Here is a 112737-nt window from a genome sequence, read left to right on the forward strand (position 1 = left end):
GTGGCTGGTGAGGGTGCGGCGACTGGCGCGGAACTTTATGTTGGGCATGGCACTGTCTGGGTGAATGGCGATAATGGCTATATTGCCATGCAGGTCAGTGGGTTAGAAGTGCTTCCGGGGGCCGGTCTCACGGATTCAGGATTCAGTGCAAAGGTGGTGAGTCCTTTAGGGCTGAAGAAAATCTTTTGAATCAGGGGTTTGATATCTTTCACCCCACACTCTTATGCCGTAAAAAGCGCAGAGGTAAAGTTGAGTGGGTGAGCGAGCCGCTGTTTCCTTACTACTTATTTATCTATCTTGACCAGCTGCAAAGCAATTGGCGGCCCATCCGTTCTACCCGGGGGGTTAGTCGTATTGTGACGTTTGGTGATCGTCCTGCTGTCATATCTCATGAATTAATCGCCTTGCTAAAGGCACGTGAAGACCAAGACGCTTTGCCGTCTAGCTTTGAAGCTGGGCAGGAGGTCACGGTGGAGAATGGCCCCTTTGCAGGACATTCGGCCACCTTTCAGCAGCAGCTAAGCCGAGCCCGCAATGGTGAAGAGCGGGCGATTATCTTGCTGCAATGGCTAAATCGCACGCAGGAGGTAGAAGTGCCTATCTCGCACCTTTTGCGTTAGCGTATCTGGCTGGGTGCTGTTGGAGTGGCTGTATGGCAGCTAGATGAGGTCGCTTAACTCCACATCTAAAGCAGCCGCAATACGGGTTAGCACGCTCAGCGAGCCGCTCTTTTTGCCTGCCTCTATTTCGGAAAGATATCCCTGGCTAATCCCTGCTTTTTCCGCTAGTTCTCCCGCACGCAGGCCACGGTATTCACGGTACACTTTCACGGGTACCACACCGTCCAGCAGCGTATTCACAACCGCTTCTGGAAACGACTCTTCACCGCGAGCCACTACCGCGTTTGCAGCGTTGATATCGTCCTGGTCTTCCAGTCGAGCAAGCAAGGCGTAGTACTCCTGCTCAGGCAGTACCACCAACCGCTCGCCGGTGGGCGTTTGAATAATTTGAGGGACGCTCATGCCGCCTCCTGTTCATTGACTGTGATGGGCGGTTATGAGTGCGCTATTGAGAAACACCGCCGCGCTCGTCGATGATCACCCGCCAGTCGCCTACCCGCAGACGAATATACTTGCTCCCTTTCAACGCCTTCATATTATTGCGCTGGCTTTCTGGGTCTTCCGCGTAGGCCTTGATCTTGCCTTGTATGCTTCGACTCTGGCCGTGGCATTCGCTGCAATACCTTCAACGCGCTTTTCCGGTAAGTGATCGTTTTCATTATTTCTGCTATAGCTTTCAGCGAATAAATATCGACAGATTTTAGCTTCCAGCTAAAAAATACCTATTCCCACTCATCCCCGTCTCCGCTAAACGACGTCGTAGGTTAGCGGCTATGAACATTCCCGTACTCCTCCGCCTACTGCATAAGCTGATCCGCCTTGGCATCATCGCCAAGGTGAACTTCCTTGCCTTACGCGTTTAACCGCGCTTAGACGCTGCCAGCACATATAAAAACTCCAACCCCAGCGTAGCTGCAGCAAGTGATGTAATGTCGCCGTGGTCGTAGGCGGGGTTCACTTCCACTAGGTCCATACCCACCAGCTCCATACCCACCATGCCGCGCATTACTTTCAGCATCAGATCGGTGGACATACCGCCGCATACCGGCGTGCCGGTGCCCGGCGCAAAGGCGGGGTCCAGGCCGTCGATATCCAGCGTCACGTAGGCTGGGTGATGGCCCACCCGAGCACGAATCCTCTCCAGTACCGCCGCAGGGCCATGGTCGTTCACCCAGTCGGCATCGAGCACTTCGTAAGGGTGGTTGTTGCGGTCATAGCTGGTACGAATGCCGATTTGCAGCGAATGCTCCGGCACGACCAAGCCTTCCTGCAAGGCGTGGTGGAAAATCGTGCCGTGGTCAAAGCGTGTGCCTTGCTCATAGGTATCGGTATGGGCATCAAAGTGAATCAGTGCCAGCGGGCCATGTTCACGGGCGTGAGCGCGTAGCAGCGGCAGGCTGATGTAGTGGTCGCCGCCCAGCGTCAGCATCTTTTTGCCTGCATTCAACCAGCGCATAGCGTGGGTTTCCAGGTTGTCTACCAGGCTTTCCGGCTCGCCGTAGGCGTAATCCAGGTTGCCGGCATCGCACACCCGCAGGCGATCTTCCAGAGCAAAATCCCACGGCCAGCGCTTGCCTTCCCAAATCAGGTTAGCGGTGCTTTGGCGAATCGTGTTCGGCCCCATACGCGTGCCAGAACGGCCAGAGCACGCTAGATCAAATGGTACGCCGCTAACCACGACTTCAGCATCGGTGGCGTTGGGATCAGTCGCTTTGGGCACGCCCATAAACGTGGAGATAACGTCACCAAACAGGCTGGGCATGATCTGAGATGGGGTCACCTAACGTGTACTCCTATGGTGTGCAACAGTAAGAAAAGGGTGGCAAGCGCGGGCGGGGATGCTCAAGGAAGCGCGACGATAAGAAATTTTTCGCGATGAATGAAATGAATGTTTAGAATGAAATCATTCATGATATAAATAGTGAGGCGCTATGCGTTCGCTACGCCACTTTGACCTAAATTTGTTGCTGGTATTTGAAGTGCTGATGCGCGAGCGCCATGTCACCCGCGCTGCCGAAAAACTGCATTTAAGCCAGCCAGCGCTAAGCCATGCCCTCAAGCGCCTGCGTGAAGCGTTGGGTGACCCGCTATTGGTACGCACCGAGCAGGGCCTGCAGCCAACGCCCAGAGCGCTCGCACTGCTGCCAGTGGTGCAGCAAGCCTTAGCCGCGCTTCAGGAAGGCCTCGCGCCGCCTGCCATCTTTGCCCCAGCCACCAGTACCCGCCGTTTTACCCTGGCCACCACGGATTACTTTGAAGAGGTCATGTACCCAGCGTTTCTTAGCCAACTGCTGGGCTATGCGCCGGGCATTAGTTTCTCCATTGAGTTGATTACCCCAGAAGTGCTAAGCGAAGCCCTAGAGCAACGCCAAGTGGATATGGTGGTGGGGTTGGATAGCCAATCATCGCTACCCAGCGGCGTGTTGCAAACGCCCTGGATGCATGAAGAGCTGGTGTGCCTAGCCGCCCAGCAGAACCCTCATGTAGGCGATGCCTTGGCGCTAGAGGAGTTTGCCCACCAGCCCCATGTGGAGCTTGCCGATATCAGCGGCCTGCTGCCCAGCCGCATTGAGAGCTGCCTAGCCCAGCATGGACTGAGCCGCCGGGTGATCTCGAAAAACCTCAACTACATCGCCGCCGCGCGGGTGGTGGCGCTCACCGACGCCATTATTACCTTACCTCGGCAAATGGCCGAGCGCTTTGTCGCGATGCTGCCTGTTCGCATGGTTGCCCCACCTGAAGAACTACCCGCCTTAACCATGACACTGATCCAGCATAGTCTCTACGCCAATGCCCCTGAAAACGTGTGGCTCTATGACGAGCTGACCGCGTTTGCACAGAGTGCTAGCCGGTAGAAAAATGACGTGTATGTCATTGTGTTGTAGATAAACAACATAGTTGAATCAAAGGTTGAATGGTCACTGGCGGGCTCGGCATTAGATCCTAAACTGCTATCTGGCGCATTTTTTCGCGCAATAGTGAATAGGCAATAGTGAGTAGATCATAGTGAGTAGACAGCGCCCAAAGACGTTGGGGCAACCACCCGGCTGCAAGGGATTGGGCGCTGAACGCGGATAAAACAAGGGAGAAGGCGTGTGAAAATAGGCGCACCGAAAGAGATTGCTCGGGGAGAAGCGCGAGTCGCGTTGACCCCCGAGAGCGCAAAGCACCTGCAGAAGCTGGGCCATGAATGCCTCATCGAAACAGGTGCCGGCCTGGCCGCGGGTTTTAATGACGACACTTATCGCGACGCTGGCGTGACCGTGGCGGAGAGTGCCGACGCGCTTTGGCGCGACGCTGAGGTGGTCATTAAAGTCCGCGAGCCGACTGAGGCCGAAGCTAAACAGCTGCGGAAAGGCCAAACGCTGATCGCCTTTTTCTGGCCAGCTCAAAACGAAGCGCTGCTGGAAACCTGCAAAGCCCAGGGTGCCACCGTCATCGCGATGGACATGGTGCCGCGTATTTCCCGGGCGCAGAAGATGGATGCGCTCTCCTCCATGGCGAACATTGCGGGCTACCGCGCAGTCATTGAAGCGGGCAATAACTTCGGCCGTTTCTTTACCGGCCAGGTGACCGCCGCAGGCAAAGTACCGCCTGCCAAGGTATTGGTCATCGGGGCTGGGGTGGCAGGTTTAGCGGCGATAGGCACCGCGACCAGCTTAGGGGCGGTAGTGCGCGCCTTTGACGTGCGCCCTGAAGTTTCTGAGCAGATCGAATCCATGGGCGCTGAATTCCTGTTTCTCGATTTTGAGGATAGCCAGGACGGCTCCGAGAGCGGTGGCTACGCGGCCCCCTCAAGCCCTGAGTTCCGCGAAAAGCAGCTGGCGTGCTTCCGCGAACAGGCGCCGGACGTGGATATCGTGATTACCACGGCACTGATTCCCGGCAAGCCCGCGCCCAAGCTCTGGCTGGAAGACATGGTCGCCGCCATGAAACCCGGTTCGGTGATCGTCGATTTGGCCGCCGAGAAGGGTGGTAACTGCGACCTGACCCAGCCCGGTGAGCGTGTAGTAAGTGATAACGGCGTGGTGGTGGTCGGCTATACCGACTTCCCCTCGCGCATGGCGACACAAGCGTCACTGCTTTACGCCACCAATATTCGTCACATGCTCACCGACCTTACTCCTGAGAAAGATGGCGTGATCCATCACAACATGGATGACGATGTGATTCGCGGCGCGACGGTGACTCACCAAGGGGAAGTCACCTTCCCACCGCCGCCGCCGAAGGTAAAAGCCATCGGCGCGGCCAAGCCGAAGAAAAAAGAGAAAGAGCCGACTCCAGAAGAGAAGAAAGCCGCTGAGCTTGCCACCTTCAAAGCGCAAACGAAGAGCCAAGTGACCATGTTGGCAGTGGGCGGCGCGCTGATGCTGCTACTGGGGTTAGTCGCTCCTGCCTCGTTTATGCAGCACTTTATTGTGTTTGTGCTGGCCTGCTTTATCGGCTTCCAGGTGATTTGGAAAGTGAGCCACTCGCTGCATACACCGCTCATGGCGGTCACTAACGCCATTTCCGGTATCATTATTTTGGGAGCGATCCTGCAGATTGGCTCGGGCAGCGCGGTGGTTAGCGTGCTGGCGGCTATTTCGGTGTTAATCGCATCAATCAATATCGTGGGTGGCTTCCTGGTAACACGCCGGATGCTGGCCATGTTCCAAAAATCCTAAGCGGCGGAGAGACGATATGTTAGAGCAAGGATTCGTATCTGCCGCAGCTATTGCGGCAAGCGTGCTGTTTATTTTGTCGCTGGGCGGCTTGAGTAATCAGGAAAAGGCCAAGCGCGCCGTGTGGTACGGCATCGTGGGTATGGCGGTCGCGGTGTTTTTCACTGCGTTTGGCCCCGGTATCGGCGGCTACTGGTGGCTGATTCCGATGATGCTGATTGGCGCAGCCATTGGCGCTTACGTAGCGGGCAAGGTTGAGATGACCGAAATGCCCCAGCTCGTGGCCGCGCTGCACAGTTTCGTAGGCTTGGCGGCGGTGTTCGTGGCCTGGAGCGCAGACCTGGAGCGTCGCCGGGTGATGGCGGCCCGTGCCGCTGAGGCGTCGCTGGACCAGTTCTCTGCCTTTGCGGCGCTGGTGGCCACCAAGGCCCCCGACGAGCTGATGTTCCTGCAAATAGAGGTGGTGCTGGGTATCTTTATCGGCGCGGTAACATTCACCGGCTCGGTGATTGCCTTCGGTAAGCTGGCGGGCAAGGTGGACGGTAAGCCCAAGCAGCTGCCCGGCGGCCATCTACTGAATGCGGGTGCCGCGGTAGTGTCGCTACTGCTGGCGATTCTCTACCTCAACGGCGCAGGCTTCTGGACGCTGCTAGTGATTGCAGCGCTGGCGTTCTTTATCGGCTACCACCTGATCATGGGCATTGGCGGGGCGGATATGCCGGTGGTGGTCTCGATGCTGAACAGCTACTCCGGCTGGGCGGCGGCGGCGATTGGTTTCACGCTCTCCAACGACCTGCTGATCGTGACCGGTGCGCTGGTGGGCTCTTCCGGTGCGATTCTCTCTTACATTATGTGTAAGGCGATGAACCGTAACTTTGTCAGCGTGATTCTAGGTGGTTTTGGGGGGGCTCAAGGGCCTGCCGCGGAAATCGAAGGCGAGCAGGTCTCCATCGACGCCAATGGCGTCGCTACCGCACTGAACGACGCCGACAGCATCATCATCGTGCCGGGTTACGGCATGGCGGTGGCGCAGGCGCAAACGGCGGTCAGCGATTTAGTCCGCAAGCTGCGCGCCGCTGGCAAAACCGTCCGCTTCGGCATTCACCCCGTGGCTGGGCGCTTGCCAGGCCATATGAACGTCCTGCTGGCGGAAGCCAAGGTGCCTTACGATATCGTGCTGGAGATGGATGAGATTAACGACGATTTTGCCAGTACCGACGTGGTTATCGTTATCGGCTCCAACGATATCGTGAACCCCGCGGCCGAAGAGGACCCCAACAGCCCCATTGCGGGGATGCCGGTTCTCAAAGTATGGGAAGCGAAGCAGGTGTTCGTCAGCAAGCGTGGCCAGGGCACTGGCTACTCGGGTATTGAGAACCCGCTATTCTTCAAGGAGAACACGCGAATGTTCTACGGCGATGCTCGCGATAGCTTAAACGCCCTGCTACCGCTGGTGGAGTAATCAAGTAAAGCAGTAGACTGACAAGGAACGGGGCGCTCAGCGCCCCGCTTCACGTTTGATTGTTAATGACTATCAGCTTGTTGGTTAAATGCAAATTGTGACTATTGAGTAGGTGCTTTAAAACTGTAAAACATGAATAACGCATCCGCTGACGATCTACACAGTAGCTTGCAGCAAAGATGCAGAGCATTTGTTCCCTTGGTATCGCCAAGGCATAGAGCAATAAGGGAGAGAGCTATGAGCGGTAAATGTCCTGTCATGCACGGTGGTAACACCTCGACCGGTACTTCCAACAAAGATTGGTGGCCGGAAGGGTTGAATCTGGATATTTTGCATCAGCAAGATCGCAAATCAGACCCGATGGATCCGGATTTCAACTACCGTGAAGAAGTACGCAAGCTCGATTTCGACGCGCTGAAGAAAGATGTCCACGCGTTGATGACCGATAGCCAAGAGTGGTGGCCCGCTGACTGGGGGCACTACGGCGGTTTGATGATCCGTATGGCTTGGCACTCCGCTGGCACCTACCGTATTGCTGATGGCCGTGGGGGCGGTGGTACCGGAAGCCAGCGCTTTGCACCGCTCAACTCCTGGCCGGACAACGTCAGCCTGGATAAAGCGCGCCGTCTGCTGTGGCCGATCAAGAAGAAGTACGGCAACAAAATCAGCTGGGCAGACCTGATGATTCTGGCTGGCACCGTGGCTTATGAGTCCATGGGCTTACCTGCTTACGGCTTCTCTTTCGGCCGCGTCGATATTTGGGAACCCGAAAAAGATATCTACTGGGGTGACGAAAAAGAGTGGCTGGCACCTTCTGACGAACGCTACGGCGACGTGAACAAGCCAGAGACCATGGAAAACCCGCTGGCGGCTGTCCAGATGGGTCTGATCTATGTGAACCCGGAAGGTGTTAACGGCCAGCCTGATCCGCTGAGAACCGCGCAGCAGGTACGTGAAACCTTCGCCCGTATGGCGATGAACGACGAAGAGACCGCAGCCCTCACAGCTGGCGGCCACACCGTCGGTAAATGCCATGGTAATGGCGATGCCTCTGCGTTGGGCGCTGAGCCAGAAGCCTCTGACGTTGAAAACCAGGGCTTAGGCTGGGGCAACCCCAACATGCAGGGCAAGGCGAGCAACGCCGTGACCTCGGGTATCGAAGGTGCGTGGACCACCAACCCCACGAAATTCGATATGGGCTATTTCGACCTGCTGTTCGGCTACGAGTGGGAACTGAGAAAGAGTCCTGCCGGTGCCCACCAGTGGGAACCGATTGACATCAAAGAGGAAGACAAGCCGGTTGACGCCAGCGACCCCTCTATTCGCCACAACCCGATCATGACCGATGCGGATATGGCGATGAAGGTAGATCCGACCTATCGCGCTATCTGCGAAAAATTCATGGCCGATCCGGAGTACTTCAAGAAGACTTTCGCGAAAGCTTGGTTCAAGCTGACGCACCGTGACCTGGGCCCGAAATCACGTTACATCGGCCCGGAAGTGCCGGCAGAAGACCTGATTTGGCAAGACCCGATTCCGGCAGGTAACACCGACTACTGCGAAGAAGTGGTCAAGCAGAAAATTGCACAAAGTGGCCTGAGCATTAGTGAGATGGTCTCCACCGCTTGGGACAGTGCCCGTACTTATCGCGGTTCCGATATGCGCGGCGGTGCTAACGGTGCCCGCATTCGCTTGGCCCCACAGAACGAGTGGCAGGGCAACGAGCCTGAGCGCCTGGCGAAAGTGCTGAGCGTTTACGAGCAGATTTCTGCTGACACCGGCGCTAGCGTCGCGGACGTGATCGTTCTGGCCGGTAGCGTAGGCATCGAGAAAGCCGCGAAAGCAGCAGGTTACGAGGTACGCGTACCCTTCCTGAAAGGCCGTGGCGATGCGACCGCCGAGATGACCGACGCAGACTCCTTCGCACCGCTGGAGCCGCTGGCCGATGGCTTCCGCAACTGGCAGAAGAAAGAGTATGTGGTGAAGCCGGAAGAGATGCTGCTGGATCGTGCGCAGCTGATGGGCTTAACCGGCCCGGAAATGACCGTGCTGCTGGGCGGTATGCGCGTACTGGGCACCAACTATGGTGGCACCAAACACGGCGTATTCACCGATCGTGAAGGCCAGTTGACCAACGACTTCTTTGTGAACCTGACCGATATGGGGAACAGCTGGAAGCCGGTAGGTAGCAACGCCTACGAAATCCGCGACCGTAAGACCGGTGCCGTGAAGTGGACCGCCTCGCGGGTGGATCTGGTATTTGGTTCCAACTCGCTGCTGCGCTCTTACGCAGAAGTGTACGCCCAGGACGATAACGGCGAGAAGTTCGTCAGAGACTTCGTCGCCGCCTGGACCAAAGTGATGAACGCCGACCGTTTCGACGTCGCGTCGTAAATCAGCAACCGCAAGTCGCACTATCTAAGGCACCCTATTTTGGGTGCCTTTTTTGTATTTCTGCATCGGCAAGCAGCATAGTTAAGCCGTATGCTGGCGAAAGCGTGCCTAGGCACTGCTGGTTCGTCAGCTTTGCTACAGTAGCGCATGCTTTCCCTTTGATATAACAACACGAGATCGACGATGAAACGCAGTAAATGGATATGGCTAGTATGGGCCGTTGTCTTGTTAAGTTATTTAGTGCCTTACACGCTGTTAAGCGACGTGTCGCGATGGTACGGCAGCTTTTTGTTTTGGGCCGTGGCCGGGGTGGCCATCATTGCTCTGAACGTGTTTATTACGACAGACTTTAAGGAGCATAGCGATGACTGAGTCGCTCATTTGGTGGTCCATTGCTATCTACTTATTAGTGGCCATAGGCATTGCTATTCTGTCGCGCCAACGCCCGGCGAAAGGCGGTTCAGAAAGCATGTCCGGCTACTTTTTGGGTAACCGCCAAATGAACGGGTTTGTCTCGGCGCTGAGCTACAGTGCCACGACGTATAGCGCCTTTATGATGGTGGGCCTGGCTGGCCTGACTTATGCGGGCGGCGTGGGTGCCTTCGGTTTTGAAATCATCTATTTTGCCGGTGTCTCGCTGGTGGCGGTGTTCGGCCCTAAATTCTGGGCAGTTGGCAAAAAGTTTGGCTACGTGACGCCCAGCGAGATGCTGAGCCACCGCTACCATAGCAAGCAGGTGGCCATGGCCGTGTCGATTGCCAGCTGTATCTTCCTGATCCCTTATTCCGCCGTTCAGCTCGCTGGTGTCGGCTACCTGTTGCAGGGTATTACTGATGGCGCCATTACCTTTACCACCGGGGTCGTGCTAGCCACGGGGATCGCCATTTTCTTCTCCTATATCGCGGGGATTCGTTCGGTCATGTGGACCGACTCGCTCCAGGCCATCATGATGATTGTGGCCTCTACCCTGGTAGCCTTTCTGGTGATTCAAAATCTGGGCGGTTTTGGTGCGCTCTTCGATACGCTGGCAACGGAGCACCCGCAGTCCCTGACGGTACCTGGCCCAGGACTATTCAGCTTTGTCACCTTCTTGGGGCTCACCATTCCCTGGTTCTTCTTTAGCCTTTCAAATCCGCAGGTCAGCCAGCGTCTTTTCATGCCCTCGTCGCTGCGCTCGATGCGCCACATGCTGATTGGCTTTTTGGTGTTCGGGTTTATTTACACTCTGGTCTCCGTGCTGTGGGGCTTCTCGGCGCTGGCCGCTTTCCCTAGCCTAGAGCGCGCCGATTTAGCCACGCCCACGCTACTGGCCTCAGAGTTTGTGCCGCCCGTATTAGGCGTGATTGTGATGATCGGCATTATGGCCGCCGCTGTTTCCACGATCGACTCGATCATGCTGACTCTGGCGTCCATGGTCTCCCGCGACGTCTATGCCAACCTCAAGCTGAACGTCAGTGAAAAGCGACAACTGCTGGTGGGTAAGTGTGTAGTGCCGGTGATTGCACTGATGGCGCTGGCCTTCGCAGAGCTGCAGCTTGACCTGATTGCGGTGCTGTCGGTGGCCGCCTCATCGGGCTTGGTGGCTATGGTGCCTGCGCTGATCGGTGCTTTCTATTGGAAGCGCGGCACGGCTGCCGGTGCACTGACCAGCGTGGTGGGTACCAGCGCCTTTGTGCTGCTGATGTATGCCACCGGCAATTCACTGTTGGGCCTGCCTGCCGGTGTATGGGGCATTGTGGTCGCGAGTGTGCTGTTTGTTGGCGTTAGTCTTGTGACCAAGCCTCATCAAGACTCTACCGATGCTTTCTTTGCCGCCATCGCGGAAGAGTTGGGTACACAGCAGCGTCGCACTGCCAATGACCCGGCGACCAAGCAAGCGGCTCATTAGGCACCCTAGCGATAAAAGCCCCTGATGAGGGGCTTTTTAGCCTTACTGCCACTTCAATAACTGCGCTCTGTAGGCCGCCTGCGCCTGCGTCGCACTGATGGGCTGCAAACGCACCTTGGTGCCCGGCAGGCACTGGGCGAGGCGGGCGCAGGCCATGGGGGTTAAAGCACCCAAACGCGGGTAGCCACCGATGGTTTGGCGGTCGTTCATCAGGATGATCGGTTGGCCATCGGGAGGAATCTGCACAGCCCCTAACGGAATGCCCTCGGAGACGATACCGCCCAGGCGGCTGTTCAGCGCTTTGCCGGTCAGTCGAATGCCCATGCGGTCGGCGCGTTGGTCCACGGTCCATGGCTGGTTGAAGGCGTCAAACAGGCTGCGCCCGGCAAAGTGCGCGGCCTGGGAGCCCAGCACCATGTCCAGCACGGTGTCTACTGCATCAGGCAGAGGAAGCTGAGTGCCTTGGGGCAACTGACGCGGCGTGGCGCTGCTGCCTTTCCAGGTGAGTTGGTCGCCGGTTTTAAGCGGTTTGCCATCTTCGTGCAGGCCGCCGATGTGCTCTCTTGCCGTGCAGGCTTGGCTGCCTAGCACCTCGGGCGCATCCAGCCCGCCAGGAAAGGCGAGGTACGCGCGCAGGCCCTTTTTCGGCTGGCGAAAGACCAGCGTTTGGCCCGCTTGCATCATAAAGCTGTCGTTGGGCGCAAGCGGCTGGCCATCCAGCGTGGCGGCAAGGTCGGCTCCGGTGAGGGCAAGGCGCACGTCGCTATTGGCCACCAGCGTCAGGTTGCCGCCCATGACGATTTCCAGCGCGGCGCTCCCCAGCGGGTTGCCCAGCAGCCAGTTGGCCCAGCGGAAGGCGATCCAGTCGGCGGCGCCGCCCTGAGTCACGCCTAAGTGGCCGACGCCGAAGCGGCCCGCATCTTGAATCATCGCCAGCGGTCCGGCTTGCTTAACGGTCAACATGGGTTGGCTCATGACCGCTCCTCCAGCGGGGTCGTATCGCCCCCAGCCGCTTCAAATTCTGATTGGGATATCGCCTTAAAGCGCACTTTATCGCCCGGGCGCAGCAGCGGCTCGCCCCGTTTGGCGTGCTCGAAAAGCGGCACGGCTGTTCTGCCAAGAATGTTCCAGCCGCCCGGCGAAAGCAGGGGGTAAATGGCGGTTTGCCGGTCGGCAATGCCGACGCTTCCTGCCGCCACGCGGCGGCGGGGCGTTTTTAAACGCGGCGTGGCAATGGCCTCATCCACCAGGCCCATAAAGCCGTAGCCAGGCGCAAACCCCAGTGCAAACACGCAGTAGTCGTGACTGCAGTGGCGCTCAATCAACGCCTCGACGCTGAGCCCGGCGCGCTTGGCAACGGTGGGCAGCTCCGGTCCAACGCTCTCGTCGTACCATACGGGGATTTCGTGGAGCTGGCCCTTTTGGGCATCGGCGGGCGTGAGATTGCGCAGTGCGCTACGCACCAGCGTCGTGGCCTGGGCAAAAGTGAGCTTCTGGCAGTCGTAATGCACCAGCAGGGTGGTGTATGACGGGATGAGATCAATCAGCGCGTGATCAAAGGCGCGCCGCAGCACCTCGTCAGCGGCCATGATCCACGCCATATTGCTTTCATCAATGGCATCGAACAGGCGCACCGTCAGGGCGTCCATCGCCGCCGTTTCTAAGCGCAGTTTCACGCGGACTCCAGCGCCGTAAAGGCCTCACGAATGGCGCGCACGGCAGCCACGGATTCGGGGTTATCGCCATGCACACAGAGCGTGTCGCAGGGGAGCTGTAAGGCGCTGCCATCCCGGGCGGTGAGAGTTTCACCTTTTGCCAGGGCGACGGCTTGGGCGACGATAGTGGCTTGGTCGTGATGCACAGCCCCCGGCAGGCGGCGAGAGGCGAGATGCCCAGTGGTCTCATAAGCGCGGTCAGCGAAGGTTTCAAACCACAGCGTCACGCCCATTTTTTCCGCTAATTGACGATGCGGCTCTGGGTTGGCGGTGGCCATCACCATGAGCGGCAGGCGGGCATCGAATGCCTTCACGGCCCGCATGGCACCTTCCAGCAATTCCAGATTGGCAGCCATGTCGTTGTACATCGCCCCGTGGGGTTTGACGTAGCTCAGCGCGGTGCCTTCCGCTTGGCAAATGCCTGCCAGCGCGCCGATTTGGTAGAGCATCATGTCTTCTACTTCGGCCGGAGAGCAGGCCATGGAGCGGCGGCCAAAGCCCATTAAATCCGGGTAGCCGGGGTGCGCGCCGATCTTGACGCCGTGCTGGACGGCAAGCGCCACCGTTTTACGCATCACATGGGGGTCTGAGGCGTGGTAGCCGCAGGCAATGTTGGCACAGTCAACGTGGGGCATGACCTCAGCGTCTAAACCAATCGACCAGTTGCCGAAACTTTCGCCCATATCGCAGTTAAGCAGCGGAATCGCCATAACGTCTCCTGCCGGGTTGTGTGTTGTTAGTAATTGATATCGCTATTCATTAGCCAAATGAGACAGTCTATTTGCTCATAGTGATGACGTATTAATGAGCCTATTTATGGTGTTGTTAGCGCAAAAATAATATATGGAGCCTGCGTCACAAGTGCCAATCGTTTTTAGCGATATTAAGTATCGGTGCTTCCTATCATGCTGTTATTTAGTGGAAAAATAGTTGACGCTAGGGCGCTATACGATTATCAACTAAATAAAGCGACTCAAAAAAGATTACAAAAGAGATGCCCTTATCCGCCTGATGTAGCGCCGTTGCGCCACCAATAAAAATGGCAATGAAAGGGTGATTTCGAGGAGTACCACATGCGGTTGCCAGCCCCGCGACAGCATGTCCGTGCCCAACACGACATGTTTCACTTACATTTGCATATCAATGCCTCACGATGGGAGACCATGGTGTGTGGCGTGGTGGAGGCGCTTGACGCTGTGCTTCCCGTGAATGCTTCATTACAGGCTGGTTAAGCACGATGCTGGATTTTAAGGAACTCGACGCCTTTGTTTGGGCGGTGAAACTTGGCTCTTTTCGTAAAGCGGCGGTGCGTTTACACATTACGCAACCGTCGATATCTGAGCGTATCTCGCGTTTAGAGAGCACGGTGGGCGAGCTACTGCTTGAGCGCTCGGCGCGGCCTATTCAGCCTACTATGCGTGGTAGGGAGTTCTTCCTGCATGCCGAACGTATGCTGGCCCAGCGCGATGAAGCCCTTAAACTTTTCGATAGTGAAGAAGACTTTTCCGCCCCGCTGCGCCTGGGCACGATTGAAACCATTGCTCACAGTTGGTTCCCCACGTTTATGCAGCGGCTCACCGAGCGCTACCCGCGGTTGATTATTGAGCTCACCGTGGATTACTCCCCGGCGCTGAACGAGCGGCTGAACAGCAATGAGCTGGATATTCTGCTAGCCATGAACGGCTACCTGCCTTCAGAGCAAATTGACCATGAGACGCTCAGCCCCTATGAAATGGGGATGTTTGTTTCACCTCGACACGCCCAGATGTTAAGCAAACGCCCCGATGCTTGGCATTCAACGCTGCCGTTTATCTCCTTTGGCAAGCTAGCGCGTCCGTATGAAGAGTTAGTGCGTTATTTAGCCGACCAAGGTGTTCAACAGCCGCGTATTCATAGTGTGAGCACGCTGATGACGATTGTGCGTTTAACCACGGAAGGGCTGGGTATCGGCGCGCTACCAGTAGCCACCGTGCTGGATGAGTGGCGGCGTGGGGAGTTGTATCGTTTAGCGCTCCCCACGCCGTTACCGGCCATGCACTATGATGTTATTTGGCGCAGTGCAAATCATCCACGCTTCTGCCGTGGCGTTGGCCGCCTGGCGCAGGAGTGCGCGCTAGAGTATGCCGCTGAAAAGCATACCGAGATTACTAACACGTGTTTTACCGGGCGTTGGGTGACCCCTAGCGCCGCCTCCTCCACCCCTGTGCAGCACCTCCATCCCTATGAATAAGAGGACTTTACCTATGCGTACTCGCATTGCGACCCCCCTGCTTCTTGCCACGGCGTGCAGCCTTGCCGCCGCCACGGCTCAGGCCGCCGAGTGGACCATGGCCACGCCCTACGGGGATGCCAGCTTCCACACCCAAAACACCAAGCAGTTCGCGGAAGATGTGGCAGAAGCCACTGACGGCGAACTCACCATTACTGTCCATAGCGGTGGTTCGCTGGTGTCTCACGGCGAAATCAAACCGTCTGTGCGTCGTGGCACGATTGATGCCGGTGAAGTGTTCCTCTCGATTCTCTCTAACGACGACCCGATTTTTGAAGTCGATACGCTGCCCGGTGTGGCCGGTAGCTACGATGATGCCTATGCGCTGTGGGAAGCCACTAAGCCGATGATTACTGAGCTATTCGCCTATGAGGGGCTGATTCCGCTCTACGCCGTCGCATGGCCTGCTCAGGGCATTTATACTGCCGAGCCGCTGACTGACCCAGCCCAGTTTGATGGGCTGCGCGTACGCGCACCAAACATCAACACCCAGCGCTTCGTTGATAACCTAGGCGGTAGCCCCACCGAAACCGAAGAGTCGGATGTCCCTACGGCCTTTAGCACCGGCCGCGTCGACGCGATGATTACGTCGAGCTCTACCGGCAACTCCATGGCTGCTTGGGACTACGTCACCGACTACACCGATGCCAACCTGTGGCTGCCGAAGAACATCGTTTTCATCAGCCAGCGCAGCTTCGATCGTCTTGACGAAGCGACTCAAGAAGCGCTGATGGAAGCGGCGGCCCGTGCCGAAGAGCGAGGCTGGCAGATGAGCCGTGAGAACAATGACGAGAGCCTCGCGGCGCTGCAAGAGAACGGCATCAGCGTGTCCGAACCCAACGCTGAGGTAGCTGCTGCGCTGCAAGCGGCGGGTGACGAGCTGTTCACCGATTGGCAGTCCCGCGCCGATGACGAAGCCAAAGCGGCACTGGAAGCCTACCGCGCCCAGCGTGGCAACTAACCCTTCGTTGCTACGGTAACGCCTGGGGCAGCCCGAGGGCTGCCCCTTTCCCTACGCGCTCTGTGAGACTGCGAACATGACGTTTAAATTCGACAAACTCTACCGCCTAGGTGCCTGGGGCGCAGCAGCATGCATGGTGGCGATTTGTGCGCTGATCGCGCTTCAGGTCACTTTCCGTTTAGTAGATGCGCTGTTGGTTTTGGTCGGCCAGGAGCGGCTCGGTGTCAGCATTACCGGCGTCTCGGAAATGGCCTCCTATTTATTGGTAGGCGCCACCTTTCTTGGGTTGGCCTATACCTTTGTTCACCACGCCCATATCCGTGTGACCTTACTGATTTCACGCCTGCCTTCTGCGGTGCGCGTGTGGTTTGAGGTGTTTGGGCTGATTATTGCGCTGGTTATCAGCGTACTACTGGCCTATGGCCTGGTTGGTTTAGCGAGGGAAAGCCTAGAGTACAACGATGTTTCGTCGGGCTTTTTGTCGATTCCCCTGTGGATCCCCCAGGTGGTGCTGTCCGTTGGGGTAGGGCTTCTGGCCTTGGCGCTGTTAGAAGCGCTGTGGATGGCCGGGCGCATTGCCATACGCGACCCGTCAAGCTTCCGCGAAGCCACTTCCATCGACGATAACGAAGCGCATTAAGCGGCTACTCGGGAGATACCCTCGTGCTACTACTAAGTTTAGCGACTATTTTTACCCTGGTGCTGCTGCTGGGCAGCGGGGTGTGGATTGCCTTTGCCTTGATAGGCACAGCGTGGATAGCGCTGCAATTTTTCAGCCCTTTTGACCCTGGCCCGATTCTGGCCTCCGATTTTTGGGGCGCAAGCTACGGCTGGGATTTAACCGCGCTGCCGATGTTTATCTGGATGGGCGAGATTCTGTTTCGCTCGGGGCTGGCGGACAATATGTTCCGTGGACTTTCACCCTGGTTGAACCGTCTGCCGGGCCGCTTGCTGCATACCAATATCATTGGCAGTGGCATGTTCGCGGCGGTGTGTGGCTCGTCGGCGGCTACCTGTGCCACGGTGGGCAAAATGACTCTGCCGGAACTGGAGCGCCGGGGCTACGACAGCAATATGGCCATTGGCACTTTGGCCAGTGCGTCTACGCTGGGGCTGTTGATTCCACCCTCGATCGTGCTGATCGTCTACGGGGTGGTTACGGAGCAATCCATCTCGCGGCTGTTTATGGCGGGCATTGGCCCAGGCTTGATGATCTTGGCGCTGTTCATGGCCTATTTGGTGCTCTGGGCGCTACTGAAAGGCAACCGTGACGGCCTGACCGGCGCTGATGAATCCGATATGAGCTTTGCTGAAAAGCTGCGCAATACCTGGGCGTTAGTGCCTATTTTGCTGCTGATCGGTGGGATTATCGTGTCGATTTACGGCGGGCTGGCTTCTCCAACGGAAGCGGCAGCGGTTGGCGTGGTGCTGTCGATGATCATTGCTCGGTTCAACGGCCACTTTAATCGGGCGATTTTTACCGATTCGCTGTTTGCTGCGGTACGCACGGCCTGCATGATCGCCTTTATTATTGCCGGGGCGTCGTTTTTAACCTCAGCCATGGGCTTTACCCAGGTACCCATGAAGCTCGCTCAGGCGATTGGTGAAATGGGGCTGTCGCCCACCATGCTGCTGATTGCGCTCACGTTGCTGCTACTCATCATGGGCTGCTTTCTGGATGGTATTTCGCTCATCCTACTGGTGACGGCGATTATCATGCCGGTGGTCAGCGCGGCAGGCTTTGACCTGATTTGGTTCGGTATCTACTTGGTGATTGTGGTGGAGATGTCGCAAATCACACCGCCGGTTGGATTTAACCTGTTTGTGATCCAAGGGTTAACCGGTAAGGATATTTTGACCATCACCAAAGCGACGCTGCCGTTCTTTCTACTAATGATGCTGGCTATTGCGCTTATGCATATCTTCCCCAGCATTGCGCTCTATCTTCCCTACGCAATGACGAGCTAAACCTTTACTCCACCGCCCCGCCGACAAGCGGCGGGGTTAGTGGCCATAAACCGATACACCGCCCCGGCCAGAGCGCTTGATGAAGTACATGCTTTGATCGGCGGCGTCGATAAGCTCCCGTTCATCTCCAAACCCGCCGTCGGTGAGGCAGGCCACGCCAATCGATACGGACACGTAAAGCGGCTCTTGGTCTACTCGGGCCATGGGCCGCTCCTGCAGCCGCCGGGTAATACGCTCAGCAAAGCGCCGAGCACCCTCGGCATCTTCATCGGGAAGAATCACCAGAAACTCTTCACCACCATAGCGGCCTGCAAGATCGCCCACGCGAATTAACGAGGCGAGCATCCTGCCGAAGTGAGCCAGCACCTGATCACCCGCCTGATGACCATATCGATCGTTCAGCACCTTAAAATGATCCAGGTCGATAAACACCACCGACATGGTTCGTTCGGTTGTGAGGCAAAGGCGGAAGCGTTCCCGTAACTGCTCCTCTAGCCAAGCGCGATTCGCTAATTGGGTTAGCGGGTCGAGCCGGCTGCGCTGTTGCAGCTCGGCATAATCGTTGAGCAGCGTTTCCCGCGCTTTTTGCTGAGCATCTAAGCGTGCGCTCAACGATAAGGTGTGTTCAAAAAGCCGCTGCTGGGCCTCTTTTAGCAGGGCGACGCTATCAACGGTGACCGGCATGCCCAGCCCGAGTGTCTCCATCAGCGGTGGAAGCGTTTGCTGCAAATGGGCCAACAGCCCCGATATGGCCCACTCGCTTGATGGGGTTAACGCGTTGAGCTGGCGCATCACGCCGGCTAAAGCGTCGGCAGGGTTCGCCGATAACCAAGCATCCGCGATGGCGCCGGAGACGCGTAGGCAAAGTGCCGCGTTATCTTCCGTATCCAGGCCATCGTGACTGTGTTGAATGGCGTGAATCAAGCTGTCATGGGCACCCCATTTCGCCAGCAACCAAGCGCCCACAAGGGCGTGGTGGCAGCCAAAATGGCGCTTTTCCACCTGCATGATGTGTTGATGGGAGGTGTTCTCGATGCCGTAGAGTAGCTCTGCGTCGCCGGGGTAAGCGGTTTGTAACGCTAAAATACCAATATCTTGCAGCAGCGCCGTAGTGAATACGCTGCCTGATTGGTGAGGACAAAGCTGCTGTGCGAGATAGCTGGCGGCGACGGCCGCCGTGATAGATCGCTGCCAAAACGGTAAGCGACCGCGTGCGCCATGATCGTTTTCAAACAGGCAAAAGTTCAATACGGTAGCCAGGGTGACATCTAGCCCTATGCGCTGTGTGGCATCAAAACACGTGTGTGGGGGCTGAGCCGCGCGCAGGTAGTGGACGCTATTGGCTACGCTCATGATCCGTGCTGTTAACGCGGGGTCATATTCGATGGCACTGGCATAGTCGCTCAAGGTAGCCTCAGCGCCCTGAGAGATATCCAAGATGTTCAGGGCGACCGCCGGTAGAGTAGGCAGCCGCTTACACTGAAGCAGCGCGCTGCTAAGAAAGCTGGGCAGCTGGTCAGTCAGCGAGGTGTAGAGTGTTTCGCTGACGGCATTAGGCCCCGTCATAGTGTCTCCTCAAATGCCGTGCAGCGAAGCGGGCAGTCAACATAATATCGATAGATGTTTCTAACATAATGTTAGGGGTGGCCGATATCGTTTATGGCCCCAGTGTTCTTCCATAAGATAGCTGTTTATGGTGCAAACGTCGCTGTGCTTTGTTAAAACAGTGGCAAAGCTTAGCCTGCTCTACAACGACATAAGCGAGTGCGACGATGCACACAAGCAAAGAAGAAGCAGAGATTTTTCGTCAGCTAGCGGAAGGTTTTGGGCGCAGTGGCCATCCCAACTTCTTTGCTACGCTGGTGGAACAGCTGGCTCGTCTACTCAATGTCGACCACGCACTGGTCGCCGTGGTCACTGAAGCTAATATAGCCGAAACCTTGGCCGTTTGGTCAAGCGGTGCCTTGCAGGCCAATATTACCTACCCTCTTGCGGGCACGCCCTGCGAAACCGTGGTGGGCCATGAGCCCTGTCTGTACGCCTGCGATGTGCAATCCCGCTTTCCAGAAGACGATCTCCTAAGCCAGCTCGGTGCCGATAGCTATATGGGGTTGCCGCTATTCGCCCCAGATGGCACCGCCATTGGTCTGCTGGCAGTGCTCCACAATCAGCCAATACAGTTTGATGGATTGGAAAATGAAATTCTGCGTATTGCGGCCGCCCAAGCTGGCGCTGAATTAGGGCGTCGCCAAGCGGAAAATGCGCTACGCAAAAGCGAGGCCGCTGCCAAAGAGAGCGAGCGCCGGCTGAACACCTTGCTCAATCACCTACCGGGGATGGCTTACCGCTGCCTGAATGATAACGACTGGACCATGCAGCTAGTGAGCAAGGGCGCTGAAGCGCTGACTGGCTATCGGCCTGATGAGCTTGAGAATAATCGCATCACCAGTTTTGCGAACTTAATCCACAAAGAAGACCACGACCGGCTGGTTAAAGCCGTGCAGTCCGCCATTCATCAGCGACGCCCTTATCGCGTGACGTTCCGCATTCGCCATCGCGACGGCAGCGAACGCTGGCTGTGGGGGCAAGGGCAGGCCATTTTTTCCGATGAGGGCGACGTGCTCTGCCTGGAAGGTTTTATTACCGACGTGACCGACCAGCAAGAGGCACAACGGGTGCAGCAGGCGGTGGTGCAAGTTGCCTCAACCGTCACCTCGCGGGTAGGGGATGACTACTTTCAGCAGCTTATTTCTACGCTCACCACGCTGTTAGAAGCCGATGCGGGCTTTATTGCCCTCTTAGACCAACCTATGCCGTCTCAACAGAGCGAGCACACTCACCCCAATAGCCTATTACCTGCGACCACAGGCCATACCGTAAGCTTAGTGGTCGACGGCCAAATCCGTAAAAATCACACCTTTCTTTTGCGTGACACCCCCGTCGAACGGGTGGTGTTAGAGCAAGAGAGCGTCGTGCATCACGGCCAGCGGTTTACGCTGCCGGGAGCGACGCTGAGTGCGCAGGCATGGATTGGTCGACGCTTAGATAACGCAAAAGGCGAAGCCATCGGAGTGATGATGGTGTTTTATCAAGCGCCCCTCACGACAAATGCCTTTGCGACATCGGTGCTACAAATTCTCTCCAACGGTGCTGCGGCGGAGCTAGAGCGACGCCGCGACCACCGCCATATGCACCAGCTGGCCTATACCGACAGCACTACCGGTTTGCCAAACCGGGTGCAGTTTATGGAACACCTGCGTGAGATGGGCCAGCAGGCCCAAAAGCAGCAGTCGCCACTGGCATTACTGCTGCTCGATTTGCGTCGTTTTAAAGAAATTAATGACCTGTACGGCCATCAAATTGGCGATCAGCTGCTGGCCACTGTGGCAGGAAGGCTACGCCATTTAGAGTTGCCGGGCGTGCACTGTGCGCGGCTTTCTGGCGATGAGTTCGCGCTCCTTTTCCCCCATACTGAACGTGCCAGCCTTGATGAGGTGGTGAAGCAGCTATGTGCGTTGGTGAAGCGGCCTATTCGTCTGGATCGCCGCGTGCTTAACCTGGATGTCAGCATTGGCTTCGCGCGCTATCCGAGCAATGTAGCCAAAGTCAGCGAACTGTTCAACGCGGCTAGCATCGCACTGCATCACGCCAAAAAGCGTGATACGAATATCTCCCCCTACACCCAGGCCATGCGCCATACGCTGGAGCGCCGCCAATGGATGACCGAGCGGCTGCATCGGGCAATTTTAGAAGGGCGGCTTGAGCTCTATTTTCAGCCTCAGGTAGATCTACATACCCAAACGCTGACCGGGGCAGAAGCGCTATGCCGCTGGCACGACCCCGAATGGGGCTGGGTTAGCCCCGGTGAGTTTATTCCCCTAGCGGAGGAGCGCGGGCTGATTCGTTTACTCGGCGACTGGGTGCTGGAAGAGTCTGCTCGCCAGCTTAGCGCTTGGCAGTCGGCGAGCACGCCGCTGCCGGGACGGCTTTCGATTAATATCTCCGCGCAGCAGTTTGCCGACCCCCGGCTGACGGCGCATATTGCGACGCTTACCTCCAGCGTTTCACCCAGTGCGATTGGCTTGGAACTGACGGAAAGCGATTTTATGCGCGACCCGGATCAAGCCATCATCATTACTCATGCCATGCGCAAAGCTGGGTACGCACTGTTTATCGATGATTTTGGCACCGGCTACTCATCGCTCTCGTATCTGCGCCGCTTTGCCGCCGACGCGCTGAAAATCGATATCTCCTTCGTGCGCGATATGCTCGATAACCATCACGACCGAGCGATTGTGCAAACGATTATTGCCATGGCGAACACATTAGAAATGAAAACCCTCGCCGAAGGGGTTGAAAGTGCCGAGCAAGCGGCGCTGCTGGCTGAGATGGGCTGCAATCAGGCCCAGGGCTACTGGTTTGGAAGACCGCTGCCCGCCGATGAGTTTGCCCGCACTTGGCTAAACGGCTAGCGCGGCGTTTAGATTGGCGGGCAGCCGCAACTACCTCTGTTACTAAGGTGATTTAACTGCATGGTCAGGTTTGCCAGTCGGGCCATAGCGTCTCCTTGAAGGGCTCTGCTGGCAGAGCCCGCTATATGCTAAGTTATGAGGCTGGGCAAGGAGCACCGACGTGCAGAGCCGCCGCAGACATGGCGGGGATATTCAGCGTGAGCTGACCATTCTCCACCGTGATACATTGCTCTTCAGCCGTCACGTTTTGATAGCGGCCATCTGCCATATCGGTTTGAAAAGTGTGGGTGAGCGCTTGCTGCTCCCGGTTAATCGCAATAAAGCCCTGGGCTTCGCGGCTGAAGGCGATTTGATTATGGCCATTATCCCACCAGTGGGTGACCTCTGCGCCGTCGGCTTGTTGGCGAAACGCGACCATATTGGCAATCTCGGGCCAGCGGTGTTCGCATACCCAGGCTTCCCCACATTGGGCCTCGCCCTGCTGATAGACGGGGGCTTGCGGTGGGCCTTGGTCGCTATTAGAAAAAGCGTAGCTTGACATGACTTTCGGGTAACCATAAGGCCATGCCAGCATAAACATGTTGGCTAAGCGATAAAGCGCGTCATCTCGATGCGTCAAAATATTGCTGCCGCCCGCACCGTGGCCACGCTGGTTATCGTGGTTGTCGGTAAATACGACGGCTTGTTCGCTCGGCAGCAGGGCAGGCGATTCGCCAAACTGCTGAAGGTTGGCAAGGGCTTGATTGTTGAAAATATCACCAAGAGACGCGCCGTAGCGAAACTCGGTGATATCCGCCGTGCCTTGATACTCCGTGGCACTGATCGCTTCGCCGCCTAGGTCAATGACTTCCTGAAAGGCATAAAGCGGAGCGTCTACCTGCGCCAGAATTTCCTCAATATCGCTGGGTGCCATATGCTTGGCTGCATCGATCCGAATACCTCTCACACCCAGTGCTGCCAAGGTATCCAAGTAATCCGCAATACGGCTCTGCACAGTGGGGTCGCTCGTGTTCAGATCGGGCAAGCCAACTAACTGACATTGTCGAACGCTTTCGGCATTTTGCGTATAGTCGCTCTGTTCGATGCCGCAGGGTTCGTGGAAGTCATCGCGCTGATAATGGGGATAGTTCAGTGCTTCATTGTCATAAGAGGAGCCTGCAATGCCCTGGCCCTTGCCGTGGGCCACATGGTTAATCACCGCATCCGCGTACACATCGACCCCCGCTGCATTGCAGCGCTGTACCATATCGGCAAAGGCGTCGCTGGAGCCGCTGCGGCTTTCCAGCTGATAGCTGACCGGCTGGTAGCGAGTCCACCAAGCATCACCCTGAATGTGCTCTTGTGGGGGCGAGACCTGTACGGCTTTAAATCCTTTTGGGCCTAGCCAATTTTCGCACTCCTGGGCAACATCCTCCCACTGCCACTCAAATAAGTGTACGAACGTGTCGGCGCTAGCAGGTTGCGCGGAAAGCCCTATGCTCAGTGTCGCGCTGGTAGCCAGGGCAACGGAGTATTTCGCAAACATAAGATCACCTTTGTTGTCATTGTTGCTCATAACATGACGGTATGCAGGGTGACTCAAATCCTCCTCGCGAGCCTGTTAAGGGGCGTAGATAAGAGGAGGAGGGCGCCTACTTGTGGAAAACGTCAGTAATAGGGGGCTAACTCACGGCCTGCCACACCAAGTTAATCCCCACTAAGAACATGGCCAGAATGACTAAGCGGTAAAACAGCTTTTCATTGACGCGACTCTGTAGCCAGAGGCCGTTACGCACCCCGATCCAAGCAACGGGCACAAGCAGCAGCGAGGCCCAGGCGCTGGTCATGTTGACTTCGCCTAGCCACATATACGGGCCTAGTTTGATAGTGTTTACCACCGCGTAGGTCACCGTACAGGTGGCAATAAAGGTCTCTTTCGTGAGCTTGCGCGGCATCAGGTACATGTTCATCGGTGGCGCGCCCGCGTGGGCAATGAAGCTGGTAAAGCCGCACACACTAGAGGCGGGCAGTGCCCAGTAGGTGGAAATGGGTTTTTTCGCCACGGGCTTGAGCAGCATATAGGCCGCAAACACGACCGAGAGAATGCCCAGCACCAGCCGCACGCCCTGCTCGCTCAGGCTGCCAAACAGCAAAGTGCCCACCGTCACTCCAATAAACAGCCCCGGCACAAAGCGCCATACCTCCGCGCTATCGTGCTTACCCCACCACGCTTTGACGGCAAATGCATCCATCACCAGCAATAGCGGCAGCAGCAGCCCGGCTGCCTGGGTCGGGCTAATCGCCAGCGCCATCAACGGCACCGAGAGCGTGCCAAAGCCGCCTGCAAAGCCCCCTTTAGAGACGCCGGTGAGGTAGACAGAAAAGATAATCAACAGCCAGGCGATAAGGGAGTAATCGGGGAGCATGGGAGCCTCTCAAAGTGTTCAAAAGCGACCGACATAAAAAAGCCCCGCAGTGGCGGGGCACAACAGCATAGCATTAGATAAAAGTTAGCGGGCGAATAGAAAGGCAGCCGCGCCTTGTCATCACGTTGATCACAAAATAATCAGCGTCGCCAGCCCCAAGAACGATAGAAAGCCAACGACATCCGTAACGGTGGTCAGGATCACCGCGCCGGATAGAGCAGGGTCAATTTGCAGCCTTTTGAGTACCAAGGGGATCAGTACACCAGACATATTGGCGAGGCTCATGTTGATAAAAATCGCCAGCGTGATGACCAGAGTAATGAGCGGGTCGCTAAACCACAGGTAGGAAATACCGCCGACCACCAGCGCCCATACCAAGCCGTTCAGCATGCCCACCCACAGCTCTTTGTTGTAGAGCCACTGCTTGTTGTTACCGGCGATTTGCCCAAGCGCTAAGCCGCGAATGACCACCGTTAGCGTCTGGCTGCCAGCAATCCCGCCCATGCTAGCGACCACCGGCATGAGGATAGCGAGCGCTACAATTTGATCCAGCACCGCTTCAAACTGACCGATCACAAAGGCGGCTAGAAAGGCGGTTAATAGGTTGATACCAAGCCAAATGCCGCGGCTCTTGGCACTGCGCAAAATCGGGGTGAACACTTCCTCTTCGTCGCTCACGCCGGACATGTGTTTCAAGGTCATGTCGGCATCGTCTTGGGTAATTTCCAGTACGTCGGCGGCGTTCAGCTGGCCTACCAGTAGCCCGTCGCTGTTACACACCGGCACGAAGGGCAGCTCCTTGGAGCGCAGCAGGGCGGCGGCTTCGCTGACTTTCATCTGGTCGTTGAGCGTGTAGGGAGCATCGTCCATGAACTCGTCCACGGTGCTCTCCTGGGGCTGTTTGACCAAGTCGATCAGCGTCAGGGTGCCCAGCAGGCGCTTGTCCTTGTCGGTGATCATGATCTGCTGAGAGTCATCGTCCAGCAGGTGGTGAATACGGATGTAACGCTGCACGGCTTCCAGCGACACGCCCTGCTTCACATTGACCGTTTCCGGGTCCATGTAGCGGCCGACCATGTCCTCTTCATAGGTATAGAGGTTCTCGACCTGGGCGCGGATCTCCTGGTCTAGACTGGCGTAGACGGTGGTTTTGATCTCTTCGTCAGCAACATCGAGAACTTCGGCGACTTCCTGGGCGTCTAGGCCCTTCACGATCTGCTCAACGTCGCTGGCGGTCAGGTCTTCGATGTAATCGGCACGGATGTCCTCATCGACTTCGGCCAGCACCTCGCCAAGCAGTGCCTCCGGAATATACTCCCACAATCGATCACGGGTTTTGGCGGGAAAAGACTCAAGGGTGCGCGCAATCGCCAAAATATCGAGCTCATTAAACAGCTCGTTTAAGGCGGCTGTATCTTCTTCGTCTAGTAACTTTTGAAGATAGAGCAGCTGCTCCTCGGTGTTGGTGTATTTCTCTTCATCGCGCATAGAGTCCATCCTTTGGGGAATTAATTTTTAACACAACTACTTGAAAGCGCTTGATGGCTCACTATGAATCTTAGCGATAGCCTGGGTTGAAAGCCATGCAGGCTTATTGATCGGCATAATTAAGGAGAGCGTAGTGACGCATGGTGGCTGATGAGCTTATCCGCAGCATTATTCATATAGCGCCTGCCATCGAACCGTCATTAAAAAGTCGCTTACCCGTCATACATATTTCATTTTGCGCTACTAGCCTCTTCAAAAAACCGTTATGACCATGTCCATGACTACGAGGGGCTCCATGAGCAAGGAAATCGAAGATCACCGCTTGTTTAACCACAGCCATAACCAGCCATTTGCCGAGGTACTGGCTCAGCACGTCTCCCGGCGCGACGTAATGCGGGGCGGCCTGGGGTTGGCGGCGGCTTCTATGCTGGGGTTTGGCGGTGCGGCTCAAGCACTCGCAGGCGAACAGGCGAAGACGCCACTAACCCTCGCGTTTGAAGCGGTGCGTGGTTCTCGTACCGACGCCATCGTTGTGCCGGAAGGATACGTGGCTCAAGTGTTAGTGCCCTGGGGCACGCCGCTGCAGGCAGGCCAGGAGTGGCAGGCCGACCAGCCCATGACGCCCGAGCGCCAAGCGATGAGCGTAGGCATGCACCACGACGGCATGGCCGGTTTTGCCCTGGATGCGGATAACGCCTCGCGCCGTTTTGTGCTGGCGCTAAATAACGAGTACATCGACCAAGCAGCGCTATGGGCACCCCAAGGTGGGCCGACCAATGCCGAAGCGGGCGCGCGCCCAGCGGACGAGTCACGCACTGAAATCAACGCCCATGGCGTGACGATCGTCGAAGTAGAGAAAGACGCCAGCGGCCAGTGGTCTCATGTTGCCAACTCGCCCTATAACCGCCGCCTCACCAGCGCCACGGTGATGGATCTCGCCGGCCCCGTGGCGGGTAGCGACTACGTAAAAACCCAGTTCTCCCCTGACGGCACGCAAACCCGCGGCACCAACAACAACTGCGGTAACGGCGTGACGCCCTGGGGCACCTATATCGCCTGTGAAGAGAACTGGCCCGATATCTTCGTCAACCGTGGCGAGCGCTTCCAAGACGATGCGCGCATCGGTATTCCTACGGATAAAAGCCGCTATGGCTGGGATACCTCAGCGGGCGACGCCACCGAGCAGAACGGTGAGTTTGCGCGCTTTGACATCACTCCACGCGGTGAGCGTGCCGAAGATGACTACCGCAACGAGGCACGTACCTTCGGCTACCAAGTAGAAGTCGACCCCTACAGCGGCGCCCGAGCGGTGAAGCGCACGGCGCTGGGGCGTTTTCGCCATGAGGGGTGCTGGCTGGGTAAACTGGAAGCAGGCAAGCCCATTGTGTTCTATTCAGGCCACGATGCCCGTAACGAGTATGTCTATAAGTACGTCTCTGATGCCGCCTGGGATCCCGCCGATGCCAACCGCCCCGGCGCAGAGTACGACCGCCTCGCCATTGGCAGTAAATATATGGATAACGGCACGCTCTACGTGGCGCGCTTCCATGCTGATGGCAGTGGCGAGTGGCTGCCACTCACACCGAGCGCCAAGACCCAGGATGGCCGCACGCTGGCCGCCGCACTTAGCCTGGCCGAGAACGACTTGGCAGGCATCATCATCAACACCTGCGATGCCGCCGACCTGCTGGGCGCCACGCCAATGGACCGCCCCGAGTGGGCCACGGTAGACCCGGCCTCGGGTGAGGTGTATCTAACGCTCACCAATAACACCCAGCGCAGTGAAGAGGGCAGCGATGCCACCTTCACCAACGACGGAAGCGAGCTTGCCCAGCCGGGCGTTGGCTTCGCTACCGCCCCTGCGAACGCCGCGAACCCCCGCGCCAATAACGAGGCCGGGCACGTGATTCGTTGGCGGGAGAGCCGCTTGCCCAACGCCTTCACCTGGGAGGTGTTTGTGTTTGGCGCAGCTGCCGATGACGCCGATAACCACTCCGGGCTAAACGAGATGAACCAGTTTGCCAGCCCCGATGGCCTGTGGTTCGACGATCGTGAAGACGGCCAAGGCATTCTCTGGATTCAGACCGACAACGGCTATGAAGGCGTTACCGAGCACACCAACGACCAGCTATTGGCCGTGGTGCCCCAAGGGTTAGAGGATATTCGCGGTACGGGGCCGGTGATCAACAGCAGCAACCAGCAGCAGCTCAAACGCTTTGCGGTCGGCCCGAACGGCTGCGAAGTTACTGGTATCTTTGCCACGCCGGATAAAACCGCGTTGTTCATTAATATTCAGCACCCCGGCAATTGGCCAGCTGATGCTAGTGCGTTGGTGCAAGACGCCACTGCGGCGGCGAGTGGTCAAGTACGCCCGCGTGCGGCTACCGTGGTGATTCAGAAGCGTGATGGTGGGCCGGTGGGGGTGTAAGACTGATTAGGGGCAGTGTTGTTAGACACTGCCCGCTTAAGCCTTGCATGCTTAAGTGCTCCCCCCCACTTGTAGCGTAAACCCCACGTCGTGCTGGCGGCGGTAGACGTTTTTGCCGCTTAGGCGCCGTATAAGTTCTTTGGCGGCTAAGCGGCCCATCTCTTCTCTAGGTGAGAGAATGGTGGTGAGCTGAGGAGTGACATGCTGGCCTAGTGGCAGTCCATTGAATCCTGCAATTGCAATGTCATTCGGCACACTAAGGCCTTGTCGTTGCGCGGCTAGTAGGGCTCCCGCTGCGAGGTCATCGTTGGCAAAATGAATGGCCTGTGTATGGGGGTAGTGAGTCAACACCTGTGTCAAGCTATCCGCACCTGCTTGTAGACTGCCCAGCGTGTCGAGTTCTATTAAAGGTGTCTCTATTTTGTTTGATTGAAGCATCTCTTGATGACCTTCATAGCGCATGCCAGCGCGGTAGTCTTGAGCCATTCTTGCCCCGACATAAACGATGTGGCGATAGCCTTTATCGACTAAGTGTTTCGCCATGCAGCGTCCCGCTGCGACGTGGTCTAGCCCAACATTCAAGTCCATACCTTGGCCCAGCTCCATCACTTCCATAATGGGATGCTCCCAATTGTTCAGAAGCGTCTGGCAAGCTTGATTATGGCGTAGCCCAGCGGTAATCAGCGCCGAGCATGACCAGCCTAAGAACGTGCGCACTAACTGATATTCGCGGTCTAGATCGTAGTCGGTGTTGCCCAGCAGTATTTGATACCCCTCTGCCTCTAAGGTCTCTTGAAGGCCTTTGATAACTTCAACAAATACCGTGTTGATCAGAGAAGGCACGATGACGGCAATCAGTTTAGAGCGCGAAGAGGCGAGGCTGCCCGCCACGAGGTTGGGCACATAGCCTAGCTGCTCAACCGCTTTCAGTACGCTATTACGCGTGCGCTCGCTGACTTTTTCAGGATGATTAAGCGCTCGAGAAGCAGTGATCGGTGAGACGCCCGCAGCTTCAGCCACTTGGCTGAGCGTCACTTGATCTGAGCGACGACGCTGCTTAGCAGCATGCGAAAAGTCTCTAGACATTGGTCGAACGCCCCTATTGTTCAGCTTGTGATGACGAAAAGAATAATCTAAAAGGAATGGTAGCGCTATCATGGCAGCGCTACCATTCAATGATAAAAGCTTCGAGCAGCTTTGCTAAACGTGGCTGCTAAAAACAACAGTGAGGTAGCGGCAGGTGAGTCAAGATCAACAGCAATCCCAGCAAGTCGGCGTGATTGGCTTAGGCGCCATGGGTATGGGCACTGCCACTGCGCTACTGAGCAAAGGTTTTCAGGTCACCGGCTGTGACATTGCCAGCGGTGCACGCGAAGTATTCAGCGCTGCTGGCGGTAATAGTGTCGCAACGCCCGCCGAGCTCGCCCACTGTGACGTTGTGTTGGTGATTGTTGTGAATGGCCAACAGGCTGAAGAGGTGCTTTTCGGGGCACAGGGCGTGGTTGCCCACCTAGCGCCGGGTAGCGTGATCTTGCAATGCGCCACCGTGGCACCCAGCCAAGCTAAGCAGCTAGGCGAGCGCCTTTCTGCGGCGGGGTTGTGGATGCTGGATGCGCCCATTAGCGGTGGCGCTGCCAAGGCTAAAAGCGGTGATTTATCGGTAATGGCCTCTGGTCAGCCGGAAGTGTTCAACAAAGCGCAGCGGGTATTAGATGCCATGGCGGCCAAAGTGTATCGCTTAGGCGATACACCAGGGGTAGGTTCCAGTATGAAGCTGGTGAATCAACTGCTGGCGGGCGTGCATATTGCCACTGCGGCCGAGGCGATGGCGCTGGGTATTCGTATGGGACTCGACCCCGAGGTGATTTATGAGGTGATTACCCATTCGGCGGGTAACTCCTGGATGTTTGAGAATCGCGTGCCGCATATCTTGAGCGGTGATTACACGCCGCTGTCAGCGGTCGATATCTTCGTCAAAGACCTCAATATTGTTCATCAAACAGGTCGCGAGCTTTCACTCGCAACACCGGTGGCTGCCAGCGCGTTGCAGCAATTTACTGCGGCCAGCGGCGCAGGCTTTGGGCGGGAAGATGACTCAGCGGTGATTAAGGTTTATCAGCGCTTATCGGGCATTGCGTTGCCAGAAGCGGCCAACGATGCCGAGGGAGTGAAGTAATGAGCCATCAGGGAATCGTGTTGGGCGCTATCGCCGACGACTTTACCGGAGCCACTGATCTCGCCAATAACTTGGTGCGTGGCGGCATGCGCTGCCTACAGGTGATTGGCGTGCCGCAAGAAGCGGTGGACTTGCACGATGTCGATGCGGTCGTTGTCGCGCTCAAGTCCCGCTCCTGCCCAGTGCAAGACGCCGTGACCGATTCTCTGGCAGCACTTGAGTGGCTACGCGAGCAGGGCGCTCTCCAGCTGTTCTTTAAGTACTGTTCCACCTTTGATTCCACTGACGAAGGCAACATTGGCCCCGTGGCCGATGCCTTGCTGGAACGGCTTCATGCCCATCAAACGGTGATGGTACCTGCGTTTCCCATTAATGGCCGCACGGTGTACCAAGGCCACCTGTTTGTTGGTGACCGTTTGCTGAACGACAGCGGCATGCAGCACCACCCGCTCAACCCCATGCAGGATGCTGATTTGGTCCGTGTGCTCTCCCGCCAAACGCCACACCCGGTGGGCTTGGCCAACCGGGCCGTACTCGCCAAAGGGACAGAGGCAACCCGCTCTCATCTGTCGACGCTCGCCGAGCAAGGCGTACGCCATGTGATCTGCGATAGCTTGGATGAGCAGGATTTGGACGTGCTGTCCGAGGCCACGGCGACAATGGCGCTTGTCACCGGCGGCTCTGGCCTGGGGCAAGCGCTGCCCGCTCAGTACCGCGCACTGGGTTGGCTGGAAGACATTGCAGAACCAGGGCGTTTAGCGCCTGCTACTGGCGGGGCTTTGGTGCTGTCAGGTAGCTGTTCACGGGCCACGCTAGCGCAAGTGGCGGATTTCGTGGCCAAGCATCCTGACGGCGGTTTCGCGCTTGACCCGCTGGCGCTGGCAGAGGGCGAGCAGCAACACCAGCAGGCGCTTGCGTTTGCGCGGCAGCGGCTATCCGACAACGCGCCGGTATTAATTTACGCCTCCGCCGATCCAGAAAAAGTGAAAAACGCGCAAGCCTCGCTCGGCGTGGAGCGAGCAGGGCACCTTGTTGAAGAGGCATTAAGCCAGTTGGCGGTAACGTTAGTGCAGGAAGGCGTGGGCCGGTTATTGGTAGCGGGCGGCGAAACCTCCGGTGCAGTGGTCTCCGCGTTAGGCGTGACGACCCTGCGCATCGGTGAGCAGATCGACCCCGGCGTGCCCTGGACCCAAGCTCCTCTGCCTGGGCATGATGCGCCGTTGTCGCTGGCGCTCAAGTCCGGCAACTTTGGCGGCGTGGATTTCTTTACCCGTGCGTTTGAGGTGCTGGCATGAGCGTGCACCTGCGTCACCATGACCATAACAGTCTTCGTGAGCAGATCAGTACGCTCGGCAAATCGCTGTTCGACCGTGGCCTGACCATGGGCTCCAGCGGCAACATCAGCGTGCGGTTAGACGATGGCGGCTGGCTGATGACGCCCACCAACGCCTGCCTAGGGCGGCTGGACCCCGCGCGTATTGCCCATCTGGACCCGCACGGCCAACTGCTCAGTGGCGATAAACCTACCAAAGAGCAGTTTTTACACATGGCTATGTACGCCGAGCGCCCGCAGTCCGGTGCCATTGTGCATCTTCACTCCACTCATTCGGTGGCGGTGTCGTGTTTGCCGGGGGTAGACCCCTGCGACTGTATTCCGCCACTCACTGCCTACTACGTCATGCGGGTGGGCAAGTTACCGCTGGTGCCTTATCACATTCCTGGCGACCCCCAGCTGGGTGAAGCAGTGCGGGGCCTGGCGGGCAAGCATAGCGCGGTACTGCTGGCCAACCACGGCCCAGTGGTAGCAGGCAAAAATCTAGAAGCGGCGGTGTATGCCACCGAAGAGCTGGAAGAGACCGCCAAGCTTTACCTGCTGCTGCGGGGCGAGAACCCGCGAGGGCTGACGCCAGAGCAGGTCGCCGAACTGGAAGCGCGTTTTCCACGCGACTAGCGACGCACTGAACAAAGCACTTAATAACGCCCATAACGACAAGAGCGCCCCATGATTCGATTAGCCGCCAACCTCAGCATGCTGTTTAACGAACACGCCTTTATCGACCGCTTTGCCGCTGCTGCAGAGGCCGGCTTTAAAGGGGTGGAGTATCTATTCCCCTATGCGTTTGCTGCGAGTGACTTGCAGCACGCGTTGAAAGAGGCCCAGTTGGAGCAGGTACTGTTTAATCTGCCGCCGGGGGATTGGGAAGCCGGGGAGCGTGGTCTTGCCAGCCTACCAGGGCGGGAATCGGAGTTTCGTGATTCGGTCACCGCAGCGCTGAGCTATGCCGAGGCCCTTAACTGCCCGCGGGTTCATGCCATGGCAGGGCTTTTGCCTGACAACGCGGATGCCGCGATCCAAGCAGAGCATCACACCACCTATATTAGTAACCTACGTTTTGCGGCGAACGAGGCGGCAAAAGTAGGCAAAGATGTCCTGATTGAGCCGATAAATACCCGTGATATGCCCGGCTTTTTTCTTTCCCGCCAAACGCAGGCCATGGCTGTGCTTGACGAGGTGGGCGCCAAAAACCTCAAACTTCAGTTTGACCTGTACCACTGCCAAATCATGGATGGTGACTTAATTCGTCACCTAGAGCGTCAGTTTAACGCTATTGGCCATATTCAAATCGCCGGCGTGCCTGATCGTAACGAGCCTAATGTGGGCGAAGTGCATTACCCCGCTATTTTTGAACGCTTAAGCGCGCTGGGGTATCGCGGTTGGGTAGGGTGTGAATACCACCCCAAAACGGCTACACGAGCGGGGCTAGGATGGGGAGCGCCGTGGGGATTAATCACGCATTAAGCAGCTTGTTCTGGCCAGCGCCAGTCGCACATACGTTCACTAATACAAAAACAACGCAACATTAGGAATCGCATCATGCACATTGCCATTACCGGTGCCGCTGGCTTTTTGGGCCAGCGCCTCGCGCAGCAGTTGATCCAGCGTGGTGAGCTGCGTCAGCAATCGATCACGCAGCTAACGCTGATTGACCAAGTAGAAGCGCCGTCGCCCTCAGCAGGCACGATTACTGTGGTGTCGCGAGCAGTGGATATTACTCAGCCGCACGCATTAGACGAGGTGTTAGATCAGCGCCCTGACGTGATTTATCACTTGGCGGCCGTGGTCAGCTCTGCCGCAGAAGCCGATTTAGAACTCGGTATGCGTGTCAATTTTGATGCTACGCGGTCATTGCTAGAAGGCTGTCGTGCCCGTGGCATGCACGACACGCGCTTCATTATGGCTAGCTCCGTGGCGGCCTATGGCGGCGCACTGCCTGATGTGCTTGACGACATGACCGCCCTGCATCCGCAGAACTCTTACGGTGCCCAAAAGGCCATGTGCGAACTGCTCATCAATGATTACAGCCGTCGTGGCGAGATTGATGGCTTGGTGCTTCGCTTGCCCACCATCGTGATCCGCCCCGGCCGTCCAAATGCCGCGGCCTCCAGCTTTGCCTCCAGCATTTTGCGTGAGCCGCTCAATGGTGAAGAGGCCATCTGCCCTGTGCCCACCACCCTTGAAATGTTTGTGATGTCGCCGGGCAAAGTGGTCGATGCGCTGGAGCATGGTGCCCAGGTACCTCGTGAAGCACTCGCACCGTTTCGCGCGTTTATGCTGCCGGGCATTACGGTGAGCGTCGCCGCTATGCTTGAAGCGCTTCGCACGGCGGCCGGGGAGCAGGCCCTAGCGCTCGTTAAACATGCACCCGACCCGCGTATCGAAGCCATTGTCGCCAGTTGGCCCGCCCGCTTTGAAACTGCAAAAGCGAGTCAGCTTGGCTTTGTCGGCGACGATGACTTTACCCAAATCATCGATAGCTTTATGGCTGAGCAGCACCCATGAACGGCTATTGCCCATCTGATTCACCCCACTGCCGATAGGGCAGAACGCCACAAGGAGACGCCAACGCCTCCTTCACTACTCACCCTCACAACAACATAAAGAGGGATTTATCATGACCAAGCGCTTCACTCGACATGCACTCGTGACTGCTATCAGCGCCCTGGCGACGGCCAGCATTGCACTGCACGCTCAGGCAGCCACGGATATCAGTTTGGGGCACACGCTCTCTTCCACCTCTCACTACTCGGTAGGTGCCGAGGCGTTTAAAGAGACACTAGAACGTCTATCCGACGGAGCCTTTACGGTCACTGAGCACGCCTCCGGCTCTCTCGGTGGCGAGCGAGAAATGATCGAAGGCCTGCAGATTGGCACCGTGGATGTGGTGATTACCTCTAGCGGCCCACTGGGTAACTTTGTGCCGGAAACCTACGTGCTGGATTTGCCGTTCCTGTTTGAAAACTACGACCAAGCCCGCTGTGTGCTGGACAGCGAGATCGGTGACGAGCTGCTGGCGAAGATGAGCGATCATGGCTTGGTCGGTATGGCGTGGTCAGAAAACGGTTTCCGTCACCTCACTAACAGTCAGCGTGAAATTGCTAGCCCAGCGGATGCGGAAGGGTTACGGGTCCGCACCATGGAGAACGCAGTACACCAAGAAGCGTTCCGCCAAATGGGCGCACGACCAACACCGATGGCGTTCCCGGAGCTATTCACCGCGCTTCAACAAGGCACGGTCGATGGCCAGGAAAACCCGATTACGGTCATTGTAGCCACCAACTTCTGGGAAGTGCAGGACTACCTTTCCCTGACCGGGCACGTTTACTCACCGGCCATCGTACTGGGCTCACCGATCTTGCTAGATGGCCTCAGCGAAGAGGAGCGTGACTGGTTTATGCAGGCCGCAGCAGCTTCGGTAGACGCCACTCGCGAAGAAGTATCGCGCCTTGAGCGGGAAGGGGTTGCGCTGTTGGAAGCCAATGGGATGACAGTAAGAACAGAGATCGACCCTGCTCCTTTCCAGCAGGCAGTAGAACCCGCCTACGAAATTTTCACCTCACAGTATGGTAGCGACATGCTAGAACGCATCCGTGAAAAAGCGGGCAACTGTTAAGCACTTCCTTCACTGCGGTCTCTGGCGATGCCAGAGACCGCCTAGGCACGGTGACCTTTTATGCTAGCGGTATTGCTTCGTTTAGAGCATCAGTTAACCCGTATTGCCCTGATGATTGCTATGTTGATGTTGGTCATATCGGTCACGCTCAGCTTCTATCAGGTGCTTACGCGATTTTTGTTTAATGCGCCCTCTACCTGGACCGAGGTGGCATCTAGAACGTCCATGATTTGGTGTGTGTTTATGGCCGCTGCCGCTACGTTTCGTGGTGGCTATATGATGGCGGTTGAGGTCATCTATAAATGGATGCCTGCGCGTCTGCTCATGATGCTGGAAATGGCGATTGTGCTGTGCTGCCTATTGGTATTGGGCGTGTTAGTGCACTACGGCATTCAAATGACGCTGCGAGTGAATAGCCAGGTGATGTCGGGCATGAACATTTCCATGTCCTGGGCCTATGCCGCGATTCCCATGGGTGCTAGCTTTGCGATGGTGTCAGTGATCGCCCGTTTAGCCGCGCAGCTCAGTGGCCGCGAGAAAGTAGGGCCAGAAAACAGCGAAGTGCTGACCGATGAGCCAACGTCCACCCATGCGTCGCGTTCCAAAGAAGGAGCGTCCTCATGAATATGGTGATTGGACTATCGCTGATCGTGCTCTTTACCTTTGGCGTGCCGATTGCGATCTCTATCGTGCTCGCTTCTATTATTGGCATCGAGTTCTTTACGCGCCTGCCGTTATTACTTGTTCCACAGCAGATGTTTATTGGTATCGATAAGTTTCCGCTGATGGCGATACCGTTCTTTATTCTGGCGGGTAATTTAATGGCTGCCGGGGGCATTTCACAACGTTTGGTGGACCTTGCAAAATCCATCGTTGGGCGCGTGCAAGGCGGCCTTGCCATGTCCTGCGTCTTAACGTGCATGATGTTTGCCGCGGTGTCCGGCTCCAGCGTGGCCACAACCTTTGCCATTGGTGCCATTCTGATTCCAGCCATGGTGAAGCACGGCTATCCCAAACCGCTAGCGGCCTCTATTCAGGCGTCATCGGCGGAACTGGGCGTGCTGATTCCCCCTTCTATTCCGCTGATTCTGTATGGCGTGAGTACCGATACCTCCATTGGGCAGCTGTTTCTGGCCGGTATTGGGCCCGGCATTTTGATTGGTATGGCGCTTATCATCTTTCTTTACCTGTTCTGTAAAGTGCGTGGCTACGGTAAAGATGATTACAAAGACAGCACCGGTTTTATGGTTTCGCTTAAGCGTGCCTGGGTGGCGCTGCTGATGCCGGTGGTGGTGATCGGCGGTATTTACGGAGGGATTTTTACCCCCACTGAAGCGTCGGCCGTGGCGGTGTTTTTCGCACTCATTGTGGGCGCGTTCTATTACCGCGAATTAAAGCTTGCTGACCTAGGGCCTATCTTGCGCCAAAGCGTGATCTCAACGGCGGCGGTGATGTTGATTATTGCATCGGCCGCGCTGTTTAGCTTTTTGTTAAGCCGCACAGGATTACCGGCACAAATTGCCACGTTGGTCACCAACACCATTGAAAGCCCGATGATGTTTTTGCTGGTTGTGAACGCACTGCTGCTAATTGTCGGCATGTTCATTGAAACATCGGCCGCGATTTTAGTTCTGGCCCCGATACTCACGCCGATCGCGATTCAGTTTGGTATCCATCCTGTCCATTTTGGCTTGGTAATGGTGGTCAACTTAGCGCTGGGCATGATTACGCCGCCTCTTGGGGTGAATCTTTTTGCGGCTTGCGCTGTTGCCAAAATCTCCATTGATCAAATGCTGCCGTGGCTGGTGCGCTTTGTGCTAGTAGTGCTGGCGTGTTTGATGGCGATTACTTATATGCCTTGGATTTCAATGGGATTAGTGAATATCTTCTACGGATAGAAAAGACATTACATTTAATAAAGATAATAAAGGAGTGATAAATGTCACATTTAATGACCTTTCCACCGCAGCAGGCACTGATTGGTGGAGAGTGGATAAAGACGACGGCTACGTTACAGGTAGAGGCCCCTGCCACTGGAGAGCCATTGGCGCGCATTGCACGTAGCCAAGTGGAGGAGGTAAATGCAGCAGTAAAAGCAGCACGGCTGGCCTTTTCCGGACAGTTAGGCGAGTGGGCTCATTGGTCTGCTCGTAAGCGCAGCGAATGGCTGTTGCGCTTTGCCGATGTGATCGAGGCACATCATGAACAGCTAGCACAGCTCGAGTGCGCCGATACCGGTAAGCCCATGACCCAAGCCAAAGGGGATATATCCGCCTGTGCACGCTATTTTCGCTTTTATGGTGGGGCGGCGGACAAGATTCACGGTGAGACCATTCCCTTTGAAACCGACTTCGCGGTAATGACACTGCGCGAGCCTTACGGTGTGTGTGCCCAAATTATTCCTTGGAACTATCCCTCTCAAATTTTCGGGCGCTGCGTGGCGGCTGGACTCGCCGCAGGTAACACTATCGTGCTTAAGCCCGCCGAAGATGCCTGCCTGAGCGTGCTGCGCATGTCGGAACTGGCGGTACAGCATGGGTTGCCCCCTGGTGCACTCAATGTAGTGCCGGGGCTAGGGTTTGAAGCGGGCGCGGCGCTGGCTGCCCATCCTCAGATTGACCACCTCTCCTTTACTGGCTCACCTGAAACCGGCACACATGTTGCCCAAGCGGCCGCGCAGCACCATGTGCCGGTCACGTTGGAGCTAGGTGGGAAATCGCCTCAACTCGTGTTTGCCGATGCAGATTTGGAGGAAGCGCTGTCTGCGGTGGTACGTGGGATTATCCAGAATGCTGGTCAGACCTGTTCCGCAGGTAGCCGTCTGCTAGTACAGCGTGAAATCGCTGATAACGTAATTGATAATCTATGCAAGCGCTTTAACGCCCTGCGCTGTGATACCGGTGAAGCCGATGCCGACTGTGGTCCATTAATCAACGCGCGCCAAAAAGCTAAGCTGGAAGAACGTTTGTCGGCGGCCAAAGCCGATGGCATTCGCGTCGCGGCTATAGGAAAACTAACGTCGAGCGTACCATCCGGAGGCCATTTCGTGCTGCCTCAACTGTTGACCGATATTCCGGATGGGCATGAAGTGCTTCGGGAGGAGCTGTTTGGCCCCGTGCTGGTGGTGCAGGTGTTCGAGGATGAAGCCGAAGCGCTTGCACTCGCTAATGCCACCGATTTTGGCCTGTGTGCCGGTATTTGGACTCGCGACGGCGGACGTCAGCTACGCTTGGCAAAAGGTATCCGCAGTGGCCAAGTGTTCATCAATAACTACGGAGCTGCCGGTGGCGTAGAGCTTCCCTTTGGTGGTGTTGGACGTTCAGGACATGGTCGGGAAAAGGGCTTTGAAGGGCTGAGAAGCTATACACGTATCAAGACTATCGCTATCAAGCACGGCTAGCACGGACATCTACGTAAAAGGAGTTATTATAATGACAACATCTCGCCAAATAGGCGTCGTCGGCGTAGGCCTGATGGGCCACGGGATCGCCAGCAGCCTGCTACGTGCTGGCTATCAGGTATGTTTTCTTGAACACCCAGGTAATCAGCCAGTGGATGATCTAGTGGCCGCTGGCGCCAGTGCGCTGAGTTCTGGTCGGGAGGTGGCACAGAGCGCAGAGGTGGTGATTCTGTGCGTTACTGGCTCGCCTCAAGTAGAAGCCGTGTTGTTTGAACCCAATGGCGTATTAGAAGGGCTAGTCCCTGGCAGTGTTATCGTAGATTGCTCCACTGCTCTACCTAGTTCGACAGAAAAAGTCGCTGTCAGAGTCACGGAGGCAGGCGGACGCTTTATGGATGCCGCCATGACACGCACGCCTAAAGAAGCAGCAGAAGGGCGGCTTAACTTGATTGTTGGCGCGCCAAAGGCGCTGTTCGATGAAATGCTGCCCCTGCTGCAGGGTTTTGCCGAAAATATTGCCTATGCAGGCGAAGTTGGTGCGGGACACACTCTTAAGCTGTTGCACAATTTTGTTTCGCTTGGCTTTTCTGCGGTATTGGCGGAAGCCACTGCCGCTTCACGTAAAGCAGGCATCAGTGATAATGCTTTGCTTGATGTGCTTGGTGCAGGCGGCGGTGGGGGGGTCGTGCTTGAGCGGTTGCGCCCTTATATCGCTGACAATGACCCTTCTGGATTCAGGTTTACGATTGCCAATGCAAGCAAGGATCTCGGTTACTACCACACAATGACCCACGACTTAGCTGTGGAAGGTGGTATTGCCAAAGTCGTTCGAGATTTATACCAATCGGTGGAAGATCAGCAACTATCAATACCTGAGCTAATCGGCGTATTAGAACGCCGATAGCCTGAGCATCAGCGCCGCCCATACGCCATTAAAAACACGTCTACAGCGCTGGTGATCTGGCGCTTTAGCTCGTCATCCGTGGGCGGTGGGCGTACGCCCATACGAACTTCTTTGGTCAGCATTCCCTGCCACATGCTGCAGAGTTGATCGGCAGCTAGTGCGGGGGCGGGCAGGGTAAGGTGGCCTGCGCTGGCCAGTCCTTCCAGTTTTTCCCGCAGCCACTGGCTAATAGCCCAGGGGCCTGCCTCAAAAAAAGCCTGTAACAGCTTGGGGTGCTGCTCGCCCTGCTGACTCATCACCCGTTCGACCGCCAATACATGGGGCTCCAGTAAAAAGCGCACCATGCCGATGCCTACCTCAATGAGCGATTGGCGTACCGCGTCGTGGGTGTCAGGGAGCTGCTCTAACCCTTGCCGAATTGTCGCGGTTTCCCGCCGTATCACGCTGCCAAACAGCGCTTCCTTAGACGTAAAGTGCCCATACACCGTCACTTTGGAAACGCCCGCCTCTCGAGCAACGGCCTCCATGGTGACGGCTTCCAAACCATTGCGGAAAAACAGGCACGCTGCAGCGTCCATCATCGCATTACGTTTGGCCATATCTTTAGGGCGGCCCGCGCTGCGTTTTTGGTCAGATGACGGCGGTTGAGCGTCTGTCATGCAATTAACCTCTGCCCATGCATCAATAGTTATTGAACGGTGGCGTACACATATTATAGTGAACGTTATCGTTCAAGAATAAACCATTTGAGGCCAACATGGGCACGTTAAACACTTCCTGGGGGCATCGGCTGCGCGGCATGCTGGCGGCACTGCTGATGATAGGCGCTACCGTTGTGGTAATACTCCTGCTAACCAGCCAGCACAGTAGTGCCCAGCAGGCACGCCAGCAGGGGGTAGATAACGCTTTATTACAGGTGGCAACGATTCCGCTTGCCGAGGCAGATGCGTTGAGGCGGGAAGTGCGCTTAACCGGTCGGGTGGTGGCGCGCCAGTCGGTGTCGTTGGCTTTTGAGCCAGCGGGGCGGGTGGAAGCCGTACTGGCCGAGCGCGGAGATGCGGTTGAACAAGGGGAGGTGCTCGCCCGTCTGGATACCCGCCGCTTGGAGAGCCGTTTAGCCGAAGTGGCGGCGCGCAGCGAAGAAGCCAGTGCCAGCTTGGCCCTTGCCCAGCGCCAGGAAGAGCGCGAAGCGCAGCTCAATCAAAGCAACTTTGCTAGCCGCACGGCGCTGGACCAAGCCCGCACCGACCGCTTAACCCTGCAAGCGCGACTCGCTGCCCTAGCGGCCGAGCGCGATAGTCTCACGGCTGACTTAGAAGACAGCACCCTAAAAGCCCCCTTCGCTGGGCGGGTGGTAGAGCGCCATATTGATGTGGGCAGCTTGGTGAGCAGTGGCACGGCGGCTTTCGATATCGTGAATACCCGCCACTTAGAAGCGCACCTTGGCTTGCCAGCCCGGCTAGCGGCGACGTTCACCATGGGGGAGTCTGTGACGCTGCACGTAAACGGCCAGCCTATTACGGGTGAGGTGCTTGCTCGCCTGCCCCAGGTGGATAGCGACAGCCGCACGCAAACACTGGTGGTGGCGCTGACAAGTAACAGCCGCGCGGTGCCTGGCGATCTGGCCGAGTTGAACTACTCAATTACCGAGCACGCTAGCGGTTACTGGGTACCACTATCTGCACTACGTGCCGCCGACCGCGGGTTGTGGAACGTACTGGTTGCCGAACCTCAGGAAAATGAGCGCTACCGTGTGGCACAGGCGAGCGTAGAGCTGCTGCATACCGAAGGCGATGACGCCTTTGTGCGTGGCACGTTGGCCCCCGGTATGCGATTAATTAGCAGCGGCACTCACCGCATCACGCCTGGGCAGCAGGTCACACTCAGCGAGGAAGTGGCCCATGCAGCGCATTGAGTGGTTGTTTAATCGCCGCCTGCTGGCGCTGTCGCTTGGCTTGCTCATTGTCGCGGGGCTATCGGCTATCCAAACCCTTCCCAGGGCGGAAGACCCACACCTTGTCGCGCGGATTGCCACCGTGCTGGCACCGTACCCAGGGGCGACTCCCGAACAAATCGAAGCCTTGGTCGCGCGTCCTATCGAACAGGAGCTACGCACCATTGCTGAGATTGATGTGCTGGAATCTACCTCGCGGCAAGGCATTGCCGTGCTCAGCCTGGAACTGAGCGACGCGGTGACCAATGTCACGCCGGTGTGGAGCCGCGTGCGCGATAAGCTCAGCGATGTAGCGCCCTCGCTACCGGAAGGCGTGCAAACGCCGGAGTTGTTGGATGACCGTGGCTATGCGTTCAGTATCGTGGCCGCTCTGCGCTGGACGTTGGATACCCCTCCCAATCCACAGCTGATGGAGCGCTATGCCGAACGCCTAGAAGATCAGTTACGGCAGGTAGCGGGCACCGAATATACCAACCGTTTTGGCGTCGCCGGGGAGCAGGTCGAGGTGATGGTAGACCCGCTGGAACTGAATGCGTTAGGACTCTCGGTTGGTCAGCTTGCCGGGGCCATTGAGGCGAGCGACGGCCGCCGCACGGCTGGCGAGGTGGTCACGCAAGGGCATCGGCTAACGGTGGGCTTGAGCGGCGAGTTTGATGCGCTTGACCGGCTGCGAGAGATCAACGTCACCACCCAGCAGGGCCAGAGCGTCAAGCTAGGAGAAATTGCCGAGCTGCGCCGTGGCGTTCAAGACCCACCCAGCGCGGTGGCGCTGCTAAACGGTGAGCGGGCCGTATTTGTAGGTGCCCGTATGGTGCCGGGACAGCGTATCGATGCGTGGGTTGAGCGTGCCCAGGCGCAACTGGCGGCGTTTGCCGATGAACTGCCGATAGGGCTGGCGGTAGAAGAAGTCTTTGAGCAGGCCAGCTATACCAACCAGCGTCTCAGTGATGTAGCGATTAGCCTACTGATGGGCCTGGTACTGGTGGGGAGTTCGTCGGGCCGCTTGCCATGGCGGTCATGGTGGCGCTGGTCAGCTCTTATCTGATTTCGCTGCTGCTGGTGCCTGCGCTTTCGCCCATGCTGCTGGCCAAGGTAGCCGCTAAACCGCCTGTCCCGCGAGATAATATAATGAAGCGGGCGTTTCGCGGCACGATTCGCAGTACACTGCGCCACCCCGTGGCGGCGATGGTGATCACCCTCTGTGTGCCGGTAGGTGGAATAGCGCTGATGCCAACGCTAGACGTGGCGTTCTTCCCTCTCGCCGACCGCGACCAGTTCCATATTGAAGTGCGCTTGCCCGCCGCCAGTAGTATCGCCAAGACAGAAGCGCTGGCCCACGAAGTAGAGAGCATGGTGCGCGAGCTGCCGGGTGTAGTGCGTGTCTCGTCGTTTATCGGCGAAAGTGCGCCGATGATGTATTACAACGTGTTAACTAATGAAGATAACAACCCCGCCTTCCTTCATCTGATCGTCGATACGGTATCGTTAGAGGCCACCAATCAACAGGTGCCGGGGCTGCAGCAATCTCTGGATAAGCGCTTTCCTCAAGCCCAAGGCGTTGTGCGCAAATACGAGCAAGGCTCGCCTTTTAAAGCGCCCATTGAGCTTCGCGTGTATGGCGATGATCTGGAGGTGCTCTCCTCCCTGGGCCTGGAGCTAGCGGGCCTGATGCACCAGCTTCCCCAGGTAACCCACGTACGCGCAGGGATGCAGCGTGATTTGCCTCGGCTAGTGCTTGATGTCGACCACACCGCATTGAGCGATGCAGGGCTGACGACGCAGAGCCTGGCGGAACAGGTAGGTGCTGCCCTCTCCGGCCAGCCTGCCGGTATGTTGTTGGAAGATACACAACAACTACCGGTACGTGTGCGTTATGCCGATGGGTGGCGTACTGATGCCGAGCAGCTAGCTGCACTGCGTTTGGTGAGTGACCAAGTGGCTGAAGGCTTACCGTTAGCGGCTGTTGCTGAAAGCTATCTTGCCCCTTCATGGAGTGTGATTACCCGACGAAATGCCGAGCGAGTGCAGCTGGTGCAAGGCTATTTAGTGGCGGATGCGCTACCGGCCGTATCCATGGCGCAGTTAGATGCCAAGCTTCAGGCAGCGCTTGAGAACGGTGAGCTGACGTTGCCTGCTGGATACCGTATTGAAACAGGGGGAGAGGCCGCCGAGCGTGACGAGGCGGTGGGCCAACTGCTGGCCTCGGTGGTCTTGCTGGTGATCGCCATGGTGGCCACCGTGGTGCTGGCGTTCAACTCCTTCCGCCGCGCCGCCATTGTCTTTATCGCTGGAGCACAGGCCATGGGCATGGGGATTGTGGCGCTGCTGATGAGTGGTCATGCGTTTGGCTTCGTGATTATCGTCGGCATTATGGGGTTGGTAGGCGTCGCCATTAACGCCACCATCATTATTGTTGCCGCCTTTGATGACGATCCGGCCGCTCGCCAGGGTGATCTGTCGGCCATGTTGGCGGTGATCAGTGGGCCGACCAGTCGGCACATCGTATCGACCACCATCACCACCTTTGCCGGGTTGATCCCGCTCATGTTGGCGGCTGGGGGGCTATGGCCCCCCTTCGCGCAAACCGTCGGGTTTGGGCTGCTGCTCGCCACCCTGGTGTCGTTCTTCTTCACGCCCGCGCTGTATCGCTTGTGGGTGGCGAGGAGGGCTGTTGCTCGCGGTTAGAAAATGGCTCGCACTGCCAGGTAGAGCACCGACGGTGCCAGCAGGGCACCCAGCCCGGTGTAGAAGGTCGCCGTCATGGCGCCGTAGGGCACCAGCCGCGGGTTGGTGGCGGCAAGGCCTGCCGCGACCCCGCTGGTGGTGCCCATCAGGCCACCGAAGATCATCGCCGAGCGGGGGTTGTCGAGCCCAATGTGCCGGGCCATGGCGGGCGTCATGATCATCACCAGGATGGACTTCACCAGACCGGCGGCAATCGACAGCGCAATGATGTCCGAGGACGCCCCGATCGAAGCCCCGGCAATGGGGCCGACGATATAGGTCACCGTGCCTGCGCCGATGGTGGTCAGGGACACCGGGTCCCGGTAACCGAAGGCGAAGGCCACGGCGACCCCGGCCACGAACGAGAGCACCACGCCAAGAAACAGCGCCACGACGCCGCTCATGCCCGCCGTGCGAATCTCCTGAAAGCGAACGCCATAGGCGGTGGCGATGATGGCCAGGTCGCGCAGCATGCCGCCGCCCATCAGGCCCAGCCCGGCGAACAGGCTGATGTCGGCCAGCCCCTTGCTGCCGCCCGTGGTGATCCCGCCCACATAGGCAAGCGCCAGGCCGACCATGATGGCAATGGCAGAGCCATGCACGCGGCCTTTGGTGAGTTTGTCGCTCAGCACGTAGGAGAGGTACATGGCGCCGCCCACCAGGGCAAAGGCCGCCACCAGATGCTGTCGTTCCAGTTGCGTAAACAGTGATTCGATCATCGTCAAAGCCTCGGGTTAGCGCGCTTGGCTGGGCGCTGGGCGGGAGTGAGGTTGGGCATCGGCAGCAGGGCTTGTGGCTTCGTCGCCGTCATCGACGGCTGGCTCGCGCCGCCCAAACAGGGGGATGACCAAAAAGCTGGCCATGACGGCCACGAAGCCCGCCAGAATGGCGATCATGCCGCCATCCAGCGCTGCCGCGACATCCTGACTGGCGGCCATGGCCACCACGATAGGAATGTACATACCGTTCCAGAACGTGATCCCGCTCTCGGTACTGGCCGGCATTTTCTTCTTGTCCATGAGATAGCCGCCCAGAAAGATCAGCAGCAACATGGCGATACCCACACCGCCAACATTGGATGTAACGCCGAGCATCATGCCCAGCACGTCACCGGCCCAAAGGCCCACCAGCATGCACCCTGCCAGCAGGGCAACACCGTAAATCACCATGGTCATTTTCCTCTATTGTCATTGTTGTTAGGTAGTGCGTGTTCGATGGGCCGCCGTGTCTGGTTTCCTCGGTCGCGGCGGCGCCATCTTTCCCGTCAGCGGGGAATTCGTGCGTGTTCTATTGCTAAGTTCTATGGCTAGGTTCCAGGACTAAGTTCAATGACTAAGACAGGGCCGCGTGGCTTGCGTGGCGCTCGAAGGTGTCGGCGTAACGCTCGCGCAGCTGGTTTTTCTGCACTTTGCCCATGACGTTCCTCGGCAGCGCTTCCACGAACACGATGTGCTTGGGTTGCTTGTACCTGGCCAGCTCGTTTGCCAAGGCGGCGCGAATCGGCTGTTCATCCACCTGATCAGGGGCCGCCGGGACCACCACGGCGACCACGCCCTCGCCCAGGTCGGCATGGGGGACACCAACCACCGCCGACTCCAGAACCCCGGGAAGGTCATCGATAATGGCTTCGATTTCCTTGGGATAAACGTTGTAACCGCCTGAAATGACCAGGTCCTTGTCGCGGCCAACAATGTTCAGGTAGCCGTGCTCATCGATTTTTCCCAGGTCACCGGTAATGAAGAAACCGTCTGAGCGAAACTCGGCGGCCGTCTTTTCGGGCATCCGCCAGTACCCCTTGAAGACGTTGGGGCCGCGCAGCTCCACCATGCCGGTCTCGCCATCGGCCAAGGGTTTGCCCGATTCACGGTCGGTAATACGCACTTCCACGCCGGGCAGCGGCATGCCCACGGTTCCTGGCCGACGCTGGCCGTCATAGGGGTTGGAGGTGTTCATGTTGCTTTCGGTCATGCCGTAGCGCTCGAGAATCGCATGGCCGGTGCGGGCTTCGAAGGCTTCATGGGTGTCGGCCAGCAAGGGTGCCGAACCGGAGATGAACAGCCGCATGTGGGCGGTGGCCTGCCGATCGAGTCGGGGTGATTGCAGCAGGCGGGTGTAGAACGTGGGCACACCCATCAACACCGTTGCCTTCGACATGCGCGTAATCAGATCTTCCACCTCCAGCTTGGGCAAGAAGGTCATGGAGGCGCCATTCACCAGCGTGATGTTACAGGCCACGAACAGGCCGTGGGTATGGAAGATGGGCAGGGCATGCAGCAAGTGATCGTGCTCGCTGTAGTGCCACGCTTCGGTCAGCGCCTGGCAGTTGGACGCCAGGTTGCGGTGGGTCAACATGGCGCCCTTGGAGCGCCCCGTGGTGCCGGAGGTGTAAAGGATGGCGGCCAGATCGTCCGGCCCGACTTGGCAGACGTCGCTGGTTTCCTCCACCTGTGCCAGGTCGTGCATCAAGCTACCGTCAGCCTGGGTGCCTAGGCTGACGATATGCGTGACGCCGCTGGCCTCGCCGTGCTGGGTGGCACTGTCGAGGTCGTCGGGACGGCAGACATAAATATGCGGCTCGGCATCGGACAGAAAGTAAGCGATCTCCTTGCCCGTATATGCCGTATTGAGCGGCAGGTACACCGCCCCCACTTGCAGGCTGGCCAGATAGAGCATCAGCATCTCGGGGCTTTTGTCGATCTGCACGGCTATGCGGTCGCCGGGCTGAAGACCCCAGGCGCGTAATCGGCTGGCCAGGCGGCGGCTGGTCGAGAGCACATCCCGGTAGCGATACTGGCGGCCATCGTCGGTATCCATCAATACCTTGTCAGGCTGGCGTTCGAAGTGTGGGTAGAACAGGCTGAAAAGATTATGGTTCATGGTGGGTCCTTGTTGTTGTAGTGAAGTCAGGGTCATGCCTAGGCCTCGACGGTCATGTAGTGCTGTGCCTGGCTTGCCAGGCGGCGAATGTCGCTGGTGCATACCACGCTCTGCTGTTGGCTGAAGGCTTCGTGGTTCTGCTCGATGCGATTGAGCTGGTAGAGGTAATTGACCATCACCCCATGGGCCTGCTGCCACCCTTTGGGGGACGTGTCGGCGGGCCAGTTGAGGCGGTGCAGGCTGGCGCCATTCCCCAGGTGGAAGCGGGCCACCGGGTTGAGCGGCTGGCCGCTCTTGTGTTTGACCTCGGTGAGGTAGTAAGCCACCAGGCGCAGCAGCGCTTTCTGGTGCGCGGAAGGCGTGTCGTGCTGGGTCAGCGTGCCTTCTTCCAACTGCTGTTCCAGCGCTTCGGGCAGCGTGACCGCCCTCGAGCGGCGCTGGGTGGCCAGCCACTCCGCAAAGCCGGGTACCGGGGAAAGGGTGACGAAGTTCTTCAACTGGGGCAGTTCACGGCTCAGCTCCTGCACGACCTGCTTGATCAGGAAGTTGCCGAAGGAGACGCCCTTGAGCCCCGCCTGACAGTTGCTGATGCTGTAAAACACGGCGGTATCGGCATCGGCCAGCGGCAGCTCTTCTTCGTTCTCCAGAATGGCCTGGACGTTGTCGGGAATTCCCTTGCACAGCGCGACTTCCACGAAAATCAGCGGCTCATCGCCCGTGGCAGGGTGGAAAAAGGCGTAGCAGCGGCGGTCTTCCGGGTCCAGGCGGCGGCGCAGCGCGGTCCAGTCGCTGATCTCATGCACCGCCTCGTAACGGATCAGTTTTTCCAGCACGGCCGCCGGGGTGTTCCAGTCGATGCTCTCCAGCACCAGAAAGCCGCGGTTGAACCACGAATTGAAAAGATGCGAAAAGTCGGCATCCAGGGCCGCAAAGGAGGGTGAGGCGCTGAGCCGTTTCAGCAGGTTGGCGCGCATCTTGACCAGCTCGTAGGTGCCTCCCGGGCAGAGGTTGAGGCGGCGCAGCAGGTCTTGCCGCCGGGGCTCGCAGGCGCTGAAAAGCCGCGCCAGGGCTTCGTTGTCCTGGCGCTCGCGGTACACTTGGTAGGCCGCGTGGATCTGTTCGGGGTCAGCCGAGTAGGCATTGGCCAGCAGCGAGAAAAACGCGTCCTGTTCCTGCTCGGTCAATTGGCTATAGTGGCTAAGGGCTGCTTGAGCGGTCAGTATTTGTGTGGCTTCGCCACCTGGCAGCATCAGCTTTTCACAAGCGTCGAACAGCCCCTTGAGGTGCACCTCGGGCGAGTAGGAGGTCACCGAGCGGTATTTGGTGCGGGTGCGTTCACTGATGTTCGTGAGCAAGCCCTGTAGAAACGTCATGTTCATCTGCATACATCTGGCTCCGCGCATGATTGTTATGAGATTGTGGCTGCAAGGATGTTTCGATGCGATGTGTTATATATAACAAATAGACTTTTAAAATATTTCAGTCAAGTAAAACAGAGGCGACTTATGGCTAAGGTGTCACAGGCACATCGACTGCGCGATCTACTGGAAGACGCCATCGTGGAAGGGCGCTTTCTACCCGGTGATCGCCTGGACCCTGATGCGCTCGCGCTGGAGTATCAATGTTCCAGAACGCCCATCCGGGAAGCCATTCAGCAGCTGGCCATGTCGGGCATGGTGCAGGTGGTCGCCAAGCGCGGCACTTTCGTCACCGAGCTGAGCATTTCAGAGCTGGTAGAGCGGTTTGAGGTGATGGCCCAGTTGGAGGGGCTGTGTGGCCGATTGGCGGCGCGGCGCATTACTGCCGACGAGCTGGCACTGCTGCAGGACGTTCACCTAGCCTGCCAGGCCAAGGTGGAGGCGGGCGACAGCAATGGTTACTACTACGAGAACAGCCTGTTTCACCAGCGCATCTACGAAGCCAGCCATAACCAGTTCCTGGCGCAGGAGGCCGCGCGGCTGCATGCGGCCCTGCAGCCTTATCGCAGAATGCAGCTACAGGTGCGCATGCGTCTGGAAAGCTCGTTTGCCGAGCACGACGCCATTGTGGCGGCGATAGCGGCAGGGGAGGCCCAGCAGGCGGAAACCCTACTGCGCGACCATGTGATGATTCAGGGGGAGCGCTTCAATGACCTGGTGGCGTCGGTGCAGCAGCTCAAAAGGGCGTAGCCTGCCAGGCGCCTGATCGGCGTTTGGCAGGGAGCGCAGGTGCCAGCCTTACCGCGAGGCCGCCAGCGGTGTGGCCACGGTAGTATCCACCGCATCCGCCAGCATCTCGGCGGTGATGGCCGAGAGTGTCCAGCCCAGGTGGCCGTGGCCCGTGTTGTAGAAAACGGTCGGCAATTTGCCGGGGCCGACTTTGGGCAGCATGTTCGGCATCATCGGGCGCAGGCCCGCCCAAGGCACCACTCGCTGGGTGCTGACGCCGGGGAAGCACTGCTCTACCCAGCGGACCAGCGGCTGAATCCGATCATTGCGAATGTCGCGGTTCGCGCCGTTAAACTCAGCGGTACCGGCCACGCGGAAGCGGTCGTTCCCTAGGCGGCTGGTCACCAGCTTGGTTTCGTCATCCAGCAAGCTCACCGTGGGTGCGGCCTGCTGTGAGGCTTCGTCGTCCAGCTGCACGGTGATGGAGTAGCCTTTGACCGGGTAGATGTTGACGCGGTCGCCTAGCTTGGCGGCGATGGCACGACTGCCAACGCCCGCACACACCACCACGCTATCAAAGCTGTGCCGCACCTCTTCGCCGTCCACCGAAGCGCTAACCCACGCGCTGTTCTCATCCGCCCCCAGGTCGGTGACTTGATGGCCGTAGTTAAGATGCACACCCCGTTTGGCGGCTGCGTTCGCCAATCCATTGGTGTACTTATGGATATCCCCGGTGGCGTCGCTTTCGGTAAAGAAGCCGCCGTAGTAGCTACCCGCCAGCGTGGGTTCGATGGCGCGCATTTCCTCCGGGGTCACCGCGCGGCGCTCAAGCCCGCCTTGGTGCAGAAGCTGTGAGACCTTAGCGGCATGCTCGTAGCCCGCTTTATCGCGGTAGATATGCAGAATGCCTTTCTGTTTCAGGTCGAAATCGATCTGCTCGTCTCGCGCCCACTGAAACAGGTGCTCCCTGGCGGCAATGGCGAGGCGCGTTGTTTCGGTGGTGTTGTCGGCATAGCGGGGAATGGCGGCGATAAATTCCGCAAACCAGCTCAGCTTGTGCCAGGTAGGGCGAGGATTGACGAGCAGCGGGGCGTCGTTTTTCAGCATCCAGCGCAGGCCTTTGATGACCGTAGGCCAGTGGTTCCATACCTCAGCGTTTGAAGCGGAAAGCTGGCCACCGTTGGCAAACGAGGTTTCCATCGCGGCGTAGCGATGCTTTTCAAACACAGTGACGTCAAAGCCGCGTTTCACGAGGGCGTAGGCGCTGGTAATACCGGTAATACCACCGCCAATAATTGCAATGCGTTGCATGAGTCTCTCCACAGATTGTATGAGCGTCGGGCGATACCCCCAGCAAACATGTTTGCTAGGCGTACCCCTTCCGTCATGGAACCTGAGAGATTCACGCCGATGATGTGGCGCTTGCTCCTTCGGTGGGCTGAGTGACGCAGTCATCAACCGCTCTTCGGAACGTATTGGTAAAAACGTTAGCCGTTGCGGTCCGTTGGCCTGAGAGTTTCCGGGGTCGTTGCTCCTTCGGCGCTGGTGTCGTGTACCAGTCTCTCCCGCAAATGCGTACTTAACGTTGTAACGCGGCAGTGCTAAAAAGGGAATAGGCGAAAGGTGGAAGCCGCTCCGCTTAATCACCTGGCTTTGCCAGTTTGCGTGTTTTCACACACAATGCCCGCTATCTTCAACGAGCTATCTTCAACGAGCTATCTTCAACTCGCTATTTTCGATCAATTATCTTCAAGCAATGGACAACGCGCATGCAGGCAAACGGATTTTTTGAGGGCATCGGCGAGGCGATAGGCGACGCCATCCGAGTCGTGGTGGAGTTTTTGGTGGGGCTCTTCACCAACTTCTTTGGTGCCTTTGATGACTTTATCGGCGGGCTGACGCGTTCGCTGGGGATTAACGACTCGTTTTTAAGCCTAGCGATACTGCTGATTGGCCTGCTGGTGCTATGGGGCGGGCTGCGTGCGTTTTTGCGTGGCTCCATTATTGGCGGCATTTTCCGCACGCTGATTGGGCTGTTTATCCTGTCGTGGCTGATGATGTAGCGCCCCGACCACCGACCCACGCCTGCGCAACGCCGCAGGCGATCACTAGCCCACAGCCGCTTAACTGCAAAGGCGAAAGCGCTTCGCCAAACAGGCTCCAGCCAAAAATCACCACCGCCACCGGCTCACAGTAAGCCAGCGTACCGTAGAGGGCGGTGGGCAGGCGGTTAATCGCCATTACCGCGCACAGCAGCGCCAAAAAACCGGGCACCAGGCCAGCAGCCACCAGCCACGGCACTTGCCACGTGCTGGCCGTTAGCCCCTCTGGCTGCCATAAAGCAAACGGCAAGATGACCAGCGCCCCGACTGCTAATTGCCAGAAGGCGCAGGTGCGGTCATCCAGGTGGCGCGGCAATCGGCGGTTCGTCAGGATAAAACCGCTGTAAGCTAGCATGGCCGCTAAGCCAAAACCCATGCCAATCACGTCCTGCTGATCGTCCAGGTTGAGCCGAAACTCCTGCATCATCGCGAACCCAAACAGCGCCAAGCCAATGAGCGAAACCTGCGCCGCTGCAAGCCGTTCGTTAAATAGCGCATGGGCCGCGATAGCCGCCACAATCGGCGCGAGATACACCATCAAAATGGCGTTGGCCATTTGGGTGTAGTTCATCGCCTGCACGTAAAACAGGATGAACGCCGCCAGCAAACTACCGCTAATCACCACCTGCCGCCCTGGCAGTGTGGTGAGTCCTGCATGGCGTTTTGTCAGCAGTAAATAGCCGAGCAAAAACAGCGCCCCTAACCCCAACCGGTAGAAGGTAATGCTCTCTGCATTCAGCCCGGTGATGCGCGAGATCACGCCGATGGTGGCCATGCCCACGGCAGCCACTACCGCTAGCAATAGGCTGGAGGGAGCAACGGTGAGCGAGGGAGTCGGTAGTGGCATGCTGGTCGTCCTTGAGCGAGTTTCATGAGCATATGACGCATCGTCATTTGCTTCTTTGGTGCATTTTGTCATCATCTGCACTCTTTTTGTGCAAAGGCGAGTGCGATGAAAACGTATCTTGGTAAGATGCGCGGAGAACGAACGCCGCGCCCCCGGGTAGGCTGGCAGGATGCCTGCTGGTCGTGGCTGGGTGCCTTTACTGGCATGGCGCTGATTTGCTGGCTAAGCGCCGAGTGGCTCTCCCAGCAGCTGTTGATCGTGGGCTCGTTTGGGGCAACCTCGGTGCTGATTTACGCCGCCCCGGAAAGCCCTTTTGCCCAGCCCAGTCATGTGCTGTTTGGCAGCGTGCTCTCTGCCTGTGTGGGCGTGGGCTGCTATCAACTGCTGGGGGCCACGCCGCTGTCGATGGCGTTGGCGGTGTCGCTCTCCATTTTGGTCATGCAGCTTACCCATACCGTTCACCCGCCAGGGGCTGCCGCTGCGCTGATTGCCGTGGCAGGCGGTGCCAGCGTGCATCAGTTGGGCTGGTGGTACCCGCTGATCCCCATTGGCGCAGGCTGCATCGTCATGCTGGTGGTGGCGATTCTGGTCAATAACTTGGCGCGCCACCGCCGCTATCCGCGCTACTGGTAGCGCTGTAGCTGCGCTTCCAGGGCAAAAATATGCGCATCTTCGGTGCCCAACTCGCGCAGCGCTTGGGCGAGGTTCAGCAAGTAAGCGCTGTTAGGGCCGCTGGGACCATGGGCCTGGGCTATTTGCTGGGCGATATCGGCCAGCGGGGCATCGCCTAAAAACGCCGGGTTGTCTTCGCTGGCCAGATAAATCAGCCCCTCGCTAGGCGCTTGGTCGGCGTCAGGGTTACCCGCTTCATCCAAAAACGTCAGCGTGACTTTTTCCCGCAGGTAGCCGTTTTTCTCCCGCACATCCAACGGTGCGAGCACCTCTGGGGTGATGCGGTAGGCCATGCCGTGACATACCGCACCTTCGGCACGAATCAGCGTCGCCACACGCCCCGGCGCTTCCGGCGTGCCGCGGTGGTCGTGGGAACCCTGCCAGAAGCGCCGCGCCCAGCCGGTAATCGCTGCAGGCCGGCGCTCTAAATAGTCAAAATCGGCTTTCCAAATCAGCGAACCGTAGCCAAAAAGCCAGATATCCGCATGGCCGTCGAAGAAGTTTCTTTGCTGGTTTAACGTCGTGGTATCAAGCAACATAAGCGATCTACATTTGTGACCAAAGTGGCTGCACGCGCATGGCGTTAACGGTGGTTCATCATCCGGGTTATACGATTGATTTACCAGCCAGACGTAGTGCTCTATGACGCGGGCGTGGATGTGCATCACGACGACCGTCTAGGCTACCTCTCACTGAGCAGCAACGGCCTCTACGCCCGCGACCGCTATGTGCTCGACCTGTGCCGCCACGCGGCCATTCCCGTGGTGGCGGCAGACGTACTGGCGGCTCATTAACGCTCCGATTGAAAAGGATGAACGCGATGCGCGCTATTTTTCTGGTCGATAACGGCTCTCTGCGGCCTCAGGCGACCCATAATCTGCGCCGCGTGGCGGCAGCGTTGAGCGAGACGCTAGGAGAGACTGTTCAGGCGGCCTCGCTGTTGCACTCCAATAAAATCCCCGCTGAAGAGGTCGACGGCATTCCCGCCATTACGTTAGGCCCCGCCGCCGAACGCAGCGCCGAGGCAGGCGCCACCGAGATTATCGTGCTGCCGTTTTTCTTCGGCCCTAGCAAAGCGCTAACGGGGTACTTGCCGGAGCGAATGGCCGCGTTGCAGGCACGCTTCCTTAACGTGTCGGTGCGGGTTGCGCAGCCGCTGGTGGATGAGCTGGGGAATAACGACCTGCGCTTGGCACAACTGTTGGCCGATAACGTACGTGCGCAGCTGCCTGAACAAGGCGCTGCCAAGGTCGCGCTGGTGGACCACGGCAGCCCCATTCCCGACGTTACCGCCGTGCGTAACCGCTTGGCCGGGCAATTGAGCGTGCTGCTGGGCGACGACGTGCGCTGCGTGGCGGCGGCCTCTATGGAGCGACGTGACGGCGACGAGTACCGCTTTAACGAGCCGCTGTTGGAGCACCTGCTGGATACTCCCGAATTCAGCAGCGGCCACGTGGTGCTGGCGATGCTGTTTCTCTCCCCAGGCCGTCATGCCGGTGAGGGTGGCGATATCGCCGAGATCTGCGCCGCCGCCGAACAGCGCCACAGCGGGTTGAAGGTAACGACCACCGCCCTGGTAGGCGAGCACCAGGGAAGTGTTGAAATTCTACATTCGCGCCTACGCCAAGCGCTTGACGGTGAACGTTTTCTGCTTGAAATGCCTGCTCAGCAGTAAAGTGCCCGGTTAAGGGAAGCGCGCAAGGGGAGATGTAACGTTGTCCAAAGGCGCGTAGAATCGCGAGCTTTTGCACGCATGTCGCTCCTCCATCAGGGCTATGTCGCCAACCAGGGTCTCTATCTTGATCGCCACCGCCAACATCACCATGCAATTTGGGGCCAAGCCCCTGTTCGAAAACGTCTCCGTCAAGTTCAATAACGGCCATCGCTACGGTTTGATTGGCGCCAACGGCTGCGGCAAGTCCACCTTCATGAAAATTCTCGGTGGCGAGTTGGAGCCCTCGTCTGGCCAGGTGATGCTGGATAGCAGCACCCGGCTGGGTAAGCTGCGCCAGGACCAGTTTGCCTACGAGAACGAGCGGGTCATCGACACCGTTATCATGGGCAACGCCGAGCTATGGAAAGTGGCCGCCGAGCGTGAGCGCATCTACTCGCTGCCTGAAATGAGTGAAGAAGACGGCATGGCCGTAGCGGATTTAGAAGTGCGCTACGCCGAGTTGGATGGCTACACCGCCGAGTCCCGCGCGGGCGAGCTGCTGCTGGGCCTGGGCATTCCCATCGAACAGCACACCGGCCCCATGAGCGAAGTTGCTCCCGGCTGGAAGCTGCGCGTGCTGCTGGCCCAGGCGCTGTTCTCCGACCCGGACGTGCTGCTGCTGGACGAACCCACCAACCACCTGGATATCAACACCATCCGCTGGCTGGAAGAGATTCTAAAAGCGCGTAGCAGCACCATGGTGATTATTTCCCACGACCGTCACTTCCTGAACAGCGTGTGTACCCACATGGCGGATCTGGATTACGGCGAAATCACCCTGTTCCCCGGTAACTACGACGACTACATGACGGCCGCCACCGCTGCCCGTGAGCGTCAGCACTCTGATAACGCCAAGAAGAAAGCGCAAATTGCCGAGCTGCAGCAGTTCGTCAGCCGCTTCTCGGCCAACGCCTCTAAAGCGAAGCAGGCCACCTCGCGGGCGCGCCAGATCGATAAAATTAAGCTGGAAGATATCAAACCCTCCAGCCGGGTGAGCCCGTTTATCCGCTTTGATCAAAACAAGAAGATCCACCGTAACGCGGTGAACGTAGATGCGATTACCAAAGGCTACGACGGCGAGCCGCTGTTCAAGCGCTTCTCTATGACTGTCGAAGCGGGCGAGCGCATTGCCATCATCGGCCCTAACGGCATTGGCAAAACCACGCTGCTGAAAACCCTGGGCGGGGATCTACGCCCAGATGCCGGTGAAGTGAAGTGGACCGATGCCGCCGAGCTTGGCGTATTCGCCCAAGACCACGCCGATGACTTCGCCAATGACGCCACGCTGTTTGAGTGGATGGGCCAGTGGACCAAAGGCGGCGAACAGGTGGTGCGCGGCGCGCTGGGCCGCATGCTGTTTTCCAGCGACGATATCGGCAAATCGGTGAAGGTGATTTCCGGCGGCGAGCAGGGGCGGATGCTGTTCGGTAAGTTAACGCTCACCAATCCCAACGTGCTGCTGATGGACGAGCCCACCAACCACCTGGACATGGAGTCTATCGAGGCGCTCAACCTGGCGCTGGAGAACTATCCTGGCACGCTGCTGTTCGTCAGCCACGACCGGGAGTTTGTCTCCAGCCTCGCCACCCGCATTATCGACATGCAGCCGGAGGGCATCGTCGACTTCAGCGGCAGCTACGACGACTACCTGCGCAGCCAGGGCGTGGTGTAGCGCTTAACCAATGATTTGAGCGTAGGTGGCCTCGGTGGCTGGCTCTCGGTCGGCATCCAGCATGTCGCCGCTGAAGGTCTCGTTCATCTCTTTGGCGAGTTCCACATACACGTGCATCTGCTGATTGCGGCGTTTGTGCAGCGGCGGCTTCACCAGCAGGCTAACCCCCCGAATGGGCTCGTGGGTTTCCCCGCGTAGCAGGTCGGGCATTTCCCCAGGCGGGAAGGCGTTGGCCACGGTAATCGGGTTAGATGCCTGCTGGCCGTCGATCAAAAACACCTTCTTGATGGCGTCGTAATGGGCGCCTTTGCCACGCAGCCACTCGGTCAATCGCTCATCGGTGGTGACATCCGGCTGGTTGAAAATGACGAACAGCGAGTGCTGTTTGACCTTCCCCGTGCGCTTGGCGGGAGCGGGCGGCGGCTCTTCCGCTGGCGGCGGCGTAGGCGCGACGACCGGTGCCTCTGTCTTTGCCTCTGCTTCTTCGGCCTTGGCCTTAGCGCGACGCCGTTTGGGCACCACGACGTAAGCGAAAATCGCTGCGGCCAATATGCCTAACAGCAGAGAGGCAAAGGCCAGTAGAACGGGCAGTGACGTTGTATCCATGGGGTAACACCCTTTTGTTAGTTAACCCTTAGGCGCTATTTAATCGCAAAATGGTGGCGTTGAGTGCCAGCGCGAGAGCGACCCACAGCCAGTAAGGCACCATTAGCCAAGCCGCCAGCGTACTGACTTGCGCAAACAGGCCAATGGTCACTGTAATCAATCCTATCAGCAGCACAATATCTGCCAGAGCAGCACCGATCTGCTTGCGCCCAAAGAACAGCCAAGACCACGCCGCATTTGCTAGCAGTTGCGCACCATAAAAGGCAAGGCTGGCGCTACGCAGCGCGGAGCCTTCCGCCATATAGATCCGCCATGCTGCAATCGCCATCAAGAGATAGAGAATCCCCCAGGCGATGGGGAAAGCGAGGTCGGGCGGTGTCCAGCGAGGTTTGCGCAGCGCCCGGTACCAGCCATCGGGACGAAAACGTGCGCCTGTGGCCGCAGCGGCCCCCACCAGTAGTAATGAGACCAGCAGCGCCAACAGTGAACCGAGCATGTGCCACCTATCCTTAAGTGTGAGAAGACGCGTTAAAACGAGTGAATCAACAGCCTAGCAGCGTTTTAAAACCATTAGACATAAAAAAAGCATCACCTAAGTGATGCTTTTTATCAATAAGGGTTCCCTTTTTAAGAAACCCTGGCAAAGGCAGGCTTAGCCCATGCGGTCATATCCGTTATCCATAAACGGATAGTCGGTGTAGCCCTTCTCATCGCCGCCATAGAACGTTTCATGGTTCGGCTCGGTGAGCGGGGCGTTCACACGGAAGCGTTCCGGCAAATCGGGGTTGGCGATGTAGGGGCGGCCAAAGGCCACGGCATCGGCGGTGTTTTCCTTGATGCGCGCTTCGGCACGCTCGGCGTCGTAGTTGCCGCAGTAGATCAGGCTGCCGCTGAAGCGCTCGCGCATCTGCTCGCGGAAACCATCGGGAAAAGTGATATCGCCACCTGCCCAGTTGGGCTCGTTCAGGTGCAGGTAGGCCAGGCCGCGCTTGGAAAGCTCTTCGGCCATGTAGAACGCCATCGCTTCCGGTTCGTCGTCGGTCAAGCCGAACAGCTCGATGAACGGCGTCATACGGATGCCGACACGCTCAGCACCAAACACTTCCACGACCGCATCGACCACTTCCAGCGGGAATCGGGCACGGTTTTCCAGCGAACCGCCGTACTGGTCGGTGCGCTTATTGGTGCCGGTGGCCAGGAACTGGTTCAACAGGTAAGCGTTGGCAGCGTGGACTTCGACCATATCGAACCCGGCGCGCTTGGCACGGATGGCCGCTTGGCGGTAATCATCCACGATGCCAGGAATCTCGTTGGTTTCCAGCGCACGCGGCGTGCTGGTGGGGTGCTGACCAGCGGTGCCGTCTTCGAATTCAACAAAGCACTGAGCGCCTTCACCTTTCAGCGCGCTGGGAGCTACCGGCTGCTGGCCGTTCGGCTGCACCATCTCATGGGAAACGCGGCCCACATGCCACAGCTGCAGGGCAATACGGCCACCTTTGGCGTGAACCGCATTCACGACGCCTTTCCAGCCCGCTTCCTGCTCATCGGTCCAGATGCCGGGCGTGTACACATAGCCACGGGCAGTGGGAGAGATGTTAGTGGCTTCGCTGATGATCAGGCCCGCACCGGCGCGCTGGCCGTAATAGGCTTCCTGCATTTTACCCGGCACGCTATCTGGCGTGCGCGAACGGGTCAGTGGTGCCATGATGATACGGTTAGGAACCGTCAGGCTACCGAGCGTGGTGGGGGTAAATAGTGTTTCGAAAACCATCAAATAAGCTCCTTTTGGATGCTTTGGTAAAATAGTACGCCCAACAATAGACCAGTTTACTAGTTAGTGCCAGCTAGATACTTACAACACTATTGCAGAGTAGTGTCGCTATGATGGAAACGCCCAAACCATAAGCCTCTCTGGTACCCTTGCTGCTTATTTGTCAGGAAATTCTCGACAGCATGTTAAAAAACGCATCGCAGCGCCGTCCTTATCAGGTGGCGGAAACCATCAAGTGCTGGATTGTGGATCGGCAGTTAAAGCCAGGAGACCGGCTGCCGAGCGAGTCGGAGTTAATGGACACATTGCAGGTGTCGAAAGGCACAGTGCGCGAGAGTACGCGCGTACTGGAGGCGCAGGGCCTGGTGGAAACCCGTACGGGGCCTGGCGGCGGTGCCTTTGTACGTGCGATGAGCGATGCAAAAGCGGTGTCTTTGCTAAGTAATTATCTATTTTTCAAAGATATTTCGATCAAAGATATTTATCAGATACGCCTAGCGTTAGAACCGGAACTGGCGGCTTCATTGGCGGGGAAAGTGAGCCCAGCAGAGCTGGCGCGCTTGCGTGAGAGTCTGCATAGCTATTCCGGTCCGGCAAACGATAGCGAGACGGAGCGCCAGCAACACCTCGATTCGCTACATTTTCACTTGATGCTTGCTGAGTTGGCAGGCGGCAATCAGTTGCTGACCTTTATCATTCGTTTCACGATTCAAGTGCTCTCGGATCTGACGATATATCATCGACTGTATGAGCCAGCCACCTATGACTTTGGCCAGGTGGGATGTCGCTATCATGCGCAAATACTGGATGCGATCGAGCTAGGGGATGCGGAAAGCGCTTATAGCATCATGCGGGAGCATATGCTGGATGCCCAGCGGGTAATGAATCAGCAGGAGGCCCAGGTACGCCGAGGCTTTTTACCTGAGCCACTGAAGTAAACGCGGTCAATGAGCTATGGTGTTCCCAGCTGTTGTAAAAACGCCATGACCACCCTCGTTGCCGCTTCACCATCTTCGGCGGTAATCGCTTCGTCGGGATGGTGGCTTAACCCATCCTTGCAGCGCACAAACAGCATTCCGATATCCGTTAATGCCTGCATGGCCAAGCCATCGTGCCCAGCACCACTGAACAGTCGCTCGGCAGGCTGGCCAACATCGGTACAGGCCTTTTCTAGGGCGGCCATTATCCAATCGGCACACGCAACGGCATCGGCGCTGTACGTGCTTTCCATCTCTAGCAATAGCCCTCGGCGAGTCGCCACTTCTTCCATGGCGGCGTAGACAGCGTCGCGACCTCGTTGCCGGATATTGCGCTTAGGTGAGCGTAGCTCAACAGTGAAAGTGACCTCGGCAGGAATGACATTGACGGCATTTGGGTGGACATCTAGCTTGCCCACCACGCCGACCAGTTGATCGGTGCTCTGCAGCACGCTATCGACGGCCAAAACCATCTCTGCCGCGCCAACGAGGGCATCATGTCGCATGGGCATCGGTGTGGTACCTGCGTGTCCGGCCTTGCCGCTTAGCGTAACGCGGTGGCGTTCAATGCCCGTTAGCGCCGTGACAACACCCACGGCATGATGCCGTTGCTCAAGAATAGGCCCCTGTTCGATATGGACCTCTAAAAACCCCAGCGTGTTGGCAGGGTCGCGGGCGATTGCGGGGATTTCACTTGGCTGGCAGCCGAAGGCGGTCAAGGCCTCTTCAAGCGACACGCCCTGTTCATCCCGAACGGCAAGCTGATCGGGCGTTACGTTACCCGCTAGCGCTTTACTGCCAACCAATGTGGTAGGAAATCTCACTCCCTCTTCGTCACCAAACGCGACCACCTCGATGCCAAAGGGGAGTGTCACCCCTTCGCGCTGAAGCGCTTCCAGTGCCAGAATGGGCAGCGCAACGCCCAGCATCCCGTCGTACTTGCCTCCTTCGATCACCGAATCCTGATGAGATCCCATGATGAGGGTTTTTTCTCCTGCCCGTGCCTTGGGGCAGCGCCCCACGAGGTTTCCAGCAGCGTCCAGTTGTGGTGCAAGTCCGGCTTGCTCCATCCAGCCGCTGATGAGTGGCAGTACATCTCTGTGCTCCTGAGAGCAAAACAGTCGGGTAACACCGGCGCCGGGAGCCGAGCAGCGAGCAGCTTCATCAAGGCGCTTGATTAATACTTGCCCCAATTCATTTTGGGCAAATGGAGCATTCACAGCGGCTTTGGTCATAAACTCTCCGTTAGGCGATGGTGGCCAACAACCCAGCAGCGTGGAAGCGCGTCTAGCGTAGCGGCAGCTGGCGCCAAAAGGCTTGGAAATCGTCGCGCATGAACTGGCCAGCTAGCAGCCTTAGGGCTGCTACAACGTCTTCCGACCAGTCAACGCGTAAATCAATGGGAGCTTGCTGGAACGACTCGATACGCAGTGCAGCCGAGCGGGTGCCACGCTTATCGCCACCCGTATCCAGCGCGGCATCGAGAGCGTCAATGAGGTTCGCCAGCAAGTGCTGGTCGTGATGGTTTGGGTAGCGGGGCGCTTCGCTTCGTTTAATGGCAGCGCCGCTGTTGGTGGTGCTAACGCTTAGAAACCGCTCGGCCAAAACCTTCACGACATCGCGGCTTTGCAGCATGTTGCCGACCGCAGCGACGCCGGGAAAGCAAACGGCCTCCACTTCAGCGATGTTCTCGCTTCCGGAATGTACCGATGAGCGGCCATGGGCATCCATCACCAAGCATTGGCGTAGCGCGGCGTCGCTATCTTGGCTGACTGCTACGTCAAGGGCCTGCTTAGCGGTGGCGCCATCGCGCAGTGCGTCACACACACGAGCCGGGTACCAGGGGTTGGTAAATCGCCCTTGGGTGACGCACGCGCCAATGCCGCGCCAGCAATGATGCACATAGCCGCCTACCGCCACTCCACCGGTGGCAGTGATGGTGGCGACAGTGCCTGTGGCCGGGTGGCAGTGAACCAGTGAAAGCGTCATGGTGTTAATGCGGGCTTAATAGCCCACCAAGTGACCAATCACCAGCCCAATCCAGGACAAGACATAGACCAGCACCATAAAGGGCAGAATGGCCTTGAGCCACTGGGCATAGGAGACGCGACCAAGTGCCAGCATGGCCAGCGTACCGCCTGAGGTTGGTACAATCAGGTTGGTCAAACCGTCGCCCACCTGGAACGCTGTGATCATGAGTTGGCGACTCATGCCGACAAGGTCTGCCACGGGAATAAGAATCGGCATGGTCACCAATGCCTGGCCGGAGCCAGAGGGAATGAACAGGTTGATGATACCCTGCACCACACTGGCCATGATGGCAGAGAATATCGACGGTATACCGTCAATCAGCGCGCTCAGAGAATTGACGATGGTGTCGATAATGACGGCCTGTTCAAGGATGACCTGAATAGAGGCCGCTACCCCAATCACCAGCGCGCCGGCGGTGACGCTGGCAGCACCCTCCATCATCTGTTTGACGATGCCGTTTGCCGACAGGCCGTTCAAAGCACCAATGACGATCGCCAGCAGTAGAAAGGTGCCTGCGATCTCGTTGATGTACCAGCCGCGGGTAAAGACACCGATCAACATGGCGATTAGCCCGCCTACAAATACCACCATGGTCAGAATATTGCGCTTGGTCAGGCGATATTCACTTAATGGCTTACTCAATGACTCGGCGTTGTCGGGCTCTTCAAACTCCATTTTGACGACGCGCTTGCAGATATACACCGAGAGCAAGGCCAGTGATGAAAGTACCAGCAGCGTGCGCAGCCAGGCGCCGGAGAAGGTCGGCAGCTCGGCGATACCCTGGGCAACGCCCACGGTGTAAGGGTTGATAGGCGAAAGAGCAAAGCCGATCCCGATGCCGCCGACGGCCATGGCGGTGCCCACCAAACTCGAACAGCCGATGGCACTAGCGATGAGCACTGCAATTGGCACCAGCGCGATATTGTTTTCAAACCCAACCGCCACGCCAAAAAAGCCGTAGATAAAGGTGCCAACGACGATGATCATATTGCGTCGGGCAACGCCAACGCGGTTAACCGCCACGCCTATCGCGTTTTCCAGCGCGCCGGTCTTTTGCAGAATGTGAAACAGCCCCCCGGCGATAAAGACGATAAACAGGTATTGCGAGGCGGCAATAAGGCCTTCAGGAATCGCCACGAAAATATTGAACAGAGGAATATTGGCGACATCTTCCAGGTAGGCAAATGAGCCTGGTACGACGACCGTGCGGCCATCTTGAGTCACTCTTTCAAATTCACCCGCAGGGATAATAAAGGTTAGAAAATACGTCGCGACCAGGATGAGAAAGATGAGCACCATGGGGTCGGGAACCGCCTGATACCATTTTTTAGGCGAGCCAGAGGCTGCCGCGTTTTGTTGTTCAGCCATGAGGATACCCTTGCTTGTGATGTGTCTCAGCGTGGACGCTCGTTGGCGTCTTACACTGAATTTATCATGATAAATAGAAGGGTCAAGCAAGGCCTTTAACGATACTGATCTCTAAACCGCCCCAATCCTCTGGGTACTGAACGGGATTTAGAAAAACACTAGTGCCGCTGCCAAGGCCAGCGACGTTTAACAGGTGTATCAATCTGCCCGATGGCGCTGGTGAGCGGCAGCATGATCGCGCTGAGTTGGCGGTGGCAGACGGCGCTGCTGAGTACGCCGGGGCACTGTTTGAGCAGCAGGTCGCACTGTTGGGAGGCGATAAAGAGCTGCTCTACAACCGCAGGCGCGAACAGCGGCTTGGCCTGCTGGCAGCAGCGGGTCAGCTCTCGGGAGAGCATTGAGAGCATGCTGGTGTCTAGCCAGCAGGGCAGCGGATCTTCTAGCCGTCCGGCAATCGAGTGCTGAACGGCTTCAAACGATGTGCGTAAAAACAGCAGGGTTTGACGAAGCTGGCGCTGTTCACTGGTCATGTGACGTCCCTTTACCTCAACGGCTCTTTATCTACCAATGTGCTGGCTAAAAAGAGAGTGTTTCTCATTTGCATCTTTTGGAGAAGATAGCCTTACTCAATCGCGGTGTCAATTACAGGCTATGAACGAATGAGGAGTGGCGGTACCGCCAACGCTTAGCGGCTGAGCAGGTACACCCCCTGCAGGAAGTAGAACACCCCAATGCCGGTGACGATCCAGCGGGTCCAGGTGCGGAAGTTGGCGTCGGTCAGGCGTTGCAGAATCCGCGTGCCGGTTTGGGTGCCCAGCATGGCAAACGGGGCGGCCAGTAGCACGATGCTCCACTCACCCACGCTGAGCGCAAGGGCGGCACCCAAGTAGAAGAGGATTTTGATGGAGTGGGCGACCACTTGAATCATGGCTTTGGTGGCCACGACTTGGCGGCGGTCCATCTGCGAGCGCACGAAGAAGATATCGATCAGCGGGCCGGAGACCCCGGCGGCAATCGTGAGGCCGCCCGAGGCGATGCCGCAGCAAAACGCGTGGCTGGCGCGATGGGCATCGAGCTGGAACCAGTGCTTGGGCGTCCAGACCAAAATCGGCAGCAGCCCGATCAATAAGGAAACGGTGGCCGCATTGGGCGTGTAGTTAAACAGCAGCAGAAGCCCTGCCGCGCTGAGTACTCCCAGCGCCATCAGTGCCACAATGCGCCACACGATAAAGCGCCGCGAAAGCCATGCCCGAGAGGCATTAGCCGTTAACTGAATCACCCCATGCACGGCCATGGCAGTACTGGCGGGGAATATCACCAGCAGGAACCACAGCAACACCAGCCCGCCCGCCATACCAAACACACCGGAGAGCATGGAGGTGAAAAACACCACGCCGACAAAGGCGAATCCCATTAACAGTGTCATGAAAGACGCCCTCAGCTACGACAGAACGGCCACACCTGATAGAACTTGCGGCACTGGAACTCTGCCTGGCAGCTGTTGAGCTGGGCCTGGTAGCGGTTGGAAAGGCTCGCCACTTGGCGGCCTGCATTGAGCACCTGGGGTTTACTGCGATAAGTGCCTCGCTGATAGCCGCCTGCACCCTCGTGGTAGGCGTAATAGAGGTGCTCAGGATTGTTGAGCGAAATGCCCGTTTGGGCGCGAGTGCGGGCGTTGTACCAGCCAATGAAATCGGTGGCGTGTTTCATATGCGTGCGCCGGGCAAACAGGCTGCCCGCTTGGTCTTCGTACTCGCCCCACACCGGGTCTTGAGCTTGGGCGTAACCTTTAGCGGAAGAGGGGCGCGGGCCGGGAATAAAGCCAAGGTAGTATTTGCGGTCTGGGCGTACGTGGCTACGAAACGAGGATTCCCGCTGAATGAACGCCATTTGGGTGGCGATGGGCGTTCCCCACTTCTCTTCAGACGCTTGCGCGTAGTCGTACCAGCTCGGCTGCTCGCGGAAAATCTCGCAGATATTGGTCTGATCCTCCGGTGGGCTAGGCGCAAAGGTCGCGCACCCAGAGAGCAGCAGTAGTGCCGTGACGGCCAGCCACCCGCGTAGCTTGGCGGTGGAAGAGGAAGCAGCGGAAGAGAGCGCAGAGACCCAAAAGCTATCAACAGGGCGATGCATAAGACGGTCCTTGTGGATAAGTCGTGTTGCTCACGTTTTGTGTTGTGTATTGGCGTATAAAGCGCGTTGGCCGCTTAGCGCAGCAGCGGCTCCAAGCAGCGGCGCAGGCGCTGAGCCTCGCGCACCAGCGTTTCCCCAGAGAGCATGCCCACCCCCATCACCAAGCCCACGCGGGGGTCCGAGGAAGCACACACCGGGCTTAACGGCCGCACGATTAAGTGCTCTTTTAAGGAAACACTGCACAAATCCCGCCACAGCTGTCTGGCAGCCGTCGGCGGGGTAACATCTGTTCACCTTGCCACCACCTGACCGAGCCACCCGATGAAGCAGATCTCTTTCGCCCAGGCAGAATACCAGAACGAGAAGAAGGTCACCCGCCGCGAGCGGTTCCTGGCCCAGATGGAGGTGCTGTTGCCTTGGCAACGGCTCATCGACGCGCTGTCGCCGTCTTACTTCCTGAACGCAGCGGGCAAGCGCGGCCGTCCGCCCGTCGGCCTGGAGCGCATGCTGCGGATCTACTTCCTGTAGCAGTGGTATGCGCTCGCCGACGAGGCGCTCGAAGATGCGATCTACGATAGCCAGGCGATGCGAGACTTCGTGGGTATCGATCTGGCCATCGAGAGCGTACCGGACGCGACCACGCTGCTGCGCTTCCGTCATCTGTTGGAGAAGCATGCGCTGACCCAGCGGATCTTCGAGGAGATCAACGCCCACTTGGCTGAGCAGGGCCTGCTCATGCGCGAGGGCACCATCGTCGACGCCACCTCGGCCAACGTCGCCGATGTCACCATGACCAGTGAATTGGTTCGGGATGATGATAAGCGGGTATACGGCGACGCGGGCTACACCGGCATCTGGAAGTACCTGGACGAAGAGAAGGATGCCTCGGACTCCCGGTGCTGTGTTGCCGCCAAGCGTGGCGCCATCAAGAAGATGGAAGACAGTCCCATGAAAGCGCTGCTGCTCAAGATCGAGAAGGTGAAGGCCAGCATCCGTGCCAAGGTCGAGCATCCGTTTCATGTGATCAAGAACCTCTTCGGCTACCGGAAGATGCGCTACAAGGGGCTGGCCAAGAACCAGGCGCAGCTATTCAGCCTGTTCGGGCTGGCCAATCTGGTGCTGGCGGCACGATGCGAAGGACGCGTTGACAGGGCCAGTGCGTCTTGAATCTGCCCTGCCAGCCGGATAATCCGGCTGGCAAGGGAGACAGACCACCTTCGCTGGTCAGAAAGCGACCACTGATGCAGTGAAAGCGCCATTATGAGCGTTTCAGCCGCTTAGAGACGAATTGATCAGCGGTTCCCTTACTCGGTGGTTACGGAGCTGATCGTGCGATTAATTTTGAATAGGCACTTAGCTCACTGATTTAGGAAACAACGCCGCTTCGAATTGTAGCTATAGCTTCTCAAAGTGATTTCCTTTGGTTATATGACAATCATGAATATTCATTACCATATTTCATCGTGCTGTGTAAATTGTTTGTTAAGAATAAGAAGTAGTGGGCGGCCTGTGTCATTGACTAGGTCAGCTACTTTTACATGGTGTAATTTATGCCTGTTGATCATAAATAAAACAAAAGGATGTAATTATGTTTAAACAACTGAAGTCCCGTAAGCTCTGCCAGGCCATGGTAGTATGCTCCCTGGTGTTCTCCGGTGCAGCCAGCAGTGCCGAATATCGAATCAAGCTTTCCCATTCTTCTCCCGCCGTTAATGATCGGCTTGAAGCCTCGCTGCAGGTATTCAAGCAAAACGTGGAGGCGCGAACTGATGGTGCCGTGTCCATCTCCACCTTCCCCGCCAGCCAGCTAGGGGGGGAGCGGGAGCAGCTGGAAGGTGTCCAGTTCGGCTCCATTGAGATGGCGGTGCTAGCTGGTCCCGTGTCCAGCATCTATCCTGAGGTGCTGGTTTTTGAGCTGCCTTATTTGTTCGAAAACCGAGAAGTAGCTTATCAGGTACTGGACGGAGACTTCGGCCAGAAAATTTTGGATGGCATGTTGCCTAAAACTGGCATCCGCGGCCTAGCCTGGGGCGAAAACGGCTTTCGCCATTTTACCAACAGTGTTCGTCCCATCTCATCGCCTAGTGATCTTAATGGTATGAAAATTCGTACCATGGAAAACCCGGCGCACATCCAGATGGTGGAGTCCTTCAACGCTACCGCCACGCCCATGGCCTTTGGTGAGGTGTATTCTTCGCTGCAGCAGGGAGTGATCGATGGTCAGGAAAATCCGATCTCCCTAATTGAGAGCATGCGTTTTTATGAGGTGCAGGAACATCTCACCTTGGACGGCCACGTCTATAACCCCTTTATGTTTATGGTGAACAACCGCTTTTTTGAGCGGCTGCCTGATGAGTACCAGACCGTTATTCAGGAAGAAGCTCGTAACTGGGCCAATGTCCAGCGGGAGCTTAATGCCGAGCAGGAAAATAAAGGTCTTCAAAAGCTCAAGGAAGAAGGCATGCAGGTGGTGGAGCTCAGTGATGAAGACATGCAGCTATTTAGGGAGCAAACCAAACCTGTCTATGACACCTATCGCAAGCAGCTGGGCGATGAAATTATTGACGAGCTGATGCAGGCCGTTGCTATGGCGGAAGGTCTTCAGTAACCCTCCTCACATCCAGGTGATGGATGAGGGTATCGTACTTAACGCTATCACTGTATTAGAAAACAACGTCCTGGCTTTATTTCTTTCCCTCCACTCCCTCTCCGTTCGGTTCGTAAGTAGTCGAACGGAGAGGTGAGATAGAAGAGTATTTTCAAGTGCAGGCCCATATAAAACTAGCACGCCAGTGATGATGTTATTGGCAAGAATGGTGTTTTGATATGACGATAATAGGCTTTTTTAAAAAGCTGGACGGGATCCTGACCGGTATTGAAGAGCGGCTTATCTACCTGCTGATGGCCAGCATGCTGACCATTGTATTCCTGGCGGTACTCAACCGCTTTCTGATCCAGTTGCCCATGTCTTGGTCTGAAGAGATGGCGCGCTATCTGATGATCTGGATAGCCTTTGTGGGGGCAAGTCTGGGGGTCAAGCACTCTGTGCATATTTCCGTGGATGCACTGGTGCATGCAATTCCTCCTGCTGCCCAGCGTATGATGGCTCAATTGGGTAATGTGTTGAGCTTTGCTTTTTGTGCCTGGCTTTTCTACATCGGTGCCGAGTTCATTGGTAGGTTAATGGATACAGGCCAGCTGTCACCCGCCCTGCGTATGCCCATTTACTATGCCTATGCAGCAGTGCCCTGTGGTTTTGCGCTGATGTCGGTACGTTACCTGATCAGCTTTGTTTATTTATTTTATGAAAAAAGCAGCGATGTCCGGAATGAAAGCCTGAATATCGAAGGTGCCATGGAAAGAGGAAAGCAAAAATGACATCCGCTATGTTTATAGGCATGTTCGCGCTGATGCTGTTGAACATACCTCTGGCTCTGAGCATTGCCTTTGCCTGTGTGATCGCATTCATGTTCTTTACCGATATGCCCATGTTTGTGACCGTGCAGCGTATATTCACCGGCATTGATTCTTTTCCGCTGATGGCGATACCCTTTTTCCTGCTGGCCGGCAAGATCATGGAAAAAGGTGGGGTTTCCACCCGACTGGTCAATCTGGGCGCCAGTATAGTGGGCTCAACTCCGGGAGGCTTGGCCATTATCGCCTTGCTGGCTAGCATGTTTTTCGCGTCCATTTCGGGATCCGCCCCCGCCACAGTGTTAGCCATCGGCAGCATCATGGTGCCGGCCATGATCAAGGCGGGTTATGACAAGGGATTCTCGGTGGCGCTAATGGCGGCGGGTGGCACTATCGGCATCATCATTCCGCCCAGCATTCCGTTTGTGGTCTATGGCATCTCCGCCAATGTCAGTATTGGTGATCTCTTTATCGCCGGTATAGTCCCCGGTCTGGTGGTGGGTGGGTCGCTGATTGCCTATGCCTTTTATTACTCCAGAGCACGGGGCTATCGGGGAGGGACACCCACCAGCTTCCCTCATTTTATCGACTGCCTGAAAAAATCAGTGCTTGGTCTGGCTATGCCAGTGATTATTCTGGGCGGGATCTACAGCGGTGTTTTTACTCCGACCGAATCCGGTGCTATTGCCTGCGTCTATGGCCTGATCATTTCCTTGTATGTGTATAAGGAACTGAAGCTGGCTGATCTGAAAGAGATCTTTGTATCGTCCGGGGTGACTTCATCCATGGTGCTTCTAATTATTGGTGCTGCCAATATCATGGGTTGGGTGTTAACGACAGAGCAGTTTCCGCAACAGGTTTCCGACTGGATTTCCAGCCTTGGTGCCGAGACAGTTTGGTTGTTGATTGCTATTAACGTGATGCTACTTTTGATCGGGACTTTCCTCGAGCTGAACGCCGCCATCATATTGCTGGTGCCAATACTGTTGCCGATACTTTTAAATGAGGGTGTTAACCTCATTCACTTTGGTATCATTATGATCACCAACTTGGCGATCGGCTTGCTGACACCACCTCTGGGGGTCAATCTCTTTGTTGCCAAGAGCCTGAGTGATACCACCTTTGCGCTGATCGTCAGAAAAGTTTTCCCGCTGCTACTGGTGATGATCGTCAACCTGTTGCTGTTTACCTTCTTGCCTAAAATCTCGTTGCTGTTTGTCGACTAGGAGCGTCGGCCCGGCTTGACCGGGCCCGGAATTATTGACTGGGGCAAGCCCCAAATCCAAACAAAGAGGATGTTATGCAAAACTTCAATTTTTACTTCCCCACTACGCTCAAATCCGGCTTTGGTCTGATAAAACAGTCCGGCAACTTACTTAAGCCTTATGTGCAGGAAAAATTGTTGGTAGTGACAGATCAGGGGCTAATTGATGCCGGCGCACTGAATGGTTTTTTTGCGTCCCTGGAACAGGCGGGCGTAAATTATCACGTTTACCAAGATGTACAGCCAAACCCCGCCGTTGAAGTGATCGAAGACGCATTGGCCGTTTTGAAACGCACCGGCTGTGATGCGATCGTGGGTGTAGGGGGGGGGAGCAGCATCGATACCGCCAAGGCAGTGGCTGCGATGGCCACTAACCCGGGCAGCATTCTCGACTATGAGGGCTACGACCGCCTGGTTAATGCTCCCATGCCACTGTTTGCCATTCCCACGACCTCGGGTACCGGAAGCGAGTGCACCGCCTCTACAGTGGTGACCAACCCGGCAAACAAGTTCAAAACTGCCATTATCAGCCCTTTGCTGTTTCCGAAGCTGGCGATTCTTGATGCGGAACTGACCCTCAAGTTACCGCCGGCCATTACCGCTTCGACCGGCATGGATGCGCTGACTCACGCCATTGAGTCTTACGTATCCAAGCAGGCAAACCCCATCAGCCGGGCCCTGGCCATTCAAGCGATCGTCATGATCGCGCAAAATCTGAAAAAGGCCTATTTTGTGGGCACAGATGCTGAGGCCAGGGATAACATGTTGGTAGCTTCCTTCCTAGCAGGCCTGGCCTTTTCCCAGTCCAAGCTGGGTAATGTACACGCCATTTCCCATACTTTTGGCGGCATTTTCAACATTCCCCACGGCGTGGCCAATGCCGCCCTGCTGCCCTATGTGGTCAAGTTCAACCTGCCTGCCTGCCCGGGTCTGTTCCGGGATATCGCTGTCGCCATGGGCGAAAATGTGGATGGCCTGGATGAGCAGGCTGCCGGCAGCAAGGTGATCGACGCCATTTTCCGCCTGAACCAGGCCATTGATATTCCGCTGAATGCCCAGGAGTTGGGCGTTGATCTGGCAATGCTGCCGCAGATGGTAGAAGACTCCATGCGCAGCGGCAACGTGCTGGTCAATCCCCGCCTGACTCGAGCCGCCGATATCGAGCAGATCATCACCGATGCCTACCACGGCAAGCTGGACTGAGCCCTGGCTACCGAACTGCGGGAGCAGAACTACCTGTGAAACGAATGATTGAGGAAAAGCAGATGTTGTTAACTGGAGAAATGCTGATCGGCCAGCAGGCTGTAGCCGGCAGCCGTGAACCCATTTATGCCATCAACCCGGCCACTAACGAGCAACTGGCACCGGCCTATCATGGCGGGACCAGCAAAGAAGTGGAGCGCGCCGCCCAGCTGGCCTGGGAAGCCTTCGACCACTTCCGCGAAACCTCCCTCGACACCCGTGCCGGCTTGCTGGATACCATTGCCAGTGAGATCGAGGCCCTGGGGGATACCCTGATCCAGCGCGCTATGACGGAAACCGGTCTGTCCCAGGCCCGTCTTGAAGGCGAGCGGGCTCGCACCTGTAATCAACTGCGGCTATTCGCCGAGGTGGTACGTTCCGGCGACTGGCTGGATGTGCGCATCGATCCGGCCATGCCGGAACGCCAGCCGATGCCGCGAGTTGATATGCGCCTTCGTCAAATCCCTGTTGGACCCGTTGCGGTGTTTGGCGCCAGCAACTTTCCGTTGGCCTTCTCGGTAGCCGGTGGCGACAGCGCCTCGGCGCTGGCCGCAGGCTGCCCGGTTATTGTCAAGGCTCACTCTGCTCATCCCGGTACCTCCGAGCTGGTGGGACGTGCGGTGCAAAAGGCGGTGGCCCAATACGGCCTGCCCGAGGGGGTGTTCTCGGTATTGTTCGGTTCCGGACGGGAAGTAGGCGCCATCCTGGTGGCCGACCATCGTATCAAGGCAGTAGGCTTTACTGGCTCCTTCAGCGGCGGTACCGCACTGATGCAGATTGCCCAGCAGCGCAAGGAGCCGATCCCGGTATTCGCCGAGATGAGCTCCAGCAACCCGGTGTTCTTGCTGCCGGAGGCTCTCAAGGCCCGGGGCCAGGAGCTGGCCGAGGCCTTTGTCACCGTGCTTAACAATTGCGCTGGACAGTTCTGTACCAGCCCGGGGTTACTGATCGCCGAGCGCAGCGAGGCACTTGATGCCTTTGTGGCCCGGGCTGCGGAGCGTATTGAACAATGCCCGACTCAGACCATGCTCACCCCCGGCATCTTTGATGCCTATGAACAGGGTGTGAATGCCCTGATAGCCAATGCCAGAGTGCGGCAAGTGGCCCGCGCCGGGGAAAGTGCGGCTCCCAACCAGTGCCGTGCAGCCCTCTTTGTAGTGGCTGCGGCGGATTTTATCGCCGATGAAAGTCTGCATCATGAAGTATTTGGCTCCGCAGCCCTGGTGATCGAATGTGCCGATCAGGCTGAAGTTCAGCAAGTTGCTGAGCGTCTCGAAGGCCAACTCACCGCCACCCTGCAGCTGGATGACGCCGATATGGACGTGGCCCGCCGGTTGCTACCGGTGCTGGAGCGCAAGGCTGGCCGAGTATTGGCCAACGGCTGGCCACCCGGGCTGGAGGTGGTCCACGCTACCGTGCACGGTGGTCCCTTCCCGTCAACCTCCGACAGCCGCACCACCTCGGTGGGTAGTGCCGCCATCGTGCGTTTCTTGAGGCCTGTGTGCTATCAGAACTTACCCGATATCCTGCTGCCAGCTGCCCTCAAAGAGAGTAATCCGCTGCAGCTCAAGCGGCGTTATGACGGCAAGTATGAATACTGATCCCCTATTCCTCTGATGCTAATTAAAGAGGATTACATGTACGATTTTATTATCGTCGGCGGCGGCATCCTAGGCATGTCGACCGCCATGCAGCTTAAGCAGGTTTACCCCGACAAGCGCATGCTGTTGCTGGAAAAGGAAAGTGGACCGGCCCAGCACCAGACTGGCCATAACAGCGGTGTGATCCACGCTGGTGTTTACTATACCCCAGGTAGCCTCAAGGCAAACTTCTGTCTAAAAGGCAACCTGGCCACCAAGGCGTTCTGCGAGGCGAATGATGTGCCCTTTGATGTCTGCGGCAAGCTGCTAGTGGCCACCAGTGAGCTTGAAATGGAGCGGATGAAGGCATTATGGGAGCGTACCGCCGCCAACGGCCTTGAGCGGGAGTGGCTGTCGGCCGGGGAACTGGCCGAACGCGAGCCCAATATCACCGGGCTGGGCGGCATTTTAGTGCCCTCCAGCGGCATCGTTGACTACGGCGCGGTCACCCGGGCTATGGCCGATCAGTTCAAGCGTATGGGAGGCGAGATCCGTTATAACAGCCAGGTCACCGGCCTGGAAGAGCGCCGCGATGGAGTGGTGGTCAAGACCAGCAGCGACGAGTTTACCAGTTGCTACCTAGTCACTTGCTCTGGGCTGATGGCTGACAGGGTTATTCGCATGCTGGGACAGGATCCGGGTTTTACCATTTGTCCGTTTAGGGGTGAATACTACCGGCTGCCGAAACAGCACAACGACATCGTCAATCACCTTATCTACCCCATCCCCGATCCGTCCATGCCGTTTTTGGGAGTACACCTGACCCGTATGATCGATGGCAGTGTCACAGTAGGGCCCAACGCCGTGCTGGCGTTCAAGCGCGAGGGCTACCGCAAGCGTGATGTGTCTCTTGTCGATCTGGCGCAAATGTTCAGCAACCCCGGCATTCTTAAGGTGCTGGCCGCCAACCTGCGCCCGGGCCTTGCCGAGATGAAGGACTCCCTGTACCGGCGCGGCTACCTCGAGCGGGTACGCAAATACTGCCCGAGCCTGACCATGGCTGATCTCGAGCCCTATCCGGCTGGGGTGCGCGCTCAGGCGGTGTCCCGGGATGGTAAACTGGTGGATGACTTCCTGTTCGTCAACACAGCCCGTACGGTTAACGTCGGCAATGCTCCCTCTCCGGCGGCGACTTCGGCATTGCCTATTGGTACGTACATTGTCGAACAGGTCAAGGTGATGGTAGAAGGCTAAACGAGATTTCGGCCAACATACTGCGGGAATGCCTGCAAAAGGCTTGTGTCGCCCACTGGTTGGACGATGAAGGCGAATGGCTCTCCATGCTCAAGGACCGCAATTTTACTCTGCATTCCTACAAGGAAGAGGTAGCATGGGATATCTACCGGCGACTGCCGGATCACCTGGCCGCCATGCAGGCGCTGCACCAACTGCTCAGCCAGCGTTTTGGCGGTAGCGCCGGCGAGTAGAGGTGGATTGCGTCACTCGGAACAAAAAACGGCGGCGAGTTGCTTTTTTGTTCCGTCCGGCGTTGTTTCCTAAATCAGTGGACTATCTGTCTTACCCATGATCTGATCATCTGACGAACGGAATGGGAGGCAGACCGATGGGCAAAGCACGACACAACATTAGCAACTGGCGGCAGTACAACCGGGCCTTGGTCAATCGCGGCTCACTAACCTTCTGGATCGATGAGCAAGCCATCAAGCAATGGCATTGCCATCAGCACCATGGTCGCCGCGGCTGCGGTTTCCACTACAGTGATAGTGCCATTGAAACGGCACTGATACTCAAGGCTTTCTTCGGCTTGCCGTTACGGGCGCTGGAAGGGTTCATCAACTCCATTTTTCAGCTGATGGATGTGCCGCTGACCTCACCCGGTTACAGCAGTAAGTGCCTATTCAAAATTAATCGCGTGATCAGTTCCGTAACCACCGAGTAAGCAGTGTACCTCTTCACGTAGACGTTCAAACGAGAGATAGGCACTCAAAGGCAGCCAGGTGTACTTCATCTGCCGCCACAGAATCTCTATCAGATTCAGCTCTGGTGAGTAGGCAGATAGATCAGATGCACACGTTGCGACATCCATGCGCCTAAAGGCCTTGAAGCGATGCATGCTGGCATTGTCGAGCACCACAACGGCGAAGGTGTCTGGATCCTTCTGGATCACAAACTGGTCAAACGCTTCTATGACCGTTTCCGTGGTCACTGTCTCGGTTGTCGTGTGATAGGCCAGTTTTCCGGCTCGGCTTAAGAATCCCAACACGTTTAGCCTTCGGCTGCGGGAGTAGGCAGTGACTTCCCAGGGCTTGCCGATAGGGCTCCACGCATACGGCACCTACGACGCTTGTGAAAAACCTGATTCATCAAAGTCATAGAGCTCGTGCTCGCCTTGGTCCTCTCGCTCGTGAAGCGCTTTCATCAGGTCTTGCGTTTTGCGAAAGTCCGTTTCGTCACGCTGGGTCTTGAGTGAATGCCGAATGCAGGCGCGAATCTGATGGGGATGCTCGGCTACCAACGCTTGCAGTCGCTTGTGATCGTGTTCATCGAGGGCGGGTGTTCGTCTACTACGTGGTTTGTCGATGAGACCATCCAAACCGGACACTTCCCATTGCTTGAACCATCGTGATACGGCATCGCGGCGAACCTGAAGTATCTCACTGATTTGGTTAATCGTATGGCCTTGGTCACTCAGTAGAATGGCATGCGCCCGACGACGGAGAGCGCACTTCTCGCCATGGTGATAGGCGGAGGTTAGCGTCTGTTGTTCAGGTTCAGTGAGAGGGGCAACGAAGCGTTTTTCCATGGTTCTGTCCGTGTCAGAAATCCTGGCATGGATGTTGCGAGAAAACTTTAGATTAGGCACTTATCAGAAAATGCGCCCAGACCGTGAACGTAAAGTACCGCTTGCCCAGCAAGGGCACGGTCACTCGTCTGGTCACTGACGCCACCGGATTGAAGGTGTTCGGTGAAGGCGAATGGAAACAGTACAAGCACGGCAAGGATAAGCGCCGGGTCTGGCGCAAGTTGCACCTGGCTGTTGATGCCCGCACCCACGAGGTCATCGCCGCTGAAGTTAGCCTGGAGAACGTGGCCGACAACGAGGTCTTGCCGACCTTGCTTAACCCACTACGCCGCTGGTTACATCAGGTGTCGGGTGACGGCGCTTACGATACTCAGGAATGCCATCAGCTCTTGCTCAAAAAGGCAGCAAAGCGACCATCCCACCGCGCAAAAATGCCGGTTATTGGGAAGATGGACATCCGAGAAACGACGCCGTGACGGCACTGAAATCAGGAAACCTTGCTGAGTGGAAACGTGCCTCTGGCTACCATCAGCGGTCGCTGGCAGAAACGGCGATGTCCCGTTACAAACAGCTGGTGAGCCCCAAGCTCAGTCTGCGTAACTACAACGGCCAGGTCGGTGAAACCCTGGCTGGGGTGAAGGTCATGAACAAAGTCATAGGACTTGGTATGCCTGTTCGCCAGCCGGTCAGTTAAGAGCATCAAGCCCAATAGGGACAGGCTTTCTCGGCTCTGATTTGATCAACAATGCCACTATTTACCCTAAGGTACCGGGTAAAACGGCGAGCAGGGTAGGACGTTTGTTTACCCTTGCCAGTTGTCTGGGTCATAGGTTTTTCCTATGTTAAGATAAAGCTGGGAGATTAGTAAATGGGCTGCAGGGGTCAGTTGAGCGCCCTGCCGTTTGACGATGTCACAGGCGCTCATTGATGGGGTGATATCTATATCAAGTAAGGCAACCAGCTGATTTTGGGCAAAAAAGCGTGCTACGTCCTCTGGTAGGGCGGCAGCCAGGCTCGGATCCTGTTGCAATAGCATAATGGTGGCTATAGCCGAGGAAGTCTCTAGCGAAGGTTGAATCGGTTCTAGACCGGATTGCTGCAGTTCGCGTTCAATGGCATGTCGCATCGGCATATTGGCGGTATAGAAAATCCACGGATAGCTGGCAAGTTTGGAAAAATTAAGGCCCTTTATCCTGGCCAGTGGGTGTTGGATATGGGTCACCACGGCGATAGGCTCATCACTGAGCGGCAGACTATCGGTAGCGGAAAGCTTGTGTCCCATGGCGGGCCGGCATAGCGCGAGATCAAGGCGTCCTTGAGCAAGCTGGTTCATCAGGTTACCGCTATTGTCTTCAAAAATTTCTATTGAGAGTGACGGCTGTTCCTTCCGCAACTCATGCACGGCCTTGGTCAGTAGCGGCATGGCTCCCATGACGGCCCCAACGGCAATGTGGCCTCCGGTACCCTCAATCAGCCCCGTGATTTCCTCTCTCATGTGCGCAATATCATTACAAATCAAACGGGAATAGCGGGTAACGCAGCGCCCGGCTTCATTGGCAACTATGCCTTTTGAGGTGCGCTCAAACAGCGGCATGCCGATGGAAACCTCGATTTCTTGCAGGACCTTGGTTGCCCCAGGCTGAGAGATTGAAATCGCCTTGGCTGCTTTGTGCAATGAGCCGTGATCCTCGATGGCCACTAGCAACTGCATATGTTTCAGACGCAGGCGGGAGAGAATAGAGGTTAATGATGGCAACATGAGGTGTCTTCCGCAGTGGTGAGCAATCTTATCTGCTGGTGAAGCCTATAAGACCACGGCATACCGGCTGACGCTCACCGTTACCACAAGGGAGCATGCCTGGATGATACCTGCGAACTACGTCTGGTTGAAGGTCAATTCCTCATTTCTATCCCCGATGACAGATATAAGTGCCTATTCAAAATTAATCGCGTGATCAGTTCCGTAACCACCGAGTAAGCGGTGTACCTCTTCACATAGACGTTCAAACGAGAGATAGACACTCAAAGGCAGCCAAGTGTACTCCATCTGCCGCCACAGAATCTCTATCAGATTCAGCTCTGGTGAGTAGGCAGACAGATAGGGAGCCGCTGATCAATTCGTCTCTAAGCGGCTGAAACGCTCATAAGGGCACTTTCACTGCATCAGCGGTCGCTTTCTGACCAGCGAAGGTGGTCTGTTTCCCCTGCCAGCCGGATTATTCGGCTGGCAGGGCAGATTCAAGACGCACTGGCCCTGTCAACGCGTCCTTCGCATCGTGCCGCCAGCACCAGATTGGCCAGCCCCTTGTAGCGCACCTTCCGGTAGCCGAAGAGGTTTTTGATCACATGAAACGGATGCTCGACCTTGGCACGGATGCTGGCCTTCGCCTTCTCGATCTTGAGCAGCAGCGCTTTCATCGGACTGTCGTCCATCTTCTTGATGGCGCCACGCTTGGCGGTAACACAGCACCGGGAATCCGGGGCATCCTTTTCTTCCCCCAGATGCTTCCACATGCCGGGGTACAGGGCGAAGGCGGCTTTTACATCGCCTCCCCGGGCTACCTGAAAGCCCTGCGCGCCCTGTGCGACGAGCACGGCATTCTGCTGATCGCCGACGAAGTGCAGTCCGGCTTCGCCCGTACCGGCAAGCTGTTTGCGTTGGAACATAGCGGCATCGAAGCGGACATTCTCACCACCGCCAAGAGCCTCGCCAACGGCATGCCGCTTTCTGCCGTGGTCGGCACCGCCAAGGTGATGGACGCCTCCGGCCCCAACTCTCTAGGCGGCACCTACAGCGGCAACCCGCTCTCCTGCGCGGCAGCCCTGGCGGTGATTGAAGCCATCGAAGAAGAGAACATCTTGGCCCGCAGCGAGCAGATGGGCAAAATGTTGGCCGAACGCTTCGCCGTCTGGGAAGAGCGCTTCCCCGCCGTCGCCTACGGCCGCCAGCTCGGCGCTATGGCCGCGTTTGAGCTGCTCAACGGTGAAGGCAAGCCCGACCCACAACTCACCGGCGTGCTCTGCGCCAAAGCTCGCGAGAAAGGCCTGATCCTGCTGTCGTGCGGCTTCTACGGCAACAGCATCCGTATTCTGGTACCGCTGACGGTGTCGTCTGCGGTGTTGGAGGAAGGGTTGAGTATTATTGAGGAGTCGTTGGAAGCGCTTCGCTAGTAGCGTTTAGGCAGTACTAAGCCCGTCCATTGTCAGGTAGCGTAAGCTGTTGGCGATGGGCGGGCTTTTTGTGGGTAACTGCAAGGTTGGTGGAGCGCTTACGGCCCAGGGTGTCGAGCGCCTGGGCCAGGTCAACTAGCGAATCGGCGGCAAACTGCCAGTGGCGTAGGGCGCTGTCGGGTGCTTGCCTCTGCCCAGGCTCGATGGCAAATAGCGGCAGCACCGGGCCCGCCGCTGCGGCGTTGGCCAGCGGTGCGTGATCGTGAATACGTAAATCGCGTTTGAACCAAACGACCTGAAGGGGTGCCTGAGCCATTAGCCGTAACGCCTGTTCGTCACTTATCTATTCGTGATGCAGTGATGACGTTACCATCAAGCGATTGTTTGCGTAACTAACTGAGTCACACCCGCCCGCAGGAGAGCCACTATGTATATCGCCATGAACCGTTTTCGGATTGCCCCAGGCCGCGAAGAGGATTTTCTAGAGGTATGGCGCAACCGCGATTCCCACTTGGACGAAGTGCCGGGCTTCAAGCAGTTCCAAATGCTGCAGGGCGAAAGCCAGGAAGACCACACCGTGTTTATCTCCCACAGCGTGTGGGAATCCGAAGAGGCCTTCCGCGCCTGGACAAAGTCAGAGGCCTTCCGCAAGGCCCACGCCAACGCCAAAGCGCCAGAAGGCATCTACCTTGGCCCGCCTAAGTTTGAGGGGTTTGAGGTGGTGTTGTAGGCGGCGTCAACGGTGGCAAATAGCGTTCAAGTAACTGGGCCGCATGCAGTACCTTGAGGTCTTGATATTTACCTGCCACTAAGTGCAAACCTACCGGCAGCCCCTGGTTGTCTAGCCCGCAGGGAAGGGAAGCCGCGGGCTGTTGGGTCAGGTTGAAGGGATAGCTGAACGGCGTCCAGTCCATCCAATCTCGATAGTGCTTACCCGATGGTACGTTGTGGCCCGCCGCAAAGGGTGCAATGGGCATCGTAGGCGTTACCAGCAAATCATAGCGTTCTTGAAAGGCGGCCATGTGGGCGGTCAATTCGCTGCGCTCACGCCGGGCGGCGAGGTAGGCGGAAAGCGATACGTCTTGCCCGCGTCGTGCAATCTCCAGAAAGCCAGGATCAAGCGCTGCCTGCTGCTGTTCGTTCAGTTTTTCGAGTGCCTGCGTAGCCCCCGCAAACCAGAGCGTATTAAACGTTTTAAGCGGATCGCTAAAGCCTGGGTCTATGCATTCTACGGTGGCCCCCAATGCTTCTAAATAAGCGATGGCTTCCTCAACTCGCTGGGCAATATCTGGTGCTACCTCTACGTAGCCAAGATTGGCGCTAAACGCGATGCGCCATCCACTGAGGCTTGCTGGGGGCGGCGTGAGCCAGTCTGGCCCGGTGGGGTTTCCAGCGTAACCATCCCGAGCATCGGGCTGGGCCATGACGCTGAGCATGAGGGCGCTATCACGTGCAGTGCGCGTCATAGGCCCTAGATGAGACAGCGTACTCATGGCGCTGGCAGGCCACTGAGGCACCCAGCCGAAAGTAGGTTTAATACCAAACGTGCCGGTAAAGCTGCACGGAATACGGATGGAGCCGCCCGCGTCGCTGCCTTGATGAAGTAGGCCCAGGTTAAGCGCCGCGGCTGCCCCCGCGCCGCCGGATGACCCTCCTGGCGTTAGCTCAGTGTTCCAAGGGTTGCGGGTGATGCCGTGCAGCGGGTTATCGGTGACGCCTTTCCAACCAAATTCAGGCGAGGTGGTTTTACCGACCACAATGGCCCCGGCATTGCGTAGGTGACGGCTAATGGGCGCATCTACCTCCCAGGGGCCATCCGGAGCCGTGGTGGTGGAACCCAGCCGTGTAGGCAGGCCTTTGGTTAGGGTTAAATCTTTGATCGTCACTGGAACCCCGTCTAGCGGGCCGCAGGGGGTACCTGCTTGCCAGCGTCGAGCGGATTCTGCCGCTAAACGGCGTGCCTCTTTACCGTTAGTACAGGTGAAGGCATTCACCTTGGGGTTATCCCGCTCAATACGCGTTAAGCAGTCTTCCACCAGCGTTTCCGGCGAGAGCGAGCCCTCGCTGAAACGTGCCAATGCATCAGTTGCCGTCAGGGTTTCAAAGGTATCCACCATGGTTACTCCCCACTTTTCACACCGGCCGCATTGAGCATGGCGTGCAGTAAGACGTTACAACCTGCGTGGACGTGCTCGGGGGTGGCGCTTTCAATCTCGTTATGACTAATGCCATCTTTGCAGGGAATAAAGATCATGGCAGCGGGGGCGACACGGCCAATAAACATCGCATCGTGCCCGGCTCCGCTGATGATATCCATGTGTGACAGCTGCAGCTTTTCAGCGGCTTGTCGCACGCTATCCACGCATGCTTTATTGAAATGCTCAGGTGCAAAATCTGCGGTGGGGGTGAGCTCGTATTCCAACCCGTGACGTTGGCAAATGTCTTCAACGGCGGCCGTCACCGCTTGGCCCATAGCGATTAGGGCGTCGGGTTCCCAGTGGCGCATATCCAGGGTCATTTTGACTTGGCCGGGAATTACATTGCGCGAACCTGGGTGTAGCGTCATACAGCCTACCGTGCCGCGCCCGTGGGGTTGGTGCTCATGGGCAATTCGGTTGAGCGCTTGAGTAACTTCTGCGGCCCCCATCATGGCATCCCGACGAAGATTCATTGGGGTGGGGCCTGCATGGGCTTCAAGCCCTGTGAGGGTTAAGTCGAACCACTTCTGCCCAAGCCCACCGATGACAACGCCAATGGTGGTGTCGGTATCTTCGAGAATGGGGCCTTGCTCAATGTGTGGCTCAAAATAGGCTTTGATCTCGTTGGGTGAGACCTCATCACTACCGCGATAGTGAATCGCGTCTAAGGCATCGCTGACCGTGACACCATCGGCGTCGGTGCGCGCCATCATAGCGTCAAACGCCAGCTCACCAGTGAATACCCCGGAGCCCATCATACAGGGTGGGAATCGGCAGCCTTCTTCGTTGGTCCACGCGACCACTTCAATCGGCGATTGTGTGGTGATGTTGTGCTGGTTTAGGGTGCGAATCACTTCAAGGCCAGACATGACACCGAAGCAGCCGTCGTATTTACCGCCGGTGGGTTGGGTATCTAAGTGGCTGCCCGCCATGACGGTTTTGGCGCTGGGGTCGCTGCCTTCCCGGCGGGCAAAAATATTGCCAATATTATCAATGCGAATCGTACATCCTTCAGCACGACACCACTGAATAAACAGATCGCGGCCTTGGTGCTCTAAGTCGGTCAGCGCCTGGCGGTTCACGCCGCCCTTCGGCGTGGCCCCTAGCTTGGCCATCTCCATGAGCGACGCCCAAAGGCGGTCGCTGTCAGTATGCAGGTTGGACTCTTTGATGGGGGTAACGTAGGTATTCATCTCACTCTCCTCGCAAAGTTAAACGGATGTGTTTTCCGTTAGTAAGTCGTGCAGCTTGGAACGGTGATTCTGATGATTGGGTGAGTCGTTGCTGACCAGCATCTGTACCGCCATTTCTGCTTCCAGTGCACTCATGTGATGTTCAGCATCGGCCATGTGCTCGGCCATGATCTGTCGCACACGCGGGGCATCTTCAGCGCGGTAGGCATCCACTAGCTGGCGGTGGTAATCCTGATTGGCGTGGTCGAATTGCTTTCGCTCCGGGACGTACGCTTTTTTGATCACCACCAAATCGCGCAGCATGTCGTTTAAGAACTGACACATAAACGCGAGCAATGGATTCGGGCAGGCGCGGGCCAGCAGCTGGTGAAACTCCAGCTCTAGAAAACGTTGGTGCCGGTGATCCTCTTCATGACTCGCACGGCAGGCGCAGGCCGACATATTGGCTTCCAAATGTTGGAAGTCCTGCTCGGTGAGCTTACCCACCACGGAAGCCGCCAGTTCTACTTCCAGCAGTTTGCGTAACTGGTACACCTGCTTGCCATCCAATTGCTGGAAGTGCAGAAAGTTACGCAGCATGCGGCTGGCGGGCTCCATGCTGGGCTGATTAATGACCGCGCCTCCTTTAGGCCCGGTTTTTAACGTGATGAGCCCCTCAACCTCTAAGATCTTGAGCGCTTCGCGCACGGTGCCCTTAGCGCTACCGTAAAGCTCCATCAGCGCTTTTTCATTGGGCAGCCGGTCACCTTCCCCCAGTGACTCTGCGGCGATCCAGCGCTTAATGTCGTCGCTAATCAGCTCGGCAAGCTTGGGTCGGCGCGGCGAGGTTGAAACAGGGGCTTGAGTCATCAACCCACTCCTTATTGGTGGTTAGCGCTATTGGTGATTTCTTGCGTATAAGCGGGTAAGCGCTCTGGGTGGTACTCGGCATCATAGTCATAGCGTGCTTGGGTAAAGCGTTCCACGACCGCTGTGTCGCGTCGATGCAGCGCGTGGCTGAGCCCAACAAACAGCGCAGCATTCAGCAATAAACCCCAGATACCCGCATGGTAGCCAAACGGTGCGCTGAGCGGGCCAAAGGTCATGAGTAGCACGCAGGCAACGCCCGCCCACAAACCCGCCAGTGCAGCGGTGGGGTGCGCTTTTTTCCAGGTGATGGCCCCTATGGTGGGAATGATCAACTGCGCGGTGCCCGCCAGTGCTGCAATACCAATCGTGACCAGTACGCCAGGTACGGTAAGCGCCATGATATAAGCGGCCAATGAGAAGCCCACCAGCGATAAACGACCGATATACACAATGCGCGCTTGGCTTGCGTCACGATTGACATAGCGTTTGTAGATATCCATCGTCACCACGGTAGACACCGCATGGATCTGCGAGTTAGCGGTAGACATAGCGGCTGAAGCACCGGCTGCCATGATCAGTGATGCGAGTAGGTAAGGCGCATACTCCATCAGCATAATGGGCAGGATCTGGTCCGGGTTCTCTACGTTGGGTTCAAGCAGCACGCCTGAATAGCCAGACAGCACCGAGCCTACATAGGCAAAGGCCGCCAATCCCAGCAAGAACGGCATCAAGTTAAACAGTTTGCCGTGTTTCACCGAGTACATACGCAGCCAGATTTGCGGGCCCATAAAGGCACCAATGGCGGTAATAGCAAACAGCGAGAACCACATGGGGTAGCCCATCGTGCCGTTAGGCCCAGGCATGGTGAGATGGTCAGGAGACGTTTGCTGAAGCTGACTAAATAGCGCTGTTGGGCCACCTACTTGGCTGGAAATGTAGTAACCGGCATACAGCATGCCGAAGAATAGCAGCGCACCATAAATAACGTCGGTCCAGGCGATAGCGCGGATACCGCCAATCCATACGTAGATGATAATAATGAAGTAAAACAGCAGGGCGGCGAGCCAGAAAGGAATTAATCCGCCCGAGGCGACCTCGATTAAATAAGCGCCGCCAGTGAGCTGGATCTGCAGATAAGGTACGGTAAAAATCAGCGTAATAGCGGCAACGGTAATGCGTAGTGCCTCGCTATTATAAAAATCACCAATTAAATCTGAAGGTGTTAAATAATTGAATCGTTTACCTAAAAACCAAACCCGTTTGCCTATCCAGTAATACATAAAGCCAAACAGGAGGTTCCAGGCTAACGCCGTCAGAAATACCGGCCCGTTGGTATAAAACGTGGCATTAGAGCCGAGGAACGCAAACGCACTCCACCAGGTTGCCGCGACGGTGAAGAAGACCGCGATACTCCCCATGGCACGGCCTTGAACAAAAAAGTCCTCGCTGGTTTCTTGCGATTGACGCGCGGATAAAACCCCCACCATCAAGGGGATTATCATAAAAGCTGCAATAATTAATAAGCTACCGGTCATGGTGAACCCCTTTTTTTACAGCTGTTTAGTTGCGTGGACAGCGGATGGTTCGGGGCTGCCCCAATTGGTGAAATAAGCCACCAAAAACAGTGCCGTTAATGCAAACCACCAGAACAAGTTCCACACCAGCAGAAAAGGGAGACCCATCACCATAGGTTCTATGCGGTTAGCCAGCATAATGAGGGGGCTTTCCAGCATAAAAAAGCTGAAGAGCATGCCGCCATAAATAGACAGCTTTAAGGGTGTTAAGTATTTCATAGCAAGTTAGCCCTTTGTTTATATTGAAATTGTGAGCAGTGTTCATAGTGCACGCAGGCAACAACAGCGCTGTTTGGCGCATTGTCTGTGCGAGTGCTACTTAGGCGTGTTCCACTGATTTGTTGTATTTATTCGTATAAATATAAGAATTAGGCGCTTTGAATCGCTACGTCAAGGTAAGTAGGCAACGTTTGGCGTTGTGATGCGTATGAATTCTCTAACGTGAACTCAAGAAAAGCATAATTTTATAAACGTAGTGGGTGGCGCATGCTGAGGGCATGTCTCATAGCGACGGAGCTGGACACTATGTTTGGTTTAAAAAGTAAAACGACCGCACAGCCAGCGGAAAAAAAGGCTGAGCAGCCTGCATCAGGCACCGCCCTCAACCAGCACTTCTGGATGCCGTTCAGCGCGAACCGCGATTTCCGCACCAACCCGCGCATGATTGCCGGGGCGGAAGGGCGTTATTACATCGATGACCAGGGGCGCAAGCTGTTCGATTCGCTCTCTGGCCTGTGGACCTGCGGGGCAGGCCATAACCGTGAAGAGATCCAAAAAGCCGTGGCGGCGCAGCTGGGTACGCTGGATTTTGCCCCGGGCTTTCAGATTGCCCACCCGTTGGCGTTCAAGCTGGCGGAGAAAATCGCCAGCCTAACGCCAGCCGGGTTGGATCACGTGTTTTTCACCAACTCCGGTTCAGAAGCCGCCGATACCTCGGTCAAGATGGCCAAAGCGTATTGGCGGTTGAAGGGCAAGCCGGAAAAAACCCGCATGATTGGCCGCGCCAAGGGCTACCACGGGGTGAATATCGGCGGCACCAGCCTGGGGGGCATTGGCGGTAACCGCAAGCACTACGGTCAGTTGATGGACGTGACGCACCTGCCTCACACCCTGCAGACGGGCCATGCGTACACCCGTGGCCAAGCGGAAACCGGCGCTGAGCTGGCCGATGCGCTGCTGGATCAAATCGCCCTGCACGATGCCTCTACCATTGCAGCGGTGATTGTGGAGCCGATGTCGGGCTCGGCGGGTGTGATTGTGCCGCCAAAAGGCTATTTGGATCGGCTGCGGGAGATCTGCACCGCCCACGATATTCTGCTGATTTTTGATGAAGTCATTACCGCCTTTGGCCGCAGTGGGGCGACCACCGGGGCCGAAGCGTTTGGCGTCACGCCGGATATCATGAACGTGGCTAAACAGATCACTAATGGCGCGGTGCCGATGGGCGCAGTGATTGCCACTAGTGAGATTTTCGACACCTTTATGCATGCAGGCGGTGCCCCACACGCGATTGAATTCCCCCACGGCTACACCTACAGCGCCCACCCCGTGGCCTGCGCGGCGGGGCTGGCGGCGCTGGAGATGATGGAGCGTGAAAACTTCCCCGCTCAGGTGAATGCCATCGCTCCGGTGTTCGAGCAGAAGCTGCACGCCCTAAAAGGCCACAACCACATTGTCGATATTCGCAACTACGGCTTGGCTGGTGCCCTTCAGCTAGCGCCGCGCAACGGCGACCCCACCATTCGCCCCCGCGATGCGCATATGGCGCTTTGGGAAGCTGGCTTTTACGTGCGCTACGGCGGCGACACCCTGCAGTTCGGCCCTCCCTTTGGCACCACGGAAGCCGAGCTTGAACGTTTGTTCGATGCCGTCGCCAGTACCCTGGATTCCCTGGCATAACCCTGGCCCACCCTGTTTCGGAGTTTCATGATGAGTGTTGTTTCCCACCTGATTAATGGTGAGCTGGTGGAAAGCCAGCGTACGCTGGATGTGACCAACCCCTCCACGGGCAAGGTGGTTCGCCAAGTGGCGGATGCCAGCGCAGCAGATGTGGAGAGAGCCATTGCTGCGGCTCAGGCGGCGTTTCCTGCCTGGCGCGATACGCCGCCCGCCAAGCGCGCCCAGGTGATGTTCCGCTTTAAGCAACTGCTGGAAGAGCACGCGGACCGCCTCGTGCAACTAGTCAGCGAAGAGCATGGCAAAACGGTCGAAGACGCCATGGGCGAGCTGAAGCGCGGTATTGAGAACGTCGAGTACGCCTGCGGCGTGCCGGAGTTACTGAAAGGCGAGTACTCCCACAACGTGGGGCCGGGCATTGATGCGTGGTCTAACTTCCAGCCGCTGGGCGTGGTCGCGGGCATTACGCCGTTTAACTTCCCCGCCATGGTGCCGCTGTGGATGTACCCGATGGCGATTGCCTGCGGTAACACCTTTATTCTTAAGCCTTCCGAAAAAGACCCATCAGCGGCCATGGCCGTGGCTGAACTGCTGCAAGAAGCGGGGCTGCCCAAAGGCGTGATGAACGTGATTCACGGTGGCCGCGAAGCGGTGGAAACACTCTTGGATGCCAAAGCCGTGAAAGCCATTTCGTTTGTGGGTTCCACACCCGTGGCGGAAGCGATTTATTCCCGAGGTTCGGCAGCGGGCAAGCGCGTTCAGGCCCTGGGCGGGGCGAAGAACCACGCGGTGATTCTGCCGGATGCCGACCTGGAAAACGCCTCCAATACTCTGATGGGTGCCGCCTACGGCAGCTGCGGCGAGCGCTGCATGGCGATCTCGGTAGCGGTGTGCGTAGGCGATGAAACTGCCGACCGGTTAGTGGAAACCATGCTGCCCAAAATCGCTCAGTTGAAGGTGGGCCCGGGTACCGATAAAGGCCTGGATATGGGCCCGCTGGTCACCGCAGAGCATCGCGATAAAGTGCTTGGCTTTATTGAAGACGGTGTGAACGCTGGCGCTTCGCTGGTGGCGGATGGCCGTGGCCTGACCGTCGCTGGCCATGAGGATGGCTATTTTGTGGGTGGCTGCCTGTTCGATAACGTCACCGCTGACATGCGCATTTACCAGGAAGAGATCTTTGGGCCGGTACTCTGCGTGGTACGGGTCGGCAGCCTTGACGATGCTATGCAGCTGATCAACGACCACGAATACGGCAACGGCACCTGCCTGTTTACCCGCGATGGCGAAGCCGCCCGCCGTTTCACCGACGGTATCGAGGTCGGCATGGTGGGGGTGAACGTACCGTTGCCCGTGCCGGTGGCGTATCACAGTTTTGGCGGCTGGAAGCGTTCGCTGTTTGGCGACCTTCACGCCTACGGCCCAGACTCGGTGCGCTTCTACACTCGCCGCAAAGCGGTTTCCCAGCGCTGGCCTTCCGTCAGCGAAGCCACACGGGCGGAGTTCTCGTTTCCTACTAACCAGCGTTGACGCGATGCGCTAACTGCGCCATCTTCACTGCACCACCGCCTGCATCATTGTTGGGCGGTGGTGTATTTTTTGGTGCGTATTATGAGCGGTCAGGGTTGCAAAGGGATACCAGCGTGGCGAGAACACAGGACGAAATTCGGCAAACGAACGTCAAAAAGATCCTTCAGGCGGCGGAGCAGCTGTTTGCCGAAAAAGGCTACGCCGGTGCCTCCATGGGCGACATTGCCCAGTTAGCCGACCTGCCAAAGTCCAATGTGCACTACTATTTCGCCACTAAGAAAGTACTCTATCAAGAGGTATTGCTGGCGCTATTAGAGCTATGGAAGCAGGACGCGCTCTGCTTTGAGCTGTATGAAGACCCCCGAGTGGTGCTCTCCACCTACATTCGCGCCAAGATGAACCACTCTCGCAACCGCGCCCACGGCTCCAAAGTGTGGGCCGCTGAAGTGATGCAGGGTGCCCCGATGCTCAAAGAGCGCCTGCGCGATAACCTTTATGAATGGGCCAAACTAAAAGAGTCGAAAATCCGCGAATGGGTCGATTCCGGCCAAATCAATCCCGTCGAGCCTTCGTACCTGCTTTACATGATCTGGGCCTCCACCCAGCACTACGCGGACTTCGACTACCAAATCTACCTGCTCAACGACGACAAACCTCTGGACGACTTACAGTTTGAAAAAGCCGTGCAGTCGGTGACCTCTGTGATTTTAAGAGGCATTGGGCTGACGGCTTAGACTTTCCAGGCTTACTTGCTCAGCAATCAAACAAAAAAGTTCGTACATAATGGTGGCTCCAAGCAGTGCTGTGTTGCCGCTGGGATCGAAGGGTGGGGAGACTTCCACTACATCGGCGCCGATAAGCGGTATGCCGCGAAAGCCGCGCACTAGCTGCAGGGCTTGCAGGCTGGTAAGACCGCCTACTTCAGGGGTGCCGGTCCCAGGCGCGAAGGCGGGGTCGATGCTATCGATATCGAAGGATAGATATACTGGGCCGCTGCCCACGACGCGGCGAGCTTCGGCGACTGTCGCTTCAATGCCCAGCGCATCTACTTCTTCCATAAATATTACTCGCATGCCGCTAGCGTCTGAGTAGTCCCAGCCTTGTGTGGTGTTTTGGGCACCGCGAATGCCAATTTGCACCGTGCGTTTGGGGTCAATCAGGCCATGTTCACAGGCGAGGCGGAAGGGGCCGCCGTGGTGAAATTTTGAGCCCTGAAACTCGTCCCAGGTGTCGGTATGAGCATCAATATGGATCAACCCCACCGGGCCATCGGCCGCTAAGCCACGCAGGATGGGATAGGTAATCAAGTGGTCGCCACCAACGCTTAGCGGGATAACGCCTGCTCGGCGAATCGCCGAGTAATAAGTGGCAATATCATTGGAGACCTGCTCAAGGTCGTAGATCGATGAAAAGCGAACGTCGCCTATGTCGGCAATGCGTGCCTGAGCAAAAGGGTCTAGACGTGTGACATGGTGCAGGCTGCGCATCATACTCGACTGGTTGCGAATCTCACGCGGGCCATGGCGGGCGCCTGGGCGATTGCTGACCCCGCCATCAAAAGGAATGCCGACCAGGGCAATATCGAGTTCGTCTAACGATTCGGCTAGCGGCGCACGCAAGAAGCTGGCTATTTCGCGATAGCGTGGCTCCTGGTGCGGTAGGTAGCTTTCGCCGGTGGCGGCATTGCGGCGAGTGCCGTCGGTGCCCTTGGCCATGTGGCTCTCCTTATCGGGTTAAGCTCGCCAAACTGGCGGCCAGTAGTTGCGTGCCTGCAACGGCATCATCAAGTTCAGTATGCTCATCAGGGTGGTGGCTAAGGCCATCGCGGCAGGGTACAAACAGCATCGCTGTTGGGCAGTGGTTGGCGAGGTGAATCGAATCGTGAAAGGCACCCGATACTAATCGCGGTGCAGTAATACCTAGTTCATGGGCGGTGTCATCAAGCAGAACGGTGAGGGTGGCGGGAAACGCCACTGGCTCAACGCGCGATAGCGATGTCAGTGTTGCTTTGCAGCCTGCCCAGGTCTGCTGAGCGAGCTCATTGAATTCGGCTTCCAGCGCTTTTAGCGTCGCTGCTTCGGGGTGGCGTAAATCAATAGTGAAGGTGACCTGATCGGGAATGGTGTTCACCGAGCCAGGGCTGACGGCAAACGTGCCAATGGTAAAACGCACGCGGTCTTCGCTATCTCGGGCGGCTTCTCGTAGTGCGGTTGCCAGCGCACAGGCGCCCTCTAGCGCATCGCGACGCATGGCACGCGGGGTGGTGCCCGCGTGGTTGGCGCTTCCCGATACGGTGACTTCATACCAGCTAACGCCTTGAATGCCTTCTACAACGCCTGCAGAGACACCCTGGCGCTCCAGAATAGGGCCTTGCTCAATATGCAGCTCAAGAAAAGCATGCATCGGAGTTGCCAACGGGCGACGGGGAACGCCTGCAGCGTCCAGTTCCGCCAGGCAAGTATCCAAGGCACGTCCCAGACTGACGCCGTCGTTGTCTTCGACTAAGCGCGTTTCATCCAGGCTTCGCACGCCGCAAAATACCGCCGAACCAGAAGTGCCGGGTGAGAAGCGCGCCCCCTCTTCATTAGTCCAACTCACCAGTGAAAGAGGGCGGCGCGGTGTAAACCCCGCCTGCTTAAGCGCGCGCAGTGCTTCAAGCCCTGCCAGCACGCCCAGCGCTCCATCGTACTTGCCACCCGTCGGTTGGCTATCCAAATGACTGCCCGTAACGACAGGCTCAAGCGCGGGGTCACTACCGGGCACATCAAGAAACACGTTGCCGATCGCGTCGACGCTTGCCCTGGCACCCAGTGCGCTGGCCTGCTCAATCAGCCAAAGCCGGGCGCGGGTGTCGTTGTCATCAAGCGCTAAACGCGCTACACCGCCGTCTGATCGGCCGCCCATCTTCGCGACCGTGGCTAAGTCGTTGGCAAGTCGTTCCGGGTTTACCGCTGCTGCTATCGCCGCCACATCAATGACGGGCTTCTCGGTTGGATAATGAAGGTGGCTTTCCATCAGGCTCTCCCTAGGGGATTTTATTCGTAGACTTCAAAATGTACCTCGACAGGTACGCAGTCTGCACCATTGATGGGAATAATGTCTTGCGGGCAGGCGGACATCGCCACGATACAGTCCATCTCAGCGCGTAGCTCGACATAGTCACCGGGTTTGGACACAGGCGGGCACCAGTCGACTTTCATCTGGTCATTAACGGGAATGTTCATCCATAGATTGAGCGGCTGAGGCACCTCGGGAGTGACAACGCCTATCGCTTTCATGGCTAAACGCAGGTTATCGGCGCAGCTATCGTGGTAGCCCTCAACACCCAGCGTCATATAGCGGAACAGGTCGCAGGCGGCCATTAGCGTGTCGTGGATACCCGGCGAAGTGTCGGCGGTGAGGGTCATGATCGGGCGGCGGCGGTTACTTATCAGCGGGTCGCCTGCCTGAGGAATCAGCGCGCTCAACCAGGCACGCCCGTGCTCCCAAGACATGAACTCGTTGATATTATCGGTGCTAAACGCCCAGGTGTCGCACACTTGGGTACCGTGGGTATTAATAATACGGATGGTTTGTCCGGCTTTTAGACGCACTGCCCGGCCGCCACGGGCGGCGACTTCGTAGCGCTTGCCTAACACCGGCGTGCCGTCGGGGGAGATGGGGTTTTCCAAGCTGTGGTTATGGCCGCAGGGTTCGCTGTTGCTGCGCGGCAGTTGCTCAATGCGAGCGTGGTCAAAGCGTGTATCAGAACTCATGGGATGCTCCAGGTGTTTTAATCGTGTTTAGGTGACTGAGTCAGTCGATATGGCGCTCACGCCAGGTATTAAGAAACTGTTGAAGGCGTTCGCTTTTTGGTTGGCGGAACAGGGTTGCGGGCGGGCCGCTCTCGACCACGCGGCCTTGATCCATAAAGATCACGCGGTCAGCCACTTTGGCGGCAAAGCCCATTTCATGGGTGACGATCACCATGGTCATGCCATCGGCGGCTAGCTTTTTCATGACATCCAGGACTTCGCCAACCAGTTCAGGGTCGAGCGCCGAGGTAGGCTCATCGAAGAACATTACTCTGGGCTTCATGGCGAGCGCCCGAGCAATCGCCACCCGCTGCTTCTGGCCACCAGAAAGGCTCTCGGGAAAGTGGCCTGCACGGTCAGCAAGGCCAACCTGTTCGAGCATGGCCATGCCTTCCACTTCTGCATCCTGCCGGGAAAGGCCGTTAACCAGACGCAGCGCTTCGGTCACGTTCTCCAGTGCCGTGCGATGGGGCCATAGGTGAAAGTGCTGGAACACCATGCCCACTGGCGCGCGCACTTCATCTACGCGCTTTTCACTGGTGCGCACACGCTTGCCGTTGCGATCCTCAAAGCCCAATAGCTGGCCGTCGATATAAACGCTGCCATGATCGTAGGGCTCCAAGAACGCCAGACAGCGTAGCAGGGTGGATTTACCCGAGCCGGAGGGGCCAATCACGCAGACCACTTCGGAAGGGGCGAGGCTGAAGTCGATGTTGGTCAGCACTTCCAGATCGCCAAACTGCTTACTGATACCGTGTGCCTCAACAATGGCTTTTTGTCGGGTAGGCGTAGGCGGTGAGAGTGTGTCAGCCGTTGGCATGGGAGTTATCCTTTTGAGCGACATGGCGCGGTTGACGATTGGCTAAGCGTTTTTCCAGCGCATAGCCGCCCCGGGCGACCAGTTCAATCATCAGCCAGTAGAGCAACGCAACCGCCAAGTAGGGCTCGATGACCTGAAACGTCTGATTAACGATGGTGGTGGCGTTTTTGGTCAGGTCATCCACTGAGATAATCGAAATCAGCGCGGACTCTTTCACCAAAATGATTAGCTGATTGGTGCCGGGCGGTACGATCAGACGTGCCATCTGAGGAATCTGAATACGTATCAGCGCGTGCCAGGGTGAAATGCCGAGCATTCGCGCCGCCTCAAGCTGGCCTTTGGGAATGGACTTGAAGCCGCCACGATAAATTTCCGCAAAGTAGCCTGCGCCATACAGCCCAATACCGGTGACACCGGCAATCTCAGCATCTAGCCGTAGGCCAATGCTGGGGCCGCCGTAATAGAGTAAAAACAACAGAATCAGCAGCGGGATGCCGCGGCAAATTTCCACATAGCAGGCCACCGGATAGCCGAACAGGCGTGGATTAGCCAGCCGTAGCGCCGCCAGCACCAGCCCCAATGAAACGGCTAGTAAGCAGCCGAAAAAGCAGATCCACAGCGTATTCCACAACCCTTGCAGAATCAGCCCACGGACGTCCCATAGCAGGGCAATATCAAACATAACGGACACTCCCCTATTCGGTGGCAAGACCGCCGGTCATGCGGTGTTCTAAGTAAGCGCTGAGTCGTGCCAGCACCAAATTGACCGCGAGATAAAGCAGCGCGGCAGCCAAATACGTTTCCAGCGGCTGAAAGGTGCGTGAGGCGATTTGCTCGCTAACGCGCATTAGTTCGGTAACGGCAATCACCGATATTAGCGATGAATTTTTGAGAATCGTGATGATCTCGTTCGTCAGTGGCGGCAGCGTCAGGCGAAATACCTGAGGCATGATGATGCGCCTGCGGGTTTGCCACGCCGAGATGCCCGCCATGCGCGCCGCTTCTATTTGCCCAGCGGGAATGTGGCTGATGCCGCTACGGAAAATTTCCGATTGGAAGGCGGCCGTATTCAGCGTAAGCGTCAAAATAGCGGCGGTAATAGGTGCGATCTCAATGCCGATTTCGGGCAGTAAGTAATAGACCAGCAGCAGTTGCAGCAGGATGGGGGTGCCACGCCAAAAGCTGCGGTAAAGCCCGCAGGGCCAGCGCACTAGGCGATACCGGCTGGTCAAACCAAAGGCCAGCAAAACGCCTAATACCAACCCCAATGCGATGGCGGAAAGCGAGACCACCAAGGTGGTGGTCAAGCCTTTGAGCAGCACAGGGTAGTGGTTGAGCAGAATCTCAAACATGTAGCACCTGTAAAATGAAGAAAAACGGCTTCACCAACTCAACCCTTTTTACTCGGCCGCTGGGAGTTCTAACGGTAGATCCATCGGGCCACCGAACCATTTTTCCTGTAGCTCATTCAGGGTGCCGTCTTCATTTAGGCGTTGAATCTGCTCATCCATAAAGGCGTTAAGGGATGCGCTCTCTTCGTCATCGCGTCCGGCCCAGGAGAAGTAAACCGGGTCGCCGAAAGTGCCGACCACTTCAAACACATCAGGGCGGGTGCGCTCGGCTTCGAGCAGGTTAGGAAGACTATTGATCACCACATCGACACGGCCCGTCCCTAGCTCGGCATAGGCCTCATCAACGCCTGTGTAGGTACGAATATCTGCAACGGGTGTTCCCGTTTCTTCTAACTCTGCGGCCAATGCCTCCAGCGCTTCTAACTGCGCTGAGCCTGCCTGAGCGGCGGCTACTTTGCCGGCGATATCTTCAGGTGAGCTGATGTCATCCTCGCCAGCGCGTTTGAGCATTGCCATGGTGGCATCGGCAATGGGAGCGCTTAAGTGGTAGCGCTCCATACGCTCGGGCGTGGCGGTGACCGACGTAATGACGTAGTCAAAGCGCTCTCGCTCCAGCCCCGGCAGAATGCCTTGCCAAGGGAGATCCATGCGGATCAATTCGACGCCCTCAAGCTCGCTCATGATGTGTTCCATGATGTCGGCGGAGTAGCCGACAATTTCGCCATCTTCTATGTATTCAAACGGGGCGAAGCGCGCTTCAGTGCCGACGGTAAAGGTGGCATCGGTGCGAATGTCGTCTAACAAATCGCTATGAGCGGTAGTGGCGAAGCTAACGCCAAGTAGGAGGCCAGCGGTAATAGTCGGGATACGTTGCATGGGGATGCTCCTCGGGGTGGTGATACTCGAATCAGCGGCTATCGCCTACTGAGCAAGAACCCCTTGAGTTAAGCAGGCGTTATGCAACAATAAAACTGTTATCTTTCGATGTTCATACCCATTTTATTGATGTTAATTGCACTAACTTAGAGCATGCCGATGAAACTCTCAGCCGCTGACCTGAAAAGCCTCTCTGTATTCCTTGCGGTGACCGAGCACCGTGGCTTTGCCGGTGCGCAAACGGCGCTGCATATGAGCCAGTCTGCTATCAGTTTTCATATTCGTGCTCTTGAGGAGCGGGTAGGGTTCACTGTCTGTCATCGGGGGCGGCAGGGGTTTGAGCTAACCGAGCGGGGCACCATTGTGTATGAGCGCGCTAAACAGCTGCTCTCTTCGGTAGACGATTTCGACAGCGAGATGAGCGAGCTGCGCAGCTCCGTTTACGGCACGCTGCGCTTGGGCGTAGTCGATAACACCATTATGGATGTCGAGCTTGATCTGCAAGGCGTGATTGGCGAATTCCTACGTAAGAATCCACAGGCGCGTCTCAATATCACTGTGGGCAGCCCTGATCGCTTGATTGGCGAGATTGCTAATGGAGCCTTACAGCTCGGCATCCTGCCGGAAACGGCGCAAATGGAAGGCTTGCAGCACCGTCAGGTCTACACCGAAGTACACGGTATCTACTGTGCAAAACGGCATCCGCTGTTTGCTCGTGACAGCGCTCAATTAACGGTTGAGGACGTCATCAATCACCCCTTTGTGGTACGCCCCTATGCCAACCTGCAAGAGCTTCAAAGTTTCCCCAATGCCCAGGTAGGTGCCCATGCATCCAATATGGAAGCCCAGGCGCTACTGATTTTAAGCGGCCACTTTATTGGCAATTTGCCCCACTATTATGCCAACCACTGGGTGGAGCGGGGCGAACTCAAAGCGCTGCTGCCGGATCAGGTGGAGATCGCTTCGCCGTTTTGTGTCGTTACTCGAGCCGGGCGACGCCCCTCGCTTATTGTGCGCTCATTTATTCAGGAACTTGTCGCCCGGCTTTGGCAACAGTCGCATCTGGTTGAAGCGTATAAAGGGGATGAGCTGTTGCCCAAGACTGGCTCAACTGATGATGCATCGTTCGATTAACTTGGCGCTAAAAATATATCCCCTCTACCCACCAAGACCGCCTGCCCCCCTACCGTCACATACCCAGGCGTTATATCACCATTGGCCGCCGTATAAATAACGCTGGGCCGTCCCATTTCAACGCCTTGATGAATCTTGCACTGCAGTGCCTCGTGCTTGAGTGAGGCTAAGTAGCCGGTTAACGCTGCTGCGGCGCTGCCGGTGGCTGGGTCTTCGCAGAGGCTGTCGTGCATACAGAACATGCGGCTGCGAATCACGGTCTTTTGTCCCGCTGAATGCTCCCTCGCGTACAGGTAGATTTGAACCGCACTGTTTGGCATCACGGCACTTGCCCAGAGGGCGGAGGAAATACAGACGCTCTCTAATGCTGCGATATCCGATAGCTCAATCAGGTGAAAGGGCAACCCGAAGGAGGCGATGACCGGATCGCCCACTACCTGATGGATATCTAACCCCAACAGCTCAACGGTGGTGGGGCGATCGAGAGTGCTGTCTGCCAGCATAACGGCCTTGGATGTTTTGAACGTTGCCCTACCGTTGGCCCATGTGATCGCGAGTTTCCCGATGGGCGGATGAAGCACCAAGGGTTGCTCTGGGTGAGCGAGTTTTAACGCCGCCAATAGGTGGGCAGTGCCTACCGTAGGGTGTCCTGCAAACGGCAGCTCCCTGGTCGGGGTGAAAATTCGCATGGGGTAGTGTTGTGGCGCTGACTCGGCGCTCAAGAACACCGTTTCCGCCAGATTTAACTCATTGGCTAGCGCTTGCATGGTGCAGGTGTCCAGCCCATCCGCGTTGAGAAACACGGCCAGTGGGTTGCCCGTAAAGTGCTGGTCGGTGACATCCAGCAAGTAATACTCGGCGGTGGTCATACATCCCCCTTATTAGAGAGCGTCTGTTTCCAGAACGTTTGTTTTCCCTCCTGGCAGGCCTGTTCACGGGTGAGGCCAATATCTTTCAGCAAGTGGTCATCTAGCGTGAGCAGCTGCCGACGGCTGCGGCGGCGCTGTTGGTAGCGGCTTAGCTGGTAACGAAGCTGAGTGAGGCTGAAGCGTGGCATGGCGGCTCTCCGAGCGGTGGGGTGCCTGTTTAGGTTACGCAGCCTGCTGGTGGCAATACAGATATAGATTTTTTTATTTTTACGGTACAGATGGGGCGTGTTATACCTCTGTATGGCGAAACGAGATGCCTTCTGTATGGCAGATGAACCGAGCGGGGGTGGGCGTGATGACGCGTTATGAAGAGGTGGCGGCAACGTTACGGGAGCGGATTGAGCACGGGATTTATCGCGTGGGCGACCGGTTACCCTCTATTCGCGCGGTCTGCCAAGAGCTGAATGTGAGTATCTCAACGGCGCAAGAAGCGTACCGCCAACTCATGGACGCCGCACTGATTGAGTCGCGGCCAAAGTCGGGCTACTTCGTGCTGCCGTGTCGTATTCCCTCCGTTTTGCCCTCTGTTTCGCGACCAGCCCAGTGCCCGCTGGATGTCTCCCAGTGGGACCAAGTGCTAGAGCTGGTAGCTACCCAGCGAGACGACAAACGGCTGCTGCTTGGGCGCGGTGTGCCCAATCTTGAGGTGGCGTCGTTAAAGCCATTGTCGAAAATCCTCGCCGGGCTGCACCGTAGTAACGATCTGCACGGCTTTAATTACGACAAACTCAGCGGTAGCCCTGAACTGCGCCAACAGGTGGCGCGCTTGGCGGTGGCATCTGGCTGCCTGCTGCATCCGGATGATGTGCTGATTACCACCGGCTGCCAGGAAGCGCTCTCCATTGCGCTTCGCACGCTCACCCAGCCCGGCGATGTGGTGGCGGTAGATTCGCCCAGCTTCTACGGCACCATGCAGATTCTGAAAGCCAACGGTTTAAAGGCGCTGGAGATTCCCACCGACCCGCAAACCGGTATCAGCCTGGAAGCGTTAGAGCTGGCGCTGGAGCAGTGGCCTATTCGCGCCATTCAGGTAACGCCCACCTATAACAACCCGTTAGGCTATACCATGCCAGAAGCGCGCAAGCGGGCGCTCTATCAGCTTGCCCAACGTTTTGATGTGGCCATTATTGAAGATGATATTTATGGGGATTTGGCATACACCCAACCCAGGCCGCTCACGATAAAATCCTTTGATACCGACGGGCGCGTGCTGCTGTGCAGCGGTTTCTCGAAAACCTTAGGGCCGGGCCTGCGCGTGGGCTGGCTGGCCCCTGGCTGCTACCGGGAAAAGGCGCTGCATATGAAGTACGTCTCCACCGGCGCGTCTGCCACGTTGCCGCAATTGGCCGTGGCGGAGTTTGTCGCCAAGGGCCATTTTGAGCGTCATCTACGCGCTGTTTCCCGCCAGTATCAACGCCAGCGGGATATCATGATTAGCTGGGTGCAGCGCTACTTTCCGAAAGGGTCAGGCATTAGCTACCCGCAAGGGGGCTTTTTACTCTGGGTAGAGCTACCGGCGGATGTCGACTGCGTGCGCCTTAACGAGCGCTTAGCGCAACACGCCATCCATGTGGCGCCGGGGGCGCTGTTCTCTGCATCGGGTAAGTTTCGCCAGTGCTTGCGGTTGAACTACGCGTTTACCTTAACGCCTGCGATGGAAGAAGCGGTGCGCACGGTAGGCGAGCTAGCGCGTGAGATGCTCAGCGAGGTACGCGAGTCCTCACTGGCGATGAAGTAAGAGCAACGAGGTGTTCATTCAAGAAGGCCGCTGAAACGCTGCGCGCGCCTGTTCAACGCGTTCGCGAGTAATGCAATTTAACGAGTGATCATTGATCAGCCCCATGGCCTGCATAAACGCAAACGCGGTGGTGGGGCCGAAAAACTTCCAGCCGCGCTTTTTAAGATCTTTTGCTAACGCGATAGATTCCGGCGATGTGGTTTGCGTTTGTGGGGCAGGCAGAGAAGCGCTATCCGGTTCATAGCGCCAGAAAAACGCCGCTAGCGAGCCTTCTTGAACCACCATTTCCTGCGCACAACGCGCGTTATTGATGGTGGCTTCGATCTTACCGCGGTGACGAATAATGCCCGCATCTTGCAGCAAGCGCTGCACGTCCTCTTCGTCAAAACCGGCGACTTTATTGAAATCGAAGTGGTGGAAAGCCGCGCGGAAATTCTCACGCTTGTTCAAAATCGTTCGCCAGCTCAAGCCTGATTGAAAACTCTCCAAGCAGAGCTTTTCAAACAGCCGCTGGTCATCGTCAACGGGAAAGCCCCACTCGTGATCGTGATAGGGCAGAAACTCCGCTGCTCCGCCACACCACTGGCAGCGTGGGTGGCCGTCGGGAGCGATAAAGGCGTTGGCCATTAGCGCGCCTCCTGCCCGTCGAACCACTCCTGGGCCGTGCGCCAAAGGCACATGCCGGCGAAGTAAGCAGAGGTCAATCCTAAGCCCCATAGTGCCCAGGTAGCTTGATCAGGGGCTGAAAGGATTAACGCGGTCGCGCAGCCACACCAAAGCAGCGTCACAGCGATATTGAGCGGCATAAATAGGCGCACGCGAAACGGATGCAGAAACTTCATTTTCGTCACGGTCAGCATCGCCAGGACGAGTATTGCGCCAAACGTCAGCAGTGGCGGTAAATCAAGAATGTAAAAATAGGCGGCGGCAATGTTCCAGGCGGCTGGAAAGCCTACGAAGTAATTATCTTGGCTTTTCATATCGACGTTGCAGAAGCAGAACATCGACGATAGCAAAATGATAAAGACCGAGATCAGCCCTAAATAGGGCGGCAATTCAATGAAGTAGTAAATGAACAGCGCGGGGATAAAGGCCCAGGTGAGGTAATCAATCACCATATCCAGCGTGGAACCATCGAAGTGGGGGAGTACGGACTTCACCTCATATTTGCGCGCCAGAGTGCCATCAATACCATCGATCATCATCGCCGCCCCCAGCCAAAGCAGGCAGGCCACCGGGTTGTTATCAACCAGCGCCAGCAGCGCCATCGTGCCAAGCAGCACGCCGCTGGCGGTGAAGACATGGACACTCCAAGCTTTGTAAATCGGTGCTCGGGATTCAGTTTGAGTAGAGAGTGATTGGACCACGGTAACCCCAGTGGGAACGCGTCGTCCCCTTGCTGTTGGATTGATTAATAAACGTTCAAAAGACGATACACTACTATAAGAAAGCCGTCAGGAAATACGCCGCGTATCCGTTGAGTGCCGCTTTACTCCATTGCCACGATGATTGAGTGAACCACGAGAAAGGTAACGTATGACCCATGTTCGCCCTGCCACTATTCATGATCTCGACGCTTTAACCGAACTGCTAGATGGCTATCGTCAGTTTTATTAACAGCCAAGGGATATCCAAGCAGCGCGTGCTTTTCTGCGCCAGCGCTTTGGGCAAGCGGATTCCCGTATTTTAGTGAGTGAAAACAGTGATGGCGCACTTACGGGGTTTGTTCAACTTTATCCCGGTGTTTCCACCGTCGGTTTGAATTCACGCTGGACGCTGAACGACCTTTTTGTTCTGCCAGAGTGTCGTGAGAAAGGAACAGGCAGGGCGCTCATGGAAGCCGCCACCCAGCTTGCCCGTGAACATGGCGTCGCGCGTTTGATATTGATGACGCAGGTAGAGAATGAGCGCGCCCAGCGGCTGTATGAATCGCTGGGTTGGCAGCGCAATACGGCGTTTTATGGCTATTTACTTGATGTAACGTAAAGCACTTAACAGCTATTTAGCGGACGTTCTCCGGCAACTTACACACATCCACCCAGTGGGCACCAGCCAGCTCGGCCAAGTGCTTGGGGCTTAAACGCACCGCGCTGTTCGGTGATCCCGCCGCGGGCAGCACTTCATCGAATGCGTGTAGGGATTCGTCGCAATAGACTGGGAGATCCGTCGCCAGCCCGAACGGGCATACTCCGCCCACCGGATGACTGGTCAGTTCCATCACGGTGTCAGCATCGAGCATTTTAGCTTTGCCGCCGAAGGTATCGCGGATTTTGCGGTTATCGATCCGTGCATCGCCACTGGCCACAATCAGCAGCGGTTTCTCGCCTACTTTAAACGCCAATGTTTTCGCAATCTGCCCAGGGGCGACACCGTGAGCCTCGGCGGCGAGCTGTACGGTCGCGGTGCTGGTTTCCAACTCTTCAATGGCCACCTCTGGCGCGTGCTCGGCAAAAAACTGGCGAACGGTCTCGATGCTCATGGTGTGCTCCTTAGGCAAGTAGAATCGCTAATCTAACTTGCCAGCGTGGGCTTAGCCAATCCATGGCGGCGTGACGATACGTGATGGCTCCCGCTGCATGATGATCTCACCGTGCCGCACGGAAAGTAGTACATCACCTTGGTTGCGCAGCACGATGTAGTCATCTTCGCCCTCTAGTAGATTGAAGCTGGCCGGTTTGCCCACTTCTATGCCGTAGCGCGATTCGATATTCATAGTGCGGGCGCTGTTATCGGTAATCAGCGAAAGTGCGCTGCTAAAATCCTGGTAGCCCATCATTTGGCAGATATGCAGGCCAAAATCGAGCGTGCGTAGCAACTTGCCGTTACCTAACGAGTACCAGGGGTCGAAGATCGAGTCTTCTGCAAAGCAGACGTTGATACCTGCTTCGTTAAGCTCTTTCACGCGGGTGACACCCCGCCGTTTTGGGTAGGTATCAAAGCGCCCTTGAAGGTGAATACTCTCCGTTGGGCAGGAAATAAAGTTAATGCCCGAGCGCTTGAGCAACAGAAAGAGTTTAGAGCAGTAGGCGTTGTCGTAAGAGTGCATCGCGGTAGTGTGACTGGCGGTCACGCGGCTGCCTAACTCATTGAACAGAGCCTCGCAGGCCAGCACTTCAAGAAAGCGCGAGTTGGGATCGTCGATCTCATCGCAGTGCACATCCACCAAGCGGTCATACTTCATCGCCAGCTCAATCACCCGCTTCATGGAGGCCACGCCTAGCTCGCGGGTGTATTCAAAGTGGGGAATACCACCCACCACGTCAGCGCCGATCTCCAGCGCCTCCTCCATTAGCTTGTCGCCGCCAGGGTAAGAGAGCAGGCCATCCTGAGGGAAGGCCACCACCTGGATGTCGATCTTATCCTTCAGCTCATCACGCAAGGCGCAGAGTGTTTTTAGCCCCACCAAGCTTGGGTCGCTGGTATCGGCGTGGGTGCGCACAAACTGAACGCCGTTACCGATGAGTAGGTTTAAGGTTTTTAACACGCGTTCGCGAATGTCGGCCTCGTTAAGCAGCGGTTTGCGCTCGCCCCAGCGCTCAATCCCTTCAAACAGCGTGCCGCTTTGGTTCCAGCTTGGTTCACCCGCCGTGAGGGCGGCATCTAAGTGGATATGAGGCTCGATAAACGGCGCGCAGATGAGCTTGCCGCCTGCATCCAGTTGTTCAGCGGTTGCCGTTTGTGGCGAATCTTGTGCCGTGATATCTGTGAATAGGCCGTTGCTTATCTCGATTCGGTAAAGCTCCGGGCGTTGGCGCAGGCGTGCGTTAACAATTTGCATAGGAGTACTCACTTATTATTTAGCGGTAGCAGAGACGTGGTCACTGAGCGTTGCATGCTTTAACCGTAGCAGCAGCGCGTAACTTCCCGCAGCAACCAAAACGCCTACCAGTGGTGGTAGAAGAGGAGAGAAGTAAGCGGCGGCTGCACCGGTCGCATAGGCAGTTAAACCACGACGGTTGAAATCAGGAAGCTGAGCGGTGGCGAGCGAGGGGTACTGACCTTTATGTTTCAACCAAAAGTCAGCCATGATCACTCCGCCCATGGGCGGGATAAATGTACCCAGCAACACTAGGAAAGGGATGAGCAGGTTATACATGCCGCCCACGGCTAGCACGGTGCCAATGGCGGCTCCTCCGACCGTGACCAGTCGGCGCTTTTCCGTGCGCAGTAAGTTGCAGCCCGCCACAGCGAAGTTGTAAATGGTGTTGTCTTGGGTGGTCCAAATATTCAGAAACAGCATCAGCACGGCGATGGAGACAAAGCCCTGAGCGATGAGAACATCGACGATATCTGCCTGCTGGTAAATCATGGTGCCCAGCGCACCGGTCAGCACCATTAGACCGTTGCCAATGAAAAAGGCTGCAAGCGTTGCGATCACCGCAATTTTCGGTGTCTTGGCAAAGCGGCTCCAGTTGGTTGCTTGAGTGCCGCCGCTAATAAAAGTGCCGATAATAACGGTAATCGCTGCCGCTACGCTCATACTCTCAGAAGGTGTTTTCTGGCTAAGCCCTGCAAACCCTCGTACATCCACCAATCCGGTGAACAGGCTGATCAAAATAAATAGCATCATGGCGGGAACGGCAAAACGTGACAGCCAATCCATGCCTTTATAACCAATCATGGCAGTTATGCAGAAACCGAAACCAAAGAGCACCATTAAGGGGATTTCCAACCAATCAGGCATTCCAGTGGTGCGTACCAGCACTAGTGAAATGGTTGCGGTACCCCAGGCGTACCAGCCAATTTGAGTAAAACCAAGAATAAAATCAGACAGTTTGCTGCCTTTTTCACCAAAGCAGAAGCGGCCCATCAATACAGAGTTCAGACCGCTTTTACATGCGATATAAGCAAGCGAGGCTGCATAAGCGCCTAATAGCAGGTTGCCAATTAGAATGATCAGTAGTAGTTGACCGATTGGAAAAGCTTGGCCTAGCGAGCCTCCGGCCCACATGGTGGCGGTAAAGAAGGTAAAACCAAGAAGCACGGCAGAGGTTGAGAGTAAGCCTTTGCGTGCACTTTGGGGTACTTCACTAAGTGGGTAGTCAGTTTGGTGCATATCAAGCCCCTTTTGAATTACAGAGTGAAACCATTAAGTTTCAGCAAAAGGCATGCCAAATAAGCCGCTCAATTCAGAGGCGTAGCGTTTAAATGGTGTACTTATGAATGTTTCATTTAGTGATAGTTTGTTAATTAATCATGAGCCTACAGCTATTGCTGAGAGGTCGATACCGTTACTCCAAGATTTTGGTCGCTTATAGCATCTGTGCGGATGGCCATAATGCAGATTAAAGGACACGTACTGCATGCAAGAGGTCAGTGCTGACAACGCGCCTGTTTCCAAGGTTAAGCTTCCGTGGCATCGCACGGTGGTGGGCAAAGTCGCCATCTTTATGCTGCTGGGCGTTGTTTTTGCCTACCTGATGGGCGCGATGCTGGGTTTTACCATGGTCGAGCGTAGTGCCCGCGGCCAGTGGGGGCGCGAAGCTCAGGTCAATGCACAGATTGTCAGTGCCACCATTCGCCGAATTTATACCTCCGTCGCTGTGCGTACCGATTCCACTGGTCAAGTGAATCAATTGGTCTCTGCACGCTCCATTGGCGATGAAGACTCGGTGCTCAGCAGCGGGTTCAGCCCTATTGATGTGCTGGCGTTGGCCAGCGCCCAAACACGGCATAACGTGTGGCTCTTTGCATTTGATGCAAGCGGTACCTTCACTCCGGTGGCAGATGCTTATAACAGCACCATTGAGGAGATGATGTTCCCGGATACGTTTGAGCTGAGCACGCTAATCACGACGCATTAGCCGAGGCTAACCAATTAGCCCATCGACTGGTTCAAGTTCTACAGGAGCCATTCTCGATTGATGGTCATGAAGTGCACATTGGTGTCAGCGTAGGCATTGCGCTGGCACCCAGAGACGGCACCAGTAGCCATTCACTGTTACGTAGCGCGGATGTGGCGCTTTACACCGCCAAGGCGATGGGGAGAGGGCGCTATGCGGTTTTTGGCCCTGAGATGACGATGGGAGGCACTTCATGACGGCGAAGATAACATCATGCTTAGTAGCTTCCCTTTTCAGCGTGTTAGCTAGCAGCACTACGCTCTTGGCAGACACCTCTCCTACACTTGAACGTATTGCGCAGAGGCAGACCATTACGATTGGTCATCGAGAAAGCGAGGTGCCATTCTCTTACCTAGTCGATGGGCAGCCGGTTGGGTACGCCATCGACCTATGTTTGGCGGTGGTAGAGCGCATTAGCGAACAGCTTGAAGGCCCTCCGCCCAGAGTGGAGTTTGTGCCGGTGACTCCGGTGAATCGTTTTATTCTGCTGCGTAATGGTGAGATTGACCTAGAGTGTGGCGTCACCACCAGCACTTCTGAACGCCGCCAGCAGGCCGCGTTTTCCTATCCTCATTTTCTCACCGCCACGCACTATGTAGCCCTCGCTGAAAACGACATAAATACGGTAGCGGACTTGGCTGGCCGCAGCGTTGTCTCGACAACGGGCACGATTAACGTTGAGCAGTTAAATGAGCTCAATCGTACCCAAGAGCTGAATATCGCAGTGATGTTAAGCCGTAGCCATGACGAAGCGTTCGCGATGGTCGCCAACGAAAAAGCCACGGCGTTTGTGATGGACGATATTTTACTCGCCAGCCTAGTATCTGCGGCGGCCTTGCCTCAGCGTTTCCATATTTCGGAAGAAACAATTAGTGAGCCAAAGCCCTATGGCTTGATGATGCCATTAGAGGATGCAGTGTTTGCTGAGATGGTTAACGAAGCGCTGTATGAGCACTATCACAGCGGCGCTATTCAGGCGCTGTACGATAAGTGGTTTTTAAAGCCTATACCACCTGGAAACCGAGTGATTGGCTTGCCGGTAAGCTCAGAGCTGGCCGCTATCTTTGAGCGCCCAGATGCCTATGCCCACTAAGGAGGTAAGAGATGCAAAGAGTGCAAGCGCGGTGGTGGGGGCTGTTGATGGCTGTTTGGATGCTCTCTACGGCAGCAGCAGCGGAGATCAATACGCTACAGCGGCTGAGTGAAACCGGCACGCTTCGCGTGGGGTATGGCGATACCGCTCCCTTTTCTTACCAAGATGACGAAGGCAATGTGCGTGGCTACTCCATTGAATTATGCCAGCGGGTGGCGGAGCAGTTACAGCAGCAGCTTAACCTGCCCAAGCTCGATATTGAGTACGTTTTCCGCACCCCCGGTAATCGGGTTCAGCTGTTAAACAGCGGCGAAATCGATATTGAGTGCAACGCCAGCACCAATAATGCGGAGCGAAGGCGCAGCGCTGATTTTTCGCTTAGCCACTTTTTTGTCTCTGTACGCTTTGTGGCACTTAAAGAGAACCAGTTTTTCACTCTGCAGGACCTCGCCGGGAGGAGCGTGAGTGTGGCCCGGGGAACCGTCAATGTAGGACAAATTAACCAAGCCAACCGCGAACAGCAGCTCAACCTTTCTGTTGTGCCGGTGGAAACGCTGCAAGAAGCCTTTGATCTAGTCACGGAAGGTCGTGTTGCCGCCTTTGCCATGGACGATATCCTGCTCAGCACGATGATCGCTGAATCGGAAGATCCCTCAGCCTATTCGCTTTCAGAAGAGGCGGTTACCGCTGAAGAGCCGCTGGGCTTACTGATGCGCCAAGGGGACCAAGCGTTCGTGGAGCAGGTCAACCAGGCGCTGCGCGAGATTTATCAGCGGGGAGACATATTGGCGTTGTATGAAAGATGGTTTCTGCAGCCGTTACCCGGCAAGGGCATCACTCTTAACGTGCCTATTAGTGAGACGCTAGCGCAGCATTTTATGAACCCGTAGCGCTATGAATACGACGCCAAGCCGCCCACGTTGATGGGAGCCGTTCAAAGGGCGGCTTGGCGTATTTAAGTAGGAGGAGTCACCTGCATAGATAACAATAAGGCCGATAGCGTTTTACCATGCCCATCCAAGTTTAGAGCGCCATTGACGCCACCTTGTAGCGCGTCATCAAGCACTAAGTTCACCCCTTTTAGATGAGGCAATAAATAGCGGGTGACGTGACTCACACCCCGATGCTCAAATAGCGCTGCAACGTTTGGCTCTGAAAGTTGCTCAACTAGCCAAGCGTAGTGATCCTCCTGATACACAAATACCCCTAGGCTGAGTCGGTCGCCTTTATCGCCGGCCCGGGCATGGGCATAGCGGTGCAATAGTTCACTCATTACCCTCTCCTCCATGCAGTGTAACGGTGGGGGCCACTTGTTGCCTGGGTACCAAATACGAGGCTGTTTTTAAGCGTTGTGTATGGTGGCGTCGTACGCCGCCACCTCCCGCTGGCCCGCAGCAATAGAGCGCCAATAACTCCTGTGTTGCCAGCTCAACCACGCTTTTGTCTGCATGCTCTACGGCAAGACGAAGGCGAATATCGTTGGCGGCGTCCTGCAAAGTTTGAGCGGTGAGCTGTGAGTCGCCATCGAAAACGCTGGAAATGCCAATTAAGTCAAAGCGTGCACGCAGATTGGCGGGGCAGCGCAATGCCAGCCGCTGGCGCAGGGTTTCTCTGGCCAGGTTTGCTCTAGCGAAGGCATTAGGGCCCGCATAGGAAATCTCGGCTTCGCCTTGGTAACCATCTAGAAAACTCACAGTGGTTTTTAAACGATCAGGTGCTGGCTTGCCGCGTACACCGGTGACTTCAACACGATCTTTAGTAAGCTGCCTGACCCGGACGTGCTCAAGATCAATGACGACATCGGGAGTGATATAAGCGCCGGGGTTATGTATTTCATATAGCAGTTGCTCTTTGACCGTTTGCTCGGTGACTAAACCGCCCGTACCCGGTGGTTTGGTCACTACCAGCCGCCCGTTACGCTCAACCTCCACCAGGGGATAGCCTAGGGAGGCCATGCCAGGGACCTCTTTAACTCCCGGATCAGCAAAGTAACCGCCGGTCACTTGCGTGCCACACTCAATCAAATGGCCTGCTAAGGCCCCGGCGGCTAGTTTGTCCCAATCATCGCCTGCCCAGCTGTGGTAATAACAGAGTGGGGCAAGCGCGAGTGAGGGGTCGGCCACTCGCCCTGTAATCACGACTTGAGCCCCTTGGGCCATGGCCTCGATTAAGGCATCGGCACCCAGATAGACATTGGCGGCGACCACTTGCTCTAGTGCGGAAATAGACCGCTTTTCGCCCTCCCAAGCCTGCCAGTCGAGGGCATGCAGCCGGTCTCTAACATCATCGCCATGAATAGTGGCCAAGCACGCTTGAGAGTGGCCTAAGCGCTGAGCCAACTGCTGAATACGACGGCATGCGGCAGTTGGATTCGCCGCGCCAAAGTTACCCAAAATCGTAATGTGGTTAGCCAGGCAATCACTCAGAACCGGCGATAAAAACTCTTCCAGCAACGGCTCATCACCGCTGTCCGGGTCTTTGATCCGGCGTAACTGGGCAGCCGCCAGCGTGCGTTCCCCGAGTGTTTCAAACATCAGCGCACGAGGAGCATCATAAGACATGAGGGCATCGACCAGCGGCCTAGCCGCATCGGTGCGATCACCAGAGAAGCCCGCGCCACAACCTACCACGACCGTCATAAGGTCACCCCCGTATTAGCAGCGGTAGTCAGGGCGAGAAAACGGCGTGCCTCGGAGGCATTCATCACCCGGCGTCCAGTCGCTTCGATACGAGCTTTAGTCGCGGCGACTAGCTCGGCATTGTTGGTGGCGAGTTGGCCATCCGATCGCCATAGATTATTTTCAAAGCCGACTCGGGTATGACCACCTTGCTGGGCCGCCAGCGCTAAACAATCACCTTCGGTTGGCCCAAACGCACAGACTGCCCAGTGGTCACCAGCCATTAATGCTTGTAAAAAGCCGGGTAGACGGCTTGGGTCGGCAATGGGTGGGTCAACGTAGCGCCCAAGTACGAAGAGTAAGAAAGCCGGACCATTAGGCACATCACCTTGCTCTCTTAAGTGATTGAAGTGGGTGAGGTCTTCAGGCGAATAAACGATGTATTGAATATGTGTTCCGCAGCTGGCCAGGTAACGGCACAGCTCGCCACTGGCTTGAACCTCATGAGCATCACCGAACCATTCACGCACCGCGATAGACACGTAGCCTGGCTGCAATGCCTCCATCACATCTCGTTGTTCTGAGGGGGAATACCGCCCTCCTGCTTCGCTGGTGACTTGAAGAAGTAATTGATCTCCTACGGTTTCCTTAATGGCGCTAATGGCATCTCGGTAGGCACCAGCATCCAGTAAATGACGCCCGCCGGCTTCACGTACATGCACATGCATGGCGGAGGCGCCCGCTGCCAGGCACTCTTGTGCGTCTCTTGCAAGTTCCTCAGGGGTGAGAGGAATAGCGGGATGGTCGTGGTAGACGCGCCGAGCCCCATTAGGGGCTACCATTAGCAAACAAGGTGAGAGGCTCATAAGGTCTCCTCCTGTTTTACGTTAATTGCCAGCGCTTGCTGAATAGCCGTCAACTGCCGATCTCGTTCAGAAAAAAGGTCAGGCAGTGATTGGCCTTGCGTCGCAGATTCAACCCCATGGATCACTTGCGCATACAGCTCATCGTTCATGGTCGGTTGGCCTAAGCTAGCCCAGCGATACTCCTGGCTAGGGCCGAGGTGTTCCAAGTAGTGGCGAATGCCCCCTTGGCCGCCGCCCAGATGATAAGTCAGAAATGGCCCTTGAATGGCCCACCGCAACCCTGGGCCTGCCGTTACTGCCAGGTCGATGTCTTCCACGCTAGCCACGCCTTCCTGTAATAGATAGAGCGCTTCCCGCCACAATGCCGAAGAGAGTCGATTCGCAATATGGCCAATCATCTCTTTACGTAGCATCACCGGCTGCTTACCGATACGCCGATAAAAATCGACCAATCGCTCCACAAGCTCAGTTTCTGGCCCATAGAGTTCGACCAGAGGGACTAGGTGGGGTGGATTGAAGGGGTGCGCGATAATAATGCGCTCAGGCGCAGGTGCACCCTTAGTGATATCAGAGTGCTTTAAAGAGGAGGTGCTGCTCACCACCAACGCTTGTGAAGGCGCTGCCTGTTGAATATCTACTAAGAGCTGTTGCTTGAGCGAGACGGATTCAGGCGCATTTTCGACGACCAGCTCTACGCCTTCTAAGGCCTCTGCCAGCGTTTGCGCGACCACTGGCGTGCGGGCCTCGGCACCAAGGGCACGCATATCCTCAGCCACACGCTGGGTAAATTGGGCGCGGGCGTTGGCATCCGGGTCGAAAGCCGTGACATGTAAACCGCGAGAAAGAAAATAGGCGGTCCAACTAATGCCGATAGTGCCACAGCCAATCATCGCAATATTCGTCATGTTCACTCTTTGATGACTCATAGCTCCGCTCCTTGAAGTGCAACACGCCGAGAGGATTGCCAGGCCCATAGATAGAGCCCCGTCAGTCCCGCAATGCCGACTAACCCAAGTGCGATATTCGGCACCAGCGCCAATAGCCCTGTGGTTGCCAGCAGCGCACTATCCAGCCATCGGTTGCCGAAAAGGCGAGCGCCCCCCAATATGCCCGCGAAAGCCAAAACAAAGGCCATGGCACGTGCGGCGGCTAAGGTAATGTCCCAGGCATCGCCTAAACCGATAAGCGCGGGGTACGCCAGAATCAAGAAGGGAATAACGTAGGTGGTGGCTCCCAAGCGGATAGCATGCCCCGCGACTTGTAACCAGCCCGCCTTAGCGATCCCCGCAGCAACAAACACCGCGATGCACACAGGCGGAGTGATGACCGATATCGTCGCAAAATAGAAAACGAACAGATGGGCGACCAAGGGTTCGATACCGATGCGGGTCAGTGCAGGAGCCAGTACGGCGGCGACCAGCACATAGGCTGCGGTAGTCGGAATGCCCATGCCCATAATCAAGCAGATGACCGCGACAATTAGCGCGACTAGAAACACCTGCTCGCCAGCGACACTGACCACTAGCGTCGACAGCGTGACGCCAATCCCCGTTAAGTTGAGCATGGCCACCAGAATCTGCGCCCCGGCGAGCAACACTCCAATGATGACCATGCCCTTGCCAGCATCTTCCAGACCCGTCAGTAGCGAACGTAAGATTTGGCGGGGCGGCGTTCGGTCCAATAAAGCAAAGAAGAGATAACTGACAAGCAGCAAAGTAATGCCCAAGAAAGCTGCGAATTGGATGGAGTAGCCATTGAGAACGCCACCAAACAAGCCACCCAATGCGGCAACAATCGGGGTCAGCCGCTTAAATTGGAGCACATCTGGCCAAGCGGGAAGCTCGCTCTCTGGGACCAGCGGTAAGGCTTTGCGCACAGCGACCAAGTGCAGCGTAAAAAAGACCGCTACATAGAAAAGGAACGCGGGTAACACGGCGGCTAAGGCAATGGTGACGTAGCTGACACCGAGTATCTCAGCCATGATAAACGCTGCAGCGCCTAAAATCGGCGGCGCGATCTGGCCCCCGGTAGATGCAACCGCTTCAACGCCGCCAGCAAAGGCCGGTGGGTATTTGAGCCGTTTCATCATAGGAATGGTGAAGTTGCCCGTGGTGGCTACGTTAGCCACCGCGCTTCCGCTCACCATCGCAAATAGGCTGGAAGCCACGGTCGCGATTTTGGCGGCGCCCCCTTGGCTTCGCCCACCGATGCGCATTGAAAGATCAATAAAGGTCTGGCCGCCACCTGTGTGGAGCAAGAGACTGCCAAAGAGTACAAACGCGGCAATGGTAGTGGCAGCTACGCCGAGTAGCATTCCCCATACGCCTAAATCCCCGAGAAACAGCGTCTCTGTCACGAAACTAGCATCAAAACCTCGATGGCTGAGCGGGCCTGACAGTCGGTCACCCAGCAGGGCATAGGCGATACCGATGGTGACTAGTAGCGGGAATACCCATCCAATAGCTCGTCGGGCCACTTCCAAAATAGACACCACTAAAATGGCCGTGAGCGCCATATCCTGGGGGGTGGCCCAGGGTAGCGTGGTCAGCATGCTATTGGCGTTGAAGGTAATAAACAGGCAGGCGGTTATTGCCCCCAGGGCTAATAAACAATCAATCACCACCCCTACTGGGCGCCATGTTTTACCAGCGCCCAAGGGATAGGTGAGTAACCCCAGCCCGATCACCAGCGCAAGAAACAGACTGCGATGAACCAAGCTTTCAAAAGGCCCAGCCGCTGAGGTGTAGAAGATGAAGCCGCCCAAAAACAGGGCGACCAGCATGAGCAATTTATTGCGCATGGAACCGAGCTCCTTCCCTTATTCTGATGGCATCAGACGGTCAGGAATATCGTATCCCTGCTCTTCAAAATAGCGTGCGGCACCAGGGTGAAAAGGCACTGTTCCGCTGCTAAGGGTGAGTTCGGCGATATCAACATCGGCGAGATTAGCGAGCGCACTGACCTGCGGTTCGGGATTTTCCATCACGGCTTTAACAATTTGGTAAGCCGTTTCTTCATCAAGTTCGGGGCTTGCGTGCATCGCTAAGCCAAAGCTCCAGGTCGTGTAGGCGGGCATGCCATCCGCCGCTCCCTCGGGGATATTGACCACGGAAATATCAGGCATCTGTTCATTCAGCGTTTCAGCCTGTTCATCGCTAAGCGACAGCACTTGGATCGG

At 56.8% G+C, this 112737-nt stretch carries 111 protein-coding genes, 4 pseudogenes and 2 riboswitches (1 of these 117 only partly in view); of the genes and pseudogenes, 56 read left to right on the top strand and 59 right to left on the bottom strand.

The window, feature by feature from the left end:
• Together AC13CN_RS15160 and AC13CN_RS15165 are read left to right on the top strand one after the other, a co-directional pair.
• On the top strand, window positions 1-189 hold a 189-nt coding region (locus AC13CN_RS15160; protein WP_483053234.1), incomplete at its 5' end, for a hypothetical protein.
• Window positions 186-620, top strand: coding sequence for a transcription termination/antitermination NusG family protein (locus AC13CN_RS15165; protein ID WP_253027773.1), 435 nt, complete (start codon window positions 186-188; stop codon window positions 618-620). The genes AC13CN_RS15160 and AC13CN_RS15165, both read left to right, overlap by 4 nt.
• Before the next feature lie 39 nt (window positions 621-659).
• Here AC13CN_RS15165 and AC13CN_RS15170 read toward each other — a convergent pair whose 3' ends face one another.
• Window positions 660-1022 (bottom strand): helix-turn-helix domain-containing protein, encoded by a 363-nt coding sequence (locus AC13CN_RS15170; protein ID WP_074211399.1) that lies wholly within the window; start codon window positions 1020-1022, stop codon window positions 660-662.
• 457 nt (window positions 1023-1479) lie between these two features.
• Window positions 1480-2382 carry an agmatinase gene (gene speB, locus AC13CN_RS15175; protein ID WP_253027777.1) on the bottom strand — a complete coding sequence of 301 codons (903 nt, stop codon included), beginning with the start codon at window positions 2380-2382 and terminating at the stop codon, window positions 1480-1482.
• Window positions 2383-2551: 169 nt separating this feature from the next.
• Here speB (AC13CN_RS15175) and AC13CN_RS15180 point away from each other — a divergent pair, with 169 nt between their 5' ends.
• The 6 genes from AC13CN_RS15180 to AC13CN_RS15205 all read left to right on the top strand — a co-directional run bounded on the left by AC13CN_RS15180 (window position 2552) and on the right by AC13CN_RS15205 (window position 11028).
• A complete protein-coding gene (locus tag AC13CN_RS15180; protein ID WP_253027772.1) occupies window positions 2552-3475 on the top strand; it encodes a LysR family transcriptional regulator in 924 nt (307 codons plus the stop codon).
• A 240-nt stretch (window positions 3476-3715) separates the two neighbouring features.
• A complete protein-coding gene (locus tag AC13CN_RS15185; protein WP_253027771.1) occupies window positions 3716-5287 on the top strand; it encodes a Re/Si-specific NAD(P)(+) transhydrogenase subunit alpha in 1572 nt (523 codons plus the stop codon).
• A gap of 16 nt (window positions 5288-5303) precedes the next feature.
• Entirely contained in the window at window positions 5304-6746 is a 1443-nt protein-coding gene (locus AC13CN_RS15190; RefSeq protein ID WP_074211404.1) for an NAD(P)(+) transhydrogenase (Re/Si-specific) subunit beta, read from the top strand.
• Window positions 6747-6983: 237 nt separating this feature from the next.
• Window positions 6984-9140 carry a catalase/peroxidase HPI gene (katG, locus tag AC13CN_RS15195; protein ID WP_253027770.1) on the top strand — a complete coding sequence of 719 codons (2157 nt, stop codon included), beginning with the start codon at window positions 6984-6986 and terminating at the stop codon, window positions 9138-9140.
• A 183-nt stretch (window positions 9141-9323) separates the two neighbouring features.
• Window positions 9324-9512 (top strand): hypothetical protein, encoded by a 189-nt coding sequence (locus tag AC13CN_RS15200; protein WP_054641039.1) that lies wholly within the window; start codon window positions 9324-9326, stop codon window positions 9510-9512.
• Complete coding sequence (locus AC13CN_RS15205; RefSeq protein ID WP_253027769.1) at window positions 9505-11028, top strand: sodium:solute symporter family protein; 1524 nt, start codon at window positions 9505-9507, stop codon at window positions 11026-11028. The genes AC13CN_RS15200 and AC13CN_RS15205 overlap by 8 nt, the downstream gene beginning before the upstream one ends.
• A 42-nt stretch (window positions 11029-11070) precedes the next feature.
• Here AC13CN_RS15205 and AC13CN_RS15210 read toward each other — a convergent pair whose 3' ends face one another.
• The 3 genes from AC13CN_RS15210 to AC13CN_RS15220 are packed head-to-tail and all read right to left on the bottom strand — an operon-like array spanning window position 11071 to window position 13453.
• On the bottom strand, window positions 11071-12003 hold the full coding sequence (locus tag AC13CN_RS15210; protein ID WP_253027768.1) for a 5-oxoprolinase subunit C family protein: 933 nt from the start codon (window positions 12001-12003) through the stop codon (window positions 11071-11073).
• Window positions 12000-12704, bottom strand: coding sequence for a 5-oxoprolinase subunit PxpB (pxpB, locus tag AC13CN_RS15215; RefSeq protein ID WP_253027767.1), 705 nt, complete (start codon window positions 12702-12704; stop codon window positions 12000-12002). Before pxpB ends, AC13CN_RS15210 begins: the two co-directional genes overlap by 4 nt.
• Complete coding sequence (locus AC13CN_RS15220) at window positions 12701-13453, bottom strand: 5-oxoprolinase subunit PxpA (protein ID WP_074211408.1); 753 nt, start codon at window positions 13451-13453, stop codon at window positions 12701-12703. The genes pxpB and AC13CN_RS15220 overlap by 4 nt, the downstream gene beginning before the upstream one ends.
• 527 nt (window positions 13454-13980) lie before the next feature.
• Here AC13CN_RS15220 and AC13CN_RS15225 point away from each other — a divergent pair.
• From AC13CN_RS15225 to AC13CN_RS15240, 4 genes are all read left to right on the top strand, one after another.
• Window positions 13981-14973, top strand: coding sequence for a LysR family transcriptional regulator (locus AC13CN_RS15225; RefSeq protein ID WP_062374181.1), 993 nt, complete (start codon window positions 13981-13983; stop codon window positions 14971-14973).
• Between the two features lie 13 nt (window positions 14974-14986).
• The gene (locus AC13CN_RS15230; protein WP_074211409.1) at window positions 14987-15973 is read left to right on the top strand and encodes a TRAP transporter substrate-binding protein; all 987 of its coding nucleotides are present in this window, start codon (window positions 14987-14989) and stop codon (window positions 15971-15973) included.
• 76 nt (window positions 15974-16049) lie between these two features.
• A complete protein-coding gene (locus AC13CN_RS15235; protein ID WP_074211410.1) occupies window positions 16050-16613 on the top strand; it encodes a TRAP transporter small permease in 564 nt (187 codons plus the stop codon).
• A 23-nt stretch (window positions 16614-16636) separates the two neighbouring features.
• Entirely contained in the window at window positions 16637-17941 is a 1305-nt protein-coding gene (locus AC13CN_RS15240) for a TRAP transporter large permease (RefSeq protein WP_054645047.1), read from the top strand.
• A gap of 36 nt (window positions 17942-17977) precedes the next feature.
• Here the strand turns inward: AC13CN_RS15240 and AC13CN_RS15245 are convergent, their stop codons facing one another.
• Complete coding sequence (locus tag AC13CN_RS15245) at window positions 17978-19507, bottom strand: sensor domain-containing diguanylate cyclase (RefSeq protein ID WP_253027764.1); 1530 nt, start codon at window positions 19505-19507, stop codon at window positions 17978-17980.
• A 206-nt stretch (window positions 19508-19713) separates the two neighbouring features.
• Here AC13CN_RS15245 and AC13CN_RS15250 point away from each other — a divergent pair, with 206 nt between their 5' ends.
• The gene (locus AC13CN_RS15250; protein ID WP_483053235.1) at window positions 19714-22413 is read left to right on the top strand and encodes a bifunctional diguanylate cyclase/phosphodiesterase; all 2700 of its coding nucleotides are present in this window, start codon (window positions 19714-19716) and stop codon (window positions 22411-22413) included.
• 133 nt (window positions 22414-22546) lie between these two features.
• Here the strand turns inward: AC13CN_RS15250 and AC13CN_RS15255 are convergent, their stop codons facing one another.
• The 3 genes from AC13CN_RS15255 to mgtE all read right to left on the bottom strand — a co-directional run bounded on the left by AC13CN_RS15255 (window position 22547) and on the right by mgtE (window position 26306).
• Window positions 22547-23938, bottom strand: coding sequence for an alpha-amylase (locus AC13CN_RS15255; RefSeq protein WP_253027762.1), 1392 nt, complete (start codon window positions 23936-23938; stop codon window positions 22547-22549).
• Window positions 23939-24074: 136 nt separating this feature from the next.
• Window positions 24075-24818 carry a sulfite exporter TauE/SafE family protein gene (locus tag AC13CN_RS15260; protein WP_054641033.1) on the bottom strand — a complete coding sequence of 248 codons (744 nt, stop codon included), beginning with the start codon at window positions 24816-24818 and terminating at the stop codon, window positions 24075-24077.
• 129 nt (window positions 24819-24947) lie between these two features.
• The gene (mgtE, locus tag AC13CN_RS15265) at window positions 24948-26306 is read right to left on the bottom strand and encodes a magnesium transporter (protein WP_062360799.1); all 1359 of its coding nucleotides are present in this window, start codon (window positions 26304-26306) and stop codon (window positions 24948-24950) included.
• A gap of 295 nt (window positions 26307-26601) precedes the next feature.
• On the opposite strand from mgtE, the gene AC13CN_RS15270 reads away from it, so the two are divergent.
• Complete coding sequence (locus AC13CN_RS15270) at window positions 26602-28734, top strand: PhoX family protein (RefSeq protein ID WP_253027761.1); 2133 nt, start codon at window positions 26602-26604, stop codon at window positions 28732-28734.
• Between the two features lie 51 nt (window positions 28735-28785).
• Here the strand turns inward: AC13CN_RS15270 and AC13CN_RS15275 are convergent, their stop codons facing one another.
• Entirely contained in the window at window positions 28786-29820 is a 1035-nt protein-coding gene (locus tag AC13CN_RS15275; RefSeq protein ID WP_054641031.1) for a LacI family DNA-binding transcriptional regulator, read from the bottom strand.
• Between the two features lie 154 nt (window positions 29821-29974).
• Between AC13CN_RS15275 and ltnD the strand changes: the two genes are divergently transcribed.
• From ltnD to AC13CN_RS15325, 10 genes are all read left to right on the top strand, one after another.
• Complete coding sequence (gene ltnD / locus AC13CN_RS15280) at window positions 29975-30910, top strand: L-threonate dehydrogenase (protein WP_287836980.1); 936 nt, start codon at window positions 29975-29977, stop codon at window positions 30908-30910.
• Complete coding sequence (gene otnK / locus AC13CN_RS15285) at window positions 30910-32205, top strand: 3-oxo-tetronate kinase (RefSeq protein ID WP_253027760.1); 1296 nt, start codon at window positions 30910-30912, stop codon at window positions 32203-32205. Before ltnD ends, otnK begins: the two co-directional genes overlap by 1 nt.
• Window positions 32202-32861 carry a 3-oxo-tetronate 4-phosphate decarboxylase gene (otnC, locus tag AC13CN_RS15290; RefSeq protein ID WP_253027759.1) on the top strand — a complete coding sequence of 220 codons (660 nt, stop codon included), beginning with the start codon at window positions 32202-32204 and terminating at the stop codon, window positions 32859-32861. The genes otnK and otnC overlap by 4 nt, the downstream gene beginning before the upstream one ends.
• Window positions 32862-32912: 51 nt before the next feature.
• Entirely contained in the window at window positions 32913-33710 is a 798-nt protein-coding gene (gene otnI, locus AC13CN_RS15295) for a 2-oxo-tetronate isomerase (protein WP_054645050.1), read from the top strand.
• 75 nt (window positions 33711-33785) lie between these two features.
• Complete coding sequence (gene denD, locus AC13CN_RS15300) at window positions 33786-34751, top strand: D-erythronate dehydrogenase (RefSeq protein WP_062360794.1); 966 nt, start codon at window positions 33786-33788, stop codon at window positions 34749-34751.
• A gap of 112 nt (window positions 34752-34863) precedes the next feature.
• Entirely contained in the window at window positions 34864-35862 is a 999-nt protein-coding gene (locus tag AC13CN_RS15305) for a TRAP transporter substrate-binding protein (RefSeq protein WP_074211417.1), read from the top strand.
• A gap of 60 nt (window positions 35863-35922) precedes the next feature.
• Window positions 35923-36486 carry a TRAP transporter small permease gene (locus tag AC13CN_RS15310; RefSeq protein ID WP_054645051.1) on the top strand — a complete coding sequence of 188 codons (564 nt, stop codon included), beginning with the start codon at window positions 35923-35925 and terminating at the stop codon, window positions 36484-36486.
• Window positions 36483-37760: a TRAP transporter large permease gene (locus AC13CN_RS15315; RefSeq protein WP_228219402.1), complete on the top strand. Its 1278-nt coding sequence runs from the start codon at window positions 36483-36485 to the stop codon at window positions 37758-37760. Before AC13CN_RS15310 ends, AC13CN_RS15315 begins: the two co-directional genes overlap by 4 nt.
• A gap of 41 nt (window positions 37761-37801) precedes the next feature.
• The gene (locus AC13CN_RS15320; RefSeq protein ID WP_074211418.1) at window positions 37802-39262 is read left to right on the top strand and encodes an aldehyde dehydrogenase family protein; all 1461 of its coding nucleotides are present in this window, start codon (window positions 37802-37804) and stop codon (window positions 39260-39262) included.
• Between the two features lie 31 nt (window positions 39263-39293).
• Window positions 39294-40166, top strand: a complete 873-nt coding sequence (locus AC13CN_RS15325; protein WP_089675942.1) for an NAD(P)-dependent oxidoreductase — start codon at window positions 39294-39296, stop codon at window positions 40164-40166.
• Window positions 40167-40174: 8 nt separating this feature from the next.
• On the opposite strand, the gene AC13CN_RS15330 is transcribed toward AC13CN_RS15325, so the two are convergent.
• Window positions 40175-40825: a TetR/AcrR family transcriptional regulator gene (locus tag AC13CN_RS15330; RefSeq protein WP_054645052.1), complete on the bottom strand. Its 651-nt coding sequence runs from the start codon at window positions 40823-40825 to the stop codon at window positions 40175-40177.
• A 98-nt stretch (window positions 40826-40923) separates the two neighbouring features.
• On the opposite strand from AC13CN_RS15330, the gene AC13CN_RS15335 reads away from it, so the two are divergent.
• From AC13CN_RS15335 to AC13CN_RS15345, 3 genes are read left to right on the top strand one after another with little or no spacing between them, the layout of a single operon-like run.
• Complete coding sequence (locus AC13CN_RS15335) at window positions 40924-42081, top strand: efflux RND transporter periplasmic adaptor subunit (protein ID WP_253027758.1); 1158 nt, start codon at window positions 40924-40926, stop codon at window positions 42079-42081.
• Complete coding sequence (locus AC13CN_RS15340; RefSeq protein WP_253027757.1) at window positions 42068-43165, top strand: efflux RND transporter permease subunit; 1098 nt, start codon at window positions 42068-42070, stop codon at window positions 43163-43165. Before AC13CN_RS15335 ends, AC13CN_RS15340 begins: the two co-directional genes overlap by 14 nt.
• Window positions 43129-44805 carry an efflux RND transporter permease subunit gene (locus AC13CN_RS15345; RefSeq protein WP_474790665.1) on the top strand — a complete coding sequence of 559 codons (1677 nt, stop codon included), beginning with the start codon at window positions 43129-43131 and terminating at the stop codon, window positions 44803-44805. The genes AC13CN_RS15340 and AC13CN_RS15345 overlap by 37 nt, the downstream gene beginning before the upstream one ends.
• Here AC13CN_RS15345 and madM read toward each other — a convergent pair.
• From madM to AC13CN_RS15365, 4 genes are all read right to left on the bottom strand, one after another.
• Window positions 44802-45563 carry a malonate transporter subunit MadM gene (gene madM, locus AC13CN_RS15350; RefSeq protein ID WP_039175076.1) on the bottom strand — a complete coding sequence of 254 codons (762 nt, stop codon included), beginning with the start codon at window positions 45561-45563 and terminating at the stop codon, window positions 44802-44804. The two genes, AC13CN_RS15345 and madM, sit on opposite strands and share 4 nt — an antisense overlap.
• A gap of 15 nt (window positions 45564-45578) precedes the next feature.
• Window positions 45579-46013 carry a malonate transporter subunit MadL gene (madL, locus tag AC13CN_RS15355; protein WP_039175078.1) on the bottom strand — a complete coding sequence of 145 codons (435 nt, stop codon included), beginning with the start codon at window positions 46011-46013 and terminating at the stop codon, window positions 45579-45581.
• A 163-nt stretch (window positions 46014-46176) separates the two neighbouring features.
• Entirely contained in the window at window positions 46177-47721 is a 1545-nt protein-coding gene (locus tag AC13CN_RS15360; protein WP_253027755.1) for a malonate--CoA ligase, read from the bottom strand.
• Between the two features lie 38 nt (window positions 47722-47759).
• Complete coding sequence (locus AC13CN_RS15365; RefSeq protein WP_474790664.1) at window positions 47760-49106, bottom strand: malonyl-CoA decarboxylase; 1347 nt, start codon at window positions 49104-49106, stop codon at window positions 47760-47762.
• Between the two features lie 120 nt (window positions 49107-49226).
• Between AC13CN_RS15365 and AC13CN_RS15370 the strand changes: the two genes are divergently transcribed.
• Complete coding sequence (locus tag AC13CN_RS15370; protein WP_253027754.1) at window positions 49227-49889, top strand: GntR family transcriptional regulator; 663 nt, start codon at window positions 49227-49229, stop codon at window positions 49887-49889.
• A 48-nt stretch (window positions 49890-49937) separates the two neighbouring features.
• On the opposite strand, the gene AC13CN_RS15375 is transcribed toward AC13CN_RS15370, so the two are convergent.
• Window positions 49938-51179 carry a D-amino acid dehydrogenase gene (locus tag AC13CN_RS15375; protein ID WP_474790663.1) on the bottom strand — a complete coding sequence of 414 codons (1242 nt, stop codon included), beginning with the start codon at window positions 51177-51179 and terminating at the stop codon, window positions 49938-49940.
• A 60-nt stretch (window positions 51180-51239) separates the two neighbouring features.
• Window positions 51240-51347: riboswitch (glycine riboswitch) on the bottom strand.
• A gap of 8 nt (window positions 51348-51355) precedes the next feature.
• Window positions 51356-51446, bottom strand: a riboswitch (glycine riboswitch).
• A gap of 191 nt (window positions 51447-51637) precedes the next feature.
• Between AC13CN_RS15375 and AC13CN_RS15380 the strand changes: the two genes are divergently transcribed.
• A complete protein-coding gene (locus AC13CN_RS15380; protein ID WP_044630200.1) occupies window positions 51638-51931 on the top strand; it encodes a hypothetical protein in 294 nt (97 codons plus the stop codon).
• Here AC13CN_RS15380 and AC13CN_RS15385 read toward each other — a convergent pair.
• Window positions 51906-52817, bottom strand: a complete 912-nt coding sequence (locus AC13CN_RS15385; RefSeq protein ID WP_074211421.1) for a DMT family transporter — start codon at window positions 52815-52817, stop codon at window positions 51906-51908. The genes AC13CN_RS15380 and AC13CN_RS15385 overlap by 26 nt on opposite strands.
• A gap of 105 nt (window positions 52818-52922) precedes the next feature.
• On the opposite strand from AC13CN_RS15385, the gene AC13CN_RS15390 reads away from it, so the two are divergent.
• The gene (locus tag AC13CN_RS15390) at window positions 52923-53450 is read left to right on the top strand and encodes an HPP family protein (protein WP_016915214.1); all 528 of its coding nucleotides are present in this window, start codon (window positions 52923-52925) and stop codon (window positions 53448-53450) included.
• On the opposite strand, the gene AC13CN_RS15395 is transcribed toward AC13CN_RS15390, so the two are convergent.
• Window positions 53441-54028, bottom strand: a complete 588-nt coding sequence (locus tag AC13CN_RS15395; protein WP_062374154.1) for a gamma-glutamylcyclotransferase — start codon at window positions 54026-54028, stop codon at window positions 53441-53443. The two genes, AC13CN_RS15390 and AC13CN_RS15395, sit on opposite strands and share 10 nt — an antisense overlap.
• Before the next feature lie 75 nt (window positions 54029-54103).
• On the opposite strand from AC13CN_RS15395, the gene AC13CN_RS15400 reads away from it, so the two are divergent.
• From AC13CN_RS15400 to AC13CN_RS15410, 3 genes are all read left to right on the top strand, one after another.
• A complete protein-coding gene (locus tag AC13CN_RS15400) occupies window positions 54104-54283 on the top strand; it encodes a hypothetical protein (protein WP_474790662.1) in 180 nt (59 codons plus the stop codon).
• Between the two features lie 26 nt (window positions 54284-54309).
• Window positions 54310-55164, top strand: coding sequence for a sirohydrochlorin chelatase (locus tag AC13CN_RS15405; protein ID WP_474790009.1), 855 nt, complete (start codon window positions 54310-54312; stop codon window positions 55162-55164).
• Between the two features lie 124 nt (window positions 55165-55288).
• Window positions 55289-56875 carry an ABC-F family ATPase gene (locus tag AC13CN_RS15410; protein WP_474790672.1) on the top strand — a complete coding sequence of 529 codons (1587 nt, stop codon included), beginning with the start codon at window positions 55289-55291 and terminating at the stop codon, window positions 56873-56875.
• A 3-nt stretch (window positions 56876-56878) separates the two neighbouring features.
• Here the strand turns inward: AC13CN_RS15410 and AC13CN_RS15415 are convergent, their stop codons facing one another.
• From AC13CN_RS15415 to AC13CN_RS15425, 3 genes are all read right to left on the bottom strand, one after another.
• Complete coding sequence (locus AC13CN_RS15415) at window positions 56879-57481, bottom strand: cell division protein ZipA C-terminal FtsZ-binding domain-containing protein (protein ID WP_483053236.1); 603 nt, start codon at window positions 57479-57481, stop codon at window positions 56879-56881.
• Window positions 57482-57509: 28 nt separating this feature from the next.
• Window positions 57510-57977 carry a TspO/MBR family protein gene (locus AC13CN_RS15420; protein WP_483053237.1) on the bottom strand — a complete coding sequence of 156 codons (468 nt, stop codon included), beginning with the start codon at window positions 57975-57977 and terminating at the stop codon, window positions 57510-57512.
• Between the two features lie 156 nt (window positions 57978-58133).
• Window positions 58134-59252 (bottom strand): alkene reductase, encoded by a 1119-nt coding sequence (locus tag AC13CN_RS15425; protein ID WP_483053238.1) that lies wholly within the window; start codon window positions 59250-59252, stop codon window positions 58134-58136.
• Between the two features lie 182 nt (window positions 59253-59434).
• Here AC13CN_RS15425 and AC13CN_RS15430 point away from each other — a divergent pair, with 182 nt between their 5' ends.
• On the top strand, window positions 59435-60190 hold the full coding sequence (locus AC13CN_RS15430) for a FadR/GntR family transcriptional regulator (protein ID WP_074211423.1): 756 nt from the start codon (window positions 59435-59437) through the stop codon (window positions 60188-60190).
• A gap of 14 nt (window positions 60191-60204) precedes the next feature.
• On the opposite strand, the gene AC13CN_RS15435 is transcribed toward AC13CN_RS15430, so the two are convergent.
• The 7 genes from AC13CN_RS15435 to AC13CN_RS15465 all read right to left on the bottom strand — a co-directional run bounded on the left by AC13CN_RS15435 (window position 60205) and on the right by AC13CN_RS15465 (window position 65973).
• On the bottom strand, window positions 60205-61464 hold the full coding sequence (locus AC13CN_RS15435) for an allantoate amidohydrolase (protein ID WP_483053239.1): 1260 nt from the start codon (window positions 61462-61464) through the stop codon (window positions 60205-60207).
• Between the two features lie 52 nt (window positions 61465-61516).
• Window positions 61517-62218 (bottom strand): DUF1028 domain-containing protein, encoded by a 702-nt coding sequence (locus tag AC13CN_RS15440; protein WP_074211425.1) that lies wholly within the window; start codon window positions 62216-62218, stop codon window positions 61517-61519.
• A 15-nt stretch (window positions 62219-62233) separates the two neighbouring features.
• A complete protein-coding gene (locus tag AC13CN_RS15445; protein ID WP_074211426.1) occupies window positions 62234-63628 on the bottom strand; it encodes a YfcC family protein in 1395 nt (464 codons plus the stop codon).
• Between the two features lie 158 nt (window positions 63629-63786).
• Window positions 63787-64158 (bottom strand): hypothetical protein, encoded by a 372-nt coding sequence (locus AC13CN_RS15450; protein ID WP_228219410.1) that lies wholly within the window; start codon window positions 64156-64158, stop codon window positions 63787-63789.
• Window positions 64159-64313: 155 nt separating this feature from the next.
• Window positions 64314-65054, bottom strand: coding sequence for a TSUP family transporter (locus tag AC13CN_RS15455; RefSeq protein ID WP_483053240.1), 741 nt, complete (start codon window positions 65052-65054; stop codon window positions 64314-64316).
• Between the two features lie 11 nt (window positions 65055-65065).
• The gene (locus AC13CN_RS15460; RefSeq protein ID WP_197746063.1) at window positions 65066-65761 is read right to left on the bottom strand and encodes a transglycosylase SLT domain-containing protein; all 696 of its coding nucleotides are present in this window, start codon (window positions 65759-65761) and stop codon (window positions 65066-65068) included.
• Between the two features lie 74 nt (window positions 65762-65835).
• Window positions 65836-65973: a hypothetical protein gene (locus AC13CN_RS15465; RefSeq protein ID WP_483053241.1), complete on the bottom strand. Its 138-nt coding sequence runs from the start codon at window positions 65971-65973 to the stop codon at window positions 65836-65838.
• A 109-nt stretch (window positions 65974-66082) separates the two neighbouring features.
• Between AC13CN_RS15465 and AC13CN_RS15470 the strand changes: the two are divergent.
• The 9 genes and pseudogenes from AC13CN_RS15470 to AC13CN_RS15510 all read left to right on the top strand — a co-directional run.
• Window positions 66083-66928: pseudogene (locus tag AC13CN_RS15470) on the top strand (IS5 family transposase).
• Between the two features lie 421 nt (window positions 66929-67349).
• On the top strand, window positions 67350-68369 hold the full coding sequence (locus tag AC13CN_RS15475; RefSeq protein ID WP_483053242.1) for a TRAP transporter substrate-binding protein: 1020 nt from the start codon (window positions 67350-67352) through the stop codon (window positions 68367-68369).
• 218 nt (window positions 68370-68587) lie between these two features.
• Window positions 68588-69139, top strand: a complete 552-nt coding sequence (locus AC13CN_RS15480; protein ID WP_483053243.1) for a TRAP transporter small permease — start codon at window positions 68588-68590, stop codon at window positions 69137-69139.
• Window positions 69136-70401: a TRAP transporter large permease gene (locus tag AC13CN_RS15485; protein ID WP_483053244.1), complete on the top strand. Its 1266-nt coding sequence runs from the start codon at window positions 69136-69138 to the stop codon at window positions 70399-70401. The genes AC13CN_RS15480 and AC13CN_RS15485 overlap by 4 nt, the downstream gene beginning before the upstream one ends.
• A gap of 74 nt (window positions 70402-70475) precedes the next feature.
• A complete protein-coding gene (locus tag AC13CN_RS15490; RefSeq protein ID WP_483053245.1) occupies window positions 70476-71642 on the top strand; it encodes an iron-containing alcohol dehydrogenase in 1167 nt (388 codons plus the stop codon).
• Window positions 71643-71704: 62 nt separating this feature from the next.
• Complete coding sequence (locus AC13CN_RS15495) at window positions 71705-73282, top strand: aldehyde dehydrogenase (NADP(+)) (protein ID WP_483053246.1); 1578 nt, start codon at window positions 71705-71707, stop codon at window positions 73280-73282.
• A 36-nt stretch (window positions 73283-73318) separates the two neighbouring features.
• Window positions 73319-74515: an L-2-hydroxyglutarate oxidase gene (gene lhgO, locus AC13CN_RS15500; protein WP_483053247.1), complete on the top strand. Its 1197-nt coding sequence runs from the start codon at window positions 73319-73321 to the stop codon at window positions 74513-74515.
• 5 nt (window positions 74516-74520) lie between these two features.
• Window positions 74521-74748 (top strand): nucleotidyltransferase substrate binding protein, encoded by a 228-nt coding sequence (locus AC13CN_RS15505; protein WP_483053265.1) that lies wholly within the window; start codon window positions 74521-74523, stop codon window positions 74746-74748.
• Between the two features lie 137 nt (window positions 74749-74885).
• Window positions 74886-75185 (top strand): annotated as a pseudogene (locus tag AC13CN_RS15510) (transposase); the annotation flags it as partial.
• Here AC13CN_RS15510 and AC13CN_RS15515 read toward each other — a convergent pair.
• A complete protein-coding gene (locus AC13CN_RS15515) occupies window positions 75177-75617 on the bottom strand; it encodes a transposase (RefSeq protein ID WP_483053248.1) in 441 nt (146 codons plus the stop codon). The pseudogene AC13CN_RS15510 and the gene AC13CN_RS15515 overlap by 9 nt on opposite strands.
• Window positions 75618-76085 carry a helix-turn-helix domain-containing protein gene (locus AC13CN_RS15520; protein ID WP_483053249.1) on the bottom strand — a complete coding sequence of 156 codons (468 nt, stop codon included), beginning with the start codon at window positions 76083-76085 and terminating at the stop codon, window positions 75618-75620.
• 62 nt (window positions 76086-76147) lie between these two features.
• Between AC13CN_RS15520 and AC13CN_RS15525 the strand changes: the two are divergent.
• Window positions 76148-76779: pseudogene (locus AC13CN_RS15525) on the top strand (IS5 family transposase); the annotation flags it as partial.
• Between the two features lie 108 nt (window positions 76780-76887).
• Here AC13CN_RS15525 and AC13CN_RS15530 read toward each other — a convergent pair.
• The 3 genes and pseudogenes from AC13CN_RS15530 to AC13CN_RS15540 form a co-directional block, all read right to left on the bottom strand.
• Window positions 76888-77844 (bottom strand): LysR family transcriptional regulator, encoded by a 957-nt coding sequence (locus AC13CN_RS15530; protein ID WP_483053250.1) that lies wholly within the window; start codon window positions 77842-77844, stop codon window positions 76888-76890.
• Window positions 77845-78018: 174 nt separating this feature from the next.
• Window positions 78019-78186: pseudogene (locus AC13CN_RS15535) on the bottom strand (IS630-like element ISHsp2 family transposase); the annotation flags it as partial.
• A 137-nt stretch (window positions 78187-78323) separates the two neighbouring features.
• Window positions 78324-78752, bottom strand: a complete 429-nt coding sequence (locus AC13CN_RS15540; protein ID WP_483053251.1) for a transposase — start codon at window positions 78750-78752, stop codon at window positions 78324-78326.
• On the opposite strand from AC13CN_RS15540, the gene AC13CN_RS15545 reads away from it, so the two are divergent.
• Complete coding sequence (locus AC13CN_RS15545) at window positions 78666-79256, top strand: aminotransferase class III-fold pyridoxal phosphate-dependent enzyme (protein WP_483053266.1); 591 nt, start codon at window positions 78666-78668, stop codon at window positions 79254-79256. The two genes, AC13CN_RS15540 and AC13CN_RS15545, sit on opposite strands and share 87 nt — an antisense overlap.
• Before the next feature lie 16 nt (window positions 79257-79272).
• On the opposite strand, the gene AC13CN_RS15550 is transcribed toward AC13CN_RS15545, so the two are convergent.
• A complete protein-coding gene (locus AC13CN_RS15550; protein ID WP_483053252.1) occupies window positions 79273-79572 on the bottom strand; it encodes a deoxyribodipyrimidine photo-lyase in 300 nt (99 codons plus the stop codon).
• 111 nt (window positions 79573-79683) lie between these two features.
• Between AC13CN_RS15550 and hmuQ the strand changes: the two genes are divergently transcribed.
• The gene (hmuQ, locus tag AC13CN_RS15555; RefSeq protein ID WP_044630196.1) at window positions 79684-79986 is read left to right on the top strand and encodes a heme-degrading protein HmuQ; all 303 of its coding nucleotides are present in this window, start codon (window positions 79684-79686) and stop codon (window positions 79984-79986) included.
• Here the strand turns inward: hmuQ and AC13CN_RS15560 are convergent.
• Genes AC13CN_RS15560 through AC13CN_RS15580 form a run of 5 tightly spaced genes read right to left on the bottom strand, consistent with a single transcriptional unit; the run spans window position 79955 to window position 85289 of the window.
• Window positions 79955-81373, bottom strand: coding sequence for an amidase (locus AC13CN_RS15560; protein ID WP_483053253.1), 1419 nt, complete (start codon window positions 81371-81373; stop codon window positions 79955-79957). The genes hmuQ and AC13CN_RS15560 overlap by 32 nt on opposite strands.
• A 2-nt stretch (window positions 81374-81375) precedes the next feature.
• Window positions 81376-82647: a Zn-dependent hydrolase gene (locus tag AC13CN_RS15565; RefSeq protein ID WP_483053254.1), complete on the bottom strand. Its 1272-nt coding sequence runs from the start codon at window positions 82645-82647 to the stop codon at window positions 81376-81378.
• Between the two features lie 18 nt (window positions 82648-82665).
• Window positions 82666-83496, bottom strand: coding sequence for a FadR/GntR family transcriptional regulator (locus AC13CN_RS15570; RefSeq protein ID WP_172416585.1), 831 nt, complete (start codon window positions 83494-83496; stop codon window positions 82666-82668).
• Between the two features lie 11 nt (window positions 83497-83507).
• Window positions 83508-85031: a sodium:solute symporter family protein gene (locus AC13CN_RS15575; RefSeq protein ID WP_062363126.1), complete on the bottom strand. Its 1524-nt coding sequence runs from the start codon at window positions 85029-85031 to the stop codon at window positions 83508-83510.
• Between the two features lie 15 nt (window positions 85032-85046).
• Window positions 85047-85289 carry a hypothetical protein gene (locus AC13CN_RS15580; RefSeq protein ID WP_054641435.1) on the bottom strand — a complete coding sequence of 81 codons (243 nt, stop codon included), beginning with the start codon at window positions 85287-85289 and terminating at the stop codon, window positions 85047-85049.
• A gap of 306 nt (window positions 85290-85595) precedes the next feature.
• Between AC13CN_RS15580 and aptA the strand changes: the two genes are divergently transcribed.
• The 3 genes from aptA to AC13CN_RS15595 all read left to right on the top strand — a co-directional run bounded on the left by aptA (window position 85596) and on the right by AC13CN_RS15595 (window position 89230).
• Complete coding sequence (gene aptA, locus AC13CN_RS15585) at window positions 85596-86969, top strand: omega-aminotransferase AptA (RefSeq protein WP_062363129.1); 1374 nt, start codon at window positions 85596-85598, stop codon at window positions 86967-86969.
• Window positions 86970-86999: 30 nt separating this feature from the next.
• Window positions 87000-88496, top strand: coding sequence for a CoA-acylating methylmalonate-semialdehyde dehydrogenase (locus AC13CN_RS15590; RefSeq protein ID WP_062363132.1), 1497 nt, complete (start codon window positions 87000-87002; stop codon window positions 88494-88496).
• Window positions 88497-88609: 113 nt separating this feature from the next.
• Window positions 88610-89230 carry a TetR/AcrR family transcriptional regulator gene (locus tag AC13CN_RS15595; RefSeq protein ID WP_058578125.1) on the top strand — a complete coding sequence of 207 codons (621 nt, stop codon included), beginning with the start codon at window positions 88610-88612 and terminating at the stop codon, window positions 89228-89230.
• Here the strand turns inward: AC13CN_RS15595 and speB (AC13CN_RS15600) are convergent.
• From speB (AC13CN_RS15600) to AC13CN_RS15630, 7 genes are read right to left on the bottom strand one after another with little or no spacing between them, the layout of a single operon-like run.
• On the bottom strand, window positions 89204-90211 hold the full coding sequence (gene speB / locus AC13CN_RS15600) for an agmatinase (RefSeq protein WP_084354735.1): 1008 nt from the start codon (window positions 90209-90211) through the stop codon (window positions 89204-89206). The genes AC13CN_RS15595 and speB (AC13CN_RS15600) overlap by 27 nt on opposite strands.
• Before the next feature lie 10 nt (window positions 90212-90221).
• On the bottom strand, window positions 90222-91511 hold the full coding sequence (locus AC13CN_RS15605) for a M20 family metallo-hydrolase (protein ID WP_058578126.1): 1290 nt from the start codon (window positions 91509-91511) through the stop codon (window positions 90222-90224).
• A 20-nt stretch (window positions 91512-91531) separates the two neighbouring features.
• Window positions 91532-92251, bottom strand: a complete 720-nt coding sequence (locus tag AC13CN_RS15610) for a DUF1989 domain-containing protein (protein WP_058578127.1) — start codon at window positions 92249-92251, stop codon at window positions 91532-91534.
• A gap of 40 nt (window positions 92252-92291) precedes the next feature.
• Entirely contained in the window at window positions 92292-93110 is an 819-nt protein-coding gene (locus AC13CN_RS15615; protein WP_058578128.1) for an amino acid ABC transporter ATP-binding protein, read from the bottom strand.
• Window positions 93097-93792 carry an amino acid ABC transporter permease gene (locus AC13CN_RS15620; RefSeq protein ID WP_054641438.1) on the bottom strand — a complete coding sequence of 232 codons (696 nt, stop codon included), beginning with the start codon at window positions 93790-93792 and terminating at the stop codon, window positions 93097-93099. The genes AC13CN_RS15615 and AC13CN_RS15620 overlap by 14 nt, the downstream gene beginning before the upstream one ends.
• Window positions 93793-93805: 13 nt before the next feature.
• On the bottom strand, window positions 93806-94462 hold the full coding sequence (locus AC13CN_RS15625) for an amino acid ABC transporter permease (protein WP_054641439.1): 657 nt from the start codon (window positions 94460-94462) through the stop codon (window positions 93806-93808).
• A 48-nt stretch (window positions 94463-94510) separates the two neighbouring features.
• Window positions 94511-95338: a transporter substrate-binding domain-containing protein gene (locus tag AC13CN_RS15630; RefSeq protein ID WP_058578129.1), complete on the bottom strand. Its 828-nt coding sequence runs from the start codon at window positions 95336-95338 to the stop codon at window positions 94511-94513.
• 159 nt (window positions 95339-95497) lie between these two features.
• Here AC13CN_RS15630 and AC13CN_RS15635 point away from each other — a divergent pair, with 159 nt between their 5' ends.
• Window positions 95498-96472 (top strand): LysR family transcriptional regulator, encoded by a 975-nt coding sequence (locus AC13CN_RS15635; protein ID WP_058578130.1) that lies wholly within the window; start codon window positions 95498-95500, stop codon window positions 96470-96472.
• On the opposite strand, the gene AC13CN_RS15640 is transcribed toward AC13CN_RS15635, so the two are convergent.
• Both AC13CN_RS15640 and AC13CN_RS15645 read right to left on the bottom strand, forming a co-directional pair.
• Window positions 96469-97341, bottom strand: coding sequence for a PhzF family phenazine biosynthesis protein (locus tag AC13CN_RS15640; RefSeq protein WP_483053255.1), 873 nt, complete (start codon window positions 97339-97341; stop codon window positions 96469-96471). The two genes, AC13CN_RS15635 and AC13CN_RS15640, sit on opposite strands and share 4 nt — an antisense overlap.
• A complete protein-coding gene (locus AC13CN_RS15645; RefSeq protein ID WP_054641443.1) occupies window positions 97338-97529 on the bottom strand; it encodes a DUF1127 domain-containing protein in 192 nt (63 codons plus the stop codon). Before AC13CN_RS15645 ends, AC13CN_RS15640 begins: the two co-directional genes overlap by 4 nt.
• 167 nt (window positions 97530-97696) lie before the next feature.
• On the opposite strand from AC13CN_RS15645, the gene AC13CN_RS15650 reads away from it, so the two are divergent.
• The gene (locus AC13CN_RS15650) at window positions 97697-99139 is read left to right on the top strand and encodes an aminotransferase-like domain-containing protein (RefSeq protein ID WP_054641447.1); all 1443 of its coding nucleotides are present in this window, start codon (window positions 97697-97699) and stop codon (window positions 99137-99139) included.
• Window positions 99140-99157: 18 nt separating this feature from the next.
• Here AC13CN_RS15650 and AC13CN_RS15655 read toward each other — a convergent pair whose 3' ends face one another.
• Both AC13CN_RS15655 and pcsA read right to left on the bottom strand, forming a co-directional pair.
• Entirely contained in the window at window positions 99158-99766 is a 609-nt protein-coding gene (locus AC13CN_RS15655; protein ID WP_058578131.1) for a DNA-3-methyladenine glycosylase I, read from the bottom strand.
• Window positions 99766-100506 carry a phosphatidylcholine synthase gene (gene pcsA / locus AC13CN_RS15660; RefSeq protein ID WP_228219364.1) on the bottom strand — a complete coding sequence of 247 codons (741 nt, stop codon included), beginning with the start codon at window positions 100504-100506 and terminating at the stop codon, window positions 99766-99768. The genes AC13CN_RS15655 and pcsA overlap by 1 nt, the downstream gene beginning before the upstream one ends.
• Window positions 100507-100768: 262 nt before the next feature.
• Between pcsA and AC13CN_RS15665 the strand changes: the two genes are divergently transcribed.
• Window positions 100769-101125, top strand: a complete 357-nt coding sequence (locus AC13CN_RS15665) for a GNAT family N-acetyltransferase (protein WP_483053267.1) — start codon at window positions 100769-100771, stop codon at window positions 101123-101125.
• Window positions 101126-101141: 16 nt separating this feature from the next.
• On the opposite strand, the gene AC13CN_RS15670 is transcribed toward AC13CN_RS15665, so the two are convergent.
• From AC13CN_RS15670 to codB, 3 genes are read right to left on the bottom strand one after another with little or no spacing between them, the layout of a single operon-like run.
• Window positions 101142-101618: a YbaK/EbsC family protein gene (locus tag AC13CN_RS15670; RefSeq protein WP_062363062.1), complete on the bottom strand. Its 477-nt coding sequence runs from the start codon at window positions 101616-101618 to the stop codon at window positions 101142-101144.
• 51 nt (window positions 101619-101669) lie between these two features.
• On the bottom strand, window positions 101670-102917 hold the full coding sequence (codA, locus tag AC13CN_RS15675) for a cytosine deaminase (RefSeq protein ID WP_058578133.1): 1248 nt from the start codon (window positions 102915-102917) through the stop codon (window positions 101670-101672).
• Between the two features lie 15 nt (window positions 102918-102932).
• On the bottom strand, window positions 102933-104195 hold the full coding sequence (gene codB / locus AC13CN_RS15680) for a cytosine permease (protein ID WP_058578134.1): 1263 nt from the start codon (window positions 104193-104195) through the stop codon (window positions 102933-102935).
• Between the two features lie 247 nt (window positions 104196-104442).
• On the opposite strand from codB, the gene AC13CN_RS15685 reads away from it, so the two are divergent.
• The 4 genes from AC13CN_RS15685 to AC13CN_RS15700 all read left to right on the top strand — a co-directional run bounded on the left by AC13CN_RS15685 (window position 104443) and on the right by AC13CN_RS15700 (window position 106965).
• Window positions 104443-104943, top strand: a complete 501-nt coding sequence (locus AC13CN_RS15685) for a hypothetical protein (RefSeq protein WP_058578135.1) — start codon at window positions 104443-104445, stop codon at window positions 104941-104943.
• 26 nt (window positions 104944-104969) lie between these two features.
• Window positions 104970-105179, top strand: a complete 210-nt coding sequence (locus tag AC13CN_RS15690) for a diguanylate cyclase domain-containing protein (RefSeq protein ID WP_228219380.1) — start codon at window positions 104970-104972, stop codon at window positions 105177-105179.
• A gap of 65 nt (window positions 105180-105244) precedes the next feature.
• Entirely contained in the window at window positions 105245-106075 is an 831-nt protein-coding gene (locus tag AC13CN_RS15695; protein WP_058578181.1) for an amino acid ABC transporter substrate-binding protein, read from the top strand.
• A gap of 11 nt (window positions 106076-106086) precedes the next feature.
• Window positions 106087-106965 (top strand): amino acid ABC transporter substrate-binding protein, encoded by an 879-nt coding sequence (locus AC13CN_RS15700; protein ID WP_063610158.1) that lies wholly within the window; start codon window positions 106087-106089, stop codon window positions 106963-106965.
• Between the two features lie 65 nt (window positions 106966-107030).
• On the opposite strand, the gene AC13CN_RS15705 is transcribed toward AC13CN_RS15700, so the two are convergent.
• The 6 genes in view from AC13CN_RS15705 to AC13CN_RS15730 are tightly spaced (at most 18 nt apart) and all read right to left on the bottom strand, a layout consistent with a single transcriptional unit that may run on beyond the window.
• On the bottom strand, window positions 107031-107348 hold the full coding sequence (locus AC13CN_RS15705) for an AtuA-related protein (RefSeq protein WP_170968087.1): 318 nt from the start codon (window positions 107346-107348) through the stop codon (window positions 107031-107033).
• On the bottom strand, window positions 107341-108714 hold the full coding sequence (locus AC13CN_RS15710; RefSeq protein WP_062360938.1) for an acyclic terpene utilization AtuA family protein: 1374 nt from the start codon (window positions 108712-108714) through the stop codon (window positions 107341-107343). Before AC13CN_RS15710 ends, AC13CN_RS15705 begins: the two co-directional genes overlap by 8 nt.
• Complete coding sequence (locus tag AC13CN_RS15715) at window positions 108711-109559, bottom strand: beta-keto acid cleavage family enzyme (protein WP_058578138.1); 849 nt, start codon at window positions 109557-109559, stop codon at window positions 108711-108713. Before AC13CN_RS15715 ends, AC13CN_RS15710 begins: the two co-directional genes overlap by 4 nt.
• Window positions 109556-110485 carry a 3-hydroxyacyl-CoA dehydrogenase NAD-binding domain-containing protein gene (locus AC13CN_RS15720; RefSeq protein WP_058578139.1) on the bottom strand — a complete coding sequence of 310 codons (930 nt, stop codon included), beginning with the start codon at window positions 110483-110485 and terminating at the stop codon, window positions 109556-109558. The genes AC13CN_RS15715 and AC13CN_RS15720 overlap by 4 nt, the downstream gene beginning before the upstream one ends.
• Window positions 110482-112359 carry a TRAP transporter permease gene (locus AC13CN_RS15725; RefSeq protein ID WP_483053256.1) on the bottom strand — a complete coding sequence of 626 codons (1878 nt, stop codon included), beginning with the start codon at window positions 112357-112359 and terminating at the stop codon, window positions 110482-110484. Before AC13CN_RS15725 ends, AC13CN_RS15720 begins: the two co-directional genes overlap by 4 nt.
• A gap of 18 nt (window positions 112360-112377) precedes the next feature.
• Window positions 112378-112737: the 3' end of a TAXI family TRAP transporter solute-binding subunit gene (locus AC13CN_RS15730; RefSeq protein WP_058578141.1), read on the bottom strand. It continues 615 nt past the right edge of the window; 360 of the gene's 975 nt are visible here — the last part of the coding sequence; the start codon falls outside the window, past its right edge; its stop codon occupies window positions 112378-112380.

This window comes from Vreelandella sp. L-25, assembly GCF_056857535.1.

Coding starts and splice junctions, on each gene's coding strand:
- AC13CN_RS15575 (WP_062363126.1), bottom strand. CDS start 85,031: ATGACCGGTAGCTTATTAATTATTGCAGCTTTTATGATAATCCCCTTG.
- AC13CN_RS15180 (WP_253027772.1), top strand. CDS start 2,552: ATGCGTTCGCTACGCCACTTTGACCTAAATTTGTTGCTGGTATTTGAA.
- AC13CN_RS15440 (WP_074211425.1), bottom strand. CDS start 62,218: ATGACGCTTTCACTGGTTCACTGCCACCCGGCCACAGGCACTGTCGCC.
- AC13CN_RS15235 (WP_074211410.1), top strand. CDS start 16,050: ATGACGTTTAAATTCGACAAACTCTACCGCCTAGGTGCCTGGGGCGCA.
- AC13CN_RS15705 (WP_170968087.1), bottom strand. CDS start 107,348: ATGAGTGAACTATTGCACCGCTATGCCCATGCCCGGGCCGGCGATAAA.
- AC13CN_RS15475 (WP_483053242.1), top strand. CDS start 67,350: ATGTTTAAACAACTGAAGTCCCGTAAGCTCTGCCAGGCCATGGTAGTA.
- AC13CN_RS15565 (WP_483053254.1), bottom strand. CDS start 82,647: ATGAATACCTACGTTACCCCCATCAAAGAGTCCAACCTGCATACTGAC.
- otnI (WP_054645050.1), top strand. CDS start 32,913: ATGATTCGATTAGCCGCCAACCTCAGCATGCTGTTTAACGAACACGCC.
- AC13CN_RS15495 (WP_483053246.1), top strand. CDS start 71,705: ATGTTGTTAACTGGAGAAATGCTGATCGGCCAGCAGGCTGTAGCCGGC.
- AC13CN_RS15220 (WP_074211408.1), bottom strand. CDS start 13,453: ATGGCGATTCCGCTGCTTAACTGCGATATGGGCGAAAGTTTCGGCAAC.
- codA (WP_058578133.1), bottom strand. CDS start 102,917: ATGCAAATTGTTAACGCACGCCTGCGCCAACGCCCGGAGCTTTACCGA.
- AC13CN_RS15190 (WP_074211404.1), top strand. CDS start 5,304: ATGTTAGAGCAAGGATTCGTATCTGCCGCAGCTATTGCGGCAAGCGTG.
- AC13CN_RS15405 (WP_474790009.1), top strand. CDS start 54,310: ATGCGCGCTATTTTTCTGGTCGATAACGGCTCTCTGCGGCCTCAGGCG.
- AC13CN_RS15550 (WP_483053252.1), bottom strand. CDS start 79,572: ATGGCTCAGGCACCCCTTCAGGTCGTTTGGTTCAAACGCGATTTACGT.
- AC13CN_RS15590 (WP_062363132.1), top strand. CDS start 87,000: ATGAGTGTTGTTTCCCACCTGATTAATGGTGAGCTGGTGGAAAGCCAG.
- AC13CN_RS15480 (WP_483053243.1), top strand. CDS start 68,588: ATGACGATAATAGGCTTTTTTAAAAAGCTGGACGGGATCCTGACCGGT.
- AC13CN_RS15230 (WP_074211409.1), top strand. CDS start 14,987: ATGCGTACTCGCATTGCGACCCCCCTGCTTCTTGCCACGGCGTGCAGC.
- AC13CN_RS15415 (WP_483053236.1), bottom strand. CDS start 57,481: ATGGATACAACGTCACTGCCCGTTCTACTGGCCTTTGCCTCTCTGCTG.
- AC13CN_RS15310 (WP_054645051.1), top strand. CDS start 35,923: ATGCTAGCGGTATTGCTTCGTTTAGAGCATCAGTTAACCCGTATTGCC.
- speB (WP_253027777.1), bottom strand. CDS start 2,382: ATGCCCAGCCTGTTTGGTGACGTTATCTCCACGTTTATGGGCGTGCCC.
- AC13CN_RS15530 (WP_483053250.1), bottom strand. CDS start 77,844: ATGTTGCCATCATTAACCTCTATTCTCTCCCGCCTGCGTCTGAAACAT.
- AC13CN_RS15425 (WP_483053238.1), bottom strand. CDS start 59,252: ATGGTTTTCGAAACACTATTTACCCCCACCACGCTCGGTAGCCTGACG.
- AC13CN_RS15360 (WP_253027755.1), bottom strand. CDS start 47,721: ATGAACCATAATCTTTTCAGCCTGTTCTACCCACACTTCGAACGCCAG.
- AC13CN_RS15270 (WP_253027761.1), top strand. CDS start 26,602: ATGAGCAAGGAAATCGAAGATCACCGCTTGTTTAACCACAGCCATAAC.
- AC13CN_RS15420 (WP_483053237.1), bottom strand. CDS start 57,977: ATGCTCGGTTCACTGTTGGCGCTGCTGGTCTCATTACTACTGGTGGGG.
- AC13CN_RS15620 (WP_054641438.1), bottom strand. CDS start 93,792: ATGTTTGATATTGCCCTGCTATGGGACGTCCGTGGGCTGATTCTGCAA.
- AC13CN_RS15320 (WP_074211418.1), top strand. CDS start 37,802: ATGTCACATTTAATGACCTTTCCACCGCAGCAGGCACTGATTGGTGGA.
- AC13CN_RS15640 (WP_483053255.1), bottom strand. CDS start 97,341: ATGACCACCGCCGAGTATTACTTGCTGGATGTCACCGACCAGCACTTT.
- AC13CN_RS15685 (WP_058578135.1), top strand. CDS start 104,443: ATGCAAGAGGTCAGTGCTGACAACGCGCCTGTTTCCAAGGTTAAGCTT.
- AC13CN_RS15610 (WP_058578127.1), bottom strand. CDS start 92,251: ATGAGTTCTGATACACGCTTTGACCACGCTCGCATTGAGCAACTGCCG.
- AC13CN_RS15200 (WP_054641039.1), top strand. CDS start 9,324: ATGAAACGCAGTAAATGGATATGGCTAGTATGGGCCGTTGTCTTGTTA.
- AC13CN_RS15245 (WP_253027764.1), bottom strand. CDS start 19,507: ATGACGGGGCCTAATGCCGTCAGCGAAACACTCTACACCTCGCTGACT.
- AC13CN_RS15255 (WP_253027762.1), bottom strand. CDS start 23,938: ATGTTTGCGAAATACTCCGTTGCCCTGGCTACCAGCGCGACACTGAGC.
- AC13CN_RS15380 (WP_044630200.1), top strand. CDS start 51,638: ATGCAGGCAAACGGATTTTTTGAGGGCATCGGCGAGGCGATAGGCGAC.
- AC13CN_RS15330 (WP_054645052.1), bottom strand. CDS start 40,825: ATGACAGACGCTCAACCGCCGTCATCTGACCAAAAACGCAGCGCGGGC.
- AC13CN_RS15210 (WP_253027768.1), bottom strand. CDS start 12,003: ATGAGCCAACCCATGTTGACCGTTAAGCAAGCCGGACCGCTGGCGATG.
- aptA (WP_062363129.1), top strand. CDS start 85,596: ATGTTTGGTTTAAAAAGTAAAACGACCGCACAGCCAGCGGAAAAAAAG.
- AC13CN_RS15580 (WP_054641435.1), bottom strand. CDS start 85,289: ATGAAATACTTAACACCCTTAAAGCTGTCTATTTATGGCGGCATGCTC.
- AC13CN_RS15715 (WP_058578138.1), bottom strand. CDS start 109,559: ATGAGCCTCTCACCTTGTTTGCTAATGGTAGCCCCTAATGGGGCTCGG.
- AC13CN_RS15670 (WP_062363062.1), bottom strand. CDS start 101,618: ATGAGCATCGAGACCGTTCGCCAGTTTTTTGCCGAGCACGCGCCAGAG.
- speB (WP_084354735.1), bottom strand. CDS start 90,211: ATGGCCAAGGGCACCGACGGCACTCGCCGCAATGCCGCCACCGGCGAA.
- AC13CN_RS15170 (WP_074211399.1), bottom strand. CDS start 1,022: ATGAGCGTCCCTCAAATTATTCAAACGCCCACCGGCGAGCGGTTGGTG.
- AC13CN_RS15645 (WP_054641443.1), bottom strand. CDS start 97,529: ATGCCACGCTTCAGCCTCACTCAGCTTCGTTACCAGCTAAGCCGCTAC.
- AC13CN_RS15390 (WP_016915214.1), top strand. CDS start 52,923: ATGAAAACGTATCTTGGTAAGATGCGCGGAGAACGAACGCCGCGCCCC.
- AC13CN_RS15455 (WP_483053240.1), bottom strand. CDS start 65,054: ATGACACTGTTAATGGGATTCGCCTTTGTCGGCGTGGTGTTTTTCACC.
- AC13CN_RS15655 (WP_058578131.1), bottom strand. CDS start 99,766: ATGGCCAACGCCTTTATCGCTCCCGACGGCCACCCACGCTGCCAGTGG.
- AC13CN_RS15635 (WP_058578130.1), top strand. CDS start 95,498: ATGAAACTCTCAGCCGCTGACCTGAAAAGCCTCTCTGTATTCCTTGCG.
- AC13CN_RS15225 (WP_062374181.1), top strand. CDS start 13,981: ATGCTGGATTTTAAGGAACTCGACGCCTTTGTTTGGGCGGTGAAACTT.
- AC13CN_RS15340 (WP_253027757.1), top strand. CDS start 42,068: ATGCAGCGCATTGAGTGGTTGTTTAATCGCCGCCTGCTGGCGCTGTCG.
- AC13CN_RS15445 (WP_074211426.1), bottom strand. CDS start 63,628: ATGGCTGAACAACAAAACGCGGCAGCCTCTGGCTCGCCTAAAAAATGG.
- AC13CN_RS15540 (WP_483053251.1), bottom strand. CDS start 78,752: ATGTTCCAACGCAAACAGCTTGCCGGTACGGGCGAAGCCGGACTGCAC.
- mgtE (WP_062360799.1), bottom strand. CDS start 26,306: ATGCGCGATGAAGAGAAATACACCAACACCGAGGAGCAGCTGCTCTAT.
- AC13CN_RS15275 (WP_054641031.1), bottom strand. CDS start 29,820: ATGTCTAGAGACTTTTCGCATGCTGCTAAGCAGCGTCGTCGCTCAGAT.
- AC13CN_RS15370 (WP_253027754.1), top strand. CDS start 49,227: ATGGCTAAGGTGTCACAGGCACATCGACTGCGCGATCTACTGGAAGAC.
- AC13CN_RS15650 (WP_054641447.1), top strand. CDS start 97,697: ATGACGCGTTATGAAGAGGTGGCGGCAACGTTACGGGAGCGGATTGAG.
- AC13CN_RS15345 (WP_474790665.1), top strand. CDS start 43,129: ATGGCGGTCATGGTGGCGCTGGTCAGCTCTTATCTGATTTCGCTGCTG.
- madL (WP_039175078.1), bottom strand. CDS start 46,013: ATGGTGATTTACGGTGTTGCCCTGCTGGCAGGGTGCATGCTGGTGGGC.
- AC13CN_RS15365 (WP_474790664.1), bottom strand. CDS start 49,106: ATGCAGATGAACATGACGTTTCTACAGGGCTTGCTCACGAACATCAGT.
- AC13CN_RS15335 (WP_253027758.1), top strand. CDS start 40,924: ATGGGCACGTTAAACACTTCCTGGGGGCATCGGCTGCGCGGCATGCTG.
- AC13CN_RS15520 (WP_483053249.1), bottom strand. CDS start 76,085: ATGGAAAAACGCTTCGTTGCCCCTCTCACTGAACCTGAACAACAGACG.
- AC13CN_RS15315 (WP_228219402.1), top strand. CDS start 36,483: ATGAATATGGTGATTGGACTATCGCTGATCGTGCTCTTTACCTTTGGC.
- AC13CN_RS15450 (WP_228219410.1), bottom strand. CDS start 64,158: ATGACCAGTGAACAGCGCCAGCTTCGTCAAACCCTGCTGTTTTTACGC.
- AC13CN_RS15720 (WP_058578139.1), bottom strand. CDS start 110,485: ATGAGTCATCAAAGAGTGAACATGACGAATATTGCGATGATTGGCTGT.
- otnC (WP_253027759.1), top strand. CDS start 32,202: ATGAGCGTGCACCTGCGTCACCATGACCATAACAGTCTTCGTGAGCAG.
- lhgO (WP_483053247.1), top strand. CDS start 73,319: ATGTACGATTTTATTATCGTCGGCGGCGGCATCCTAGGCATGTCGACC.
- AC13CN_RS15205 (WP_253027769.1), top strand. CDS start 9,505: ATGACTGAGTCGCTCATTTGGTGGTCCATTGCTATCTACTTATTAGTG.
- AC13CN_RS15630 (WP_058578129.1), bottom strand. CDS start 95,338: ATGCAACGTATCCCGACTATTACCGCTGGCCTCCTACTTGGCGTTAGC.
- AC13CN_RS15305 (WP_074211417.1), top strand. CDS start 34,864: ATGACCAAGCGCTTCACTCGACATGCACTCGTGACTGCTATCAGCGCC.
- AC13CN_RS15460 (WP_197746063.1), bottom strand. CDS start 65,761: ATGCATCGCCCTGTTGATAGCTTTTGGGTCTCTGCGCTCTCTTCCGCT.
- madM (WP_039175076.1), bottom strand. CDS start 45,563: ATGATCGAATCACTGTTTACGCAACTGGAACGACAGCATCTGGTGGCG.
- AC13CN_RS15430 (WP_074211423.1), top strand. CDS start 59,435: ATGTTAAAAAACGCATCGCAGCGCCGTCCTTATCAGGTGGCGGAAACC.
- AC13CN_RS15700 (WP_063610158.1), top strand. CDS start 106,087: ATGCAAAGAGTGCAAGCGCGGTGGTGGGGGCTGTTGATGGCTGTTTGG.
- AC13CN_RS15435 (WP_483053239.1), bottom strand. CDS start 61,464: ATGACCAAAGCCGCTGTGAATGCTCCATTTGCCCAAAATGAATTGGGG.
- AC13CN_RS15570 (WP_172416585.1), bottom strand. CDS start 83,496: ATGACTCAAGCCCCTGTTTCAACCTCGCCGCGCCGACCCAAGCTTGCC.
- AC13CN_RS15250 (WP_483053235.1), top strand. CDS start 19,714: ATGCACACAAGCAAAGAAGAAGCAGAGATTTTTCGTCAGCTAGCGGAA.
- AC13CN_RS15710 (WP_062360938.1), bottom strand. CDS start 108,714: ATGACGGTCGTGGTAGGTTGTGGCGCGGGCTTCTCTGGTGATCGCACC.
- AC13CN_RS15560 (WP_483053253.1), bottom strand. CDS start 81,373: ATGGTGGATACCTTTGAAACCCTGACGGCAACTGATGCATTGGCACGT.
- AC13CN_RS15625 (WP_054641439.1), bottom strand. CDS start 94,462: ATGTTTGAGATTCTGCTCAACCACTACCCTGTGCTGCTCAAAGGCTTG.
- katG (WP_253027770.1), top strand. CDS start 6,984: ATGAGCGGTAAATGTCCTGTCATGCACGGTGGTAACACCTCGACCGGT.
- AC13CN_RS15485 (WP_483053244.1), top strand. CDS start 69,136: ATGACATCCGCTATGTTTATAGGCATGTTCGCGCTGATGCTGTTGAAC.
- AC13CN_RS15490 (WP_483053245.1), top strand. CDS start 70,476: ATGCAAAACTTCAATTTTTACTTCCCCACTACGCTCAAATCCGGCTTT.
- AC13CN_RS15725 (WP_483053256.1), bottom strand. CDS start 112,359: ATGCGCAATAAATTGCTCATGCTGGTCGCCCTGTTTTTGGGCGGCTTC.
- AC13CN_RS15605 (WP_058578126.1), bottom strand. CDS start 91,511: ATGGAAAGCCACCTTCATTATCCAACCGAGAAGCCCGTCATTGATGTG.
- AC13CN_RS15385 (WP_074211421.1), bottom strand. CDS start 52,817: ATGCCACTACCGACTCCCTCGCTCACCGTTGCTCCCTCCAGCCTATTG.
- AC13CN_RS15325 (WP_089675942.1), top strand. CDS start 39,294: ATGACAACATCTCGCCAAATAGGCGTCGTCGGCGTAGGCCTGATGGGC.
- AC13CN_RS15615 (WP_058578128.1), bottom strand. CDS start 93,110: ATGCCAACGGCTGACACACTCTCACCGCCTACGCCTACCCGACAAAAA.
- otnK (WP_253027760.1), top strand. CDS start 30,910: ATGAGCCATCAGGGAATCGTGTTGGGCGCTATCGCCGACGACTTTACC.
- AC13CN_RS15395 (WP_062374154.1), bottom strand. CDS start 54,028: ATGTTGCTTGATACCACGACGTTAAACCAGCAAAGAAACTTCTTCGAC.
- codB (WP_058578134.1), bottom strand. CDS start 104,195: ATGCACCAAACTGACTACCCACTTAGTGAAGTACCCCAAAGTGCACGC.
- AC13CN_RS15375 (WP_474790663.1), bottom strand. CDS start 51,179: ATGCAACGCATTGCAATTATTGGCGGTGGTATTACCGGTATTACCAGC.
- AC13CN_RS15260 (WP_054641033.1), bottom strand. CDS start 24,818: ATGCTCCCCGATTACTCCCTTATCGCCTGGCTGTTGATTATCTTTTCT.
- denD (WP_062360794.1), top strand. CDS start 33,786: ATGCACATTGCCATTACCGGTGCCGCTGGCTTTTTGGGCCAGCGCCTC.
- hmuQ (WP_044630196.1), top strand. CDS start 79,684: ATGTATATCGCCATGAACCGTTTTCGGATTGCCCCAGGCCGCGAAGAG.